The sequence below is a fragment of the Terrabacter sp. Root181 genome (assembly GCF_001428505.1).
In the GTDB taxonomy this organism is placed as follows: domain Bacteria; phylum Actinomycetota; class Actinomycetes; order Actinomycetales; family Dermatophilaceae; genus Terrabacter.
In genome coordinates this window covers 1110529-1222956 of sequence record NZ_LMHU01000001.1, presented here as the reverse complement: position 1 = coordinate 1222956, position 112428 = coordinate 1110529, and the positions used below count along the sequence as shown (strand labels likewise).

At 72.3% G+C, this 112428-nt stretch carries 106 protein-coding genes, 3 tRNA genes and 1 pseudogene (2 of these 110 cut by a window edge); 48 read left to right on the top strand and 62 right to left on the bottom strand.

The genetic code is table 11. From position 1 onward, the window contains the following. The 5 genes in view from ASD90_RS05750 to ASD90_RS05730 are tightly spaced (at most 10 nt apart) and all read right to left on the bottom strand, a layout consistent with a single transcriptional unit that may run on beyond the window. Window positions 1–829, bottom strand: the 5' portion of a protein-coding gene (locus tag ASD90_RS05750; RefSeq protein WP_056752747.1) for an MCE family protein. It extends 203 nt beyond the left edge of the window; 829 of the gene's 1032 nt are visible here — the first part of the coding sequence; the start codon lies at window positions 827–829; its stop codon lies beyond the left edge, outside the window. Continuing rightward, a complete protein-coding gene (locus ASD90_RS05745; RefSeq protein WP_082588502.1) occupies window positions 826–2157 on the bottom strand; it encodes an MCE family protein in 1332 nt (443 codons plus the stop codon). Before ASD90_RS05745 ends, ASD90_RS05750 begins: the two co-directional genes overlap by 4 nt. Then, window positions 2154–3011, bottom strand: a complete 858-nt coding sequence (locus ASD90_RS05740) for an ABC transporter permease (protein ID WP_056752743.1) — start codon at window positions 3009–3011, stop codon at window positions 2154–2156. The genes ASD90_RS05745 and ASD90_RS05740 overlap by 4 nt, the downstream gene beginning before the upstream one ends. 10 nt (window positions 3012–3021) lie before the next feature. After that, window positions 3022–3792, bottom strand: coding sequence for an ABC transporter permease (locus ASD90_RS05735; protein ID WP_056752740.1), 771 nt, complete (start codon window positions 3790–3792; stop codon window positions 3022–3024). Between the two features lies 1 nt (window position 3793). Continuing rightward, window positions 3794–4762: an ABC transporter ATP-binding protein gene (locus tag ASD90_RS05730; RefSeq protein ID WP_056752731.1), complete on the bottom strand. Its 969-nt coding sequence runs from the start codon at window positions 4760–4762 to the stop codon at window positions 3794–3796. On the opposite strand from ASD90_RS05730, the pseudogene ASD90_RS24675 reads away from it, so the two are divergent. Next, window positions 4763–5388: pseudogene (locus tag ASD90_RS24675) on the top strand (DUF4178 domain-containing protein). 3 nt (window positions 5389–5391) lie between these two features. Here the strand turns inward: ASD90_RS24675 and ASD90_RS05715 are convergent. Further along, window positions 5392–6480: a hypothetical protein gene (locus ASD90_RS05715; protein WP_056752723.1), complete on the bottom strand. Its 1089-nt coding sequence runs from the start codon at window positions 6478–6480 to the stop codon at window positions 5392–5394. 162 nt (window positions 6481–6642) lie between these two features. Here ASD90_RS05715 and ASD90_RS05710 point away from each other — a divergent pair, with 162 nt between their 5' ends. Together ASD90_RS05710 and ASD90_RS05705 are read left to right on the top strand one after the other, a co-directional pair. Then, a complete protein-coding gene (locus tag ASD90_RS05710) occupies window positions 6643–8025 on the top strand; it encodes an FAD-binding oxidoreductase (RefSeq protein ID WP_157623096.1) in 1383 nt (460 codons plus the stop codon). Then, window positions 8025–9152, top strand: coding sequence for an alanine--glyoxylate aminotransferase family protein (locus ASD90_RS05705; protein ID WP_056752720.1), 1128 nt, complete (start codon window positions 8025–8027; stop codon window positions 9150–9152). Before ASD90_RS05710 ends, ASD90_RS05705 begins: the two co-directional genes overlap by 1 nt. A 297-nt stretch (window positions 9153–9449) precedes the next feature. On the opposite strand, the gene rplL is transcribed toward ASD90_RS05705, so the two are convergent. Beyond that, window positions 9450–9836, bottom strand: coding sequence for a 50S ribosomal protein L7/L12 (gene rplL, locus ASD90_RS05700; RefSeq protein ID WP_020143277.1), 387 nt, complete (start codon window positions 9834–9836; stop codon window positions 9450–9452). A 69-nt stretch (window positions 9837–9905) separates the two neighbouring features. Then, the gene (gene rplJ, locus ASD90_RS05695; protein ID WP_020143278.1) at window positions 9906–10490 is read right to left on the bottom strand and encodes a 50S ribosomal protein L10; all 585 of its coding nucleotides are present in this window, start codon (window positions 10488–10490) and stop codon (window positions 9906–9908) included. A 319-nt stretch (window positions 10491–10809) separates the two neighbouring features. Here rplJ and ASD90_RS05690 point away from each other — a divergent pair, with 319 nt between their 5' ends. Continuing rightward, window positions 10810–11700 carry a DUF3152 domain-containing protein gene (locus ASD90_RS05690; RefSeq protein WP_082588500.1) on the top strand — a complete coding sequence of 297 codons (891 nt, stop codon included), beginning with the start codon at window positions 10810–10812 and terminating at the stop codon, window positions 11698–11700. A gap of 72 nt (window positions 11701–11772) precedes the next feature. On the opposite strand, the gene ggt is transcribed toward ASD90_RS05690, so the two are convergent. The 6 genes from ggt to ASD90_RS05660 form a co-directional block, all read right to left on the bottom strand. Further along, window positions 11773–13467, bottom strand: a complete 1695-nt coding sequence (gene ggt, locus ASD90_RS05685; protein WP_056754500.1) for a gamma-glutamyltransferase — start codon at window positions 13465–13467, stop codon at window positions 11773–11775. Window positions 13468–13816: 349 nt separating this feature from the next. After that, window positions 13817–14533 carry a 50S ribosomal protein L1 gene (gene rplA / locus ASD90_RS05680; protein ID WP_056752717.1) on the bottom strand — a complete coding sequence of 239 codons (717 nt, stop codon included), beginning with the start codon at window positions 14531–14533 and terminating at the stop codon, window positions 13817–13819. A gap of 109 nt (window positions 14534–14642) precedes the next feature. After that, window positions 14643–15074, bottom strand: coding sequence for a 50S ribosomal protein L11 (rplK, locus tag ASD90_RS05675; RefSeq protein WP_056752714.1), 432 nt, complete (start codon window positions 15072–15074; stop codon window positions 14643–14645). Window positions 15075–15171: 97 nt separating this feature from the next. Beyond that, on the bottom strand, window positions 15172–16164 hold the full coding sequence (nusG, locus tag ASD90_RS05670) for a transcription termination/antitermination protein NusG (protein WP_369793568.1): 993 nt from the start codon (window positions 16162–16164) through the stop codon (window positions 15172–15174). A gap of 28 nt (window positions 16165–16192) precedes the next feature. Further along, window positions 16193–16462: a preprotein translocase subunit SecE gene (secE, locus tag ASD90_RS05665; RefSeq protein WP_056752708.1), complete on the bottom strand. Its 270-nt coding sequence runs from the start codon at window positions 16460–16462 to the stop codon at window positions 16193–16195. A 116-nt stretch (window positions 16463–16578) separates the two neighbouring features. Next, window positions 16579–16651, bottom strand: a tRNA-Trp gene (locus tag ASD90_RS05660). A gap of 292 nt (window positions 16652–16943) precedes the next feature. Here ASD90_RS05660 and ASD90_RS05655 point away from each other — a divergent pair. From ASD90_RS05655 to ASD90_RS05640, 4 genes are all read left to right on the top strand, one after another. Beyond that, window positions 16944–18317, top strand: coding sequence for an aminotransferase class I/II-fold pyridoxal phosphate-dependent enzyme (locus tag ASD90_RS05655; RefSeq protein ID WP_056752705.1), 1374 nt, complete (start codon window positions 16944–16946; stop codon window positions 18315–18317). Beyond that, on the top strand, window positions 18314–18835 hold the full coding sequence (locus ASD90_RS05650) for a DUF5709 domain-containing protein (protein WP_056752702.1): 522 nt from the start codon (window positions 18314–18316) through the stop codon (window positions 18833–18835). The genes ASD90_RS05655 and ASD90_RS05650 overlap by 4 nt, the downstream gene beginning before the upstream one ends. Before the next feature lie 92 nt (window positions 18836–18927). Then, window positions 18928–19956, top strand: a complete 1029-nt coding sequence (locus tag ASD90_RS05645) for an adenosine deaminase (RefSeq protein WP_056752699.1) — start codon at window positions 18928–18930, stop codon at window positions 19954–19956. 125 nt (window positions 19957–20081) lie between these two features. Continuing rightward, window positions 20082–20765, top strand: a complete 684-nt coding sequence (locus tag ASD90_RS05640; protein WP_157623005.1) for a hypothetical protein — start codon at window positions 20082–20084, stop codon at window positions 20763–20765. An 86-nt stretch (window positions 20766–20851) separates the two neighbouring features. On the opposite strand, the gene ASD90_RS05635 is transcribed toward ASD90_RS05640, so the two are convergent. From ASD90_RS05635 to ASD90_RS05610, 6 genes are all read right to left on the bottom strand, one after another. After that, window positions 20852–21925 carry a UDP-N-acetylmuramate dehydrogenase gene (locus ASD90_RS05635; protein ID WP_056752693.1) on the bottom strand — a complete coding sequence of 358 codons (1074 nt, stop codon included), beginning with the start codon at window positions 21923–21925 and terminating at the stop codon, window positions 20852–20854. Between the two features lie 17 nt (window positions 21926–21942). Next, window positions 21943–22398 carry a MaoC/PaaZ C-terminal domain-containing protein gene (locus ASD90_RS05630; RefSeq protein WP_056752690.1) on the bottom strand — a complete coding sequence of 152 codons (456 nt, stop codon included), beginning with the start codon at window positions 22396–22398 and terminating at the stop codon, window positions 21943–21945. Then, window positions 22398–22844, bottom strand: coding sequence for a MaoC family dehydratase N-terminal domain-containing protein (locus ASD90_RS05625; RefSeq protein WP_056752687.1), 447 nt, complete (start codon window positions 22842–22844; stop codon window positions 22398–22400). Before ASD90_RS05625 ends, ASD90_RS05630 begins: the two co-directional genes overlap by 1 nt. A 116-nt stretch (window positions 22845–22960) precedes the next feature. After that, on the bottom strand, window positions 22961–23131 hold the full coding sequence (gene rpmG, locus ASD90_RS05620) for a 50S ribosomal protein L33 (RefSeq protein ID WP_020143294.1): 171 nt from the start codon (window positions 23129–23131) through the stop codon (window positions 22961–22963). A 168-nt stretch (window positions 23132–23299) separates the two neighbouring features. Then, window positions 23300–23376 (bottom strand) — tRNA-Met (locus tag ASD90_RS05615). Window positions 23377–23436: 60 nt separating this feature from the next. Then, window positions 23437–23509: transfer RNA gene (locus ASD90_RS05610), tRNA-Thr, on the bottom strand. A gap of 139 nt (window positions 23510–23648) precedes the next feature. Between ASD90_RS05610 and ASD90_RS05605 the strand changes: the two genes are divergently transcribed. Next, complete coding sequence (locus ASD90_RS05605; RefSeq protein WP_056752685.1) at window positions 23649–25058, top strand: AI-2E family transporter; 1410 nt, start codon at window positions 23649–23651, stop codon at window positions 25056–25058. Window positions 25059–25091: 33 nt separating this feature from the next. Here the strand turns inward: ASD90_RS05605 and ASD90_RS05600 are convergent, their stop codons facing one another. Next, window positions 25092–25988 carry a hypothetical protein gene (locus tag ASD90_RS05600; protein WP_056752682.1) on the bottom strand — a complete coding sequence of 299 codons (897 nt, stop codon included), beginning with the start codon at window positions 25986–25988 and terminating at the stop codon, window positions 25092–25094. Between the two features lie 59 nt (window positions 25989–26047). On the opposite strand from ASD90_RS05600, the gene ASD90_RS05595 reads away from it, so the two are divergent. After that, complete coding sequence (locus tag ASD90_RS05595) at window positions 26048–26869, top strand: hypothetical protein (protein ID WP_056752681.1); 822 nt, start codon at window positions 26048–26050, stop codon at window positions 26867–26869. 535 nt (window positions 26870–27404) lie between these two features. Continuing rightward, window positions 27405–28652 carry a cupin domain-containing protein gene (locus ASD90_RS05585; protein WP_056752676.1) on the top strand — a complete coding sequence of 416 codons (1248 nt, stop codon included), beginning with the start codon at window positions 27405–27407 and terminating at the stop codon, window positions 28650–28652. A gap of 155 nt (window positions 28653–28807) precedes the next feature. Here ASD90_RS05585 and ASD90_RS05580 read toward each other — a convergent pair whose 3' ends face one another. After that, on the bottom strand, window positions 28808–29569 hold the full coding sequence (locus ASD90_RS05580; protein ID WP_056752673.1) for a helical backbone metal receptor: 762 nt from the start codon (window positions 29567–29569) through the stop codon (window positions 28808–28810). Between the two features lie 33 nt (window positions 29570–29602). Beyond that, the gene (icmF, locus tag ASD90_RS05575) at window positions 29603–32872 is read right to left on the bottom strand and encodes a fused isobutyryl-CoA mutase/GTPase IcmF (RefSeq protein WP_056752671.1); all 3270 of its coding nucleotides are present in this window, start codon (window positions 32870–32872) and stop codon (window positions 29603–29605) included. A 61-nt stretch (window positions 32873–32933) separates the two neighbouring features. Here icmF and ASD90_RS05570 point away from each other — a divergent pair, with 61 nt between their 5' ends. After that, complete coding sequence (locus tag ASD90_RS05570) at window positions 32934–33482, top strand: MarR family winged helix-turn-helix transcriptional regulator (protein ID WP_056754497.1); 549 nt, start codon at window positions 32934–32936, stop codon at window positions 33480–33482. 59 nt (window positions 33483–33541) lie between these two features. Continuing rightward, window positions 33542–34792, top strand: a complete 1251-nt coding sequence (locus tag ASD90_RS05565) for an AGE family epimerase/isomerase (RefSeq protein WP_056752667.1) — start codon at window positions 33542–33544, stop codon at window positions 34790–34792. Here ASD90_RS05565 and ASD90_RS05560 read toward each other — a convergent pair. Then, window positions 34789–34980 (bottom strand): BldC family transcriptional regulator, encoded by a 192-nt coding sequence (locus tag ASD90_RS05560; RefSeq protein WP_056752666.1) that lies wholly within the window; start codon window positions 34978–34980, stop codon window positions 34789–34791. The two genes, ASD90_RS05565 and ASD90_RS05560, sit on opposite strands and share 4 nt — an antisense overlap. Window positions 34981–35177: 197 nt before the next feature. On the opposite strand from ASD90_RS05560, the gene ASD90_RS05555 reads away from it, so the two are divergent. Then, a complete protein-coding gene (locus tag ASD90_RS05555; protein ID WP_157623003.1) occupies window positions 35178–35654 on the top strand; it encodes a MarR family winged helix-turn-helix transcriptional regulator in 477 nt (158 codons plus the stop codon). Window positions 35655–35689: 35 nt separating this feature from the next. Here the strand turns inward: ASD90_RS05555 and ASD90_RS05550 are convergent, their stop codons facing one another. Next, window positions 35690–36931 carry a D-arabinono-1,4-lactone oxidase gene (locus tag ASD90_RS05550; protein ID WP_056752660.1) on the bottom strand — a complete coding sequence of 414 codons (1242 nt, stop codon included), beginning with the start codon at window positions 36929–36931 and terminating at the stop codon, window positions 35690–35692. Window positions 36932–37157: 226 nt separating this feature from the next. Here ASD90_RS05550 and ASD90_RS05545 point away from each other — a divergent pair, with 226 nt between their 5' ends. After that, a complete protein-coding gene (locus ASD90_RS05545) occupies window positions 37158–38165 on the top strand; it encodes an aldose epimerase family protein (RefSeq protein WP_056752657.1) in 1008 nt (335 codons plus the stop codon). 16 nt (window positions 38166–38181) lie between these two features. On the opposite strand, the gene ASD90_RS05540 is transcribed toward ASD90_RS05545, so the two are convergent. Then, complete coding sequence (locus ASD90_RS05540) at window positions 38182–38508, bottom strand: hypothetical protein (RefSeq protein WP_056752652.1); 327 nt, start codon at window positions 38506–38508, stop codon at window positions 38182–38184. Window positions 38509–38608: 100 nt separating this feature from the next. Continuing rightward, window positions 38609–38794: a hypothetical protein gene (locus tag ASD90_RS05535; RefSeq protein WP_056752649.1), complete on the bottom strand. Its 186-nt coding sequence runs from the start codon at window positions 38792–38794 to the stop codon at window positions 38609–38611. A 73-nt stretch (window positions 38795–38867) separates the two neighbouring features. On the opposite strand from ASD90_RS05535, the gene ASD90_RS05530 reads away from it, so the two are divergent. After that, a complete protein-coding gene (locus ASD90_RS05530; protein WP_056752647.1) occupies window positions 38868–39386 on the top strand; it encodes a MarR family winged helix-turn-helix transcriptional regulator in 519 nt (172 codons plus the stop codon). Window positions 39387–39494: 108 nt separating this feature from the next. Next, window positions 39495–39641, top strand: a complete 147-nt coding sequence (locus ASD90_RS23755) for a hypothetical protein (protein ID WP_162260178.1) — start codon at window positions 39495–39497, stop codon at window positions 39639–39641. A 3-nt stretch (window positions 39642–39644) separates the two neighbouring features. On the opposite strand, the gene ASD90_RS05525 is transcribed toward ASD90_RS23755, so the two are convergent. Genes ASD90_RS05525 through ASD90_RS05515 form a run of 3 tightly spaced genes read right to left on the bottom strand, consistent with a single transcriptional unit; the run spans window position 39645 to window position 43814 of the window. Further along, window positions 39645–40502 (bottom strand): class II glutamine amidotransferase, encoded by an 858-nt coding sequence (locus ASD90_RS05525; RefSeq protein ID WP_056752644.1) that lies wholly within the window; start codon window positions 40500–40502, stop codon window positions 39645–39647. Between the two features lie 2 nt (window positions 40503–40504). Further along, complete coding sequence (locus ASD90_RS05520; protein ID WP_056752641.1) at window positions 40505–42226, bottom strand: thiamine pyrophosphate-dependent enzyme; 1722 nt, start codon at window positions 42224–42226, stop codon at window positions 40505–40507. Window positions 42227–42278: 52 nt separating this feature from the next. Beyond that, window positions 42279–43814 (bottom strand): FMN-binding glutamate synthase family protein, encoded by a 1536-nt coding sequence (locus ASD90_RS05515; protein ID WP_235506397.1) that lies wholly within the window; start codon window positions 43812–43814, stop codon window positions 42279–42281. Between the two features lie 251 nt (window positions 43815–44065). Here ASD90_RS05515 and lysX point away from each other — a divergent pair, with 251 nt between their 5' ends. From lysX to ASD90_RS05490, 5 genes are all read left to right on the top strand, one after another. Further along, complete coding sequence (gene lysX, locus ASD90_RS05510; RefSeq protein WP_056752636.1) at window positions 44066–47401, top strand: bifunctional lysylphosphatidylglycerol synthetase/lysine--tRNA ligase LysX; 3336 nt, start codon at window positions 44066–44068, stop codon at window positions 47399–47401. Beyond that, window positions 47392–48507, top strand: coding sequence for an esterase family protein (locus tag ASD90_RS05505; protein WP_056752632.1), 1116 nt, complete (start codon window positions 47392–47394; stop codon window positions 48505–48507). The genes lysX and ASD90_RS05505 overlap by 10 nt, the downstream gene beginning before the upstream one ends. Beyond that, window positions 48500–49411: an SGNH/GDSL hydrolase family protein gene (locus ASD90_RS05500; RefSeq protein WP_056752629.1), complete on the top strand. Its 912-nt coding sequence runs from the start codon at window positions 48500–48502 to the stop codon at window positions 49409–49411. The genes ASD90_RS05505 and ASD90_RS05500 overlap by 8 nt, the downstream gene beginning before the upstream one ends. 132 nt (window positions 49412–49543) lie before the next feature. Further along, the gene (locus ASD90_RS05495; protein WP_056752627.1) at window positions 49544–50557 is read left to right on the top strand and encodes a TIGR03885 family FMN-dependent LLM class oxidoreductase; all 1014 of its coding nucleotides are present in this window, start codon (window positions 49544–49546) and stop codon (window positions 50555–50557) included. After that, complete coding sequence (locus ASD90_RS05490) at window positions 50554–52236, top strand: alpha-amylase family protein (protein WP_056752624.1); 1683 nt, start codon at window positions 50554–50556, stop codon at window positions 52234–52236. The genes ASD90_RS05495 and ASD90_RS05490 overlap by 4 nt, the downstream gene beginning before the upstream one ends. Before the next feature lie 18 nt (window positions 52237–52254). On the opposite strand, the gene ASD90_RS05485 is transcribed toward ASD90_RS05490, so the two are convergent. Together ASD90_RS05485 and ASD90_RS05480 are read right to left on the bottom strand one after the other, a co-directional pair. Further along, on the bottom strand, window positions 52255–52524 hold the full coding sequence (locus ASD90_RS05485) for a Rho termination factor N-terminal domain-containing protein (RefSeq protein WP_056752622.1): 270 nt from the start codon (window positions 52522–52524) through the stop codon (window positions 52255–52257). A gap of 71 nt (window positions 52525–52595) precedes the next feature. After that, window positions 52596–53549 (bottom strand): SDR family oxidoreductase, encoded by a 954-nt coding sequence (locus ASD90_RS05480; RefSeq protein ID WP_056752619.1) that lies wholly within the window; start codon window positions 53547–53549, stop codon window positions 52596–52598. Window positions 53550–53625: 76 nt separating this feature from the next. Here ASD90_RS05480 and ASD90_RS05475 point away from each other — a divergent pair, with 76 nt between their 5' ends. Then, on the top strand, window positions 53626–54807 hold the full coding sequence (locus tag ASD90_RS05475; RefSeq protein ID WP_056752617.1) for a zinc-dependent alcohol dehydrogenase: 1182 nt from the start codon (window positions 53626–53628) through the stop codon (window positions 54805–54807). A 57-nt stretch (window positions 54808–54864) separates the two neighbouring features. Continuing rightward, the gene (locus tag ASD90_RS05470) at window positions 54865–55236 is read left to right on the top strand and encodes a hypothetical protein (RefSeq protein ID WP_056752613.1); all 372 of its coding nucleotides are present in this window, start codon (window positions 54865–54867) and stop codon (window positions 55234–55236) included. A gap of 10 nt (window positions 55237–55246) precedes the next feature. On the opposite strand, the gene ASD90_RS05465 is transcribed toward ASD90_RS05470, so the two are convergent. The 3 genes from ASD90_RS05465 to ASD90_RS05455 all read right to left on the bottom strand — a co-directional run bounded on the left by ASD90_RS05465 (window position 55247) and on the right by ASD90_RS05455 (window position 57305). Further along, window positions 55247–56119, bottom strand: coding sequence for an SDR family oxidoreductase (locus ASD90_RS05465; protein ID WP_056754494.1), 873 nt, complete (start codon window positions 56117–56119; stop codon window positions 55247–55249). A gap of 94 nt (window positions 56120–56213) precedes the next feature. Beyond that, window positions 56214–56912, bottom strand: coding sequence for a DUF6766 family protein (locus ASD90_RS05460; protein WP_056752611.1), 699 nt, complete (start codon window positions 56910–56912; stop codon window positions 56214–56216). An 81-nt stretch (window positions 56913–56993) separates the two neighbouring features. Then, on the bottom strand, window positions 56994–57305 hold the full coding sequence (locus tag ASD90_RS05455) for a hypothetical protein (RefSeq protein ID WP_200958535.1): 312 nt from the start codon (window positions 57303–57305) through the stop codon (window positions 56994–56996). A gap of 276 nt (window positions 57306–57581) precedes the next feature. On the opposite strand from ASD90_RS05455, the gene ASD90_RS05450 reads away from it, so the two are divergent. Further along, window positions 57582–58421, top strand: a complete 840-nt coding sequence (locus tag ASD90_RS05450) for a sigma-70 family RNA polymerase sigma factor (protein ID WP_082588497.1) — start codon at window positions 57582–57584, stop codon at window positions 58419–58421. 20 nt (window positions 58422–58441) lie between these two features. On the opposite strand, the gene ASD90_RS05445 is transcribed toward ASD90_RS05450, so the two are convergent. After that, a complete protein-coding gene (locus tag ASD90_RS05445; protein WP_235506396.1) occupies window positions 58442–59215 on the bottom strand; it encodes an ANTAR domain-containing protein in 774 nt (257 codons plus the stop codon). Between the two features lie 397 nt (window positions 59216–59612). On the opposite strand from ASD90_RS05445, the gene ASD90_RS05440 reads away from it, so the two are divergent. From ASD90_RS05440 to ASD90_RS05420, 5 genes are all read left to right on the top strand, one after another. Continuing rightward, a complete protein-coding gene (locus ASD90_RS05440; RefSeq protein WP_056752599.1) occupies window positions 59613–60995 on the top strand; it encodes a sodium:proton antiporter in 1383 nt (460 codons plus the stop codon). A gap of 189 nt (window positions 60996–61184) precedes the next feature. Further along, complete coding sequence (locus ASD90_RS05435; RefSeq protein ID WP_082588496.1) at window positions 61185–62279, top strand: glycosyltransferase; 1095 nt, start codon at window positions 61185–61187, stop codon at window positions 62277–62279. Then, the gene (locus ASD90_RS05430) at window positions 62267–63349 is read left to right on the top strand and encodes a glycosyltransferase (RefSeq protein WP_056752596.1); all 1083 of its coding nucleotides are present in this window, start codon (window positions 62267–62269) and stop codon (window positions 63347–63349) included. Before ASD90_RS05435 ends, ASD90_RS05430 begins: the two co-directional genes overlap by 13 nt. Then, the gene (locus ASD90_RS05425; RefSeq protein WP_056752593.1) at window positions 63346–64383 is read left to right on the top strand and encodes a glycosyltransferase; all 1038 of its coding nucleotides are present in this window, start codon (window positions 63346–63348) and stop codon (window positions 64381–64383) included. The genes ASD90_RS05430 and ASD90_RS05425 overlap by 4 nt, the downstream gene beginning before the upstream one ends. Before the next feature lie 17 nt (window positions 64384–64400). Next, window positions 64401–65336, top strand: coding sequence for a glycosyltransferase family 2 protein (locus tag ASD90_RS05420; protein ID WP_235506395.1), 936 nt, complete (start codon window positions 64401–64403; stop codon window positions 65334–65336). Here the strand turns inward: ASD90_RS05420 and ASD90_RS23750 are convergent. Further along, window positions 65311–65838, bottom strand: a complete 528-nt coding sequence (locus tag ASD90_RS23750; protein WP_162260177.1) for a universal stress protein — start codon at window positions 65836–65838, stop codon at window positions 65311–65313. The two genes, ASD90_RS05420 and ASD90_RS23750, sit on opposite strands and share 26 nt — an antisense overlap. Before the next feature lie 181 nt (window positions 65839–66019). On the opposite strand from ASD90_RS23750, the gene ASD90_RS23745 reads away from it, so the two are divergent. The 7 genes from ASD90_RS23745 to ASD90_RS05380 all read left to right on the top strand — a co-directional run bounded on the left by ASD90_RS23745 (window position 66020) and on the right by ASD90_RS05380 (window position 72966). Beyond that, a complete protein-coding gene (locus tag ASD90_RS23745) occupies window positions 66020–66655 on the top strand; it encodes a hypothetical protein (RefSeq protein ID WP_056752588.1) in 636 nt (211 codons plus the stop codon). Between the two features lies 1 nt (window position 66656). Further along, window positions 66657–67199: a pyridoxamine 5'-phosphate oxidase family protein gene (locus tag ASD90_RS05405; RefSeq protein ID WP_056752585.1), complete on the top strand. Its 543-nt coding sequence runs from the start codon at window positions 66657–66659 to the stop codon at window positions 67197–67199. 199 nt (window positions 67200–67398) lie between these two features. After that, a complete protein-coding gene (locus tag ASD90_RS05400) occupies window positions 67399–69144 on the top strand; it encodes a GAF domain-containing protein (protein WP_162260176.1) in 1746 nt (581 codons plus the stop codon). After that, complete coding sequence (locus ASD90_RS05395) at window positions 69120–69863, top strand: response regulator transcription factor (RefSeq protein ID WP_056752581.1); 744 nt, start codon at window positions 69120–69122, stop codon at window positions 69861–69863. The genes ASD90_RS05400 and ASD90_RS05395 overlap by 25 nt, the downstream gene beginning before the upstream one ends. 344 nt (window positions 69864–70207) lie before the next feature. Next, a complete protein-coding gene (locus ASD90_RS05390; protein WP_056752578.1) occupies window positions 70208–70546 on the top strand; it encodes an ANTAR domain-containing protein in 339 nt (112 codons plus the stop codon). Window positions 70547–70683: 137 nt separating this feature from the next. Next, on the top strand, window positions 70684–72297 hold the full coding sequence (locus tag ASD90_RS05385; RefSeq protein ID WP_056752576.1) for an LCP family protein: 1614 nt from the start codon (window positions 70684–70686) through the stop codon (window positions 72295–72297). 120 nt (window positions 72298–72417) lie between these two features. Next, window positions 72418–72966, top strand: a complete 549-nt coding sequence (locus ASD90_RS05380; protein WP_157622998.1) for a copper chaperone PCu(A)C — start codon at window positions 72418–72420, stop codon at window positions 72964–72966. 13 nt (window positions 72967–72979) lie between these two features. Here ASD90_RS05380 and ASD90_RS05375 read toward each other — a convergent pair whose 3' ends face one another. The 4 genes from ASD90_RS05375 to ASD90_RS05360 form a co-directional block, all read right to left on the bottom strand. Next, window positions 72980–74422 carry a carboxylesterase/lipase family protein gene (locus ASD90_RS05375; RefSeq protein ID WP_056752571.1) on the bottom strand — a complete coding sequence of 481 codons (1443 nt, stop codon included), beginning with the start codon at window positions 74420–74422 and terminating at the stop codon, window positions 72980–72982. 96 nt (window positions 74423–74518) lie between these two features. Beyond that, complete coding sequence (gene glsA, locus ASD90_RS05370; protein ID WP_235506394.1) at window positions 74519–75517, bottom strand: glutaminase A; 999 nt, start codon at window positions 75515–75517, stop codon at window positions 74519–74521. Between the two features lie 115 nt (window positions 75518–75632). Further along, complete coding sequence (locus tag ASD90_RS05365; protein ID WP_056752569.1) at window positions 75633–77345, bottom strand: AbgT family transporter; 1713 nt, start codon at window positions 77343–77345, stop codon at window positions 75633–75635. Further along, window positions 77342–78859 carry a leucyl aminopeptidase gene (locus ASD90_RS05360; protein WP_235506393.1) on the bottom strand — a complete coding sequence of 506 codons (1518 nt, stop codon included), beginning with the start codon at window positions 78857–78859 and terminating at the stop codon, window positions 77342–77344. The genes ASD90_RS05365 and ASD90_RS05360 overlap by 4 nt, the downstream gene beginning before the upstream one ends. A gap of 120 nt (window positions 78860–78979) precedes the next feature. Between ASD90_RS05360 and ASD90_RS05355 the strand changes: the two genes are divergently transcribed. Then, on the top strand, window positions 78980–80785 hold the full coding sequence (locus ASD90_RS05355) for an SLC13 family permease (protein ID WP_056752564.1): 1806 nt from the start codon (window positions 78980–78982) through the stop codon (window positions 80783–80785). Here ASD90_RS05355 and ASD90_RS05350 read toward each other — a convergent pair. The 5 genes from ASD90_RS05350 to ASD90_RS05330 form a co-directional block, all read right to left on the bottom strand. After that, window positions 80760–81785, bottom strand: coding sequence for a lysylphosphatidylglycerol synthase domain-containing protein (locus ASD90_RS05350; protein ID WP_162260175.1), 1026 nt, complete (start codon window positions 81783–81785; stop codon window positions 80760–80762). The two genes, ASD90_RS05355 and ASD90_RS05350, sit on opposite strands and share 26 nt — an antisense overlap. Before the next feature lie 108 nt (window positions 81786–81893). Further along, window positions 81894–82100, bottom strand: a complete 207-nt coding sequence (locus tag ASD90_RS05345; protein ID WP_056752559.1) for a hypothetical protein — start codon at window positions 82098–82100, stop codon at window positions 81894–81896. A gap of 100 nt (window positions 82101–82200) precedes the next feature. Continuing rightward, window positions 82201–85209 (bottom strand): LuxR C-terminal-related transcriptional regulator, encoded by a 3009-nt coding sequence (locus tag ASD90_RS24610; RefSeq protein WP_056752556.1) that lies wholly within the window; start codon window positions 85207–85209, stop codon window positions 82201–82203. A gap of 517 nt (window positions 85210–85726) precedes the next feature. Then, window positions 85727–86989, bottom strand: a complete 1263-nt coding sequence (locus ASD90_RS05335) for an MFS transporter (RefSeq protein WP_082588571.1) — start codon at window positions 86987–86989, stop codon at window positions 85727–85729. After that, complete coding sequence (locus ASD90_RS05330; RefSeq protein WP_056754479.1) at window positions 86983–88386, bottom strand: FAD-dependent oxidoreductase; 1404 nt, start codon at window positions 88384–88386, stop codon at window positions 86983–86985. The genes ASD90_RS05335 and ASD90_RS05330 overlap by 7 nt, the downstream gene beginning before the upstream one ends. A 153-nt stretch (window positions 88387–88539) precedes the next feature. Between ASD90_RS05330 and ASD90_RS05325 the strand changes: the two genes are divergently transcribed. After that, on the top strand, window positions 88540–88893 hold the full coding sequence (locus ASD90_RS05325) for a helix-turn-helix transcriptional regulator (protein WP_056752552.1): 354 nt from the start codon (window positions 88540–88542) through the stop codon (window positions 88891–88893). 53 nt (window positions 88894–88946) lie between these two features. On the opposite strand, the gene ASD90_RS05320 is transcribed toward ASD90_RS05325, so the two are convergent. The 5 genes from ASD90_RS05320 to arsB form a co-directional block, all read right to left on the bottom strand. Further along, on the bottom strand, window positions 88947–89492 hold the full coding sequence (locus tag ASD90_RS05320; RefSeq protein ID WP_056752549.1) for a DinB family protein: 546 nt from the start codon (window positions 89490–89492) through the stop codon (window positions 88947–88949). A 77-nt stretch (window positions 89493–89569) separates the two neighbouring features. Next, complete coding sequence (locus ASD90_RS05315; RefSeq protein ID WP_056752547.1) at window positions 89570–89986, bottom strand: arsenate reductase ArsC; 417 nt, start codon at window positions 89984–89986, stop codon at window positions 89570–89572. A gap of 30 nt (window positions 89987–90016) precedes the next feature. Next, window positions 90017–90643 (bottom strand): arsenate reductase ArsC, encoded by a 627-nt coding sequence (locus ASD90_RS05310; protein ID WP_056752544.1) that lies wholly within the window; start codon window positions 90641–90643, stop codon window positions 90017–90019. Then, window positions 90633–92435 carry an arsenical pump-driving ATPase gene (gene arsA, locus ASD90_RS05305; RefSeq protein ID WP_056754476.1) on the bottom strand — a complete coding sequence of 601 codons (1803 nt, stop codon included), beginning with the start codon at window positions 92433–92435 and terminating at the stop codon, window positions 90633–90635. The genes ASD90_RS05310 and arsA overlap by 11 nt, the downstream gene beginning before the upstream one ends. Window positions 92436–92465: 30 nt before the next feature. Further along, window positions 92466–93584: an ACR3 family arsenite efflux transporter gene (gene arsB, locus ASD90_RS05300; RefSeq protein ID WP_056754474.1), complete on the bottom strand. Its 1119-nt coding sequence runs from the start codon at window positions 93582–93584 to the stop codon at window positions 92466–92468. A 178-nt stretch (window positions 93585–93762) separates the two neighbouring features. Here arsB and ASD90_RS05295 point away from each other — a divergent pair, with 178 nt between their 5' ends. Then, window positions 93763–94107, top strand: coding sequence for a helix-turn-helix transcriptional regulator (locus ASD90_RS05295; RefSeq protein WP_056752541.1), 345 nt, complete (start codon window positions 93763–93765; stop codon window positions 94105–94107). A gap of 16 nt (window positions 94108–94123) precedes the next feature. Here ASD90_RS05295 and ASD90_RS05290 read toward each other — a convergent pair whose 3' ends face one another. Both ASD90_RS05290 and ASD90_RS05285 read right to left on the bottom strand, forming a co-directional pair. Continuing rightward, window positions 94124–94963, bottom strand: a complete 840-nt coding sequence (locus tag ASD90_RS05290) for an aldo/keto reductase (protein WP_056752538.1) — start codon at window positions 94961–94963, stop codon at window positions 94124–94126. Window positions 94964–95064: 101 nt separating this feature from the next. Beyond that, window positions 95065–95553 (bottom strand): helix-turn-helix domain-containing protein, encoded by a 489-nt coding sequence (locus tag ASD90_RS05285; protein WP_056752533.1) that lies wholly within the window; start codon window positions 95551–95553, stop codon window positions 95065–95067. Window positions 95554–95667: 114 nt separating this feature from the next. Here ASD90_RS05285 and ASD90_RS05280 point away from each other — a divergent pair, with 114 nt between their 5' ends. Genes ASD90_RS05280 through ASD90_RS05270 form a run of 3 tightly spaced genes read left to right on the top strand, consistent with a single transcriptional unit; the run spans window position 95668 to window position 97010 of the window. Then, on the top strand, window positions 95668–96162 hold the full coding sequence (locus tag ASD90_RS05280; RefSeq protein WP_056752530.1) for an SRPBCC domain-containing protein: 495 nt from the start codon (window positions 95668–95670) through the stop codon (window positions 96160–96162). Between the two features lie 15 nt (window positions 96163–96177). Next, window positions 96178–96672 carry a YidH family protein gene (locus tag ASD90_RS05275; protein WP_369793566.1) on the top strand — a complete coding sequence of 165 codons (495 nt, stop codon included), beginning with the start codon at window positions 96178–96180 and terminating at the stop codon, window positions 96670–96672. Next, window positions 96669–97010 (top strand): DUF202 domain-containing protein, encoded by a 342-nt coding sequence (locus tag ASD90_RS05270; protein ID WP_056752528.1) that lies wholly within the window; start codon window positions 96669–96671, stop codon window positions 97008–97010. Before ASD90_RS05275 ends, ASD90_RS05270 begins: the two co-directional genes overlap by 4 nt. Before the next feature lie 57 nt (window positions 97011–97067). On the opposite strand, the gene ASD90_RS05265 is transcribed toward ASD90_RS05270, so the two are convergent. Beyond that, complete coding sequence (locus tag ASD90_RS05265) at window positions 97068–99284, bottom strand: MMPL family transporter (RefSeq protein WP_056752524.1); 2217 nt, start codon at window positions 99282–99284, stop codon at window positions 97068–97070. Between the two features lie 269 nt (window positions 99285–99553). On the opposite strand from ASD90_RS05265, the gene ASD90_RS05260 reads away from it, so the two are divergent. After that, on the top strand, window positions 99554–100114 hold the full coding sequence (locus tag ASD90_RS05260) for a TetR/AcrR family transcriptional regulator (protein ID WP_056752522.1): 561 nt from the start codon (window positions 99554–99556) through the stop codon (window positions 100112–100114). A 10-nt stretch (window positions 100115–100124) separates the two neighbouring features. Here ASD90_RS05260 and ASD90_RS05255 read toward each other — a convergent pair whose 3' ends face one another. After that, a complete protein-coding gene (locus tag ASD90_RS05255) occupies window positions 100125–100544 on the bottom strand; it encodes a hypothetical protein (protein ID WP_056752520.1) in 420 nt (139 codons plus the stop codon). 98 nt (window positions 100545–100642) lie between these two features. Then, window positions 100643–102607, bottom strand: coding sequence for an alpha/beta-hydrolase family protein (locus ASD90_RS05250; RefSeq protein WP_056752519.1), 1965 nt, complete (start codon window positions 102605–102607; stop codon window positions 100643–100645). Window positions 102608–102785: 178 nt separating this feature from the next. Between ASD90_RS05250 and ASD90_RS05245 the strand changes: the two genes are divergently transcribed. Beyond that, window positions 102786–104183 carry an ATP-binding protein gene (locus ASD90_RS05245; protein ID WP_082588491.1) on the top strand — a complete coding sequence of 466 codons (1398 nt, stop codon included), beginning with the start codon at window positions 102786–102788 and terminating at the stop codon, window positions 104181–104183. A gap of 30 nt (window positions 104184–104213) precedes the next feature. Here the strand turns inward: ASD90_RS05245 and ASD90_RS05240 are convergent, their stop codons facing one another. Genes ASD90_RS05240 through ASD90_RS05230 form a run of 3 tightly spaced genes read right to left on the bottom strand, consistent with a single transcriptional unit; the run spans window position 104214 to window position 108077 of the window. Continuing rightward, complete coding sequence (locus ASD90_RS05240) at window positions 104214–105416, bottom strand: ABC transporter ATP-binding protein (protein WP_200958534.1); 1203 nt, start codon at window positions 105414–105416, stop codon at window positions 104214–104216. Beyond that, window positions 105413–107029 carry an iron ABC transporter permease gene (locus ASD90_RS05235; protein ID WP_200958533.1) on the bottom strand — a complete coding sequence of 539 codons (1617 nt, stop codon included), beginning with the start codon at window positions 107027–107029 and terminating at the stop codon, window positions 105413–105415. The genes ASD90_RS05240 and ASD90_RS05235 overlap by 4 nt, the downstream gene beginning before the upstream one ends. Window positions 107030–107036: 7 nt before the next feature. Beyond that, window positions 107037–108077 (bottom strand): iron ABC transporter substrate-binding protein, encoded by a 1041-nt coding sequence (locus ASD90_RS05230; RefSeq protein ID WP_056752517.1) that lies wholly within the window; start codon window positions 108075–108077, stop codon window positions 107037–107039. 128 nt (window positions 108078–108205) lie between these two features. Here ASD90_RS05230 and ASD90_RS05225 point away from each other — a divergent pair, with 128 nt between their 5' ends. Beyond that, complete coding sequence (locus tag ASD90_RS05225) at window positions 108206–108550, top strand: Lsr2 family protein (protein ID WP_056752513.1); 345 nt, start codon at window positions 108206–108208, stop codon at window positions 108548–108550. 24 nt (window positions 108551–108574) lie between these two features. Here ASD90_RS05225 and ASD90_RS23360 read toward each other — a convergent pair whose 3' ends face one another. The 3 genes from ASD90_RS23360 to ASD90_RS05215 all read right to left on the bottom strand — a co-directional run bounded on the left by ASD90_RS23360 (window position 108575) and on the right by ASD90_RS05215 (window position 110648). After that, a complete protein-coding gene (locus ASD90_RS23360) occupies window positions 108575–108790 on the bottom strand; it encodes a hypothetical protein (protein WP_157610718.1) in 216 nt (71 codons plus the stop codon). A 125-nt stretch (window positions 108791–108915) separates the two neighbouring features. Further along, the gene (locus ASD90_RS05220; protein ID WP_056752510.1) at window positions 108916–109302 is read right to left on the bottom strand and encodes a DUF805 domain-containing protein; all 387 of its coding nucleotides are present in this window, start codon (window positions 109300–109302) and stop codon (window positions 108916–108918) included. Between the two features lie 164 nt (window positions 109303–109466). After that, the gene (locus tag ASD90_RS05215; RefSeq protein WP_056754459.1) at window positions 109467–110648 is read right to left on the bottom strand and encodes a phytanoyl-CoA dioxygenase family protein; all 1182 of its coding nucleotides are present in this window, start codon (window positions 110646–110648) and stop codon (window positions 109467–109469) included. A gap of 182 nt (window positions 110649–110830) precedes the next feature. Between ASD90_RS05215 and ASD90_RS05210 the strand changes: the two genes are divergently transcribed. Both ASD90_RS05210 and ASD90_RS05205 read left to right on the top strand, forming a co-directional pair. Then, the gene (locus ASD90_RS05210; RefSeq protein WP_056752506.1) at window positions 110831–111883 is read left to right on the top strand and encodes a LacI family DNA-binding transcriptional regulator; all 1053 of its coding nucleotides are present in this window, start codon (window positions 110831–110833) and stop codon (window positions 111881–111883) included. A 174-nt stretch (window positions 111884–112057) separates the two neighbouring features. Beyond that, window positions 112058–112428, top strand: partial view of a Gfo/Idh/MocA family oxidoreductase gene (locus ASD90_RS05205; protein ID WP_056752501.1) — the beginning only. The gene runs 634 nt beyond the window's last position; 371 of the gene's 1005 nt are visible here — the first part of the coding sequence; it begins with the start codon at window positions 112058–112060; the stop codon falls past the right edge of the window.

Below are 112428 nucleotides of genomic sequence, written 5' to 3'. Positions count from 1 at the left end.
CCAGCGTGCGCAGCTGGGAGACGTCGTCCTTGATGAGCGGGCGCGTCGAGACGAGCAGGTCGGCGGTCTCGGCCGAGAGGGTGTTGATCCCGGACAGCGAGCGGCCGATCGTCTCGCGGTCGGCCGCGAGCCCGCTGGTGAAGCGCTGGAGCTGGTCGATGAGCGAGAGCAGCTGCTGGTCGTGGGCGTCGACGGTGCCGAGGACGGTGTTGAGGTTGTCGATGGTGCGGCCGATGACGGCGTCGCGGTCGGCGATGGCCGACGTGAGGCCGGCCGTCCTGGCGAGCAGGGAGTTGACGTCGCCACCCTCCCCCTGCAGCGTCTGGATGAGCAGGCCCGACAGCTCGTTGACGTCGCTCGGCGACAGTGCGGCGAAGAGCGGCTTGAAGCCGTTGAAGAGGACTGTGAGGTCGAGGGCCGGGTGAGTGCGCGAGAGCGGGATCGTCGAGCCGTCGGCAAGTGGCGCGGGGGCGCCGGCGCCCTGGCTCAGCGCGAGGTAGCGCTGGCCCACGAGGTTGCGGTACTTCACCGTCACCTCGGTGCCCCGCGTCAGCACGGAGCTCTTGAGCACCGAGAAGTCGATCTCGGCGGTGGCGCCCTCGGACGTCGCGTCGTGGGCGACCCGGACGTCGGTCACCTCGCCCACCCGGACCCCGGCGATGCGGACGTCCTGCCCGGCGATGACGCCCGTCGCGTCGGTGACGACGGCCGTGTAGGTCGCCTTGGAGCCGAGCTGGATGTTGGCGATCGTCAGCGCGAGGATGCTCGTCGCGAAGAGCGTCACCGCCGCGAAGACGATGAGCTTCATGAGCGAGCCCTTGACCTTCATCGGGTGCTCACCACCGTGCCGCGCATCATCGGTCCCGCGAGCAGGGTCTGGATGCTGCTCGCTCCCCCGTCGGACGACTGGCCGTCACGGGCGAGGAGGGCCGCGACGACGCGCTGCTCGTCGGTCGTGCCGGCGCTGCCGGAGTCAGCGGCGGGGGCCTTGCCGAGCAGCGCCTCGGGCACGGCCGAGAAGGGCGTCGCTTCGCTCGCCGGCTGGGTGCCGTCGTCGAAGTGGTTGCCGGGGAAGGGGTTCGACTGCGACCCGTCGGGCGAGGGCAGGCCGTAGCAGTGCGGGCCGCGCGTGTCGTCCCAGCGCGGCTCCTCCCCCGGCCGGTACGGCTGACGGGGGGCCACGACCTCGAGCGTGATGTGGAAGGTGCCGCCCGCGAAGGCCGCGTTGGCGCGCGGGAGCCAGTTGACCAGGCCCGAGGCCACGCACGGGTAGATCGGGGAGTACTCGGCGAGCAGCTGGAGGGTTGGCTTGCTGACCTGGCCGACCTGGATGATGCGCTGCTCGTTGTCGCGCAGGAAGCCGGCCGCCTCGTTGGCGAAGCCCGCGGTGCCGACGAGGAAGGCCGCGAGCTGCTGGTCCTTCTCGACGATCGTCCTGTTCGGGACGCGCAGCGACTCGGTCAGGCGGAAGAAGTCGGGCGCGACTCCGGCATAGAGGTCTGCGGTGTCGGCCAGCAGGGAGATGTCGTGTCGGATCGTCGGCATGCTGGGGTTGAGCGCCTCGAGGTAGCGGTCGACGAGCACGAGGTTGCGACCGATCTGGTCGCCGCGGCCGTCGAGCGTCGTCGACAGCGCGTTGAGGGTGGTCGCGAGCTTGCCCGGCTGCACGGTGCGCAGGAGCGGGTAGAGGTTGTCGAGGACCGTCTCGAGCTCGATGGACACGGTGCTGCGGTCCTGCGGGATGGTGTCGCCCGCCTGGATCGGGCGCGCGTTCGAGGTGGCCGTGACGAGGTCGACGTAGCGCTCGCCGAAGAGGGTCTTGGGCAGCAGCCGGGCGCTGACGTTCGACGGGATCCCGGCGACCTCGTCGGGCTGGAGCGCCAGCTCGAGACGGGCTCCCGTCGGGGTCGCCTCGACGTGGCGCACCTCGCCGACGAGCAGGCCGCGCAGCTTGACGTCGGAGCTCTCCTGCAGCTGGCTGCCGAGGCGGTCGGTCTCGAGGGTGACCATGACGACGGGCGTGAAGCGCTTCTGGAAGGACGCGACGGCGAGGCCCACGAGCAGCGCCAGCACGAGGAGGAAGACGATGCCGTAGGCCTTGACGCCGATGCGCCACCGCGTCAGCTGGGTGAGCGGGCCGGGGCTGGTGTCGCTCATCCGGCGATCCTCACGCTCGTCGTGGCGCCCCAGATGGCGAGGGACAGGAAGAAGTCGACGATGTTGATGGCCACGATCGACGTGCGCACCGCGGTGCCGACGGCGACGCCGACACCGGCGGGGCCGCCCGACGCCGTGTAGCCGTAGTAGCAGTGGATGAGGATGATGACGACGGCGAAGACCATGACCTTCGCGAACGACCAGAACACGTCACCCGGTGGCAGGAACAGGTGGAAGTAGTGGTCGTAGGTGCCCTCCGACTGACCGAAGTACGCCGTCGAGATGAAGCGCGTGGCGGCATACGAGCTGAGCAGGCCCAGGACGTAGAGCGGGATGACGGCGATGAAGCCGGCGATCATGCGCGTCGTCACGAGGAACGGCAGCGACGGGATGCCCATGACCTCGAGAGCGTCGACCTCCTCCGAGATGCGCATCGCGCCGAGCTGGGCGGTGAAGCCGCAGCCGACCGTGGCCGCGAGCGCCAGTCCCGCGACGAGCGGGGCGATCTCGCGGGTGTTGAGGTAGGCCGAGAAGAAGCCCGTGAAGGCTCCGGTGCCCAGCTGCTCGAGCGAGGAGTAGCCCTGCAGGCCGACCTCGGTGCCGGTGAAGAAGGCGAGGAAGGCGATGACACCCACCGTGCCGCCGATGACGGAGAGCGCACCGGTGCCGAGGGAGACCTCCGCCAGCAGGCGGATGATCTCCTTCTTGTAGCGGCGGATCGTGCGCCCGCTCCACGCCAGGGAGCGCACGTAGAAGCGCATCTGCTCGCCGAGCGAGTCGAGCGCGCGGGAGGGCCGGCTCGCGAGGTGGAGCAGCCGCTCCGTGCTCGGTCGGGTCTGGGTCTTCGTCGCCATCGCCCTCTCCTCAGATCTTCTGCGGGACGACTTGGAAGTACACGGCCGTGATGACGAAGTTGACGACGAACAGGAGCATGAAGGTGATGACGACGCTCTGGTTCACCGCGTCGCCGACGCCCTTCGGACCACCGCCGGCGTTGAGCCCCTTGTACGCCGCCACGACCGCCGCGATGGCCCCGAAGATCAGGGCCTTGATCTCTGCGGTCCAGAGGTCGGGCAGCTGGGCCAGGGCCGTGAAGCTCGCGATGTATGCGCCCGGCGTGCCGCCCTGGACGATGACGTTGAAGACGTAGCCGCCGACGACGCCGACGACCGACACGAGCCCGTTGAGCAGCACCGCGACGAGCATCGAGGCGAGCACACGGGGCACGACGAGGCGCTGGATCGGGCTGATGCCGAGCACCTCCATGGCGTCGATCTCCTCACGGATCTTGCGCGAGCCGAGGTCGGCGCAGATGGCCGAACCCCCCGCGCCGGCGATGAGGAGCGCTGTGACGATCGGGCTGGCCTCGCGCAGGACGGCCAGGACGCTGGCGGCGCCCGTGTAGGACTGGGCGCCCAGCTGGCGCGTCAAGGTGCCGAGCTGGAGGGCGATGACCGCGCCGAACGGGATGGAGACGAGAGCCGTCGGCAGGATCGTGACGCTCGCGATGAACCACGCCTGCTGGATGAACTCCTTGACCTGGAACGGTCGCTTGGGCAGGGCCCGGAACACGTCGAGCGCCAGCGCGAAGAGCGAACCGGACTGGCGCAGGGCGCCGGTGAGGGGTGCGGCCACGTCAGCTCACCTCCACCCGGACACCGGGGATGCCCGCGTTGCGTGACTCGAACGAGCCCGGAGGCGGGGTGACGCCGTTGTCGCGGCACCAGCCCCCGGCGGGGCGCTCGGCGCGACGGGGCTTGCCGTCGCTCGTCGGCAGCTGGAGGGCGATCGGCGGCAGGGGCGGCAGCTCCTGGCCCGACTCGGCGGCGAGCTCGTCGGCGTCCTTCTCCTCGGACATGCCGATCGGACCGATCGTCTGGGCGTTGAGGAACTGCCGCACGACCGGCTCCTCCGAGCTGAGCAGCATCTCGCGCGGCCCGAACATCGCCAGGTGCTTGTGGTAGAGCAGGCCGATGTTGTCCGGCACCGTGCGGGCCGTGTTGATGTCGTGGGTGACGATGAGGAACGTCGCGTCGATCTGCGCGTTGAGGTCGACGAAGAGCTGGTTGATGTAGCTCGTGCGCACCGGGTCGAGGCCCGAGTCCGGCTCGTCGATGAGCAGGATCTCGGGGTCGAGCACGAGGGCCCGCGCCAGCCCGGCCCGCTTGCGCATGCCACCTGAGATCTCTCCCGGGAGCTTGCCCTCGGCGCCGGAGAGCCCGACGAGATCCATCTTCTCGGTGACGATGCGCCGGATCTCCGCCTCGGTCTTCTTCGTGTGCTCGCGCAGCGGGAAGGCGACGTTGTCGTAGAGCGTCATCGAGCCGAAGAGGGCGCCGTCCTGGAAGAGGACGCCGAAGAGCTTGCGCACCTCGTAGAGGTCGGCCTCACGCAGGCGCGTCAGGTCACGTCCGTTGATGACGATCGACCCGGCGTCGGGTTTGAGCAGCCCGACGAGTGTCTTGAGGAAGACGGACTTGCCGGTGCCCGAGGGCCCGAGCATGACCGAGATCTCCCCCGCGGGAAGCGTGAGGGTCACGTCCCGCCAGATCGTCTGCGAACCGAAGGTCTTGGTCAGACCTGTGACCGCGATCTCCACACCCATGTGGCATCCACCTATGTCTTCCTGGCCGTCTCGACTCGGCTACGGGGGAAACGAGGGCGCCGGGCGGAAGTTACGCGCGAGTCGGGTTCTCCCGGCAGGGAGGGTCCGGCGCGGCTAGCCTGTGCGAGACCTGTGGAGCCAGGAGGATGCGTGCGAGCAGAGCTGCGGCCGTCACAGGTCGCACCGGGGGCGCTGCTCGAGGTCGAGGGCAGCACGTACCGTGTCGTCGGGACCGTCCGGTTCGACCTCGCCGGCACCCGGTGGGGCGAGCACTGCATCACCTCGTCCGGCCCGCGGGAGTGGCTCTCGCTGCAGCCGCGCGGCGCCGAGTGCGTCATCCACTGGCAGACCCGGCACGACCTCTTCGGCGACCCCGACCGGGCGGGATGAGTCTCGACGGCCGCGACTGGTCGCTCCTCGCGGCGGGGTCCCTCACCTACACCGCCGAGGGCGACACGGGTCTGGGCCTCCAGGGCACGTGCGAGTTCGTCGAGTTCGTCGCGGTGGACACCGACGACGCCGTGCTCGTCTACGAGAGCTTCGACGGCGGCATGTGGGAGATCAGCGTCGGCCGCCTGGCCGACCCGGCGCGGGTACGCAGCTACCGCGAGGTCTCCGGCGACTGACCGTCAGTCGTGCGTGGCCGTGACCTCGTGGCTGACGGCATCCCCGTCGACGCGCACGGTGACGGCGGCGACCCGGTCGGCCCCGTCGAGCCGGGCGAGGCGGCCGAGCACCTCGGCGAGGCGGCCGAACGTGTCCGGGCTGGGCACCGGCGCCTGTCCGTCGGCGTTGCCCGACAGGCCGGTCAGGCGGTGGTCCGTGTCGAGGGTCAGGGCGGCGGTCATCCGCTGGACGGGCGCCCCCCGCTGCTCCTCGATGCCGCGGCGCAGCGTCGTCGCCAGCTCGTCGAGCACCTCCGAGGGCGTATGCCGGCCGCCCGAGTCGTCATCGGACGTGACCGGCTCTTTGGGCTCGGTCGCCGCCGCGACCGTTGCCTGGGTGGTCTGCTCGGTGGCGGCCTCGGCGGCGGCCTCCTCGCGGGCGGGCTCGGTGGCGGCCCTCGGGGCGTGGCCCTCGCTGAGGAAGCCGATCGCGGCGAACTCGATCTTGGCGAAGTCGACCTCGGCGTCGCGGGCCAGCGAGTTGTCGATGACGTAGGCGAGGTTGACGGCGAGGTCGGTCATGCCCGGGTGCAGCTGCTGGCCGACGAAGCGGGCACACAGCAGCAGTGCGTGCACGCGGACCATGGTGCGGCCCTTGCGGTCCTGCACCTGCTGCTCGGCCTCGACACGACGCAGGTCGAAGCCCTCGCGGGGGTAGAAGTGCAGCGGGCGCTCGAGGACGAGGAGCGAGTAGTCGGGACGGTCTGCCCCCGGCATGAGCCGATACAGCTCGCCGTTGAGCGGCAGCTGCCACTCGAGCTCGGCCGGCGCCGTGTCGAAGCGCGTCACGCACACGAGCGGTCCGTAGCGCCCCGACGGGCTCGACGCGTCCGTCGTCGGCGCAGAGGGTGACGTCGACGTCGGAGCGGCCAGCGGGGTCGATGGTGCCGGTGCGGCGGCCGGTCCGGGTGCCACGGTGGGCACGTCGGTGTCCGCGGTGGGCACGTCGGTGTCCGCGGTGGGCGCGCCGGTGTCCACGGGCTCCACGTGCTCGGCGCCGGTGTCCGGAGCGTCGTCAGCAGCGGGCCTGAAGGTGCGCGACAGCCATCCCATGCGGGCAAACCTACCGGGACCGGTGCGCGGATCGACGGCGCGTGGCGCGAGCACTCTCCGGGTGCTGACGACGGACACCTGAGGGACGGGACGGCATACGCCATCGGCTCGCCCTGGACGCGCGAGCGGACCCGTCGTGGTTACGGTGGTCGCGTGACGACAGTGAGCAAGGACGCTCCCGACCTGCGGGCCCTGGAGGGACTCGCCGGGTCCCTGACGCCCGGTGCGCTGCTGACCGAGCCCGACAGCGTGGCCGCCTACCGCTTCGACTACACGGCTGACGCCGCCGCCGGTGTGCCGCTCGCCGTGGTCCGCGCGGCGAGCGCGGCCGACGTGCAGGCCACCGTGCGCTGGGCCGGCGAGCACGAGGTCCCGGTCGTGCCACGCGGGGCCGGCAGTGGGCTCTCTGGCGGCTCGAACGCGATCGACGGCTGCATCGTGCTGAGCCTCGAGCGGATGCGGACGGTCGAGATCGACCCGAGCACGCGCACCGCGCTCGTCGAGGCCGGGGCGCTCAACGTGGAGGTCAAGCAGGCCGCGGCCGAGCACGGGCTCTGGTACCCGCCCGACCCGTCGTCGTTCGAGATCTGCTCGATCGGCGGCAACGTCGCGACCAACGCTGGCGGCCTGTGCTGCGTGAAGTACGGCGTCACGACCGACTACGTGCTCGGCCTCGACGTCGTCCTCGCCGACGGGACGCTCGTGCACCTCGGCGGCCAGCGGGTCAAGGACACGGCGGGCCTCTCGCTCGTCAAGCTCTTCGTGGGCAGCGAGGGCACCCTCGGCGTCGTGACGCGGGCGACCCTGCGGCTCGTGCCGGCCCAGGCGCCGCCGGCCACCCTCGTGGCCACCTTCGACACCGTCGAGGACGCGGCTCGGGTGGTCGTGGCCGTCGGCAACACGCTGCGCGCGTCGATGATGGAGCTGATGGACCAGGCCTCGGTCAACGCCGTCGAGGACCACCGGAGCATGGGGCTCGACCGCGAGGCCGGTGCCATGCTGCTGGCGCAGTCCGACGCCCCGGGTGCGGCGCGCGGTGAGGAGATCGCCGTGATGGAGCGACTGTGCCAGGAGGGCGGCGCGCGGGAGTGCTTCACCACGACGGATGCCGCCGAGGGCGAGATGTTCGTCGCCGCCCGTCGCGCCGCGATCGTCGCCATCGAGCGCCGAGGCGCGATCATGCTCGAGGACGTCGGCGTGCCCGTGCCGCGCCTGCCCGACCTGCTCACCGGCATCGCCGAGATCTCCCGACGCCATGCCGTCGAGATCCCGGTCGTGGCCCATGCCGGCGACGGCAACACGCACCCGGTCATCGTCTACCCGGCGGGCGATGACGACGCCGGGGCCCGCGCGGCACAGGCGTTCTCGGAGGTCATGAGCCTCGCGATCGGGCTCGGCGGCACCATCACCGGCGAGCACGGCGTCGGCCGCCTCAAGCGAGCGGCCCTGCCGGAGCAGCTCGGGCCCGACGTCATGGCCCTCACCCACCGCATCAAGAACGCCCTCGACCCACAGGGCATCCTCAACCCCGGAGCAGGATTCTGATGACCGCGACGCCGCCCACCACGACCCGCCGCCCCATCGCCGACCGGCACCTCTTCGGCCCCGGCCCGTGCAACCCCTACCCCGAGGCGACCCTGGCGCTCGCCGCACCGCTGCTCGGGCACCTCGACCCGGACTTCCTCGCGATCATGGACGAGACGTGCGACCTGCTGCGCCATGTCTGGGGCACCGACAACCGCCGCACCCTGCCGCTCTCGGCGACTGGATCGGCGGGCATGGAGGCCGCGTTCGTCAACACCGTCTCGCCCGGCGACGTCGTCGTCGTGGCCGTCAACGGGCTCTTCGGAGAGCGCATGGTCGACGTCGCGGGCCGCCACGGCGCCGAGGTCGTGCGCGTCGACCACGAGTGGGGCACGCCCGTCGACGTCGGGCGCGTCGCCGCCGCCCACCCGTCCCCGAAGATCATCGCCGCGGTGCACGCCGAGACGTCCACCGGTGTCCGTTCCGACATCGCAGCGCTCGGCGCCGTCAAGGGCGACGCGCTGCTGCTCGTCGACGCCGTCACGAGCATCGGTGGCATCGAGCTGCGCGCCGACGAGTGGGGCATCGACATCGGCTACGCCGGCACCCAGAAGTGCCTCGGCGTCGCTCCGGGCCTCGCGCCCTTCACCATCAGCGACCGGGCCTTCGACCGGCGCGTCGAGAAGCCGTCGTCGTGGTATCTCGACCTCGGCCTGCTCGGCGGCTACGTCGGCGAGGCCTCCGGATCCGGCAAGCGCACCTACCACCACACGGCCCCCACGGCGATGGTCGCGAGCCTCCACGCCGGCCTGCAGCGCATCGCCGACGAGGGCCTCGAGAAGGTCTGGGACCGTCACGCCGAGGCCGGGCGTCTGCTCCAGGACGGCCTGCAGGAGATGGGCCTGGCCCTCTTCGCCGCCGAGGGCTCCCGCCTGCCCGAGCTGACCACGGTCCGGGTCCCCGACGGCGTCGACTCGGCCGCGGTCCGCGCCTACCTGCTCGAACGGCACAACCTCGAGATCGGCGCCGGGGTGGGGGAGTTCGCCGCCACCGTCTGGCGCATCGGCCTGATGGGCCACAACGCCCGCCCCGACCGCGTGGCCCTCGTCCTCGCCGCCCTCAAGGACGCCTTGGCCCACGCCGCCTGACCCCGCCACGCTCCCCGGTCGAGGTATGCCGTCGCGCACAGTGGCGACGAAACACCTCGACCCGGGGGCGAGCGTCGACGAGGGCGCGGGGCGTGGCGGTGGTCGCGGCATCGGCGGCGGGCCCGTGCGCTGGGAGCGAGCGTGACGGCATACGCCCGCCGACGCTCCACGCCGCGAGCGCCGTCGCGGGTCGCGCCCACGCAGCCCGGCGACCAGAGCACAGCGAAAGGCGGGCCCGACCAGATGGTCGGACCCGCCTTTGCGGTACAGCAGTGATCCCGGCAGTGCCGGGTCAGATCACTTGAGCTCGACGGTGGCGCCGGCGCCCTCGAGCTGCTCCTTGGCCTTCTCGGCCGCAGCCTTGTCGACACCCTCGAGGACGGGCTTGGGGGCGCCGTCGACGAGGTCCTTGGCCTCCTTGAGGCCGAGGCTCGTGAGCGCGCGGACCTCCTTGATGACCTGGATCTTCTTCTCGCCCGCGGCGGTGAGAACGACGTCGAACGAGTCCTTCTCCTCCTCCTCGACGGCGGCAGCGCCGCCACCGGCAGCGGCGGCAACCGCGGCAACGGGGGCAGCAGCGGTGACCTCGAAGGTCTCCTCGAACTGCTTCACGAACTCGGAGAGCTCGATGAGGGTCATCTCCTTGAAAGCGTCAAGGAGCTCGTCGGTGCTGAGCTTCGCCATGGTGGCTTCCTTCCTAGATATTGCCGTGAGTGGCGTGTTGTTGAATCGAGCTGGTGCGCAGGAGCGCGATCAGCTCTCGTCGCCACCCTCGGCGACGTCGGTGGTTGCCTCGTCGGCGGCAGCCGGCGTGGCGGGACCCTGCGCCTCGACCTTCTGGCGCAGGGCGTCGACCACGCGGGCCGTCTGCGACAGAGGAGCGACGAAGAGGTAGGCGGCCTTGTTGAGGGAGCCCTTCATGGCGCCCGCAAGCTTGGCCAGGAGAACCTCGCGGGACTCGAGGTCCGCGAGCTTCGTGATCTCCTCGGGGGACAAGGTCTTGCCGTCGAGGACGCCAGCCTTGATCACGAGGAGGGGGTGTGCCTTGGCGAAGTCACGCAGACCCTTGGCAGCCTCGACCGGGTCACCGGTGATGAAGGCGATGGCCGACGGGCCCTGGAGGTGGCCGTCGAAGGCCGTGATACCGGCCTCCTTGGCGGCGCGCTCCGTGAGCGTGTTCTTGACCACGGCGTAGGTGGCGTGTTCCCGGATCGAGGTGCGCAGCTGCGAGAGCTGGGCCACGGTCAGACCGCGGTACTCGGTGAGAACGGCCGCGCCGGACTCACGGAACTTGTCCGCGATCTCGGCAATGGCAGCCGTCTTCTCGGAGTTCGCCATCTGGGCCTCCTTCCCTTGCGTGGTGCCGCCTGTCGAAGGGGCCCGGAGGGCCTGCACGAAAAGAGCCCCGGCGCAGGGCGCTCGGGGCTCGCAGCGACATACTCGAGGTATGCCGTGGGGCTGAGTGTCCTGCGCTGGCTGCCCGCATCGTGCGGAACCTTCGGGAGATCGTGGTTGCCCACGCCCTCCAACCGGCGGTCATTGGTCGTGGACCAGAGTACGGGCTGGACCGTCGCGGACCAAATCGAGCCCGGGGCCCGTCGGCGGGTCCGACGCGCGATCCCCCACCGCAGGGGGTACGTGACCTAGCGTGGCACCTATGGGGAGTGGCAGCGCAGTCCGCCGTCCGACCCCGTCGCGACGGCAGGCGATCCGCCGCCGTCGGACGTGGGCGGGTCTCGCCGTCGTGCTCTGCGTCGCCGCCGACCTCTGGGTGGTGACGTCGGCCGGTGCCGGCGAGCCGGTCCCGGAGGGCGCGGTCTCGCGCGCCTCTCGGGTCGCGATGACGGCCGGGACGGCGCCGGCGGTCTCGATCGACGAGGTCGAGCGGGTACCCGATGCCGCGACCGACTCGCAGGTCGGCGGGGCCACGTCGGCCACCGGCTCCGGCGACGGCAAGGACGACGGCAAGGACGAGAAGGGCGCGGTCATCGAGAAGGGGTCCGGCACCTTCACGGTCGTGGCGATGCCCACCGCAGCCCTGCGCCCGGCCCCCGCGAGCGGCCGCACGGTGCGCTACACCGTCGAGCTCGAGGGCGGCCTCGACATCCGGGGCGAGGACCTCGCGACCACCGTCGGCACCGTCCTGACCGACCCGCGCGGCTGGCAGGCGAAGGACGGCGTCCGGTTCATCGACGTCTCACCCGCCGCTGCGGCCAAGGGCGCCGCCGTCGACCTGCGCATCACGCTCGCGAGCCCCGACACGACCGACCGGCTGTGTGCGCCGCTCCAGACGCGGGGCCAGGTCAGCTGCCACAACTCGGGGCGGGTCGTGCTCAACCTGCGCCGCTGGGTCCTCGGCGCCGCGGCCTACGGCAGCGACGTCACCGGCTACCGCACCTACCTCGTCAACCACGAGGTCGGCCACGGCACCGGGCACGCGCACGCCTACTGCGGCGGCAAGGGCAAGGTGGCGCCGGTCATGATGCAGCAGACCTACGGCCTCAAGGGCTGCACGGCGTGGCCCTGGCCGACCCCCAGGCCGGCCTGACCCTGACGGCATGAGTGAGGCCGGCCCCGGACGGGGACCGGCCTCACGGTTACGGATCGCTCAGCCGCGCGGTCAGCGGGGGTCGACCACCATCGCCGAGCCACCGCCACGCCGGGTCGTCTCGGCCGCGGCCTCGAACTGGCCGTCCGCGAGGCTCCGGATCGCCGTGACCGCGCCGATCTCGTTGGGCGTGCCGGCCGACACGAGGTTGTGCCCGAGGGCCCGGAGGCCGGCGCCGGTCGGGCCGTCGAGGATGGTCGGCTCGGCGCCCTCCGCCCCGTTGCGCGAGCTGAGGCGTGCCGCCGCGACCGCGTCGACGAGCGAGAGGTCGCGGTCCAGGTAGCCGAGGATCGTCTGGGAGACCGACGTGATGATCGTCGCGCCACCGGGCGAGCCGACGGCGAGGAACGGCTTGCCGTCATCGAGGATGATCGTCGGGCTCATCGACGAGCGCGGCCGCTTGCCCGACCCCGGCAGGTTCGGGTCGGGCGCACTGCCCTGGGTCGGCGTGAAGTTGAAGTCCGTCAGCTCGTTGTTGAGGAGGAACCCGTAGCCCGGGACGGTGATGCCCGAGCCACCGGTCTGCTCGATGGTGAGCGTGTAGGAGGCGACGTTGCCCCACCGGTCGGTCGCCGTCAGGTGCGTCGTCGACTGGCCCTCGCTGGGTTGCGACGAGACCAGCGCCGTCGGGCAGGTGGAGACGTAGGACCGGTCGGGGACGCCCGGAGCAATCGGTCGCGTGAGCGCATGCGTCGGGTCGAAGAGGCAGGAGCGCTCACCCGCGAAGCCGGTGCTCGTCAGCTCCTGCACCGGCACGTTCGATACGTCACCGACGTAGCGGTTCCGGTCGGCGAACGCGGTGGCCGACGCCTCGGAGAACCGGTGGAGGTACTGCACCTGGTCGACGTCACCCGTGGAGACCCCGGTGCGCTGCTCGTAGGCCGCCATGAGGTTGAGGATCTCGGCCACGGCGATGCCGCCGGAGCTCGGGACCGGCATGCCGTAGACGTCGTAGCCCTTGTACCGCGAGTGGATCGGGTCCTTCGTCAGGGCCCGGTACGCGCGGAGGTCGTCCATCCTGATCTGGCCGGGCAACACGCTCGTGCCGTCGGTGTGCGGGGCGCTCGCCTCGGCGACGACCGCCTGACCCAGCGACCCGGCATACAGCGCCGCGACGCCCTGGGTGCGCAGCGTCCTATAGGCCTTGGCCATGTCGGGGTTGGTGAAGACGGAACCGACGGCAGGCGCCCCGCCGTCGCGCAGGAACACCCGGGCCGTCTCGGGGAAGGTCTTGAAGCGCGTCGCGTTGGCCGTGGTCTGGTCGGCGAACGTCTGGTCGACGACGAAACCCTGGGCCGCGAGCTTCTCGGCGGGCTTGAGCGCCTCGTTGAGCGACCACGTGCCGTAGTCGCGCAAGGCCTTGTCCCACAGGGCGGGCGTGCCGGGGACACCCACCGACAGACCCGAGTTGACGGCCGTGGCGAACGGGTAGGCCGCGCCCGTCGTCTCGTCGACGAACGACGTCGACGTGAACGACTCGGGCGCCGTCTCGCGACCGTCGATGGTCGAGACGTGTCTGCTGCGGGCGTCGTAGTAGACGAGGAAACCACCGCCGCCGATGCCGGCGCTGTAGGGCTCGGTGACACCGAGGGCAGCCGCCGTCGCGACCGCGGCGTCCGCCGCGTTGCCGCCCCGGGCCAGCACGTCGATGCCGACCTGCGAGGCGTCCCGGTCGACCGAGCTGACCGCGCCACCGGAGCCCGTCATGACCGGGACCTTCGGCAGCGGGGTGGGCTGGCCGTGCCACCCGCGGTCGACCGTGGCGGCGGTCGGGGCCCCAGCCGGCTGAGCGCCGGCCGTGGCCGGCAACAGGGACAGAGGGAGTCCGACGACGAGAGCGCCGAGGACCCATCGGGAACGTCTCGTGGTGCGTGCGCTGTGACGACTCATCGTTCGACCGTACCCGCGCAAACACCTCAGATCGCGCCGAGCACCCCACCCATCCCGGGAGCCGGACGGGTGTGACCACGAGGCCACTCGAGAGGGACGGGCGCGAACGACGAGAGCCCGCCACCCCGGGTGGGGTGACGGGCTCCTCGACTGCTGGGTCAGGCGGTCAGGCCTGCTCCTCCTCGGCGAGGAGGTTGCGCGTCTTGGAGAAGTCGAGCGGGATGCCCGGGCCCATCGTCGTGGAGACGGTGGCCTTCTCGATGTAGCGGCCCTTGGAGCTGGCCGGCTTCAGACGCAGGATCTCCTCGAGGGCAGCGGCGTAGTTCTCGACGAGCTTCGTCTCGTCGAAGGACGCCTTGCCGATGATGAAGTGGAGGTTCGCGTGCTTGTCGACGCGGAACTCGATCTTGCCGCCCTTGATGTCGGTGACGGCCTTGGCGACGTCCATCGTCACGGTGCCGGTCTTCGGGTTCGGCATGAGGCCACGCGGACCGAGGACCTTGCCGAGACGACCGACCTTGCCCATGAGGTCAGGGGTCGCGACGACGGCGTCGAAGTCGAGCCAGCCACCCTGGACCTTCTCGAGCAGGTCGTCGGAGCCGACGTGGTCGGCGCCGGCCTCACGGGCGGCCTCGGCCTTGTCGCCGTTGGCGAAGACGAGGACGCGGGCGGTCTTGCCCGTGCCGTGCGGCAGGTTGACCGTGCCGCGGACGGCCTGGTCGGCCTTGCGCGGGTCGACGCCGAGGCGCATGGCGACCTCGACGGTCTCGTCGTACTTGGCCTTGGCCGTCTGCTTGGCGACGCGGACGGCCTCGAGGGGGGCGTAGACCTTGCCGGGCGTGATGAGCTCGGCGGCTGCGCGGTAGTTCTTGCTGCGCTTCATGGAACTGCTCCTTGCGTGGTGGTGGAGTCGTGGTGCGGGCCAGCGCTGGCCCTCCCACGTGGCCGACGGCATACGGTCCGTATGCCGTGCGGCCGGGGTGACGTCGAGCTCAGAGCTCGGTGTCGATGCCCATCGAGCGAGCGGTGCCGGCGATGATGCGCGCCGCCATCTCCTCGTCGTGGGCGTTGAGGTCTTCCATCTTCTGGCGGGCGATCTCGAGGACCTGCTCGCGCGAGAGCTTGGCGACCTTCGTCTTGTGCGGCTCGCCGGAACCCTTGGCGACGCCGGCGGCCTTCTTGATGAGCTCGGCGGCCGGCGGGGTCTTGGTCACGAAGGTGAACGAGCGGTCCTCGTAGACCGTGATCTCGACCGGGATGACGTTGCCGCGCTGGGACTCCGTCGCGGCGTTGTACGCCTTGACGAACTCCATGATGTTGACGCCGTGCTGACCGAGGGCGGGGCCGACGGGCGGGGCGGGCGTGGCCTGACCGGCCTGGATCTGCAGCTTGATGAAGCCGGAGACCTTCTTCTTGGGGGGCATGGATGCCTACCTTCTGTGTTGCTGGGCCGACGCCTTGGGCGATGACCCGGTTGCATGTCCTCGTGCGGTCAGCCGCACGAGGTCGTACGACCCTCGATCAGATCTTGGCGACCTGGGCGAAGGAGAGCTCGACCGGGGTCTCCCGGCCGAAGATGGAGACGAGCACCTTGAGCTTCTGGGTGTCGGGGTTGATCTCGGAGATCGTGGCGGGAAGGGTCTCGAAGGGCCCCTCCATGACGGTGACGGACTCGCCGACCTCGAAGTCGACGACACGCACGTCCTTGGGAGCGCCGGAGCTCGACGCGGCGCCCGAGCCGTCGGCGGCCGCAGCGGCCTCGAAGTTCGGGGCGAGCATCGTGAAGACCTCGTCGATCGACAGCGGCACCGGCTGGTGCGCGTTGCCGACGAAGCCGGTGACGCCCGGCGTGTGGCGCACGGCGCCCCAGCTCTCGTCGGTGAGGTCCATGCGGACGAGGACGTAGCCGGGCATCCGGACGCGACGGACCTGCTTCTTCTGGCCGTTCTTGATCTCGGTGACCTCCTCCATGGGGACCTCGATCTCGAAGATGAAGTCCTCCATGTTGAGGGTCTGGATACGCGTCTCGAGGTTCGCCTTCACACGGTTCTCGTAACCGGCGTAGGAGTGGATGACGTACCAGTCGCCGAAGCGCGTGCGCAGGTCGGCCTTGAAGTCGGCGACCGGGTCGCCACTGCCCTGGACCGCAGGCTCGGCGTCGTCATCGGACTCGTCGGTGTCGTCGGCGGACTCGTCGTCCTCGGCGGACTCGTCGTCCTCGGCGGACTCGTCGTCCTCGGCGGACTCGTCGTCCTCGGCGGACTCGTCGTCCTCGGCGGACAGGGCGGGCTCGGACTCGTCGACGGAGACCGTGTCGCTGTCGGAGTCGGTGGCGTCGTCCTCAGCACCCGACTCGACGTCGGACGCCGTGAGCTCGTCGGTCTCGACCGCGGGGTCGACGACGTCGCTCTCGGTGCTCTCGCCGTTCGGGGCGCCCTCGTGGGCGAACTGCTCGGACACGCTCTGACCTACTTCCTTGCTCGTGGACCAGCCGGTGACGGCTGGCGGTGACATCCCGCGATGGTGCCCGTGGGCTCGTGCCTCAGGTCGCCGAACCCGTGAAGACCCAGGAGACCAGGCGGCTCAGACCGAAGTCGAGCGTTGACACCAGGGCCATCATGATCACGACGAACACGACCACGACGGTCGTGTAGCGCACGAGCTCGGGACCCGTCGGCCGCACGACCTTGCGCAGCTCGTCGAGGATCTGGCGCACGAAGAGGCTGATCGCGCCGAAGAGACGCGACACGGGGTTGCCGCCACGAGCCTTGTCGGCACGGCCGGACCCGCGCTTGGCGCTCGTCTCCGTCACAATTCCTTCTTTCTGCCTGGGTGTCGGCCCGCGGGCGCCACACCCGGACCGTGGGGTTCCACGTCAGGGCAGAAGCCGCGTGCCGCCTTGCACGACGACCACATCACTGGGATGCGCAGGGCAAGAGGGACTCGAACCCCCAACCGCTGGTTTTGGAGACCAGAGCTCTACCAATTGAGCTATTGCCCTTCGCCGGGGACGTTGGGTGTCCACGGCGGGACGGCATGCGTCAGCATGGCCAGCGAAGCCGTCCGAGGGACGATCATACGGGACGGTGCGCCCCAACGCGAACCGGCCCGAAACCCCCTCGACGAGCCCTCGGTGGGCGCCCTCCGGACGATACCGGGCCACCTTCTGGGCAGCCCGCCGGGCAGCTCGCTGGGCAACCCGGCGGACACGTGCCGAGCCCGTGGCGGGACGGTTCGACCCGGCATACGGACTCGGGCGCCCGGGCGGAGGGGCGCAGTGGCAGGATCGAGACGTGACGAACCCGCGCACCCCCCTCGCGTCCCTGTCCGACGACGACCTGGCCGGCTTCCTCGCCGAGCAGCGGTCGGCCTACGAGGCCCTGCAGTCCCGCGGTCTCAAGCTAGACCTGACGCGGGGCAAGCCGTCCGCCGCGCAGCTCGACCTCTCGGACGACCTGCTGCACCTGCCGACGACGACGAAGGACCGCGCGGGCGTCGACGTGCGCAACTACGGCGGGCTCGAGGGCCTGGCCGAGCTGCGCGAGCTCTTCGCCGAGCTGCTCTGGGTCGAGCCGAGCCAGGTCGTCGCCGGCGGCAACTCGAGCCTGACGATGATGCACACGACCATCGTCGACTTCCTGCTCTTCGGCGGCGTCGAGTCACCCCGGCCGTGGAGCCAGGAGGAGCAGGTCACCTTCATCTGCCCCGTGCCCGGCTACGACCGCCACTTCTCCATGCTCGCGGAGTTCGGCATCGAGATGGTCACGGTCGAGATGCACGACGACGGGCCCGACGTGGCCGCGGTCGAGGCTCTCGTCAAGGACGACCCGAGCATCAAGGGCATCTGGATCGTGCCGACCTACGCCAACCCCTCCGGCGCGATCGTGTCGCAGGAGAAGGCCGCGCGCCTCGCCGCGATGCCGACCGCGGCACCCGACTTCACGATCTTCTGGGACAACGCGTACGCCTTCCACCACCTCACCGAGGACGAGGCCAAGAGCGCCGACATCCTCAGCCTCGCCGCCGCCTCCGGGCACCCGAACCGGCCCATCATGTTCGCCTCGACCTCGAAGATCACCTTCGCGGGCGCCGGCGCCGCCGTGCTCGCCGCGAGCCAGGCCAACGTCACGTGGTACCTCTCGCACCTGGCGATGGGCTCGATCGGGCCCGACAAGGTCAACCACCTGCGCCACGTCGAGTTCTTCCGCGACGCCGACGGGGTGCGGGCGCACATGCGCAAGCACCGCGCGATCATCGCGCCGAAGTTCGCGGCCGTCGACGACGCCCTGACGTCCGGGCTCGCCGGGCTCGAGGTCGCCGAGTGGAGCCACCCGACCGGTGGCTACTTCGTCAACCTCGACGTGCTCGACGGCACCGCGTCCCGGGTGGTGGCCCTCGCCAAGGAGGCCGGCATCGCGGTGACGCCGGCGGGCGCGTCCTTCCCCCTCGGCAACGACCCGCGCGACCGCAACATCCGCCTCGCGCCGACCTTCCCGGTGCTCGACGAGGTGCTCACGGCCATGGCCGGCGTCGCGACGTGCGTCGCGCTCGCCGCCGCCGAGAAGCTGACGCGGGACCGCGCCTCTGGGGTAGGGGCAGCGGGCGACGGCGCGACGCCGTCGGCAGGAACCACCACGACCACCGCCACCGAAGGAGCCTCGCGATGAGCGACCTGGATCCCAACGAGACCATCGACGACGACCTGACGACCTACAGCGTCGACGACGAGGACCAGCTCCAGCCCGAGGACACCCTCGACGACGGCGACCTCGAGGACGTGCTCGACCGCGGCTACTCCCCCAACGACCGGCCCCAGGGCGTCACGGCCCACGGCACGACGGCCTACGAGGAGTCCATCGACGAGACGATCGACGAGCGCATCCGGCAGGAGGTCCCCGACCCGAACTCCGCCTACGGGGCCCCCGACAACGAGAGCGGCCTCGACGGTGACCGCGTCGGCGGCGACGACCCCGACTCCATCGACGCCGAGGACGACTGGCTCGGCGACCACGAGGTGGGCGACGCCCGCGCCGGGCGGCTCGTGGCCGACGACGAGGGCGCGCACGAGGATGACGAGAAGCAGGCCTGGGCCAGCGACGTGGGCGTCGACGGCGCCGGGGCGTCGGCCGAGGAGGCCGCCATGCACGTCGTCGACGAGATCGCCGACGAGCCCGACGAGGACTGAGTCCGGCCGACCCGCAGAGAGGCCACGGCCCCGGCACCAGCCGCGCCGTGGCCTCTCTGCGCCGCCCGGGACCGGATGACACACTGACCCGCATGACGCGTGCGGTGCAGGACCTGCCCAAGGCGCACCTGCACCTGCACTTCACCGGCTCGATGCGCATCGACACGGTGCGGGACCTCGCCGCCCGACACGGCATCCGCCTCCCGGACGCGCTCGTGACGGGCTGGCCCCCGCGGCTCGCCCGGGCCACGGACGAGCGTGGCTGGTTCCGCTTCCAGCGCCTCTACGACGCCGCCCGGTCGTGCGTGCGCGGTGAGGAGGACATGCGCCGGATCGTGCGCGAGGCTGCGGCCGACGACGCCGCCGAGGGGTCGCGCTGGCTCGAGATCCAGGTGGACCCCACGTCGTACGCGCCTTTCGTCGGCGGCATCACGCCCGCTCTCGAGATCGTGCTCGACGAGGCCCGCGCGGTCTCGGCGGACGGCGAGATCGGCGTGGGTGTCGTCGTCGCGGCGAGCCGCATGCGCCACCCGCTGGAGGCCCGCACCCTCGCCCGCCTCGCGGCCCACCACGCGGGCGAGGAGGCCGGCGACGTCGTCGGCTTCGGCCTGTCCAACGACGAGCGACGCGGGGCCGTCGCCGACTTCGCTCCGGCCTTCGCCATCGCCCGTCGAGCCGGCCTCGCCCTCGTGCCGCACGGCGGGGAGCTCCTCGGTGCGCAGTCGGTCATGGAGACGCTCGAGCACCTCGACCCCGACCGCATCGGGCACGGCGTGCGCAGCGTCGAGGACCCCCAGGTGCTCGACGCCGTCGCCGAGGCGGGCGTGACGCTCGAGGTGTGCCCGGGCAGCAACGTCGCGCTCGGCGTGTACGCCGATCCCAGGGACGTGCCGCTGCACCGGATCGTCGAGGCCGGCATCCCCGTCGCGCTCGGCGCGGACGACCCCCTCCTCTTCGGGTCCCGTCTGGCTGCGCAGTACACCGCGGCCCGCGACCTCGGCTTCGACGACGCCGGCCTCGCCCGGCTGGCTCGCGGCTCGCTGGAGGGCAGCCGGATGCCGGACCGGCTCCGCAAGGCCGCGCTCGCCGACGTCGACACCTGGCTCGCCGGCACGGCGTGACACCGACCACACGCAGGACCGGGTCGTAACCGGGCATAACGGGCCGGACCCAGCACGTCCGCGCTCGCGGCGCCGCCCCACCGGGTTTGCTCAGGATCGGTGCGCCCGGTCATGCTGGGCGGGAGATGAAGACTTCTGCCCCCGCCCACGCCCGCCCATTGACCGCTTCCGGCGCCCGTCTGCGACGACTCGCCGTGGTCGGCCTCGTCGCCCCCGTCGTCGCGCTCGCGGCGTGCAGCGGGGAGTCGCCCGTGACCGCCGACCCGACGGCCCCGGCCGGCACGACGCCGGCCGCGACGAGCAGCTCGACGGCGTCCACGACCACAGCGCCGACCACGACCGCCGCTCCGACGTCGGCAGCGCCGGCGAAGTACTCGACGCGCACCATCAAGGCCGTCATCAAGGACCCCCAGCTCGGCCACACGATCACGGCGCTGCGCGTCTCGCGCAACCTGCCCTTCCCGAAGAACCAGCCCGTCGGGGCCGAGGCCTTCGAGATCGTCGGCGTCAAGGTCGAGTTCGCCGCCGGATCGCGCTACTCCGCCTCGCTCGACCCGAAGATGCTGACGCTCGTCGCGGCGCGCCCCAAGCAGAACGTCGCGCCGACGGCCGAGTTCGGCAAGGCCTACAAGGCCGACCCGCTGCTGACGACGAAGCGCGACGACCGCGACCGCGGCTGGGTCTTCTTCAAGGTCGACAAGGGCACCACGAGCACTCTGCGCCTGGCCTTCAACCGGCCGGCCTACGCCGTCAGCACGACGGACAAGAACATCCCGGCCAAGACCTTCTCCGTCGTCCTGACGAAGTAGCGGCAGCGCTCCGCGTCACGCGAAAGGCCCCGGTTCCCAACGGAACCGGGGCCTTCGTCGTGCAGCTCGGGATCGGGGGACGAGCCTCAGAGCCGATCGCCGACGATGACCGGCTCGTTGACGAGGGTGACACCGAAGGCGTCGTGCACCCCGTCGCGCACCTGGCGGGCGAGGGCGAGGACGTCGGCGGTCGTGGCTCCGCCCCGGTTGGTGACGGCCAGGGTGTGCTTCGTGGACAGCGCGGCCGGTGCGGGCAGACCGAAGCCCTTGGCGAAGCCGGCATGGTCGATGAGCCAGGCCGCGCTCGTCTTGACCCGCCCGTCGGCCTCCGGGAAGCGCGGAGGGGTGGGCCCCTCCCACCCGAGCCGCTCCCCCACGCGCTCGACGAGGTCGTCGAACTCGTGCCGGCTCAGGATGGGGTTGGTGAAGAACGACCCGCACGACCACGTGTCGGGGTCGGCGTCGTCGAGCACCATCCCGCGGGCCCGACGCTGCTCGAGGACGGCCTCGCGGGCGTCCGAGAGGGGCACGCGCGTGCCGATCTCGACGCCGAGGCCCTTCGCCAGGGCGGCATACGCCACCGGGCGGCTGAGGTCGGCGACCTCGAACTGGAACACCACGTCGAGCACGACGTAGCGCGAGTGCCCCTTGAAGCGCGAGTGGCGGTAGGTGAACGCGCAGTCGGCGTTCATGAAGGTGCGCACGGCCTGCTCCTGGCGGTCCCACGTGCGCACCTGGGCCACGGTCTGCGAGACGTCCTGGCCGTAGGCGCCGACGTTCTGGATGGGCGTAGCACCCGTGAGCCCAGGTATGCCGCTCAGGCCCTCGACGCCGGCCCAGCCCTGCGCGACGGCGTGCGCCACGACGTCGTCCCAGACCTCGCCCGCGGCCACGCGCACGACCGCGCCGCCGCAGTAGTCGGCGGACTCGGGCGTGATGCCCGAGGTGGCGATGCGCACGACCGTGCCCTCGAAGCCGTCGTCGGACACGAGGAGGTTGGAGCCGCCCGAGACGACGAGCAGCGGCTCGTCGGCGTCGTCGACCTCACGGACCGCGTCGACGAGCTCGTCGGTGGTCTCGGCGGTGACGACGCGGGACGCCGGGCCACCGACCCTCATGGTCGTGAGGGTCGACAGGGGGACGTCGTGTTGCTCGTGCACGCGGTGGTCCGGCCCGCTCAGTCGAGGACGGCGACGGCCAGCGCGCGGCCGAGGACCTTCTCGCCGGCGGCCGTAGCGGTCAGCTCGACGGTGACCCGCTTGGTCTCGGGGTCGGCGGACTTGACGACGCCGGCGACCTCGATGTCGGCGCCGGTGTCGTAGGGCACGACGACGGGGCGGGTGAAACGCACGCCGTACTCGACGACGCGGCCGGCGTCGCCGGCCCAGTCGGTGACCAGCGTGACGGCCGAGCCCATCGTGAACATGCCGTGGGCGATGACGTCGGGCAGCCCGACCGCCTTGGCGAACGGCTCGTCCCAGTGGATGCGGTTGCGGTCGAGGGAGGCGCCGGCGTACTGCACGAGGCGGGCGCGGTCGACGTGGACGGTCATCGACGGCAGCGCGTCACCGACCGCGACGTCGGAGAAGGACCGCACCGGCGTGGCGGTCGGGGTGCTCGGCTGGGCGCTCATCACTCGGCTCCTCGGATGACGATGGTCGACGTGGCGGTGCACACGGACTCGCCCGCCTCGGTGGCGAGCTCGGTGCGGGTGGTCACCATGGCGTGTCCGCCGGCCTCGCGCACGGTGTCGACGTGGAGCGTGCCGACGACGGCGTCGCCGGCCGTCAGAGGCCGGTGGTGGACGAAGCGCTGCTCACCGTGCACGACGCGGGAGAAGTCGATGCCGGCCTCGGGGTCGCGGATCAGCTGCCCGTCGCACTGCTGGGCGATGAGCACGGCGAACGTCGGCGGCGCGATGACGTCGGCGTAGCCACGGGTTCGCGCCACGTCGGCGTCGACGTGCACCGGGTCGGCCGAACCGACCGCCTCGGCGAACTCACGGATCTTGGCGGCACTGACCCGATAGGTCTCGGTGGGCGGGTACACCCGGCCCTGGAAGTCTGCGTTCACCGGCATACGGGGCAGCCTATCCACCGCCGCCGACCCGCGCCCGCGCCGACCGGTGGGCGTCCGGGAACGACGACGCTCCCCCGGCCGGGTGGCCGAGGGAGCGGTCGATGGGTGCGCTGGGGTCAGCGGGTCTCGCGGTGCTCCGTGTGCTTGCCGCACTTCGGGCAGAACTTGTTCATCGCGAGGCGGTCGGGGTTGTTCCGACGGTTCTTCTTGGTGATGTAGTTGCGGTCCTTGCAGTCCACACACGCCATCGTGATCTTCGGACGGACGTCGCTGCTCTTGCTGGCCACGGCAACCTGCTCTTTCGGAAACGTACTTGGGTGTTCGGTCGTCTTGCGACGGGTGTCGCGCGGCGCGTCACGCGTTCCGGGCGGCATCCCGGGGTGACACGCAGGCGCGACGTCCAAGGTTACGCGACACCCCGATGATTCGAGAAATCGAACCGGTGCGCGCGGAAGTGGTAGCGGGAGCGGGGCTCGATCCCGCGACCTCACGATTATGAGTCGTGCGCTCTAACCAGCTGAGCTACCCCGCCATGGGCTGTCGTCCCCCGGCCCGCCGCTGCTGCGACGGGGACCGGAGCCCGACCGACCAGAGCCCCAATAGGGAATCGAACCCTAGACCTTTTCCTTACCATGGAAACGCTCTGCCGACTGAGCTATTGGGGCACGGCCGACACCGAGAAACCGCTGCGAGAACGCCTTCAGGTCGACCTGTTGTGCGACGGCGAGACTACACGGTCGGCGGCGCGGATACGAAATCGAGCAGTTCACGCACTCTGGGCGTCGCTACTGGAAGGATGCGGGCATGAGCGGCCCCATCGATGGTCAGCCGGACACCGGTCCTACCGCCGAACCGTCGACCGGGCGGCTCGGCTCCGATGTCGAACCACCGGGCACCCCGGCGGGCGCTGCGGCGCGCACCGAACCGGGCGTCGGGAGTGACGTGGACACCCGCCTGGTCGACGTCCAGGTGCGCTTCGACCGGCGCAGCGTGTGGCGCGCGGGCTGGCTCGCGGTCGCCATCGTCGCGATCGCCGCCCTGGGCAAGTTCGTCATCGACGACGGCGGCTCGGTCATCTTCACCCTCATCATGGCCATGCTCGCCTCGATCGCCATGGAGCCGGCCGTCGCGCGGCTCTCGCGCCGGATGCGACGCGGGATGGCGACGATGATCGTCATGCTCGGCGTGCTCGTCTTCTGCATCGTCTTCATGCTCGCGTTCGGCAACCTGCTGGCCGACCAGCTCGCCACCTTCGTCGCCTCGATCCCGGCGCTCGTCCAGAAGGCGACGACGTGGGCCAACGAGACCTTCGGCTCCGAGCTCAGCCCCGACGCGTTCCTGGCCCAGTTCACGAGCGACGTCGGCGGTCTGGGCAGTCTGGCCGGCAGCGTCGCCGGCGGCCTCATCGGTGCCGTCGCCGCCGTGCTCGGTGCCTTCTTCTCGTCCATCACCTTCTTCTTCTTCACCTTCTACTTCTCGGCCGACAGCCTGCGTCTGCGTCGCTGGGTCGCTCAGCTCGCCCCGCCGCGCCAGCAGGAGGTCATCGGGGTGGCGTGGGACCTCGCGGTCATCAAGACCGGCGGCTACGTGTCGGCCCGGCTCGTGCTCGCCGCGATCTGCGGCGGCCTGTCCAGCCTGTTCATGCTCATCATCGGCATGGACTACTGGCTGGCCCTCGGCATCTGGACCGGCCTCGTGGCGCAGTTCGTGCCGACCATCGGGACCTACATCGCGATCGCGCTGCCGGTCTTCGTCGGCCTCGTCGGCCCGGAGCCGTGGCAGGGGGTGGCGCTGCTCGGCTTCGCCCTCGTCTACCAGCAGATCGAGAACGTCACCATCGAGCCCCGCATCTCGGCGGACGCGGTCGACGTGCATCCCGCGGTGTCCTTCGCTGCCGTCATGTTCGGTGCGGCGCTCTTCGGCGTCGCCGGAGCCTTCGTGGCGGTGCCCGTGGCCGCGCTGATGCTCGCCCTCTTCGACATCTACTCGCGCAAGTACGAGCTGCTGCCGCAGCTTGCCGCTCCCCAGCCCGGGGAGCGGCAGCACGCCGAACACCAGCACGCGTCGTTCACGGCCCGGCTCCCCGCGCTGCCCCGGGCTCGGGCGAAGGCCGCCGAGCCGCCGACGCCCGCGGCCGAGCCCCAGCCGACCGGCCTGCGTGCGACCCTGCGGCACTGGTTCTCCCGCGACCACGCCTCGGAGGGCAAGAAGTAGCCACGTCGCCGGCCGTCCTGGCCGCGACGGACGTCACGCCCCGTCGTGCGCGTCGTGCGCGTCGAGCGCCTGCTGGGCCGCGGCCTCCTCCTGCTCACGCTGACTGCGTATGCCGGTCGCGTCGTCGAGCTCGCCCGTGACCTTCTCGAGCCGGGCCCTCGCCGTCGCGAGCCGCCGCTCGAGGTCGGCGATGCCCTCGACGACCTCCTCCTGACGGGCCGTGAGGACCGCGACCTGCCGATCCGCGGCCCGCAGGTCGGCCCGCGCGGTCTCGAGCGTCGACTGGAGGCGGGCGCGCTCCGCGGTCCGCCGGCTCCGTCGCCGCTCCTCGAGGTCGACCGGGTCGCCGCCTCCGGCACCCCCGGGCAGCACCGAGAGCGAGGGGCGACCGGCCGCGGCGTCGTCGTCGTCCGCGTCGAGGTCCGCGATGGCGACGACATCGGCCACGTCGACCGAACCGAAGCCGGAGTAGCTGAGTGACTTGACGAGCGCGCCCGTGAGGACCGAGGCCTCGGCGTCCTCATCGGCGATGAGCGCCGTCAGCGTCTCGCGCACCTCCTGGGCCGCGCCCGCGCCGAGTCCCGGACCGTCCTGCGCCGCGACCTGGGCGATGCGATCGGCGAGAGCGTCGACGCGTGTGGCCCGCTCGCGGCCGAGCAGGCGCAGCTGGTCGGCGTCGAGGCTGCGCTGCGCCTCACGGAGCAGCTCGGCGAACGACCGGAGCTCCTCCAGCTCGTCGGCGTGCTCGCGGACGAAGTGGTTGACCGCCCAGGCGGCGAGGGTCGGCTTGCGCAGGGCACCGACCGAGGCGGCGAGGTCCTTCTCGCCCGCCGACCTCGCCTCGGCCACCAGCTCGGAACGCAACGGGGTGAACCGAGCGGGCGGGACGGCATACAGCTGCTCGACGGCGGCGCGCACGTGCAGGATCACCCCTGCATCCTCCCGCAAACCCGCTGGTGCGGCCCGCCGCGGAGGGGCAGGCTTGGCGCGTGATCTGGATCTGTGCGACCTGCGCCGTCGAGACCGACGACCTGCCCGAGCCGCCGGGCGCGTGTGCCGTCTGCGAGGACGAGCGACAGTGGGTGCTCGAGCAAGGGCAGCAATGGACCACCGTGCAGCAGCTTCGGGAGGCCGGGACCCGGATCACCGTCGACGAGGTCGAGACCGACCTCTGGGGCCTGCGTGCCGAGCCCGAGGTCGGGATCGGGCAGCAGACCATGGTCCTGCGGGTGGGCGAGGGCGTGCTCCTCTTCGACTGCGTCGGCTACATCGACGAGGTGACCGTCGAGCTCGTGCGCGCCCTCGGCCCGACGCTCGCCGTGGCCGCCAGCCATCCGCACATGTACGGCGTGCAGACGGAGTGGGCCCACGCCCTCGGCGACGTGCCGGTGCTCGTGGCCGCCCCCGACGCCGAGTGGGTGCGGCGCCACGACCCGCTCGTCGAGCTCTACGACGAGCAGCGGGAGATCGCCGCGGGGCTCACCCTGCACCGGGTCGGTGGGCACTTCCGCGGCCAGGCGGTCGTCGAGTGGAAGGCGGGCGCCGACGGGCGCGGCGTGCTGCTTGCGGGAGATGCGGTCTTCCCCAACCCCGACCGCCGGTCGGTGAGCTTCATGCGCAGCTACCCGAACCGGATCCCCTTGTCGGGCAACGTCGTCCAGCGCATCGCGGGTCAGCTCGAGGGACTGCACTTCGACCGGCTCTACAACAACTTCGGTGCCGTCGTGCCGTCGGACGCCAAGGCCGTGCTGCGTCGGTCGGCGGACCGTCACGCGGCGTGGACGCGTGGGGACCTCGACCACCTGACCTGAAGGTGGGGCCGCGACGTGCCCGGAGCGCGCCCAGTGGGTAGGTGCACGTCGACGGCGTCGTCCGGCGCCGCGGCACACCCTGTGGAGGAGAAGCGATGAGCGACAGCCCGCTGGACCCCGTGAGCGACGACCCGACGACCGAGGGGCCCGCTGACGGCGGAGCCGACACGACCAGCCACGACGGCGGCGCCGACGGTGGCGCTGACACCGAGGGCCCTGCTGACGGCGGAGCCGACACGAGCAGCCACGACGGCGGCGCCGACGGTGGCGCTGACNACGACGGCGGCGCCGACGGTGGCGCTGACACCGAGGGCCCTGCTGACGGCGGAGCCGACACGAGCAGCCACGACGGCGGCGCCGACGGTGGCGCTGACACCGAGGGCCCTGCTGACGGCGGAGCCGACACGAGCAGCCACGACGGCGGCGCCGACGGTGGCGCCGACACCGAGGGCCCTGCTGACGGCGGAGCCGACACGAGCAGCCACGACGGCGGCGCCGACGGTGGGGCCGGAGCGGACCCGACCTCCTCGATCTGATGACCGCTGGCACGACGAGCCGGGTGCCCACGGACGACCGTGGGCGCTCGGCGCTGGCGCGTCTCGTGCCGTTCGCCGCCGACGAGTTCGCCCGCGACCACTGGGCGCACACGCCGGTGGTCACCCGCGCGGCCGACCTGCCGGGCGGCCTGCTCGACCTCTTCGGGGAGGACGCCGTCGACGAGCTCATCTCCCGTCGCGGTCTCCGGTCCCCCTTCCTTCGTGTCGCCAAGGGCGGGCACACCCTGGGGGACCGCGAGTTCACCCAGGGCGGCGGCGTCGGCGCGTCGGTCGCCGACCAGGTGAGCGACGACAAGCTCCTCGGCCACTTCGCCGACGGAGCCACGATCGTCCTGCAAGGGCTGCACCGCACGTGGGGCCCCCTCATCGACTTCACCCAGCAGCTCGCGGAGGAGCTGGGCCACCCGGTCCAGGCCAACGCGTACGTCACCCCGAGCCAGAACACCGGCTTCAGCGACCACTACGACGTGCACGACGTCTTCGTGCTCCAGGTGGGTGGCGAGAAGCGCTGGCGTGTCCGGCCCCCCGTGCACGACTCCCCGCTGCGCGACGAGCCGTGGACCGACCACCGGGCCGAGGTCGAGGAGGTCGGGCGGCGCGCGCCGGACCACGAGTTCACGCTCCGCCCCGGCGACGTCCTCTATCTCCCCCGCGGCTGGGTGCACTCGGCGACGGCCCTCGGCGGCGTCAGCACGCACCTCACGCTGGGCGTCCACGTGTGGACGCGCCGGCACGTCGCCGACGAGCTCGTCTCCATCGCGGTCGCCGAGGCCAGCCGCGACGAGAGGATCAGGGCCTCCCTCGGCGTCGCACCCACTGGCTTCGACCACGAGGCCATCGCCCCGGACGTGGAGCTCGTGCGGGCAGCGCTCGTGCGCGCCCTCGGCGAGATCGACGTGGCCACGGTCGTCGACGCCCTCGAGGCACGAGCCCGCGGCTCGCAGCGACCGGCCCCGATCAGCCCCCTCGCCCAGGTGGCGGCGGCCGACGCCCTTCGCCCCGAGACGACGCTCCGCCTGCGGCCGCACGTGGCCGCTCGGCTCGTGCCCTCCGGTGACGGCCCGGCCCGGCTGCGCAGCCGCCTCGCCGACTTCCCGGTCGAGTCGCACGACGTCGGCACGTTCGTCGCCCTGGTCGCCGGTGGCGTCCTGCGCGCCGACATGGTCGGGCTCGAGCTGGCTCGTCGGCTGATGCTCGCCGGCCTGCTCGTCGTCGCCGACGACTGACGGGACGACGCCGCCCCGATGCCCGACCCGCCTCCGGGCGGACGCGGTTTGTGGCCTCTCGACGGTCCTCGAACGTCGAGAGGCCACAAACTGGCCGGCGGATTCAGGCGCGTGCTGTCGCCCGGGGTGTCAGGCATGTGCTGACGCGGGCGGAGTCAGCGCTCGACCGCTGCGGTGAGGGACGCCCGGGCCCCGACGAGGCTCGGGCCGTACCAGGTGAGCAGCCGGCCGCTGACGAGAGCGGTGCGCGCGCGGTCGAACGCCTCGGGGCCGTCGTCGGGCCTGAAGACGTAGGGCTCGTCGGGCAGCAGGACGACGACGCCCTCACGGTCGAGCTCGTCGAGGTCGACGTGCGGGTAGCGGTCGTCGGAGCCGGCGAGGACGTTGCGCCAGCCGAGCCGGGACACGAGGTCGCCGGTGAAGGTGTCGCGGCCGACGGCCATCCACGGGTCGCGCCAGATCGCCACGGCCACGTCGACGATCGGCTCGGGCACCGGGCCGCCCCACTCGTCAGCGGCCGCGACGAGCCAGTCGGGCGTGCCCACGTCGAGCACGTCGCGGAAGAGCCGCCCGAGCGAGTCCAGTGCCCCCGGCACCGTCTCGATGTCGGTGACCCAGACGGGCACGCCGGCGTCACGCAGCCGCCGGACGTCGAGCTCGCGGTTCTCCTCCTTGTTGGCCACGACGAGGTCGGGCTCGAGCGCCTCGACGGCCCTGAGGTCGGGGTTCTTCGTGCCTCGAACCCGTTGCACGGCAAGGCCTTCCGGGTGCGTGCACCAGTCGGTGGCGCCCACGAGCCGCTCCGGGCAGGTCGTCGCCAGGGCCTCGGTGATGGACGGCACCAGCGACACGACCCGGCGTGGCGGTGTCGGCAACGACACGGCATACGCGAGGTCGTCGGCGAGCGTCACCGGCACGGTTCGTGGCCTTTCGACGGTTGGAGGGTGGGGTCAGACGTTGCGGCGGTACTGGCCGCCGACCTCGAAGAAGGCCTCGGTGACCTGCTGGAGCGAGCACACCCGTGCCGCGCGCATGAGGACGTCGAAGACGTTGCCACCCTCGATCGCCACCGCCTGGAGCTCCTCGAGCGCCGCCTTCGCCTCGACCTCGTGGGCCGCCCGGAAGGCGCGGACCCGCGAGAGCTGGCTCTGCTTCTCGTCCTCGGTGCCGCGGGCCAGCACCACGGTGCGGGGCACCTCGCCCTCGTGCGGGTTGCGGAAGGTGTTGACGCCGATGATGGGCAGGCTGCCGTCGTGCTTGCGGTGCTCGTAGAGCATCGACTCGTCCTGGATGCGCCCGCGCTGGTAGCCGGTCTCCATCGCGCCGAGCACGCCGCCACGCTCGGTGATGCGGTCGAACTCCTTGAGGACGGCGGCCTCGACGAGGTCGGTCAGCTCGTCGATGACGAACGAGCCCTGGAGCGGGTTCTCGTTCATCGCGAGACCCCACTCGCGGTTGATGATGAGCTGGATCGCGAGGGCGCGACGCACCGACTCCTCCGACGGCGTGGTCACGGCCTCGTCGAAAGCGTTGGTGTGCAAGGAGTTCGCGTTGTCGTAGATGGCGATGAGCGCTTGGAGCGTCGTGCGGATGTCGTTGAAGTCCATCTCCTGCGCGTGCAGCGAGCGGCCCGATGTCTGCACGTGGTACTTCAGCTTCTGGGACCGCTCCCCCGCGTTGTACTTCTCCTTCATCGCGACGGCCCAGATGCGGCGGGCCACACGGCCCAGCACGGAGTACTCGGGGTCCATGCCGTTGCTGAAGAAGAAGCTGAGGTTGGGCGCGAAGTCGTCGACCGCCATGCCGCGCGCGAGGTAGCTCTCGACGTAGGTGAAGCCGTTGGCGAGGGTGAACGCGAGCTGGCTGATGGGGTTGGCCCCGGCCTCGGCGATGTGGTAGCCGGAGATCGACACGGAGTAGAAGTTGCGGACCTTCCGCTCGATGAACCACTCCTGGATGTCGGCCATCATCTTGAGCGAGAACTCGGTGCTGAAGATGCAGGTGTTCTGGCCCTGGTCCTCCTTGAGGATGTCGGCCTGCACGGTGCCACGCACGTTGGCGAGGGCGTATGCCGTGAGCTCCTCGCGATCGCCGTCGCTCGGCTCCCTGCCCTCCCGCGCCCGGAAGGCGTCGAGCTGCTGGTCGATCGCGGTGTTGAGGAAGAAGGCGAGGATCGTCGGCGCCGGACCGTTGATCGTCATCGAGACGCTCGTCGTCGGGGAGACGAGGTCGAAGCCGTCGTAGAGCGCCTTCATGTCGTCGAGCGTCGCGACGGAGACGCCCGAGGTGCCGACCTTGCCGTAGACGTCGGGGCGCGGGTCGGGGTCACGGCCGTAGAGGGTCACGGAGTCGAACGCCGTCGACAGACGGGTGGCGGGCTGGCCCTCGGAGACCAGCTTGAAGCGCCGGTTGGTGCGGAACGGGTCGCCCTCCCCCGCGAACATCCGGGCGGGGTCCTCCCCCTCGCGCTTGAACGGGAAGACGCCCGCGGTGAAGGGGTAGTAGCCGGGGAGGTTCTCGCGGCGCAGGAAGCTGACGAGCTCGCCGTGGTCGCGGTAGCGCGGCAGCGAGACCCGGGGGATCTTGTTGCCCGACAGGGACTCTCGGGTCAGGACGTTGCGGATCTCCTTGCCCCGGATGCTGACGACCTGCTCGTCGCCGGAGTAGGACTCGACGACGGACGGCCAGGAGGCGAGGGCCCCGGCCACCGCGGTCGGCACGTCGGTGCGGGCCTGGTCGAGCAAGGCCTCCACGGCACGCACCGCGCTCTCGGCGCTGTCGACGTCGTCGGCCGCTGCGGCGGCCGCGAGCTCGCCGCGCACCGACTCGAGCCGCTGCACCCGGCTGGCCGCGGCGGCATACCGCTCGGTGGCCTCGTGGTAGCCGCGGACGGTGTCGCTGATCTCGGCGAGGTAGCGCACGCGCGACGCGGGCACGATGGTCGCGATGCGGGTGGACTGCCTGGTGGCGACCCGCGGCAGCACGCCCTCCTCGACCGGCATGCCCCGGTCGGCGAGCAGGCCCCGCAGCTCCTGGTAGAGCGCGGTGACGCCGTCGTCGTTGAAGGTGGCGGCCGACGTGCCGTAGACGGGCATGTCGGCGGGGCCCTTGCCGAAGGCCTCGCGGTTGCGCACCATCTGGCGGCCGACGTCGCGCAGGGCGTCCTCGGCGCCGCGACGCTCGAACTTGTTGATGGCGACGACGTCGGCGCGGTCGAGCATGTCGATCTTCTCGAGCTGGCTGCTCGCGCCGAACTCCGGCGTCATGACGTAGAGGGAGACGTCGGCGTAGTCGATGACGGCGGCGTCGCCCTGGCCGATGCCCGGCGTCTCGAGGAGGACGAGGTCGAAGCCCGCGGCCCGCACGATGTCGAGGACATCGTCCAAGTGGGTCGGCACCTGCGAGCCGCCGCGCGTCGCGAGGCTGCGGAAGAAGACGCGGTCGCCGTCGAGCGAGCTCATGCGGATGCGGTCGCCGAGCAGGGCGCCGCCACCACGGCTGCGGGTCGGGTCGACGGCGAGGACGGCGACGCGCAGCTTGTCCTGCTGGTCGAGGCGCAGGCGGCGGATGAGCTCGTCGGTGAGGCTCGACTTGCCGGAGCCACCGGTGCCGGTGATGCCGAGGACCGGCACGCGGCGTCGGCCCGCGGCCTCGCGGACGGCCGCCAGCATGGCGTCGTCGATGTCGCCCTCCTGGGCGCCGGTGATGGCGCGCGCCACGGAGGCCCGCTCGCCGGCGAGCACGGCCTCGAGCGAGGGCGCACTCAGCTCCCACGGGTCGAAGTCACAGTCGGCGACGACGGTGTTGATCATGCCGGCGAGGCCGAGGCGCTGGCCGTCCTCGGGGCTGAAGATCGTGACGCCGGACTCGCGCAGCCGTGCGATCTCCTCGGGGACGATGACGCCGCCCCCGCCGCCGACGACACGGATGTGGCCGGCGCCGTTCTCCTCGAGCAGCTTCACGAGGTACTCGAAGTACTCGACGTGGCCGCCCTGGTAGGAGCTGACGGCGACGCCCTGGACGTCCTCCTCGATCGCCGCGTCGACGACCTCCTGGACGGAGCGGTTGTGTCCGAGGTGGATGACCTCGGCGCCCTGCGTCTGCATGATGCGCCGCATGATGTTGATCGAGGCGTCGTGCCCGTCGAACAGGCTGCTGGCCGTGACGAGACGGACGTGGTGTGACGGCTGGTGGAGATCGCGCTTCGCTGCGTCGGACATGGAAAAATAGTAGGACTTCCTACTAATGGACGTCAACGCGTCCGCGTCCTACGATGACGCCATGAGTGCGCAGACCAACGCGGCGGGCAGCGCGGGCGCCGGGGTCGCCGCCGGCTCGGGCCTCGGCTTCGACCCGATCGCCCGGGCGCGGGAGCAGTGGGTCGAGCAGGGGTGGGGCCCCGCCGCCGACGGGATGGCCGCGATCACCTCCCTCATGCGCGCGCACCAGATCGTGCTCGCCCGGGTCGAGGCGACCCTCCGCCCCCTCGGGGTGACCTTCGCGCGCTACGAGGTGCTCATGCTCCTGTGGTTCAGCCGGCGCGGCTCGCTACCCATGAAGGTCATCGGCAGCCGCCTGCAGGTGCATCCCACGAGCGTGACCAACGCGGTCGACCGCCTCGAGGACGCCGGGCTCGTGACCCGCTCGACCCACCCCGAGGACCGTCGCGCGATGCTCGTGGCCCTCACCCCGGCCGGCCGGGAGCTGGCCGAGCGCGCCACGACGGCCCTCAACACCGAGGTCTTCGAGCAGCCCGACCTCGGCGCCGCCGACGTCCGCTCGCTCGTCGACGTGCTGACCCGGCTGCGACGCGACGCGGGCGACTTCTGACCCCAGTTCGTTACGCGGACCGGCAGCGGCCGGGGCGCGACCTCGGCAGACTGGGGGGCATGCCCGACACCCCGCTGCCCCCGGACCACCTCGACCGGCTCGCGGAGCAGCGGCGCTCACTGCGGGCCCTCGCGCGTGCGGCGCAACGCCCCGGCGGCGGCTTCGGGTGGCTCGGCGACGACGGGAGGCTCGACCCGGCATACGGCGTCGAGCTGTGGATCACGGCGCGGATGACCCACGTGGCCGCCCTGGCGGTCCTCGAGGGCGACGCCTCGTTCGAGCCCGTCGTCGACCACGGCGTCGCGGCCTTCGCCCCCGGCGGGCTGCTCCACGACGGCGAGCACGGTGGCTGGTTCGCCTCGGTGCACGGCGACGGGTCGCCCGACATCGCCGACAAGCGGGCCTACGAGCACGCGTTCGTCGTGCTCGCGGCGACGTCCGCCTCGGCCGCGCGGCGCCCCGGCGCGGACGAGCTGCTCGACGGCGCGCTGCAGACCTTCGAGCAGCGGTTCTGGCGGGAGTCCGACGGCCTGGCCCTCGACGTCTGGGACCGCACGTGGACCGACCTCGAGGACTACCGCGGCGTCAACGCCAACATGCACTCCCTGGAGGCGCTGCTCGCCGCGTGGGACGTGACCCGCGACCCGCGCTGGCTCGGGCACGCCCTCCGGATCACCGAGCGCGTCGTGCACGGCTTCGCGCGGTCGTGGAACTACCGGCTGCCTGAGCACTTCGACGCCCGCTGGGAGCCGCGCCCGGACTACAACCGCGACCGTCCGACCGACAAGTTCCGCCCGTTCGGCGTGACGCCGGGCCACCTGCTCGAGTGGTCGAGGCTGTCGCTGCACCTTCGCCACGCCCTCGGGGCCGAGGCGCCGGCCTGGCTGCTCGACGAGGCGCGCTCGCTCTTCGACGTCGCGGTGCACGAGGGCTGGGACGTCGACGGCCACGAGGGGTTCGTCTACACCACCGACTTCGAGGGCCGGCCCGTCGTGCGCGACCGGCTGCACTGGGTCGTCACCGAGGCCATCGGCGCCGCCCGCACGCTCCACCTCGCCACCGGCGATCCCACGTATGCCGCGTGGTACGACCGCTGGTGGGAGCACGCCCACCAGTGGTTCGTCGACCCCGAGCAGGGCTCGTGGCGCCACGAGCTGTCACCCGAGCTGGTCCCGTCGAGCGTCGTCTGGCAGGGGCGCCCGGACGTCTACCACGCCTACCAGGCGTGTCTCGTCGGCGCTCTCGGCGAGATCACGTCGTTCGCGGGGGCGCTGCGCGACGGGGCGCTGCAGACGCCCCGCAGCGCCTAGCCCTGCTGCTGGTCGAGCAGGGCCCAGATCTCGCTCTCCGGGTAGCGGCGATGTCCGCCCAGCGTCCGGAGGGCGTGCAGCTGGCCCGACCGGGCCCAGCGGCTCACCGTCTTGGGGTCGACGCGGAAGATCGTCGCGACCTCCGCGGGGGTCAGCAGTCTCTCGACCGCCATGTCGTCGCCGTCCATGTCTGTCCGCCTCGCCCCGTCGCAGCGTCAGTGGAGGTCTCGGACTCGGGGCTGGCTGCTCAACCCCGAGTCCGGTGGATCCCGGGTCACCGCGCGCGGTGGTCCCAGGCTCCCGACACCAGCTACGGTACGGGTAGTTAATTAGACAATCAAGCGACCAGATCGGCACATGAGATGGATCTCAGGAGGTGGTGCGCGTGAGCCCCCGCGCCCACGCCCGCGACGACGCGACGATCGCCCTTCGGGAGCTGATCCTCGCCGGCGAGCGTTACCGCATCGCGGTGGCAGCCCACCTCGACCTCACGGTGAACGAGAGCCGGGCCATCAGCTATCTCCTCGCCCGCGGACCCATGGGCCAGACGGACCTCGCAACCGAGCTGGGCCTGACGACGAGCTCGACGACGACCCTCGTCGACCGCCTCGAGCGGCGCGAGATGGTCAGACGTGTGCCCGACCCGAGCGACCGGAGACGGAGCACCGTCGAGATCCCCGAGTCCGGGGTGCGCCGGCTGCGCGAGGTGCGCGACTGGATGCCGCACGCCTTCGACCCGATCGGCGCCGACGAGCTGCCCGGCGTGGCCGCCTCGCTGGGCACCATCGCGGCCGCGCTCCGCTCGGTCACCGCCGAGATCGACGCCGCCCGGGCGGAGAGAAGTGGCCGCAAGCGCCACTGAGCCCCGGCGCGGGGGCGGGCGCGGGCGCGGGGCGGTCAGCCGATGACGCGCTCGAGGAAGGTGTTGCCGAAGACCCGGTCCGGGTCGACCCGGTCGCGCAGCGCCCGGAAGTCGGCCATCCGCGGGTAGAGCGGCTCGAGCTCCGCGACTCCCGCGACGAAGCACTTGCCCCAGTGCGGACGCGCCCCGAGCGGCAGGAGCGCCGCCTCGATCGCCGGCAGGACGGCATACACCCGCTCCTGGTCGCGACTCCAGGTGAAGTGGACGGCCACGACGTCGTGGCCGTAGGAGCCGCTCAGCCAGAGGTCGTCGGCGACCACGGTGCGCAGCTCGCTGACCTGGAGCACCGGTGCCAGGCGCTCGCGCAGGCCGCGCATCCGCTCGATCGCGGTCAGGGCGTGCTCGCGCGGCAGGAGGTACTCGCTCTGCAGCTCCTCGCCGCGGCTCGGGGTGAAGGCCATTCGGAAGTGCGGCAGCCGGTCGAGCCACGGCCCGGGGACACCGCCCTGCACGGTCACCGCCTCTGTGTCGCCGTCTGCGAACATGTGCAACGTCGTCGTTGCCGGGGCACCGAAAGGCCGGGGCGGGGCCTCGTCGCCGCGGCTCTTGAGCCAGACCTGGTCGATGCCGGCGTCGCCCCACCGGGTGAAGAGGCTGACGCTGTAGGCGCTGCCGATGACGGCGTCGAGCCCGGACGCCAGTGTCTCCCAGGACAGCCCGGTGCGGACCTCCTGGCGCACGTCGTAGGTGGGCTCGACGTCGAGGGTGACCGAGGTGACGACGCCGAGCGCACCGAGAGCGACGACGCTGCCGCCGAAGTCGGTGTCCCCGCGGCCGACCGTGCGCAGCTCACCGTCCGGGCCGACGAGGTCGAGCGAGGCGACGGCCGTTGCGAGAGAGCCGTTCCCGATGCCCGAGCCGTGCGTGCCGGTCGCGACGGCACCCGCGACGGAGATGTGCGGGAGCGAGGCGAGGTTGCCGAGGGCCCACCCCTCCGCCTGGAGCGCGGTGGCGACGTCGCCGTATGCCGCCCGGCCCGTCACTCGGGCCCTGCGGGTCGACGGGTCGACGTCCACCCGGGTCGGCAGGTCGTCGAGCGACACGAGCACGCCGTCGTCGACGTCCGTGATGTCGGTCAGGTCGGTGAAGCTGTGCCGCGACCCGAGGGCGCGCACGCGCGGTGCCGCAGCGACGACCTCCTGGAGGTGCTCGACCGAGCGCACCCGCTCGATGCGGGACCGGTACGTATGGCTGCCTGCCCAGTTCGTCTCGACCATCGCCCCATTGTGCTCACTCGCGGCCCGCCGGGCAGACGTATTCCACGTCACGCCGTCCGAGTCGCGCGGCGAGCAGCGAACCGGCACGCGCGGGCGTGTCACTCTGGGCGGTGGCGTCGCCCGGGTCGTACGTTCGCCACGACGCGGGTCGCCTCGCCGCGGCCCCTCGGGGTCGACGTCGACCTTCTACCTCAGCCGAACCGCCGACCACCTGCAGGAGCCCCGGATGCCATCGTCCGCACCGACCACCCCGACCTCGATCGAGCTCGTCGCCGACGGCCTGGTGCTCGAGGTGGTGACGGCCGGCGCCGCGGTGCGCCGGCTGGTCGTCACGGACGCTGAGGGTGACACGAACGTCGCTCTGGGACATGCGGACCCGATGACGTACGCCGCCGACGGCGGCTACCTCGGCGCCACGATCGGACGCTACGCCAACCGTCTGTCCCGGGCCCGGTTCACGCTCGACGGCGTGGAGCACACCATCACGGCCAACGAGGGCGACAACGCCCTGCACGGCGGACTCGACGGTTTCGACCGTCGCGCGTGGACCGTCCAGGAGCAGGGCCCGAGCCACGTGCGCCTCGCGCTGCACGGCCCTGACGGCGACCAGGGCTTCCCCGGTGCCCTCGACGTCACGGTCACCTACCGCGTCGAGCCCGACCTCGTCCGCATCGACTACAGCGCCACGGCCGACCGCGCCACCGTGCTGAGCCTGACGAACCACACGTACTTCAACCTCGACGGCGAGGGCTCAGGCCCTGTCGACGAGCACGATCTGGCAGTGTCCGCGGACGCCTTCACGCCGACCGACGCCCAGCTGCTGCCGACCGGCGAGGTGCGCGACGTGACCGGGACGCCCTTCGACCTGCGCCGGCCGACCCGCCTCGGTGACGCTCTCGCCGGGGACGACGAGCAGCTCGTCCACGGCCAGGGCCTCGACCACAACTTCGTCGTGCGGGGGACGGGGCTGCGCCACGTCGCGACGCTGCGCGGCGCGTCGGGACGCACCCTCGTGATCGAGAGCGACCAGCCGGGCGTGCAGGTCTACACCGGGGCCCACTTCGACGGCACGGTCGTGGGGACCTCCGGCACGGCATACGGCCCTCGAGCCGGAATCGCGTTGGAGACGCAGGGGTTTCCCGACGCGCCGAACCACGCGCACTTCCCCTCGACGGTGCTTCGCGCCGGCGAGACCTACGCGAGCACGACGACCTGGCGACTGACCCGCGACTGAGCGACCGCGTCGCCGTCTAGTGACGTCGGCGGCGACCGCGCTCCTCGTGGAGCTCGGGGTGGACGTCCTCGGGCAGCTCCTCCGGCTCGGCCCCCTCACCGGGTCGGGCCACGCCCCAGCCGTCGGCCGTGATCGTGTCGACCGGCGGGTTGCCAACGAGGTGGGACCGCTCGGCACCCTCGGGATGGTCGCGACGCGCCTGCTCGGTGTCGTCGCGGTGCTTGTTGAGGGACTCGCTCCCATCGCGTCCACTACGGGACCGCCGAGGTCCGACGATGAGCAGACCGATGACGAGGATCACGACGACCGCCAGCATGACGATGAGTCCTACACGATCACCCATGGCACCTCCAGGGTCCGATGCGTCACCTCCGACGGTACTCCCGTCGGCGCGGCGCGAGGCCCGTTGCGCGCGAACGGATGTCGGCGGGTCGTGGGGTCGCTCAGTGCGCGTCGCGCGCCGCGCGCGCCGCGGCGACCTTGGCCGCGCGCTCGCGTGCGAGCCGGGCCGTGGGGTCGTTGCCCTCGCCGAGCTGGGCCGGGCCGAAGACGGTCAGGCCGATCAGGCGCAGCCGGTAGCCGATGCGATACCAGATCGACAGTCCCTCACGGGGCCTCGAGGACGACACGATGCTGCCTCCAGATAGTTAGTGCACTAACTGTTAGTGTACACAGATCCCGCGACCCCGAGGACGAGGCCCGATGACCCGCAGCGCCAGCACCCCTACCGGCATCCGACCGTCACGCCGCCCGGTCACCCGCTCCCACGACGCGCCGACCGTCTCGCCCGACGACCTGCTCAAGCTCGACCAGCAGGTCTGCTTCGCCCTCGCCGTGGCCGCGCGCAACGTCATCGGTCTCTACCGACCGGTGCTCGAGCCGCTCGGGCTCACCCACCCGCAGTACCTCGTCATGCTCGCCCTGTGGGAGCGGTCCCCCCTCACCGTCCGCGAGATCGGCCGGCTGATCAGCCTCGAACCCGCCACGCTCTCCCCCCTGCTCAAGCGTCTGGAGGCCGCGGGTCTCGTGACGCGCGACCGACACCCCGACGACGAGCGTGCTCTCGCCATCACCCTGACGGAGCGCGGCAGGCGCCTGCGCGAGCAGGCGCTCGAGGTGCCGCCACAGATCGTCGAACGGCTCGGCCTGCGCATCGAGGACCTCGAGGCGCTGCACGGCTCGCTGACCCGCGTCATCGCCGCGACGACCCCAGCCGACTGAGACACGCACCGGTCCCCGGCGCAGCGACGCGCGCCTTCCGACGGCCGCCCGGGTATGGCGCTGGGCCCGGACGTTCGGTCCGGGCCCAGCCCAGCGGGTGGTCGGCGGGTGCCGACGACGAGGCGGTGTGCCGGGGTGCGGTCAGGCGGCGGGCTGGTGGTCGACGAGGGCGCCGAGCGCGTCCGCGAGGCGGCCGAAGACCGCGGGGTCGCCACGTGGACCGACCTGGTCCGCCGCGTCGTCGACGCCGGCTGAGCCTCACCGCCCGGTGGGGCGCTGCGAGGCCGCGGCCGCACCGAGGTCGTCCGGCTCGAGCCGGTGCCGCGGTTCCGGGTCGACGACGGCGCGCTCCGTGACGGCCAGGTCCGGCCCGACCCGCACGAGCACGCCGGGGTCGAGCATCCGCCACCCCGGGTCCTGGTCGAGGCGCTCGCTCGCGACCACGACGCACGGGGCGTCCGCCAGGTCGTCGCTGACGACGTGCGTGCCGGACTCGCTGCGGTGGTCGAGGCCCTCGACGGGTCGACGGCGGTCGAGTAGCCAGAGGGCGTGCGTGTCGGGGTAGCGGCAGGCCCACAGCTCGGTCGGTGTCGTGAGGACGACGTTGACGGCATACACGGGCAGGTGTTCTGCCACCCAGCCGAGGGCCCGCTCCATGCCCGCACCGACGTCCCCACCGGCGGCAGCCGTCTCGGCGGTGACCAGCGCGAACAGGCGCTCGGAGTCGGTGTCTCCGCGGACGCGTCCCATCGCCGGGCCGAGGTGCTGCTCCAGGAGCGGCATGCCCTCCACCACCCCGTTGTGCGCGAAGAGGCGGCCGTCGAGCTCGAAGGGATGGGTGTTCTCCGGCCGGGGCGCGGTGCCGGACGAGTGCCGCACGTGCGCCACGAAGGTCGCACTCCGCCGCTCCTTCGCCTCGCTCGAGAACTCGGCGTCGTGCCAGGCCGCAAGAGGCTGCTTCTCGAGCACCGGGCGGCCGGCCTCGTCGAAGGTGCCGAGACCGGTGCCGTCGGGGTTGACGTGCGACTGGCGGGTCAGGCTGTCGGGCGCGTCGAGGAGCCAGAAGGTCGCGGAGACCCGCGCCCGACCGGCACTCATCCCGAAGAGACGACACACGTCTACCTGCTCTCCACGGCCTCCTTGGCCTTCGCGATGGCGAAGCCCCAGCCCTGGGCGACCTTGGGCTTCGGCGGGATCGCGACCTCGTCGGGGTTCGTCACGACGTCGAGCAGCACCGGCCCGTCGGCGGCCAGAGCCCACCCGACGGCGTCGTCCAGCTGGTCGGGCTCGGTGACTCGGCGGCTCGTCAGACCCATCGCCGCAGCGACGGCCGCGAGGTCGGGGTTGTCGAGCTCGGTCCCGAACTCCGGCAGCCCACCCTGCTCCTGCTCGAGCTTGACCATGCCGAGCCTGCCGTTGTCGAAGACCACGACGACGACGGGCAGCCGGTACGTCACGGCCGTGCGCAGGTCGCCGAGCAGCATCATCAGGCCGCCGTCGCCGGCGAACGCGACCACCGGACGCGTGCGGTCCAGGGCCTGCGCGCCGAGGGCCATCGGCAGCGCGTTGGCCATCGAGCCGAGGTTGTAGGAGCCCACGAGCCGCCGGGTGCCGCGCATCGTCACGAAGCGCGCGAGCCACGCGGTCGACATGCCGGTGTCGCTCGTGAAGATCGTCGTGTCGGGCGCCAGCCGGTCGACGGCCGCTGCGACGGCCTCGGGGCGGATGCGCTCGTCGGGGTTGTCGAGCACGGCGCGGGCTCGCCCGAGGAGCGTCCGGTCGTGGCCCGGGTCGAGTAGCGACCGCTGCCGATCACGCCACCTGCCGTATGCCGCGACGGCCGTCTCGAGGTGCCCGCGGTCCGCGCGTCGCTCGAGACGCGGCACGAGCCGGTCCAGGGTCGCCGCGGCGTCACCGACGAGGGCGTGCTGCACCGGCGTGCGGCGCCCGACGTGCTCCCCCCGGGCGTCGATCTGGACCACCGTCTTCCCCGTCGGGTACCAGTCGCGGTAGGGGAAGTCGGTGCCGACGAGGACGAGCACGTCGCAGTCGTCCATGGCCTTAGCGGCAGCCGGGTTGCCGATGAGCCCTGACTGGCCCACCTCGAACGGGTTGTCGCGCTCGAGCCCCTCCTTGGCCTTGAGCGTCAGCACCATCGGCGCGGCGAGGACGTCGGCCAGCTCGAGCACCTGCGACCGGGCCTCCCGCGCGCCGCAGCCGACGAGCAGCGTCACCGGCGCGTCTCCCGCGAGGGCGGCGACGGCGGCGTCCACCTGGGCATCCGGGGCCGCGGCCGGGACGCCGGTCGGTGCGAACGTCGCGGGCCGCACGCCCTTGTCGAGCGAGAGGTCACCGACGTCCCCGGGCAGGGTCAGCACGGCGACGCCACGCAGCGACTGGGCCGCGTTGACGGCCTGCTCGAGCAGGTAGGGCAGCTGTCCGGCCGACGTCAGGGTCTGGGACCACACGGAGACGTCGGCGAACAGGGCGTTGTTGTCGACCTCCTGGAAGAAGTCGGTCCCGATCTCGGGGCTCGGCACCTGGCCGCAGATGGCGAGCACGGGCGCGTGCGACTTCTTCGCGTCGTAGAGCCCGTTGAGCAGGTGGATCGAACCGGGCCCCACGGTGCCCATGCAGACCCCGAGCGTGCCGGTCAGCTGGGCCTGGGCGCTGACGGCGAAGGCCGCCACCTCCTCATGGCGCACGCCGACCCACTCGATGCGCTCCTGCCTGCGGATCGCGTCGGTGAGCGGGTTGAGGGCGTCGCCGACGACGCCCCAGACCTGGGTCACGCCTGCGTCGGCCAACGAGGTGATGATGTGCTCGGCGACGGTGGTCATGGACGGTCCTTCCGTGGCGGGCGGGCGGCGAACGCCAGCCGGTGAGTGGCGGTCAGAGGTGCACGGGTCGGGCTCGCGGGCCGAAGTGGGCGGCGCTGGCGGTCGCCCAGTCGTGGGCCCATTCCCGCGGCGGCTCGGCCACGAGCTGGCCCGGGCCGAGCCAGTCGTAGAGCGCGGCGTAGGACTGGTTGCGGGTCGCCGACACGTTGAGCCGCAGGTGGTGCGGGGACAGCTGCGAGGGGTCGGTGACGCCCATGGCCGCCATGATCCGCATCGCCTCGTCGACGGTGGCCTGCTGGTAGCGGTGGACGCGCTCGCTCTTGTCGCCGACGTCGAGCGCCCGCGCTCGGCGGGGGTTCTGCGTCGCGACGCCGCTCGGGCACTTGTCGGTGTGGCAGCGCTGGGCCTGGATGCACCCCGCCGCCATCATCATCGCGCGGGCCGAGTTGGTGTAGTCCGCGCCCTGGATGACGCGCTTGACGATGTCGTTGCCGGCCGCGACCTTGCCGCTAGCGCCGATGCGGACGCGGTCGCGCAGACCGACCCCGACGAGCGCGTTGTGCACGGTCATGAGGCCGTGGGTGAGCGGCATCCCGACGTGGTCCTCGAACTCGAGCGGGGCCGCACCGGTGCCTCCCTCGGAGCCGTCGACGACGATGAAGTCGGGAGTCGTCCCCACCTCGAGCATCGCCTTGCAGATCGCGAGGACGTCGACCCGCGACCCGACGCAGAGCTTGAAGCCGGTCGGCTTGCCCCCGGCGAGCTCACGCATGCGGCCGATGAACTCGATGAGCTCGACGGGCGTGTGGAAGACCCGGTGGCTCGACGGGCTGACGCACTTCTCGCCCTGCGGCACCTGCCGGATGTCGGCGATCTCCTTCGTCACCTTCGCGCCGGGCAGCACACCACCGATGCCGGGCTTGGCGCCCTGGCTCAGCTTGAGGGACACGCACTTGACGGACTCCCCCGATGCCTTGTCGGAAAAGGTCGCCGGGTCGAAGTCACCGTCCTTGGTGCGAGCGCCGAAGTAGCCCGTACCGATCTCCCAGACGATGTCGCCGCCGTGCTCGAGGTGGTAGGGCGACAACCCGCCCTCGCCCGTGTCGTGGGCGAAACCCCCGAGCGCTGCACCCCGGTTGAGGGCGCGGATCGCGTTGGCGGACAGGGCGCCGAAGCTCATCGCGGAGACGTTGAGCAGGGCCATGGAGTAGGGCTTCGAGCAGTCCGGGCCGCCGACGACGACACGGGCAGGCTCGTCGGGAGGGTCGGCCGGCGCGGCCGAGTGCACGAGGTACTCGTAGCCGACCTCGTTGACGTCGAGCTCCGTGCCGAAGGGGCGCTCTCCGTGGATGCCCTTGGCCCGCTCGTAGACGACCGACCGCGTGTCACGGTCGAACGGGCGGCCGTCCCAGTCGCGCTCGACGAAGTACTGCTGGAGCTCGGGCCGGATGTCCTCGAGCAGGTAGCGCAGGTGCCCGACCACGGGGTAACGGCGCAGGATCGTGTGCTTGCGCTGGAGGAGGTCCCAGGCCGCGAGTCCGACCGCACCCACGCCGGCCCCACCGACCACCCACCTGCTTCGACCCACGACAGCCTCCTCGACCGATCGGACGAGCCGTCGCACGGCCCGTGTCTCGTATGCTCCGGGCGCCCGTTCCGGACGCTCAGTGCGTCGTCCGCGTCCACCCCCGACCTACCCGCGACGGTGGACCGCGTACCTGAGAGGTTCCTGAGGCACCGCCGCGCGCACCACGCTGGGTGCTGGCTGGGCACGGGCTGTGAGGCCCTTCGCAGGCAACGCCCAGCGGTCGCCCAGCGGTGCGGGGGATCGTCTGGCCCATGGGCACCCGAATCTCGCGGGCGCCGGCCTCGCACCGTCCCGCGCGACTGCTCACCGGCGTCTACGCGCTCGCCACCCTCGTGGCACTCCTGCTGACGCTCCTGGCCCGACGCCGGCCGCACCCGTTCCTGGCGGAGGGCATCTTCGGTCTCCTCAACGTGCCGGTGGCCCCGACCTTCGTGTCGGTGGTCGTCCTCGCTCTCGCCACCCGGGCGCTGCTCGGCCGCAAGCGGATCGGGCTGTGGTTCGTCGCCGTCTTCCAGGTCCTCGGCATCTACGTCGGCTTCGTGGCGCTCATCCCTGCCGCTCGGCTGCCCCGCACCGAGATGTGGGTGAGCCGAGGTGACCTGGGCCGCGGGCTCGACATCGTCTCGACGCTGGTCGCCGCCCTGGCCCTGTGGTGGCTCTGGCGGATCCGTGACGACTTCACGGGACGCCTCCAGCGGGGCTCGTGGAGCCTCGCGCTCGCGGCCCTTGCCGTGGGTTCGGCGGTGACGCTGGGCGTCGCGTGGCTGCTCCTCGGCGCGGTCGGGGCACCCCGGTCACAGGTCGACCCCCTCGTCGACACCGTGCTCGCCGTCTTCGGAGGGATGAGCCGGCACGCCCTGGCGCTCGTCCCGCCGTGGGTCGTCGACGTCGTGGCGGTCTGCGCCGGCCTGACGATCCTCGCGGCCGTCACGCTCTTCCTCGCCTCCGCCCGACCGCGCAGCCGCTGGTCGCCGGACCGCGAGGTGGCCCTGCGCGGGCTCCTCGCGCACCACGGCGCCGAGGACTCCCTCGGCTACATCGCGACGCGCCGCGACAAGGCCTCCGTCTTCTCCGCCGACGGCCGGGCCGCCGTGACCTACCGGGTCGTCGCCGGGGTGTCCCTGGCGAGTGCCGACCCGATCGGTCATCCCGACAGCTGGCAGCCTGCCATCGAGGCCTGGCGCGCGGAGGCGCGTGAGTTCGGGTGGGTGCCGGCGGTGGTGGGTGCGAGCGAGCGGGGCGCCCGGGCGTATGCCGCCACCGGGGGCATGCGGGTGCTGCTCCTCGGTGACGAGGCGATCCTCGATCCCCGACGCTTCGACCTGCGTCGGACGTCGCTCTCGCCGGTGCGCCACGCCGTCGCGCGGGCGACGCGGGCCGGACTCGAGGTGCGCGTGCGGCGACAGCGCGAGCTGCGGGCCGACGAGCTCGCCGAGATCACCGAGCGCGCCGAGGCGTGGCGCAGCGGTGAGACCGACCGGGGCTTCTCGATGGCCCTCGGTCGGGGCGGCGACCTCGCGGACGGCGACGTCCTGCACGTGACCGCGCACGCTGCGGACTCGTCGCTCGTCGGGGTGCTGTCCCTCGTGCCGTGGGGGCGCTCGGGGGTCTCGCTCGACGTCATGCGGCGCTCCCCCGACGCCCCCAACGGCGTCACCGAGCTCATGGTGAGCGAGCTGCTCGCCCGTTCCCGCCGGCTGGGCCTGGCCCGGGTCTCGCTCAACTTCTGCATGTTCCGCACCGTCTTCGAGGACGCCGAGAGGCTCGGTTCCAGGTCCCTGACGCGGGTGGGCGCCTCGGTGCTCGGGCTCTTCGACCGCATCTGGCAGCTCGAGCGCCTCTACCGCGCGAACGAGAAGTACGAGCCGACGTGGCAGCCGCGGTTCCTCTGCTACGACGATGCCGTGTCGCTGCCGCAGGTGGTCCTCGCCGTCGGGGCTGCCGAGGGGTTCGTGCGCCACCCGTCTCTCCGGAGCGTGCCCACCGAGCTCGACCCCGTGCACCTCGCGCAGGCGGCCTCGATCAGCGCACCCCCCGTCGACGTCGAGGCGCTCGGGCCGCGCCGGTCCGACCAGTTCCGCCACCGGGTCGCGGCGCTGGACCGGATGCGCGAGGCCGGGGTCGACGCCTACCCCGTCGGCGCCGCGTCGGTCACGACCACCCCGGTCGCCGCCCTCGGCCCGGACGCGTGGCGGACCCCTCGGACACTGTCGGTCGTCGGACGCGTCCGGGAGGTGCGCGACCACGGAGGCGTCGCCTTCGCCACTCTCGTGGACGGTGAGGCGCGGCTGCAGGTGCTGTTCGACGCGGCCCGGGTCGGTCGCCCCTGCCTCGACCGGCTCACGTCGTTCGTCGACGTCGGCGACCTCGTGCGGGTCGAGGGCACGACGGGCCGTTCGCGGACGGGCACCCCGAGCCTGCTCGCCGAGGCCTGGCGGATGGAGGCCAAGTGCCTGCACCCGGTCCCCTTCCGCGCCTTCGACGACCCCGGGACCCGGGCGCGCCGACGCTCGACCGACCTGCTCGTCCACCCGCGCGACGTCGAGCTGCTCCGGCGCCGGTCCGCCGTCGTCGGTTCGATCCGGCGGACGCTGGGCGACGCCGGCTTCCTCGAGGTGGAGACGCCCATGCTCCACACGACCCACGGCGGCGCGAGCGCGCGGCCGTTCCGGACCTTCATCAACGCGTACGGCGTCGACCTCTCGCTGCGCATCGCGCCCGAGCTGCACCTCAAGCGACTCCTCGTGGCCGGCCTCGGCCCGGTCTTCGAGCTGGGTCGCAACTTCCGCAACGAGGGGGCGGACGCGACGCACAACCCCGAGTTCACCTCGCTGGAGGTCTACCAGCCGCACGCGGACTACACGACGATGCGTCATCTCACCGAGCGGCTCGTCCGCGAGGCGGCACGCACCGTCCACGGTCGCGAGGCGATCCCGTTGCCGCTCACCGGATCGGGCGGCTCGGACGGCTCGGACGGCGTCGAGCTCGTCGACATCAGCGGCGAGTGGCCCGTCGTGTCCGTGCTCGACGCCGTGTCGGACGCGGTCGGGCGGCGGGTCACCGTCGAGACCGACTTCGACGTGCTGCTCGGCCTCGCCGAGGACCACGGCATCGCGGTGCGCCCCGAGATGGGCGCCGGGGCCGTCATCGAGGAGCTCTACGCCGAGCTCGTCGAGCCGGTGACCGTCCTGCCCACCTTCTACACGGACTTCCCCGTCGAGACCTCGCCCCTGACCCGACCGCACCGCAGCGCGCCGGGGCTCGCCGAGCGCTGGGACCTCGTCGTGGCGGGCATGGAGGTCGGCACGGCCTACAGCGAGCTGACCGACCCCGTCGACCAGCGGGCGCGGCTCACCGAGCAGTCGCTCAAGGCCGCCGCGGGCGACCCCGAGGCGATGGAGGTCGACGAGGACTTCCTCCACGCGCTCGAGCTGGGGATGCCGCCCAGCGGTGGCCTCGGCATCGGCGTCGACCGCCTCGTCATGCTCCTCACCCACAGCTCGATCCGCTCGGTGCTGACGTTCCCGTTCGTGCGCCCGGTGACCACGCGCCGGGCCGACCGCGAGACGAGCCCGGCATGGAGCTGACCGATGCCGGCCCCGTCGTCCTGCTCGCCGTGCTCGCCCTCGTCGTGTTCGGGCTCGTCGTCGCCGGATGGCCCCGGTGGGGCAGCAGGGTCGGGCGCGCCGTCGTGCGTGGCGTCCAGGTCGTGCTGCTCAACGTCCTCGTCCTCGCGCTCGCCGGCGCCGCCCTCAACGACCAGTACCTCTTCTACTCGAGCTGGGGCGACCTCTTCGGCTCCCGCTCGACGTCCGTCCAGGTGCACCACGGCGGGACGAGCCCGGAGGTCGTGTCGGCCCCCGTGTCGGGCCCCGGGCTCCGAGGCGTGGCGGCACCGGCCGTGCTGCCGCCGCTCCCCCAGCCGGGCTCGCGGCTGCAGACGTACACGGTGGTCGACTCGCGGTCGAACGCCGAGGTACAGGTCTACGTGCACCTGCCGGTCGGCTACGACCCCCGGTCCTCCCGCACCTACCCCGTCATCCTGGGCCTGCACGGCTTCCCGAGCGGACCCCGGGGCTTCCTCAAGCTCGACTTCCTCAGCTCCGTCGACGCCCTGACCGCCGAGGGCCGACTGGCCCCCTCGATCGTCGTCGTGCCGCGCATCGACACCCCGGCGAGCCTCGACACCGAGTGCGTCAACGGTGGTGCAGGACAGCCACAGACGGACACGTGGCTCGCCCACGACATCCCCGCGTGGACCGTGCACCACTTCCACGTCAAGCAGACCCGGACGTCGTGGGCCACGCTCGGATACTCCTACGGCGCATGGTGCGCGGCGTCCCTGTCGATGCGCCACCCCGACGTCTTCGGGGCCGCCGTCGTGCTCCTCGGCTACTTCCGCCCGGACTTCAGCGCGGCGTACGACCCCCTGACGGCGGCGAGCGGGCGTGGCTACGACCTCGTCACGATGGCGCGCACGGCACCGCCGCCCGTGGCGATGTGGGTGCTGACCTCCCGCGAGGACCCGCTGTCGTACCCGACGACCTCGAAGTTCCTCAGCGTCGCCCGCAGCCCGCTCGACGTCACCGGCACCGTCCTCGCCCACGGCGGCCACCGCGACTCGGTGTTCACGCCGTACGTCCCGGCCGCCCTCGTGTGGCTGGCACAGACCCTGCCGGGCTTCCGTGCGTGAGCGCCGGCGCCGGATGCCGTCGCGCCGGGTCGCGGTGCTGATCGGGATCGCAGTCGTCATGGCGCTGGCGCTGGGCGGTGTCGTGCCCGGTCTCGGGACGACCGACGTGCTGCGTGAGTCCGGCCCAGCCACGAAACCCACTGTCACGAGCGGGATCCCGTCGGCGGGATCGTCGCCGACAGCATCTCCGACGCCGCCCGGACCGCTGACGGTCGTCGGGCTGGGGGACTCGGTGCCCTCGGCGGAGACGTGCGGATGCACGGGCTACGTCGAGCAGGTCGGTGAGCGGCTGGGGCGGCTGACGCACCGGAGCTGGGTGGTGCACAACGACGCGAACGGGGGCTGGACCACGGCGGACGTCGAGGACGACCTCTCGTCGCCCGCGACGCGCGACCACCTCGCGGACGCCGACCTCGTCATCGTCGAGGTGGGCGCCAACGACTTCGACCTCGACCGCGTCGACGACCAGGGCTGCTTCCCGGCCGCGGGGTCGGACTGCTGGTCCACCACCCTCGCCGGACTGCACGACGGCCTGACCCGGATCATCGCGGCGATAAGTCGTATCGACCACCGGCCCGACCTGCGCATCGCCCTCCTCGGCTACTGGAACGTCACGGTCGACGGCTCGGTGGGGCGGGCCCTCGGCGAGGACTTCGTCCTCGGCAGCGACTCGCTGACCCGGCTCGTCAACGACACGGTCCAGCAGGTGGCCGCGTCGACGGGCGCCGTCTACGTCGACGCGTACAGCCCGCTCAAGGGCGCGTCGGGCACCCGGGACCCGACGGGCGACCTGCTCGACGACGGCGACCACCCGAACGCGAACGGGCACGCACTGCTCTCCTCGGCCGTCGTGGACGAGCTGGCCACCGCGAGGTCGGTCGCAGCCTGGCGTGCAGCCCCCTGAGCGTCGACCGGAGTGCGGATGGACGGACAGGGTCATGCGTCATACCCATTCAACCGAGATCCCAACAACCGCAAGCGTGCCGGACCGCTGGGCGTTGACGGCGCACCCTCCGGTGCGGTTGCGTGGGGAGGCATGACCGTCATCGGCTTCCACTGCTCGCACGAGCAGATCGACCCCGCCCAGCTCCTCCAGGACGTCCGCGCGGCGCAGGACGCCGGCTTCACGGCTGCCATGTCGTCCGACCACATCTCGCCGTGGAGCAGCCGGCAGGGCGAGTCCGGGTACGCGTGGAGCTGGCTGGGCGCGGCCCTGGCGACCACGTCCCTGCCCTTCGGCGTCGTCACGGCTCCGGGGCAGCGCTACCACCCTGCCGTCACGGCACAGGCCATCGCGACGCTCGGGCAGATGTTCCCCGGACGCTTCTGGGCTGCCCTGGGGTCGGGCGAGGCCTCGAACGAGCGAGTGACCGGGGAGGTGTGGCCGCGCAAGGAGGTCCGTGACGCCCGCCTCCTCGAGTGCGTCGACGTCATCCGACGCCTTCTCTCCGGAGAGGAGGTCAGCCACGACGGCCTCGTCTCGGTCAACCGAGCGCGGCTCTGGACGCTGGCGGACCCGGTGCCCGACCTCGTCGGGCCGGCGGTGACCGCCGAGACGGCCGCGCGTCACGCCGGCTGGGCCGACGGCCTCATCACCGTGAACCAGCCGCCCGACACCCTGCGTCGCGTGCTGGGCGCCTATCGCGACGCCGGCGGCAAGGGTCCCGCACGCCTGCAGGTGCACGTCAGCTGGGCGCCCACGGAGGACGAGGCCCTGCACGTCGCCCACGACCAGTGGCGCAGCAACGTGATCGGGCCGCCGGTCGCGTGGGACACCGAGACCGTCGAGGCCTTCGACCTCATCGGCGAGAAGGTCTCGCCCGAGCAGGTCCGCGAGGCCGTGCTCGTCTCGTCCGACCTCGGGCGCCACGCCCAGTGGCTCCAGGACTACGTCGACATGGGCTGGGACGAGCTCTACGTCCACTTCGTCGGCCGGCACCAGGCCCCCTTCATCGACGCCTTCGGCACCACCGTGCTGCCGCGGCTGTCTCCGACGAGTCCGGTGGCACAGGGCGACGCGCCGCAGGGCGCACGGGAGGTGGCCTCATGAGGATGAGCGACACGGGCGACGTGTGGTGGAAGAACGCGGTCCTCTACTGCGCCGACATCGAGACGTTCCAGGACTCCGACGGTGACGGCGTGGGCGACCTGCGCGGGATGACCGACCGCATCGAGTACCTCGCCGACCTCGGCGTGACGTGCCTGTGGCTCATGCCGTTCTACCCGACGGCCCGCAAGGACGACGGCTACGACATCACCGACTTCTTCGGCGTCGACCCACGCCTCGGCACCCTGGGCGACTTCGTCGAGCTCGTGCGCACCGCCCGGGACCACGGCATCCGGGTCGTCGTCGACTTCGTCATGAACCACACGTCCGACCAGCACCCGTGGTTCAAGTCCGCGCGGCGCAGCCGCGAGGACCCGTACCGCGACTACTACGTGTGGAGCCGCACGAAGCCGCGGTCGAGCCCCAAGGACGTCGTCTTCCCGGACCAGGAGGACAGCATCTGGGAGCGGGACGAGAAGACGGGCGACTACTACCTCCACCACTTCTACAAGCACCAGCCCGACCTCAACGTCGCGAATCCGGCTGTCCAGGAGGAGATCTCACGGACGCTCGGCTTCTGGCTCGAGCTCGGGGTGTCCGGGTTCCGGGTGGATGCCGTGCCGTTCCTCTTCGCCCGCGACGGGGTGCCCGGCGTCGACGACGCGGATGCCTTCAACCCCGACCGCTACCTCGGTGACGTCCGGTCCTTCGTGACCCGCCGGGTGGGCGACGCCGTGCTCCTCGGCGAGGTCAACCTGCCCTACCCGGAGCAGCGCCGGTTCTTCGGCGGCGACGACGGGGACGGGCTCAACATGCAGTTCGACTTCATCGGGATGCAGCGCTTCTACCTCTCCCTGGCTCGCGGCGACGCCGGCCCGCTCGCCGCTGCGCTGCGCGAGAGGCCCCCGCTCGACATCACGAGCCAGTGGGCGAGCTTCGTGCGCAACCACGACGAGCTGACCCTCGACAAGCTCACCAAGAAGGAGCGGCACGAGGTCTTCGACGCCTTCGGGCCCGACCCCGACATGCAGCTCTACGACCGAGGTCTGCGACGCCGCCTCCCGCCCATGGTCAGCGGTGACGAGCGGAGGGTGCGGCTCGCGTACTCCCTGATGTTCTCGCTGCCCGGCACCCCGGTGCTCTTCTACGGCGAGGAGATCGGCATGGGCGAGAACCTCGACGTGCCGGGGCGGCTCGCGGTGCGCACCCCCATGCAGTGGACCTCCGCACCGAGCGGCGGCTTCTCGACCGCCACCCCGCGCCGCCTCACCCGGCCCATGCCCGACGGGGTCTGGGGACCGGAGCACGTCAACGTCTCCGACCAGCGACGGGACCCGGGCTCGCTGTGGTGGTTCGTGCGCAGTCTGGCCCGTCGCTACCGGCAGCTGCCCGAGAGCGGGTGGGCGACGGTCGAGGTGCTCGACCACCCCGTGCCGTCGGTCCTGGCGCACGTCAGCCGCTGCGACGACTGGGCCATGCTCGCCGTGCACAACCTCGGGGAGGAGGGAGCCGTCGTGCCGCTCACGGTGCCGGGTCTCCCGGCGGGCGCGCGGCTCGTCGACGTGCTCGGGGACCGGCCCGACCTCGACGTCTCGGCATCGGGGCGGGTCGAGATCGACCTCGAGGCCTACGGCTTCCGCTGGCTGCTCGTCGTACGCGACGGCGAGGACCCTCTCCTCTGAGGTTCTGCCCTGGGCGCCTCAGTGGTGGCGCAGGGCGGAGATGAGCTGTGACTTGTTCATGCTCGACCGGCCCTCGATGCCCACCTCGCGGGCGCGCTTCATCAGCTGGTCCTTCGTCATGTCCTCGTAGTCGCCCGCCCGGCCGCCCTTGCGGCTCACGGCGGAGCGAGAGCTCGCGGCAGCCGCGTTGGAGACGCGAGCAGCCTTCTCCTTGCTCGCCCCGTCGTCGCGCAGCGACTCGTAGAGATGCTTGTCCTTGACCGATGGTCCGGGTGTCCTGCGTGCCATGGTGCCTCCTTGGTCCAGACCTGCACCGTGCGCCTACCCACTCACCTCGCGCTCGACACGTCAGGTTGCACTCAGCCGTTGTTGCGTCTGGCGGCTCGGTCGCCCAGTGTCGCGAAGCGGTCGACGACGGGCGACCCGAGCCTCCGTCGTGCCTCGGCGCCGTCGACGGTGTGCGCCCCAGCGCGTAACGGCGCGCTCGGCAGCAGACGGCCCATGAGCCCCATCACGCGCGTCGTCGTCGCCGGCGCGAGGCCCCGCACCCGGATCCCGACCCACGCCAACGGCGTCAGCACGACCATCGGCCTACCGGCCAGCACCGCGTCCACGATGCGCCGAGCGGCTCGGTCGGCGTCGATCGAGAGCAGCGGGAGCGAGGCGGCGGGGGCGAACCACGCGTACTCAGCGGCGGGATCGCCGCCGAAACTCGCGTGCAGGTGTCCCCCGGTCCGCATCAGACCGGGGACGATCGTCGTGGCCGTGACGCCGCTACCGCTCAGGGCCGATGCGAGGCCGTCCGAGAAGCCGACGGCGGCGAACTTCGCCGTCGCGTACGGCAGCAGGTGCGGCGGAGAGACCATGCCGCCGACCGACGTCACCGTCCCGATCCGCCCGTGCCCCCGGCGACGCATGTGCGGCAGCACCGTCATGGCCGCATGGATGGGGCCCCAGGCCATGGTCTCGATGGCGTCCTCGAACTCGTGCAGGACCAGTGACTCGGCGGGAGCCGTCTGGATGATGCCGGCCACGGTGACGAGGACCTCGATGGGGCCGATGGAGTGCTCGACGCGACCGACGAGGTCACCCACCTCGTGGCGGTCACGGACGTCGCAGCGCTCGGCGCGGACCGGCCCGAAGGCCTCCAGTGCTCTCGCCGCAGCCTCGACCTCCGCCACGTCCCGGGCCGCGACGACGACCAGGTGGCCACGTCTCAAGAGCTGCTCGGCGATGAGGAGACCGAGGCCTCGGGACGCGCCGAGAACGAGGGCCACGGGTCGCTCGGGGACGATCTCTTGGTTCGGGCACATGTTCGCTCCTCGCCTCCACCCCGACACCTGTCCACCCCTGGGTTTTCCCACGGGCGCGCATGGGTAGGACCGCGTCATGAAGGCACTGACCTGGCACGGCATCGAGGACGTTCGTGTGACCGACGTACCCGACCCCGTCATCGCTCACACCACCGACGCCGTCGTGCGTGTCACGTCGACGGCCATCTGCGGCTCCGACCTGCACCTCTACCGGGTGCTCGCACCGTACCTGCAACCGGGAGACGTCCTCGGGCACGAGTTCATGGGGATCGTCGAGGAGATCGGTCCGGACGTGGCCACGCTCGCGGTCGGTGACCGCGTCGTCGTGCCGTTCAACATCTCGTGCGGCCGGTGCTGGATGTGCCAGCGAGGCCTCTTCGCGCAGTGCGAGACGACGCAGAACACCGACGCCGGTAAGGGCGCCAGTCTCTTCGGCTACACCAGCCTCTACGGCTCGGTGCCCGGCGGCCAGGCGGAGTACGTCCGCGTCCCCCACGCCGACTTCGGACCCATCGTCATCCCCGACGAGATGCCCGACGAGCGCTTCCTCTACCTCTCTGACATCCTGCCCACCGCCTGGCAGGCCGTGGAGTATGCCGACGTCAACGGCAACGACACCCTTGCCGTCCTCGGCCTGGGTCCCGTCGGACAGCTCGCGGTCCGGTCGGCGCTGCACCGTGGCGTCGGTCGGGTCATCGGCGTGGACCTCGTGGCGGATCGGGTCGAGAAGGCCCGAGCCTGGGGCGCCGAGGTCGTGGACGCCTCGGACACTGACGTCACCCAGGCCCTGCTCGAGCTCACGGACGGCCGGGGACCCGACGCGGTCATCGATGCCGTCGGCATGGAGGCTCACGGAAACCCGATGTCGGAGAAGGTCATCGGCGCGGCCAGCCGTCTCCCGAAGCCCATGGCCCGGGGTGCCGTCGAACGTTTTGGGATCGACCGGCTCGCCGCACTCCATACCGCGGTGTCGGCCGTGCGCCGCGGCGGCACGCTCTCGATCAGCGGCGTCTACGGCGGCGCGGTCGACCCCATGCCGATGATGGAGCTCTTCGACAAGGGCCTCACCATCCGCATGGGCCAGTGCCACGTGCGCCGGTGGAGCGACGAGCTGCTCGACATCGTCCGGACCGACGACGACGTGCTCGGCCTCGAGGATCTCGCGACGCACCACGGAAGCCTCGAGGACGCCCCTGACCTCTACCGGATCTTCCAGGAGAAACAGGACGCGTGCCTCAAGGTCGTCCTGCGGCCCTGAGAGGCCGCCTCACCATCCAGCAGCCGGGACCAGCACCGCACAGCAAGGAGACCACCGATGAGCGTGACGAGCTTCCAGGACCTGCCCCTCGCCGACCGTGACCGGGCGTGGGACGGCGACGCAGCCGAGAAGCGGGTGCGCGAGTGGGCCGGCGCCACGGACGAGCCCAACGAGAAGTACCGCGACGCCCATGTCTGGTACGACGCCGACAACACGACGAACTTCACGGCATACAAGCTGCTCGTGGCCGACGTCGTCGACGGTCGGCTACGCGCCGTCCCGCGAGGGGTGATGGCCGCGGCCGCCGTCATGCAGGGGTCGCGGGGCGGAGTCGACCTGCCCGACCAGGACCGCGGCCGCGTGCGCAGCCACCTCGAGAAGTACTACGCCAAGATGGGCGAGGACGCGCCGTGGGAGCGCGACGACTGACCGACCGACCTCAGAAGACCGCGCCACCGCCGGTGACACCGAGGACGGTGCCCGACACGTAGCTCGCGTCCGCCGGGGACGCCAGGAAGACGTATGCCGGCGCGACCTCGCCCGGCTGGCCGGCGCGGCCCAGCGGGGTGTCCGCCCCGAACGTCTCGATCTTCTTGCTGTCACGTGTTGCGGGCTGCAGGGGCGTCCAGATCGGTCCCGGTGCCACGGCGTTCACGCGGATCCCCTTGGGGCCCAATGACGCCGCGAGATTGACGGTGAGGTTGTTGAGCGCTGCCTTGGTCGCCGCGTAGTCGAGCAGGGCCGGCGACGGGTCGTAGGCCTGGATCGAGGTCGTGTTGATGATCGCCGAGCCGGGCTGCAAATGCGGCAGTGCCGCCTGGCACAGCCAGATCACGGCGTGCAGGTTGGTGCGCAGCACACGCTCGACGTGCTCCGGCTGGAGACCCACGAGCCCCTCGGGGCCGCGGTCCCAGTGGTAGCCGGCGTTGTTGACGAGGATGTCGAGGCCACCGAGCCCGCGCACCGCGTCGGCGACGGCGCGCATGCAGGCCTCGCGCTCGACGAGGTCACCGGGCACGAGCACGCCGGTGCGGCCTGCCTTCTCGATCCACCCGAGCGTGTCCTCGGCGTCGGACTGCTCCCCCGGCAGATAGCTGATCGCGACGTCGGCACCCTCGCGGGCGTAGGCGATGGCGACCGCGCGTCCGATCCCGGAGTCGCCACCGGTGACGAGCGCTCGCTTGCCCTCGAGCCTGCCGTGCCCGACGTAGGTCTCCTCGCCGTGGTCGGGCACGGGACGCATCTCGCTCGTCAGCCCGGGCGGCTCCTGCTGCTGGGCGGGGAATCCACCCTCGTCGTCATGGCGCACCATGCTCTCGGCGCGGTCGGCGATCTTGGACACGGTCGGTCCTTCCAGTGGGGAGCGGTACGCCCTCCCCCTACCCGTCGCGGGCAGGGTGACGCGGTCAGTCGTCTGAGGTCGTCACGTCGTGCGGCATTCCCACCGGCTTGGACTCAGGGGAGCCGCGCTCACGCAGGTAGATCGCGAAGACGGCCATCGAGCCGATGGCCAGCATCTCGGACTGCCAGTTCTGAAGGGTCCGCGACCAGAAGTCCGGACCCGCGACGTAGTCCCCGAGACCGATCGGGTCGCGCAGATCGCGCATCCGCTGCTGGTTCTCGGCCACCCGCCCGGTCACGGCCTGGGCGCACCACGACAGCACGAAGACGACGCCCATGACCAGCAGGAGCGAGTGGGAGTAGACCGAGCGGCGCCATCCGCCCCGCTGGGCCCACCTCGGTGAGTCGGGCCGCGCAAACCGACCGACGAGCTGCTCCTCGTCGGAGCCGCGCCCCTCGTCACCCGGCTTCTTCGACTCCGACGAACCCCTCTGGACGAGCCAGATCGTCAGCAGGATGTAGAGGGTGAACTGGAGGTACTCCGACTGCCAGTTCTCGAGCAGATCCACGGCAAAGGACGACGACGTCACGTAACGGAGCATCGAGATCTGTTGCAGCCCAATGGTTCTCGCAGTCTCGTCGTACTCGGCCAGTCCAGAGATGGCTTGGCCGACGACGAAGACCAGCAGAAGCACACCGAAGACGATGGTCAGGCTGTTGTGCTGCCACGCGGCCTTCACGCCGCCGCGGTGCCCGGTGCTCATCGACCCATCACCCCGACGGCAAAGGCCAGCACGAAGCCTGTGGCGATGACGACGCAGTAGAGGAGGAACATCACCTTCACGTCAGTCTCCCTCGACGGGACAGCGGTACGGCACGGCGTCGTCGGACGACGCGCGTGTGCATCCCGCGGCCGTCACCAGCCAGCCGGTGTCGAATCTCGCCAGAAAGACCACCTGGCCCGACAGGACCACCTGGGCGGAGTCGATGGCGACGGTGACGGTCCGGATGCTGTCAGGAGCACGCAGACGAGCGTCCCGCAGGCCTGCGGCGCAGTCTCCCGCATCGTCTGCCAGCCGCTCCACGGTGCGCGGGGCGAGCAGTGTGCACGCTGCCGCCGGGTCCGACCCGGCCAGGCCGAGGAATCGCTGTGTCACCGCCGTCACCTCCGGCTCGTCGGCGGTTGAGCAGGCCGTCAGGGAGAGGCCGGCGACGACGGCGACAAGGGCGGGACACGTGACGCGCACATGGTCGGCGTACCCGACCCCTGCGCCAACCAAACACGAGCGGTTCCCAGTGGACACAAGCGAACTCAGTGGCCGCATCCGACGGCATCCCGACGGTTGCGAAAACCGTGCTCGCGTGGCACTGTCGAAAGGTCTGAGCGGTCCAATCACAGCGCCGACTCCGTCACCGCACCCCGGAGATGAGTCATGTCGCAGCGCCCTCAGCACCCCCGGATGTCGTTCGCCGAGCGCGACGTGGAGACGTCCGAGCTCTTCCGCCGTCTCGCGGCCACCGACACACCGGAGGAGTCGGAGCAGGTCGTGGAGCAGATCGTGCACCTCTATCTCGACCTCTGCGCCTCCATGGCCGGCCGCTACGACGGACGCGGTGTCGAGCACGAGGACCTCGTCCAGGTCGCCCGGCTGGCCCTCGTCAAGGCCGTCCGTCGCTATGAGCCGGGCCACGCCCCGTCCTTCGCCGCCTACGCGGTGCCCACGATCTCCGGCGAGCTCAAGCGGTGGTTCCGTGACCGCGGGTGGGTCGTGCGGCCGCCCCGGCGTCTGCAGGAGCTGCGCGCCAACCTGCAGTCCGTGCGTTCCCGACTCGAGCAGGAGCTCGGCGCCACGCCCACGGACGCCGAGCTGGCCGAGGCGGTCGGGGCGACCGTCGAGGAGGTCCGCGAGGTGGCCACAGCAGCCACTGGCTTCCGCCCGCTGTCGCTCGACTGCAGCCCCTCCGACGAGGATCGGCCGGGCCTCGCGGCGTTTCTCGCGGCGGACGACGATGGTCTCGCCGGTGCGGACGACCGCGTGTGCCTCGCCGAGGCCCTGACCGAGCTCGACGACGACGAGCGCGAGCTGCTCCTCATGCGCTACGTCGAGGGCATGACCCAGCGCGAGATCGGCGAGGCGCGCGGCGTCAGCCAGATGCAGGTGTCACGGACCCTGCGCCGCATCACGGTGCGCCTCCACGACCAGCTCACCGAGCACGATCCCGACTCGCACGAGCCGCCTGACGTCACCGACGAGATGAGCACCGCCTCGTGAGGGGCTGAGCCCGAGCCGTCTCATTCCGCGGCGGGCTCGCGCCGCGGACGGTCACCGGCGATCGGCGGCAGCGCCCCGGTGTCGGCCACCTGCAGGGCCACCTCGTGCAGCTTGCGGTTGGAGTTCTGGCTCGCCATCCGGAGCAGCCCGAACGCCTGGTCGCGCGTGACGCGGTGCCGGGTCATGAGCACGCCCATGGCCACGCCGATCTCGCGGTTGGACAGCAGGGCTTTCTGGAGGTTCTCGACCCGCTCCTGGTTGGCCGTCAGCGCGACGGCCAGTGCGCCGTGCGTCGCCAGCATCAGCCCGACGAGCTCGGACCGTTCTCCGAAGGCGGCCACCTCGTCGGAGTAGATGTTGAGGCCGTCGACGCGGTCGCCGATGTCGTGGCCGAGCCGGTAGGACAGCATGCTGCGCATGCCGAGCTCTCTCGACACCCGCTCGCCGTACTCGGGCCACCGGTCGTCGTACCGCAGGTCGCGTGGGCGGTAGAGCGTGTCGTCGACGATGGCATCGAGGCACGGCCCGGAGCCGACGGCGTACTGGATCGCGTCGGCCCGACGGGCGATGTCGTCGGTGGCGGCCACGGTGCGGAAACGGTCGTGCTCGTAGCTCGTGACGCTCGCCCACCTCGCGCCCGGCACGCGCTCGACGGCAGCCCGGGCGAGCGCGTCGAGGGTGTCGTCGGGACCCATGGAGCCGAGGTCCGACCCGAGCGTCGCGAACGTCTCGGCGACGTCGCGGAGTGCATCGTCACCCGGTGCCGGCTCGTCCACGCCCAAGGCTTCCACCACGCTTCCTTCTCCGTCGACCGTAGCCCCCGATGCACCGTGTGGCGAGGAATCACGGACCGGCGATGCTCGGGTTGCACGTGTGCACCGCCGGCGGTGCAATGGACACAGCGTGCCATGCGTCCCGGGGCGTCTGCTGCGCAGGTCTGCCGGCCGAAAAAGGAGCCGGCAGGCCGCAGGAGCCGGGTGGCGTGGACGAGAACGTCCGGGTCTCGCCGGGTCTCGCCGGGTCTCGCCGGGTCTCGCCGGGTCTCGCCGGGTCTCGCCGGGTCTCGCCGGGTCTCGCCGGGTCTCGCCGGGTCTCGCCGCGCCCGATCGTCGGCCCCCGGCGATCGGCGGGCCACCGTGGCGGGTAGGTCATCATGAGGCCCACCCCGAGGAGCAAACCCCGCATGTCGTCATGTCGATCAACCTGATCTACCTCATCGCCGGTCTGGCGATGTTGCTCGCGGCCGTGCTCCCGGCTGTCCTCGACCGGTATGCCGTGTCGGCCGCGATGGTGCTGCTCGTCCTCGGCATGGGCATCGGCCTGCTGCCCCTGCCCGAGGGGATGCGCCTCGACCCCGTGGTGATCCGGCCCCAGGTGGAGCGGGTCACCGAGTTCACCATCCTCGTCGCGCTGATGGGCGTCGGCCTCGCTATCGACCGCTCCTTCGACTGGCGCAGCCGCTCGTCGTGGGCGTCGTGGTCCCCGACGTGGCGTCTGCTCGCCATCGCGATGCCCCTGACGATCGCGTCGGTGGCACTGCTCGGCTGGGGCCTCGGGGTCGCCCCGGCCGCCGCGCTGCTGCTCGGCGCCGCACTCGCCCCGACCGACCCGGTGCTCGCGAGCGACGTCCAGGTCGAGGGGCCGCGCGTCGACGGCGAGAACGCCGTCGAGACCTCGGACGACCCGGGTGACTCGACCGGCGACGGGGTGGACGACAACGAGGAGGCACTCGGCGAGCCCGTCGACGAGAAGGACGACGTCCGTTTCGCGCTCACCTCCGAGGCAGGCCTCAACGACGGACTGGCCTTCCCGTTCGTCACCGCAGCCATCCTGCTCGCCTCGGCCGGCAGCGTCTCGTCGTGGGGCCTGCACTGGCTGGCATGGGACCTCGTCGGCAAGGTCGTCATCGGCGTCCTCGTCGGCGTCGCCGTCGGCTGGGGCCTGGCCAAGGTCGCGTTCCGGTCGCCGCGCCGCTCGCTGCGCCTCGCCGAGCAGGGCGAGCCCCTCCTCGCTCTCGCCGCCCTCGTCATGACCTACGGCCTGAGCCAGCTCGTCGGTGGCTACGGCTTCCTCTCGGTCTTCGCGTGCGGCATGACCCTGCGTGCGGCCGAGCGCAACCACCGTTACCACCGGACGATGCACGAGGTCGTGCAGCGCCTCGAGCGGCTGCTGACCCTCATCATCCTGCTCATGCTCGGCATGGCGATGACCAAGGGTGTGCTCGGTGAGCTCGACTGGCGCGGTGTCCTCATCGCGGTCGCCCTCGTCTTCGTGGTGCGCCCGCTCTCCGGCTGGGCGAGCCTGCGACTGCGCGCGCGTCCCGCCGACCTCCCGGGTGGCCTCGGCCGGCGCGAGACCCTCGCGACCGCGTTCTTCGGGGTGCGCGGCATCGGCTCGCTCTACTACCTCGCCTTCGCCGCGGGCGAGCACGCCTTCGCGGACGAGCGGTGGCTGTGGTCGACGATCGCGTTCACCATCCTGCTGTCGGTCATGGTGCACGGCACGCTCGCCACGCCCGTGATGCGCTACCTCGAGCGCCGTCGCGAGCGCGGCGGGGTTGCCCGGCCCGCCTGACGGCATACCCCCCCCACGCCCCCGGGTCCGGCGAAACCTCGCATACCTCGCGGGATCCGCCGGAACGGTGTGGCCCGGCCGCCACCCGGGTATGGGACGGGTGGAGGCTCCAGACCAGCGGCCCCCCGAACCCGCGCCGGCGCCCCCTCCATCGGTGCGTCGGGCGGCGTGCACCGAGAGGCACCCGGTTTGAGCCCCGTCATCGCATCCGTCCCCGCAGGCCACGTCTACGTCCGCCACCTCGCCCCTCCCGACGGCGACACGACGGTGACGAGGCTGCCGGACCCTCGTCCGCGTGCCGACGTGCCCGACGCGCAGTGGTGGCCTCCGCGCATGCTCGAGCCCGGCTGGGTCGACGCGCACGCGGGTGAGTTCGACGTCATGCACGTCCACTTCGGCTTCGATGCCGTGGCTCCCGACGACCTCTCGCAGGTCGTGTCGAGCCTGCGGCGCCACGGCCGACCCCTCGTGCTCACGGTGCACGACCTGCGCAACCCGCACCACCACGAGCGGGACCTGCACGACGCGCAGCTAGGGGTCCTCGTCGAGGCGGCGGACGCCGTGCTGACCCTCACCCCCGGGGCTGCGGCGGAGATCGCCGAGCGGTGGGGCCGCGAGGCCCGCGTCGTCCCCCATCCGCACGTCGTCGACGAGCCGCTCATCTCCCGGCCGCGGGTCCCCCACTCCGGCTTCGTGATCGGCGTCCACGCCAAGAGCCTCCGCGCGGGCATGGACCCCCTACCGGTCATCGAGGAGATCGTCGCCACGCTTCCCGACCTCCCGGGCGCCCGGCTCCGCGTCGATGCGCACACCGACGTCATGACACCCGGCCACCCCCGACACGCCACCGACCTCGAGCCCCGGCTCCGCGAGCTCGCCGCCGCGGACCACGTCGAGCTGCACGTGCACGACTACTTCAGCGACGACGAGCTCTGGGACTACCTCCAGTCTCTCGACGTGTCGGTGCTGCCGTACCGGTTCGGCACGCACTCGGGCTGGCTCGAGGCCTGCCACGATCTCGGGACCACCGTCGTGGCACCCGACTGCGGCCACTACGCCGACCAGCGCCCGTGTCTGCTCTACGGCGCACCCGGTTCCGGCTTCGACAGCGGTGCACCGCCGCTGCGCGACACCCTCGTTCGCGCCTACCGCGACCGTCCGTCGTGGCGGGCCCGGCCGGAGGAGCGCAGACGCGAGCGCCACGAGGTCTCGCGCGCGCACGAGCAGGTGTATGCCGCCGTGCTGGCCACCGCAGCGAAGCGGGGTGTGGCGTGCGCATCGTGATCCTCGCGGCGGCCAAGCACCCGATCGCGGAGCCGTTCGCGGGTGGACTGGAGTCGCTCACCTGGCACCTCGTCCGGGGGCTGCGGGCTCGAGGTGTCGACGTGTCGTTCTTCGCCGGGCCGGGCAGCGACCCGGGGCTCGGAGCGACCGAGCTCGACGTCGCACCCCTGCGGCTCAGCGACACGGCCCGGAGCGACACGTCGATGGTCCCCGAAGTGTGGCTGCGCGAGCACCACGCGTACCTGCAGGTCATGCTGGCGCTCCAGCGACGCCCCGACGTCGCGGTGGTGCACAACAACAGCCTCCACCACCTCCCGGTCGCGATGGCCGACTCACTGCCGTCGCCCGTGCTGACCACCCTTCACACCCCGCCCACGCCGTGGCTCGAACCCGCCATCGAAATCAGCTCCCGATCGCGGAACCCCTTGCGCCACAGCCACTTCGTCGCCGTCAGCGAGCACACCGCGAGATCGTGGGCCCACGTCACCCCGGCTCACGTCGTGCACAACGGGGTCGACGTCGACCGGTGGGTCCCCGGACCCGGCGGTGACGACCTCGTGTGGGTGGGCCGCCTCGTGCCGGAGAAGGCCCCGCACCGGGCCATCGCCATGGCGCGGGCGGCCGGCCGTCGGCTGCGCATCGCCGGGCCGGTCGGCGACGCGGGCTACTTCGCCCGGCACGTCGCGGGTGAGCTGGGCGACGACGTCGACTACGTCGGCCACCTCGACACCGACGCCCTCGTCGCCCTCGTCGGCTCGAGCGCGGCGATGCTCGTGACGCCGGAGTGGGACGAGCCGTACGGCCTCGTCGCCGCGGAGTCCCTCGCCTGCGGCACCCCCGTCGTGGCCCTCGACCGCGGCGGGCTCCGCGAGTTCGTCGTTCCCGGGGTCGGGGTGCTGCTCCACCGCGACCGTGACGACGCGGCGGCCGCCGAGGCCGTGTCCGCCGCGGTCGACCTCGACCGCGGGGCCTGTCGGTCGCACGCCGTCTCGGCCTGCTCGATCGACCGCATGGTCGAGAGCTACCTCGCCGTCTACAAGTCACTCCCCGCGCTGTCGGGCGCGGCATGATCGGCTACTACGTCCATCACCAGGGACTCGGCCACCTCACGCGTCTGCAGGCGATCGCAGAGCACCTGCGGGCGCCGGTCACCGGGATCAGCTCGCTGCCCGCACCCGAGGGGTGGGCCTCGGACTGGCTGCACCTCGACCGTGACGACCGGATGCCGGCGGCAGAGGTCACCGGGGCCGACCCCACGGCGGGTGGCGTGCTGCACTGGGTGCCGCGGCACGACCTCGGGCTGGCGGGTCGGGTGGCTGCCCTGACCGCATGGGTCGCCCGGACGCGCCCGTCGCTCGTCGTCGTCGACGTGTCCGTCGAGGTCACGGCGCTCCTCCGGCTCTGCGGGGTGCCGGTCGTCGTGGTCGCGATGCCGGGAGAGCGCACCGACCGCCCCCACGCCCTGGCCTACGACCTCGCCGACGCCCTGCTCGCCCCCTGGCCGGAAGCGGCCCACGCCACAGCTTGGCACCCGGACCGGCGCGCCAAGCTGTGGGCGGTCGGCGGCATCTCGCGCTTCGACGGCCGGGTCCCCCCGAGCCGGCGCCCGTCCGTCGGGCCCGCGACGCGACGCGTCCTGGTCCTCTGGGGCGGGGGCGGGCGGTCCACGTCGGCTGCCGAGGTTGCCGCGGCCCGGGCCGCCACACCCGGCTGGGAGTGGGTCGAGCGCGGCCCGGGGTCGCCGTCACCCGACCTCTGGTCCGAGCTCGCATCCGCGGACGTCGTCGTCACGCACGGTGGCCAGAACGCGGTCGCCGAGGTCGCCGCGGCCCGACGCCCCGCCGTCGTCGTGGCCCAGCCGCGCCCGTTCGACGAGCAGGTGGCCACGGCTGCCGCCGTCGACCGGCTCGGTGTCGCGGTCGGCGTCCCGACCTGGCCACTCGCGTCGGCGTGGCCCGGTCTGCTCGAGCGGGCCCTCGGCCGTGGCGGGGAGGGCTGGCGCCGGTGGTCGACCAGTCACGGGGCGGCCGCGGCCGCAGCGAGGCTCGACGAGCTCGCCGACGAGCACGGCCGGGTGGTCCACGACGTCCGGACGGCCTCGTGATCCGTCCGGGCGGCTTCGTGAGCCGTCCGCCCGGCGCCCGGGCCACGGCATCGGCGGAGGCATCGCGGGACGAGCGGCGCCCCGACGTGGCCGTCGTGACGATCGTGCACGGGCGCCACGCCCACCTCGAGCGCCAGCTGTGGGGCCTGCGGCAGCAGACCCGACCGCCCGACACCCACGTGGTCGTCGCGATGGACGACCCCGACGTCGCGGCGCTGGCCACGGCCCAGGCCGGGGCCTGGGAGGTACGCGTCCCGCGTCTGCCGAGACGGGAGGGACACCTGCCCCTGGCGGCTGCGCGCAACCTCGGCGTCGACGTCGCCGCCCGCGCCGGTGCCGAGCACGTCGTGCTCCTCGACGTCGACTGCATCCCCTCGCCCGGGCTCGTCGAGCGGTATGCCGCCGTGCTGGACGACGAGCGCAGGCGGACTCCCGAGCAGGGCGGGACGCCGCTCGTCCTGTCGGGCGAGGTGGCCTATCTCCCTCCCCCGCCGGCCGGACACGACTACCGCGACCTCGACCTGGCGGCCCTGGCTGCACCGCACCCGGGTCGGCCGGTCCTGGCGACGGACGAGGTGCGGCCCGCCGACGACCTGCGCCTCTTCTGGTCCCTCTCGTTCGCCCTGACCGTGCGTTCGTGGGAGGCGGTCGGGGGCTTCGACGAGGCCTACGTCGGCTACGGCGGCGAGGACACCGACTTCGGCCAGCGCCTCGGTGCCGCAGGTGGGAGCCTCCTCTGGGTCGGGGGCGCCAGAGCGCACCACCAGCACCACCCCACGACGTCGCCGCCCGTGCAGCACGTGCACGACGTCGTCGCCAACGCCAACCGCTTCGCGCAGCGATGGGGCTGGTGGCCGATGGAGGGCTGGCTCGACGCGTTCGCCGCGCTGGGGCTCGCCCGGCGAGCGCCCGACGGCCAGTGGCAGGTCAGCGGGCCAGGACGACCGTGCTGAGGGCGTGCTCGACGACGGCCCGGCTCGTCGAACCGAGGGCCATCCCGGCGAACCCGCCGCTCCCGGTCGCTCCCAGGACGACGGCGTCCGCCACCGCGGACAGGCCGATCAGCTGCTCGGCCGCGTGGCCCGAGAGCACCTTCTGCTCGACGACGACGTCCGGGAAGTCGTCGGTCACCTCGTCCACGACCTCCCCGAGGAAGGCTCGGGTGGCCTCCTCGGGGTCGGCCGTGAACCACCACGGCGACGCACCGACACGCTCGGGCGGCGCCAGCGGGTAGAGGTGCCACACGGCAACCGCGACGACCACGGAGCCCTTGGCGCGTGCATCGGCACAGGCCCAGCGCAGCGCGTTCCGGCTCTGCTTCGAGCCGTCCACGCCCACGACGATCCTGCCCATCTGCCGAGCCGCGTCGACGCCCGACGCCCCGTCGGCCCGTGCCGCCGCACTGGGCGCCTCGGAGGTCGCCGGACTGGGCTCGGGCCGTGTCGTCTCGTCCATGGTGCTCACCTCTGTGCCCAGCGTGCGCCCCGGACACGGGCGCGCGACAGGTGCGTCGGTCCTGTCCGTTCCGGGACCTTGGTCCCGACACCCGGCGACCTTCGGCCGTGGCACCGGGCGGCCCGTCACGTGCACGATCGAGGCAGCGCCGCGCCCGACGGCGTCGACCAGGGAGAGCACCATGTGCACCGTCCTCATCACGTACTCCACCCCACCGCCACCGCCTGACACCGTCCCCCAGGTCACCGGCGAGAGCCCGTCCGGTGCGGGCACCGACGCGACGGCCGGGCCGGACTCCTCCTTCGCGGCGACGACCGCCGGCATCGACGAGGCCATCGCCGCCGCGATCGCCGACGAGCTCGCCCATGCCGGGCACCGGGTCACGTGTCGCCCCTGCGTGGCCATCACGTCGACGGACGGCTTCGAGCTCGTCGTCTCCGTCGACCACCTGCACGTCAGCCACTGGAGCGGGAGACCCTCGGTGCCCATCCGGCCGACCGAGCCGCCCGACGGCGGGACCGCGGTCGGGCCGGAGGACGGCCGGTCGACGATCCCGATGACCTGGTGCGCCGACTGGCGCGCGGTCGACGCGTGGGCCCGGAGCGTCGGCGACCACCTCGCCCACTTCCTCGAGCTGCGCACCGAGCTGGCCCGGGTCCGGGCCGAGCTCGACCGGTGTCGCGCCATGCTGCGCGCCGTGACGCCCGAGCCGAGGCACGTCAGCGCCGTCGAGCTGGGCCGCCCGGTCGGGCGTGACACCTCCCGCATCCACCGCCCGCAGTACCTGGCCTCGGCCGGCCCGACCTCGAGGACCTGACATGACGACGACGTCCGGACAGCACCCAACAGGCGAGGGCACCGACGGCACCCGCCGGTCGCCCGGCAGCGACCGCGCCGAGCAGCCGCACGGGCAGCGGTCGAGCCGGCGGATCAACTACGCCGACCTGACGCCCGCCGAGTCCCAGGCCCTCCTCGAGTCCCGCGACGTCGGCCGGATCGGGTGGAACGCGGGCCACGGACCGCAGATCTTCCCGATCAGCTACGCGTGCGCGGCCGACCTCATCGTCTTCCGCACGTCGCCCTTCGGGGTGCTCTCCGAGCTCGTGCGCCCGACCCAGGTCGTCTTCGAGGTGGACGACCTCGACGACACCGCGCACACGGGGTGGAGCGTCATCGCCCGCGGTCGCGCGCAGGCCGTCGCGTCGCCCGCCCTGCTGACGCACCTGTGGACCGTCGAGGGCGCCGAGCCTTGGGCCGGAGGCGTGCGCAACGTCTTCATCGGCATCAGCGTCGAGCGGATCACCGGCCGCTCCTTCGGGTCGCAGCGGGTCCCGCCCGCCGCGCGACGCAGTGCCCGCTGAGCACCGCTCGCGACCTGCCCCAACGACCCACCGGCCGGACCGCGCGGGCCTAGCCTTGGGTGATGACGGCGACGCGCACCACCGGTCGACGGGTGCGGCCACCCGCTGGCCCGGCGCGGACGGCACGTTGATGGTCGAGCGACGGTCGTCCTCGCCCAGTCCCTCCGGTTCGCACCCGGTGGGGTCGGTGGTGGGGTCGGTGGGCTCGGCGGAGGACCGCCTCCGTGGTCTGCTCGCCGCCAACCGCTCCGTCGTCTCCGAGCTCGCCCTGCCCGCGGTGCTGAGGCGCATCGTGGAGGCCGCCCGGACGGTCGCGGGCGCCCGCTACGCCGCGCTCGGGGTCATCGGCGTCGACGGCCGGCTCGAGCAGTTCATCCACTCGGGCATGGATCCCGACGTGGTCGAGCGGATCGGCCACCTGCCCACCGGTCGGGGGGTGCTGGGCGCGGTCATCGAGGAGCCCGAGCCGATCCGGTTGCACGCCATCTCGGACGACCCGCGATCCGTCGGCTTCCCTGCCGGACACCCGCCCATGCACGGCTTCCTCGGCGTCCCGGTGCGCTCGCGCGGCGAGGTCTTCGGCAACCTCTACTTCGCCGATCGACTCGACGGCTCGGACTTCACCTCCGACGACGAGGACCTCGTCGTCGCCCTGGCGGCCAGTGCCGGCGTGGCCATCGAGAACGCCCGCCTCTACGAGGAGTCCCGGCGACGGCAGGAGTGGCTGCGCGCCTCGGCCGAGATCAGCCGCGACCTGCTGCGGCCCGGCCTGGGGGACGACGTGCTCGTCCGCATCGCCGACGCGGTGCTGCGCCTCGCCGACGCCGACGTCGTCACCCTCGACTTCCCCGAGCACGGTGCCGTCGTCCCCGCCGGCACCGACGGACCGCTCGCGTATGCCGTCCGGCTCGTCGTCGAGGTCGCGCGCGGCCTGGGCGCGAACGACCTCGTCGGGACGTCCTACCGCTCGGGCCCGTCCCTGGCCGGCACGGCGATGCGCGAGCGGCGGGCGGTACTCGCCGAGACGCCGGGGCCGGCCGACCCGACTCTCGCCTCGGTCGCCGAGGACGGCTCGGGCGGACCGGCCATGGCGTGCCCCCTCGTCGGCGAGGCGGGCGTGCGCGGCGCCGTCGTCGTCGCCCGACGGGCGGGGAGCCGTCCCTTCACGCCCGCGGACGTCGAGATGGCCGAGCAGCTCGCGACCCACGCGGCCCTCGCGCTCGAGCTCGCGGACGGCCGCGCGGACGAGGAGCGCGTCGCCGTGCTCGAGGACCGCCACCGGATCGCCCGCGACCTCCACGACCACGTCATCCAGCGCATCTTCGCCACGGCGCTGACGCTCCAGGCGGCCAGCGAGCGCGCGGCCGACACCGCGGTGCGCGGGACCCTCGGCCGTGCCGTCGAGGATCTCGACGAGACGATCCGGACGATCCGCGCGTCGATCTTCGAGCTCCAGGAGCCGCCGTCGTCGCCCGACGCACGCGCCGTGCTGCTCGAGGTCGTGTCCGCCGCCACCGCGGGCGTCGGCGTCGAGCCGACCCTGCGGCTCGAGGGCCCCGTCGCCACCGTCATCGACCCGGTCCTGCTCCACGACGTCACGGCGGTGCTCCGCGAGGCCCTGACCAACGTCGTCAAGCACGCCCGCTGCACGGCGGTCAACGTCCGCGTCGCCGTCACGGCCGAGGAGGTCACGGTCGAGGTGACCGACGACGGCCCCGCCACGCGGGGCCACGACGGCGGCCCGTCCGGCAGCACCGGGAGCACAGGGAGCACCGGGAGCACCGACCGGGCCGACCGGGCCGACCGGGCCGACCGACCGCTCGAGCGCCGGCACCGCGGCCTCGCCAACCTCACGAGCCGTGCCCGCCACCGCGGAGGGGACTGCACGCTCACGACCGACGAGAGGGAGACGGTACTGACATGGACCGCCCTGCTGAGCCCGTGACGACCCCGATCACCGTGTTCCTGCTCGACGACCACGAGATCGTGCGACGCGGCCTCGTCGACCTGCTCGAGTCGCACGACGGGTTCCGGGTCGTCGGAGAGGCCGGCACCGCCGCCGAGGCCCTGCGTCGCATCCCCACGCTCGCCCCGCAGGTGGCGCTGCTCGACGCGCGCCTGCCCGACGGGAGCGGCATCGACGTGTGCCGCGACGTGCAGGTGACCAGCCCCGGCACCCGCTGTCTCATCCTCACCTCCTACGACGACGACGACGCCCTCTTCGCCGCCGTCATGGCGGGCGCCTCGGGATACCTGCTCAAGCAGATCCGCGGCACCTCGCTGACCGAGGCGGTGGCGCACGTCGCGGCCGGTCACTCGCTCATCGACCCTGCACTCGTCGAGCGCCTCCTCGAGCGGATCCGCCGACCCCAGGGCGACGGCCCGGCGAACGGCACGGGCACGCACGCGCCGGGACGGGGTGGCCCGGCCCGGCCGGGTTCGCGCACCGACACCCTGACCGACCGGGAGCAGGAGATCCTCACCCTCATCGCCGAGGGGCTGACCAACCGCCAGATCGGCGAGCGCCTGCACCTCGCCGAGAAGACCGTCAAGAACTACGTGTCGGGCCTGCTCGCCAAGCTCGGCTTCGCGCGGCGCACCCAGGCCGCGGTGTACGGCGCCCAGCACGGCGCGGAGCCGGCGGAGCGTGGCGAACGCCCGTGACGGCATACGCCGGCCGGCGGCTGTAACGGAAGGGCGTGGGCCGCGATGGTGTGGGTGAGGCGGCACCCGATCCCCCGAGCGGGTGCCGTCTCGCTGTCTGCCCGGCACCTCGACCCGAGAGCGACGCCACCGCCGCCCCTGACTGGTTGAAGGGCGACGATGCCGCCAGGTGACGTGTACCCAGCCAGGTCATCCTCAGTCGCGGCGGACCGAGAGGGGCCGCCCCGATCGGCCCGGTCGCGCAGCCCGCTCGGCACCACGGGTCGGGCGTGTCCCCTAGGCTGGTCAGGCGCCATTCGCGGTCGAGCAAAGGCCGCCGGCGGGGTACCAGTAGGAGTTTTCGCATGGAGCCACACGTCGTGGCGGGCACCTCGCCCAGAGACGGGGTCGACACGGTCTTCGGAGCGGCCGACGACACCGATGACCACCTGACACCCGTCGAGACCTACCTCCTCGAGGCCCTCGAGCGGCTCGACGCCGCCGAGTCCCGAGCCCTCCAGCTCGAGGCCGCCCTCGCCCACAGCCGTGACATCGGCGCCGCCATCGGCATCCTCATGGCGCTGCGCCGCCTCACCCGCGAGGAGGCGTTCGACGACCTCCGCCGAGCCAGCATGGCCCGCAACGTCAAGCTGCACCTGCTCGCCCTGGAGGTCGTCGAGACCGGGTCGATCAGCCGAGGCTGACCCGCGCGAAGTGCGCTCCGGCCATGCTCCGGCCACCCTCCAGCCACGCTCCGGCACACGGTGCTTCTGCTGGAGGCTCCGGAGCGGCATGATGGCGCTCGGTGACCTGCGCACGACGCCAGGCCGGGAGGAGCACGATGCAGCCGGACGGCGCCGCCGCACAGGAGCCGCGACCGCAGGCCGCGCCGGACCCGTCACCCGCCCCACAGGACGGGCAGCTCCGCAGCCAGGTGCGCCGTGAGCTGGGATCGGGCTTCCGCCGCTCACTCGGCCTCACGGCGCTCGGCACCCTCCTGCCGGGTGCGGGTCTGACGCAGACCCGGAGCCGCTGGGTCGGCTGGACCATCCTCGGCGTCACCCTGGCCGCCCTCGCCGTCGGCGCGTACGCCCTGCTCACCCAGGGCGCCACGAGCGCCGCGCTCATGGTCGTCGCGCGACCCGGTCTGCTCCGCGGCGCCGTGATCGTCATCGCGCTGTGGGGACTCGTCTGGTGCGCGTCGATCGTCCTCACCGCCGTCCAGGCCCGACCCGGCACGCTCGACCGGGCCCGTACCCGCCTGCTCGCAGCCTTCACGACCCTCATGGTGCTCGTGGTCGGCGGCGGGGCCTGGACGGCGGCGGACTACGCCCTCATCACCCAGGACACCGTCGAGGTCGTCTTCTCGGCGCCACCGGCGCGACCCGGCGTCGGCGCGAAGGTCGTCGAGGGCGACGACCCGTGGGCTGAGCAGGCCCGGGTCAACCTCCTGCTGCTCGGCTCCGACGCGGGCTCCGACCGCGTCGGCACCCGCACGGACTCGATGATCGTCGCGAGCATCGACACCCGCTCCGGGCGCACGACGCTCATCTCGATGCCCCGCAACCTGCTCAAGGCGCCGCTCGCCCCCGGCAGCCCCCTCCTCGCCCGCTACCCGTCCGGCCGCTTCGGCTCCCCCGAGCGATCCTGCGCCCAGAACGAGCCCGGCGTGACCGGCCAGTGCATGCTCACCAACCTCTACAACGAGGCGGAGGCGTATGCCGTCGACCACCCGGGCGCGTATCCCCAAGGCGTCGTGCCGGGCCGGGAGGAGATCCGCGGCGCCGTCCAGCAGATCGTCGGGCTCACGATCGACCACGTCGTCGTCATCGACCTCAAGGGCTTCTCCCTCCTCATCGACGCCATGGGCGGGCTCGACATCAACGTCAAGAACGCCGGCACCGGGGGGCCCCTGCCGATCGGCGGCCACGTGACGGCCGACCAGCGCATCGTCGACGTCAAGGCGTACTTCACCCCCGGGCGCCAGCACCTCGACGGGTGGCGTTCGCTCTGGTACGCGCGCTCCCGCGCCGCCGACAACGACACCTTCCGGCAGGCCCGGCAGCGATGCGTCGTCCAGGCGATCGTCGAGCAGGTCAACCCGGCGAAGATGGTGGGGCAGTACCCGCAGCTGGCCCGGATCGCCCGCGACAACATCTACACCGACATCCCGGCCCAGAGCCTCCCCGCCTTCGTCGACCTCGTCGAGCGGGCGCAGAAGGCCAAGGTCAACAGCGTGACCCTGACCCTCGACGACGGCATCACGCCGTGGGACCCCGACTACGCGAAGATCCGCGCTCTCGTCAGGAAGGGGATCGCCGCACCGAAGCCGGCGAAGACGCCGACGCCGACGTCGACGACGCCCCGATCCAGCGACGGCACGGGCACGGCGACCCGGACCCCGCGCACTCCCGCGACGGCGAGCCCGACGACGACGCCGTACGCCCAGTGCTGAGGGCCGTCGTGCGCGCTCTCGCGCCCCGCACGGGCTGACCCGCCCGACCCTGTCCGGCCGGGCATGATCACCCTCGACGGGGGAATCGCCCGGGGCTTCACCGCTCCTAGCCTGACGACCATGAGGACCAGCCCGATCGTCGTCGTCGCCCTCCTGTCGGTCAGCGTCGTCCCGCTCGCCGCGTGCACCTCGCAGCCGGACCCCGTGCAGGCGCGCATCACCAACCCGGCTCGCGGCACCAGCGTCAACGCCGAGGTCGGCCGCATCCGGCTCCTCGCGACGCGCATCGACGCGCCCGAGGACCGCAAGCTGCTCGGCGGGTCCAACACCGGCCTGTTCACGACGCTCGCCAACGACGGCGACGCCGCCGACCGGCTCGTGGGCGTGAGCTCGGTGTACGCGCGTCAGGTCGTCATGCGCCAGGGCACCGACGGCCCCGAGGCCCCCGTGCAGGTCGACGTCCCGGGCAACGGCGTCGTGTCCCTGCAGTACCCCGGCGGTCTGCACCTCGAGATGGTCGACCTCAAGCTCGACGTACGGGCGGGTCGGCTCCTGCCTGTGAGCTTCCGCTTCGAGAAGGCCGGCAGCGTGACGGTCAACGTCTTCGTCGACGGCTTCGGCCTGCCGACCGTCTCCCCGGTCTCGCCCGTCGCGCCGGCCACCAGCTGATCCGGCCACGCCGTCAGTCCGTGCGGACCAGGTCGAGCACGCCCGGCGGCTCGTGCCAGATCTCGCGGGAGACCTGCTCCGGGTAGTCCGTGACCGAAGGCTCCGCGTCGAAGAGTCGCGTCGCACCGGTGTCGTGGGACGGCCAGCCGGGATCGCCACTGGTCGCGAACGCCGTCCACGCGAGCCGCATCTGCTCCGACACCGCCTCGGCCTCCGCCGTCGGCTCACCGATGAGCACGGCCGGCTGGCCCTGCGTGAGGTTGCCGAACACGAGGGGCACGTCGAGGCCGTGACAGGCGCCGAGCACGCCCCCCATGCCCGGGGCCGGCCAGGTCAGCTCGTAGAGGTGGGCCCGGCCGCCCGCCGCCAGCTGGGCCTGCGCGAGGTGCAGGGACGGCATGCGGAAGAGCCAGTCCGACCGCACGACGTCGTAGAGCTCCTCGGGGTCGGGGAAGCTGTCGCGGTAGCGCTGCGGGTCCGGGCCGAAGATCTCGGCGGCCTCGGCGGCCTGGTCCTCGGTGACCTCGCCGAGCAGTCCGGCGAGCGCCGTGAGCAGCCGCTGCTCGTGGCGCGTGTGACCGACCAGCACCGCCACCCGGCCGGTCACCCCGAGCCACGGCGTCGTCGGGAGCACGTCCCCGTCGACGACCGGCGCGAAGGGCACCAGCGCGTGGGCGGCTCGGCCCCAGCGGTCCGCGTGGCGCGGCATCGTCGCCGCCACGGCGTCACCGGCCGCCGGCAGTGCCCAGGGGTCGGCCCCGGGCAGCTCGGCGGGGTCGAGGTCGATCGCCGCCGCGCACGCCCGCGTGATGTCGCCGGCCAGCCGGGGGGTGAAGTAGGTGCCGGGCATGCTCTGCACGACGGCCCGGTGGAAGAGTCCGGCGATACGCGGCATGGCGAGAAGGGCCGCCACCGAGCCGCCGCCGGCGGACTGGCCGAAGACCGTGACGCGGTCCGGGTCACCACCGAACGCCCCGATGTTGTCGCGGACCCACTCGAGGGCCGCGACCTGGTCGAGCAGGCCGCGGTTCGGCGGCGTCCCCTCGACCCAGCCGAAGCCGTCCAGGCCCACCCGGAAGTTGAAGGTCACCAGGACGACCCCGCCCCGGGCGAGAGTGCTTCCGTCGTACTCCGGAAGACCTGACCTGCCGAAGACGTAGGCGCCGCCCTGGATCCAGACCATGACGGGCAGCCGGCCGTCGAGGTCGGGTGACCACACGTTGAGGGTCAGCCAGTCGTCACCGCGGTCGGCCAGGGCGTCCATCCCGAAGGCTCCCGACTGCGGCGGCGCCGCCCCGAAGGTCACGGCCTCGCGCACGCCGTGCCAGGGCCGCACCGGCTCGGGTGCGGCGAACGGGACCGGCGGAGCCGCGTACGGGATGCCCTTGAAGACCACGAGGTCGCCGTCGGTGACCCCGCGGACGACGCCACCCGTGACCAACAGGTCGATGTCCACCAGACGATTGTCGCCACCGCGGCCGGCGCGGCGCCAGCCGTTTGCGCGGGACCGGCCGGGACCCCGGTGCCGGCCGAGGACGTCCCGCGACGTCGGTCAGGGCCCCGGCGGGTGCGGATCGGGCGCGGAGGCGAAGACGTTGAGCCCGAGCGCCCGGCTCAGCGAGCGCGTGATGAGCTGGCCCCGGACGCTGTTGCCCGCGGCGTCGAGCGGCGGCGACCACGCGGCCAGTCCGCCCTTGCCCGGCGCGACCGTCACGACGGCGCCACTGACGCCGCTCTTGCCCGGGAGCCCGACCTCCCAGAGCCAGTCGCCCGACAGCTCGTAGAGGCCCGCGGTCGCCATGACGGCCAGCACGCGCGCGCACGTCCCGTCCGACACGACCCGCTCGCCCGTCACCGGGTTGACGCCGCCGTCGGCGAGCGTCGCGGCCATGACGGCGAGGTCGTGGACGTCGACGGACAGCGAGCACTGTCGGGTGTAGAGGTCGGTCGCGACGTCGGGGTCGCAGTGCACCCGGCCGTAGCTGTGCAGCAGGTGGGCGATGCCGCGGTTGCGCAGGTTCGTGCCCGACTCGCACGCGTACACGTCCTCGTCGACGGCGAGACGTCGTCCGGCGAAGGCCGAGAGCCCGTCGACGACGACGGCCCACGCGGCCTCGGCGCCGCTGCCGTCGCGGCTGAGCCCGGCCACCTCCGGGGTGAGGCTCGTCGTGGCGATGGCGCCGGCGTTGACCATGGGGTTCATGGTGCGGTGGTCGTGCACCTCGACGGCCATCACCGAGTTGAAGGGCAGGCCGGTCGCGTTGGCGCCCAGCAGGTCTCGCGACCGGTCGTGCCCGAGCGCCTCGACGACGAGGGCCAGCACGAAGGGCTTGGACACGCTCTGGATCGAGAAGCGCACGCCGACGTCGCCGATCTCGAAGGCGCGCCCCGACACCGAGACGACGGAGGCGGCGCACCAGGCCGGGTCGGCCCCGGCGAGCTGTGGGATGTACGTCGCGACGTCCCCGTCGGCCACGTGGCGGTGCCGGTCGTATGCGGCCCGCAGCAGTCCCCCGACCGTGGCGTCGTCGGGCAGGTGGCCGGTCGACACCCTGGCGACCGGACCGTCCGGCGCCACGGACCGGGGGTCGCCGACGGGGTCTGGGACGCTGCCCCCGGACCGGTCCGCCCTCACGTCCACGTCACGTCACCGGCTGCCGACGGCGTCAGTTGAGGTGAACGGGAGCGCTTGGACCCCAAGGGATCCCGATCAGATACCACGCGACGAAGAAGAGGATCCACGTGACGAGGACGATGGCGGTGTACGGGATCATCATCGACACGACCGTGCCGAGTCCGGCCTTCTTCTGGTAGCGCTGGCACACGAGAACGATGAAGGGCAGGTACACCATGAGCGGTGTGATGACGTTCATCGGTCCGTCGCCGACGCGGTAGGCCGCGATGACCGTCTGCGGCGCGATCCCGAGCCGGTAGAAGAGGGGGATGAAGATCGGCGCCAGGATCGCCCACTTGGGGATGACGCCCGGCATGATCAGGTCGATGACGGCCACGAGCAGGATGAAGCCGACGAGGAGCGCGAGCGCCCCGATGTTGGCGCTCTCGAGGATGTCGGCCAGCCCCGTCGCCGCGAGCCTGCTCATGTTCGAGTAGTTGAAGTACGCGATGAACTGGGCGATGAGCAGCATGAGGAAGATCAGGCCGCCGAGGCCGTTGAAGGTCTTGACGATCGCGTTGATGACGTTCGTGCTGCCCATGAGCGTCTTCGCCCCCCGGCCGTAGCCGAGTCCTGCCGCGAGGAAGAGCATCGAGATGATGAAGAGCAGGCTGCTCATGAAGGGTGAGGAGCCGAAGATCTCACCGGTGTCGGGGTTGCGTAGCGGAGCGTTCGGCAGGGCGGTGAGGAGGGTGACGACGGCGACGGCCACGAGCGTCCAGATGAGCGACATGCGCAGGCCGCGGGACTCGAGGGCCATCTCCTCGTCGGTTTGCGCCGTCTCCGCGGCCGCGGCCTCGGGGGCCTCGGCGGCCTTGGGGGCCTCGGACCGGTTCCAGGCTCCCAGGCGGGGCTCGAGGAGACGTTCGGTCACCCACGTCATGACGACGGCGCAGAAGAGGAGCGACGCCGTGCTGAAGAAGAAGTTCTGGGTGACGTTGAGCTCCACGTCGGGCGCGACGAGGCCGATGGTCTCGTTCGTCACCTCGGTGATGATGCCGTCCGCCGGAGTGATGAGGACGTTGACGAAGAAGGCCGCGCTGACGCCGGCGTATGCCGCCGCGATGCCGGCGAGCGGGTGGCGCCCGAGCGAGACGAACGCCGCGGCCCCGAGCGGGATCAGCACGAGGTAGCCGGCGTCGGAGGCGACGCTCGAGATGCCACCCAGGAGCACGATGATGAAGGTGATCGCGCCGCGCGGGGCGACCTTGACCATCTTGCGGATCAGGGCTGCGATGAGCCCAGCCTCCTCGGCCACGCCGACACCGATCATCGCGACGAGGATGACGGCGACGACGCCGAAGTCGTTGAAGTTCTGCACGGCCGTCGTGAAGATGAAACGGATGCCGTCGCCCGTGAGCAGGCTGTTGGCGGTGATCGTCTCGCGCTCGATCTCGTAGTCCGGGACCGCACCGACCGGCGGGTGCGGGTAGCCGGGCACGACGGTGCCGCCCTCGTAGTCCGGCACCGCGGGGACCGAGCCGGGCTCGGCGACGTCGGCCGTGACGCTCGCGCCGGTGAGGTAGAGCACGTGCGAGAGCACGATGACGATGATGATGAGCCCGAGGAAGATCAGGGCCGGGTGCGGCACCTTGTTGCCGAGGCGCTCGATCGCGTCGAGGAAGCGCTGGGTCCCGCCCGGCTTGCCCGAGGCCGCTCCGTCCTCGTCGGCGGCCGGGTCCGGTGTCTGGGCGATGGTGCTCACGCGTCCACCTCCGCCGGCCTCTCGAACGCGCAGGCGAGCTCGACGAGGAGCCTGCTGCCGAAGCCGGTGGCCCCCTTGTTGCGCCAGCCCCTGGCCTCCGGGAGCTGGGCCGTGCCGGCGATGTCGATGTGGGCCCACGGTTTGCCGCCGACGAACTCCTCGAGGAAGAGGGCGGCCGTGATCTGGCCGGCGTTGGGTCCTCCCATGTTCGTCATGTCGGCGATCGGCGAGTCGAGCTGCGAGCGGTAGCGGCGGTGCAGCGGCATCGGCCAGACCGGCTCGTCGACCGCGTCACCGGCCGCGCGGACCTGCTCGACGAGCGCGTCCGAGTTGCCCATGACGCCGGCGATGTCGACGCCCAGCGCCCGCAGGCACGCGCCCGTCAGAGTGGCGATGTCGACGATCGCGTCGACGTCGAGCTCGACGGCCAGGGCGAGGGCGTCGGCCATGACGAGGCGTCCCTCGGCATCGGTGTTGAGCACCTCGACGGTCTTGCCGTTGCGCATCCGGAGCACGTCGCCGAGCTTGAGCGCCGAGCCGGAGGGCATGTTGTCGGTGCACATGAGATAGCCGGTCACCTCCGTCCGGCACCCGACGTCGCGCAGGGCGGTCATCGCCGCGAGCACGGTTGCGGCACCGGTCATGTCGTTCTTCATCTGCGCGTGCGACTCGTCGCTCGGCTTGAGGCTGATGCCGCCGGAGTCGTACATGATGCCCTTGCCGACGAAGGCGAGGTGCCCTCGTGACTCGCCCTCCGGCGCGTAGTGCAGGCGGACCATGCGGGGCTCCTCGACACTGCCGAGGTTGACCCCGAGCAGTCCGCCGCAGCCCATCTCGATGAGCTCGTCGAGCCCGACGACGTCGACCTCGAGGCCGGCGTCCGGGCCGAGCTCCTGGGCGACCTCGCCGATGCGGGTCGCCGTGAGCGCCGCGGCCGGACAGTTGGCGAGGTCGCGGCCCAGGGCTGCCGCCCGAGCGCGCACCTCACCCCGACGGACGCCCTCGACGACCGCTTCGGAGTGGTCGGCCGGGGTCACGATGACGAGCCGCTCGAGGACGGGGTCGTCGTCGGACTCGCTGATGCGGAAGCGCCAGCGGGCGAGGAGGACACCCTCGGTCACGGCCCGGGCGAAGTCGCCGGGCGACAGCCCGATCTCCCGGTCGGGCAGCTCCACCGCGAGTCGGGTGTGCTGCGGCACGGCCCGTGCGAACGTCGCGGCGAGGTCGCGGACCGCGGCCTCGTCGACGTCGTCGACCCTGCCGATGCCGACCGCGACGAGGGCTCGCCCCCCGCCAGGGAGCACGATCGTCTGCCCGCGTTTGCCGGTGAAGCCCGCCGCGGCGAGAGCGGCGGCGTCCTGCCCGAGCTCGGAGGGTGGCTCGGCACCCTCTGCGACGGGCACCGCGACCGCTCCGACCTCGTCGGCACCGGGCAGCTGGGTCAGGACGTCGACCGTGGCGGACGAGCGCGTGGACGGGATGGGATCCAGAGTGCGCATGGCTTGAGTGCTCACGCCCAACTCCTTCCGGAGGCGATGAACCGTGGTCCCTCCGAGCATGGCCGTCCCGAGGCCGGGCCCGATTCACCCGTCGTGGGTGACCGCACCACGGCCCAGTGCCCGGACGATGGGGCCATGAGCCCGGCCACGACGAGCCTGGTCGTCCTCGGCGCGACCGTCGTCCTCTTCGTCTGGAACCGGCTGCCCGTGGGTGGGGTGGCCGTCCTCACCTGCCTCACGCTCTACGCGACCGGCCTCGTCGACGCGGACACGGCGCTGTCCGGCTTCGGTGACCCCGTCGTCGTCTTCATCGCCTCCCTCTTCGTCGTGAGCGAGGCCATCGACTCGGCCGGCGTGACGACGTGGGCCGGCCAGCGGCTCATCGACGTCGTCGGCGACGGGGCGGTGCGGCTCATGGTCGCCGTGCTCGGCCTGTGCGCCGTGCTCACTGCCGTCATCACCCTCAACGGCTCCGTCGCCGCCCTGCTGCCCATGGTGCTCGTCCTCGCCACCCGCATCCGGCGGTCGCCGTCACTCATGCTCATGCCGATGGCCTTCGCCGGGAGCGCCGGCTCGCTCCTCGCGCTGACCGGCAGCCCGGTCAACGTCATCGTCTCGAACGCAGCCGTCGAGGCCGGTTCGGAGCCGTTCGGCTTCTTCGACTTCGCTGTCGTCGGGCTGCCTCTCGTGATCGGCACCGTGACGCTCGGCGTCCTCCTCGGACCCCGGGTGCTCCCCCGACGGACCTCGTCGCAGCCGGTGCGTGACCTCGGCCGTCACGCGAACCGGCTCGCGGCGTACTACGAGCTGTACGACGGCTTCTACCGCCTCCGGGTCCGTCCCGGGTCGCCCGTCGTCGGGGTGCCGTCAGCGCGGCTCGACCTCGCGGCATACCCGGGGGTGACGCTCATCGGCGTGCAGAGCGCGGGCGGACACGCCGTGACGGGCTCGACCCCGGTGGGCGACGACGACGTTGTCGTCGTCAGCGGGGCGAGCGAGGCGGTGAGCCGGCTCGTGCCCGAGCTGCGTCTCGCCGTCGCGATGCGGCCGATCACGGTCGAGTCGGCCGGGATCATGAACCGCGAGGTGGGTGTGGCCGAGGTCGTCGTGCCCCCGCGTTCGCCGCTGGTCGGCGAGACGACCTTCCCCGGACAGATGCGGGCTAGCGACCTCGTGGTGCTCGGCATCCGTCGGCTCGGCAAGGACGTGGGGGCCACGCCGGTCGAGCTGACCGCCGGTGACAGCCTCCTGCTGCACGGCACGTGGACGGCCATCGAGGAGCTCGTCCACGATCGGGACGTGCTGCTCGTCGACTCACCGGATCTCGTTCGGCGACAGGCAGTTCCGCTCGGCCCGCGGTCGGGACGGGCCGTCGTCGTCCTGCTCGTCATGGTCGTGGTGCTCGCTCTCGGGGTCGTGTCCCCGGCGATCGCGGGCCTCGCCGCGGCGACCGCGATGGTGCTGACCAGGGTCATCAGCGTCAACCAGGCCTACCGTGCCGTCTCGTGGCAGACCGTCGTGCTCATCGGCGGCCTCATCCCGCTGTCGACCGCGATCGAGACGAGCGGTGCGGCAGACCTCGTCGCCAAGGGGCTCATCGACGTCGTGGGCGACGGCCGACCCTACGTGCTGCTCGTCGCGCTCTTCGCCCTGACCGCGGTCGTCGGCCAGGTCGTCAGCAACACCGCCACGGTGCTCATCGTCGTGCCGATCGCCGTCGCGGCGGCCCAGGAGACCGGTGTCTCCGTGCAGCCGGTGCTCATGCTCGTCGCGGTCGCCGGCGCCGCATCGCTGCTCACCCCGATCGCGACGCCGGCCAACATGATGATCATGGGTCCGGGCGGCTACCGCTTCGGCGACTACTGGCGCCTGGGGCTGCCGGTCCTGCTGCTGTGGATGGCGGTGTCCGTGGCCGTCATCCCCCTCGTGTGGCGTTTCTGAGGGCCGCGGCCTCGGCGACGTGCCCGCGACGCCACCTCGTCACCGTCACCGCACCCAGCGCGAGGGGCACGAGCATCCAGCACACGCGGAAGACGACGAGGCCGGCGACCGCCTCCGCCTCGAACAGCCCCTGCTCCAGGCCCAGGATCGCGATGACGGCGGCGTCGAGCACCCCGACCCCGGCGAGCGGCAGGGCCGTGAGCGGGTAGCTGACGAGCAGGGCCACGACGATGGTCACGGTGGGCGCCACGACGGCGGGCACCCCGGCGAAGCGCAGCGACAGCACGAGCAGCAGCGCCTCGCTGAGCAGCAGCCCGAGCTGGCAGGCCATCGCCCGGCCCCAGCCGCGGCGCAGCACGTCGCCCGACTGCCGGACGAACTCGGCAGCGCGGGTCGACCACGCCACGGGGTCGACCCGCGTGCTCACCCGCCGCAGCCGGTGGGCGACCCATCCGGCGGCGCGCGCGGCCGGCCGCTCCCCCCTCGACGCGATGACGAGTCCCGCCACGACCACGAGGCTGACGGCACCGCTCGTGACCGCCGTCCAGACGTATGCCGTCTCGGCCTGACCGGCGACCGCCGATAGTGCCAGCCCGAGGACCGGCGCGCCGAAGCGCGCGACGTAGTAGGTCAGGGTGTTGAGCGTGATGCCGGCGACGCCCTCGGCGGCGGGGATCCCCCACGACCGGAGCATCGCGATGCGGAGCACGACGTCGCCCGGTGGCGGTGCGACCGTCGCGACGAGGTTGGCGGACAGGTCGTTGGACACGGCGTGGCGCAGGCCCAGGGCGGGGACGAAGACTGCGAGCGGGCCGGCGTTGAGGCACTGGCGCACCGCGACGACGGCGAGCAGGGCCGCGACCTGGAGCAGGGAGAGATCGGTGACCGCGTCCCAGACCGACGACCAGTTCACCCGACGCACGACGCGGGCGAACCACCAGAGCGCCACCAGGGTGATCCCGATCTTGAGGCAGCCCACCGGCAGGGCGCGTCGTCGCACGGCCGGGAGCAGCGGGTCCGGTCGCGACGGCCGCTCCGGGGGCCCGGACTGCCTCGGCTCGTGGGGACGAGCCTCGTGGTCCCCCACGGACTCCTGGGTCACCGGGGTTCAGTCCGGCAGGCGCCGCAGCTCGAGGAGCGTGAACCCGAGGTCCTGGAAGCGGTCGAGGATGCCGTGCAGGTGGGGAGCGTCGACGACCCTGCCGTACATGACCGAGCCCTTCGTGCCGATCTCCACGGTCGACTCGTCGAGCTCGGGAAACGCCGCGCGGGCGACCTCGGGGACCTGCTCGGCCAGGATGAACTCGTAGCGCACGCCGCCCCCTTCGTGGGTCGAACCGGATGCCGATGGCTCCTGGTCCGATCGTGCCGCGCTCGGCGGGTCGTGGCGTCACCCCGGGCGGGTGACCCGCGACCTAGAGGAGCCCGAGCCGACGGGCCGCGGCCACGGCATCGCGACGCGAGCCCACGCCGAGCTTCTGGAAGAGCGAGCGCAGCTGTGTCTTGACGGTGTTGCGGCTCACGGCACGGGCGTCGGCGATCTCGGCGACGGTGAGCAGCGACGGGAGCTCACGCAGCAGGCTCAGCTCGCGCGCACTGAGCGCCACGTCGAGCAGGGGCTCGGTCGGCGGCACCGGAGCCTCCAGCGCGTGCTCGCGCAGCACGAGGGCGAACGGCTCGAGCTCACCGAACCGCCCGGCCCCGACGGCGAGCACGTCGGCGACCTCGGGCGCGAGCTCGAGGACCATCCGCAGGGCGCGCTGCGGCGCGGCGCGGGTCAGGGCGACGACGAGGCCCTCGTGGGCCACCGTCGGCTGCGCGTTGCGGTGGGCGACCACCGCCTTGACCAGGTGCGCCGTGACCGCGGGCCGAAGCGGCAGGCTCGCGGGGTCGAGGGACAGCAGGGGGGCGGCGGCCGTCCGGGCCGCGACGTCCTCGCCGGCCCTGAGGTGGCGGACCGACGTCATCACCGCGGTCTCGACCTGGCTGCCGGGCAGGGCCGCGCACAGCTGCTCGATCTCGATGGCCAGCCGTGGGAAGCCTGCCAGCAGCACCACGAGATGGGCTCTGGAGAGCTCCGCGACCGCCATCGCCGGGGTCATCGACAGGCGGCTGACGGCCCGGGCGTCGGCCATGACGCGGGTCGCGACGTCCTGGCGGGCACCCGGTTCGGCCGCCGCCGCGTCGAGGTCGAGGTGCGCCTGGAGCATCCTCGCGAGTCGCGCCAGCTGCTCCAGGCCGCGCGCCGCCGTGGAGGTCGCGTCGGGGCCGTCCACCAGGTCCAGGTCGGGAGCCCCCGCGACGGGCGGGACCGCCGTGACCGCGGCGACGAGCTCGAGGGCGGTGCGGTTGCGCTCGCGAGCGGTCTCGGCGTCGAAGACGTGGAAGGCACCCCACGCCGCCAGGACGTGGGCGGGAAGGAGCCGCGGCGACATCGCCCAGGGCGTGCCCTGGGCGTCGGCGAGCACCTGCTCGGACCACGCCCTCATGTGGACGAGGTCTTCCTGGCCGGCGGCGACCGAGGCGAGGCCGACCATGGCCTGCAGGGCCGACAGGACGTGGCCGGCGTCGCGGGCGGTCACCAGGGCGGCGCCGTAGGCCGCCCGCGCCTCGTCGAGCCGGCCGGCACCGAGCAGGACACCTCCGCTCGTCAGCTCGTCGAGCAGGGTCAGGTCGGTCCGCGCGTGCGGGACGCGCCCCGCCGGCCGACCGCGCCTCGGGAGGCCTTCTGCGGCATACGGGCTCGTCGGGAGGTCGACGCCCGGGAGCGTGACCGCGCCTGGTGCGGGACGGCCGACCGACCAGGTCCGCAACGTGGAGGAGAGCTCTGCGGCCAGGCCGTCGGTGACCCTCTCGTCCCCGGTGGGCTGGACTCCCAGGTGCTCGGGCGGGCTCTCGGTGCGGCGGTGCCCGGCGTCGTCACCGACGAAGGAGAGCCAGCGCAGGCCGACGGACAGGAGGCGCTCGAGGGGAAGCACTCCGGGGTCGCGGCCCGCGGGGTCGGCGGACGCGGGGTCGCCATCGGTCGCGCCCGCGAGCCACGTCCCCGGCTGGGTCGCCAGCGACGCCAACTGCACCCGGGCGGACACCGGATCGGACAGGTCGAGGCTCGCGAGCGCTGCGACCGCCGTCATGACCGGGTCACCCTCGTGGACCGTGCGCACCGCGGCCTCGACGTCGGCGGCCCGGCCGTCGAGGAGCAGGTGGAGGGCGTGGTGGTGGATGACGTCGCTCATGAGGCCGAGGTCACCGGCCGCCTCGGCGTGACGCAACGCCTGCCCGGGGACGTCGTGGGCGGCATACCACTGGGCCGCGCGCGCATGGACCTCTCGGGCGCCCCGGAGGCTCCGGGACTCGAGCATCGCGCCGAGGTAGCTGCGCAGGAGCACGTGGTAGCGGTAGGTCGGGGGCCCGACCCGGTCGACGGTGACCATGGCGTTGTCGGACGAGAGCGCCTCGAGCAGCGCACCCGCGTCGTCGCGCCCGGTGACGGCTGCGGCGAGCTCGGGTGTTAGGTCCTCGAGGACCGAGGTCGAGACGAGGAAGTCCCGCGTCGACTCGTCGAGGCTCGCGAGCACCTCCTCGACGAGGTAGCCCGACATCGCACGGTGGCTCCGCGCGAACTCGCGCAGGAACCCCTCGGCGTCACGACCGCGCGCCAGCGAGACGGCCGCGAGGGCGACGCCCGCGGCCCAGCCCTCGGTGAGCTCCTGCAGGTGGCGCACCTGCCCGTCGTCGAGGTCGAGGTCGTGTCGGGACAACAGCTCTCGCGTGTCGTCGACGGAGAAGCGGAGCTGGTGCTCCCGCACCTCGACCAGGCGCTCCTCCAGACGCAGCCGCGCCAGGCGCAGACCGGGGTCGGCACGCGTGCCGATGACCACGTGCAGGTACGGCGGCGCCCAGCGGACGATCAGCCCGACGAGCTCGACGCAGCGCGGGTCGCGGACGAGGTGCAGGTCGTCGAGGACGAGCCACGTGTCCGTGGGAGCCTCGCCGGCGAGACCGATGAGGCGCGAGACGAAGGCGTGCCCCACCCGGCTCGGGACCGTCTCCTCGTCGATCGCGGGGACGTGGGGTCCGACGGCCGCACGGACGGCACCGAGAAGGGTCTCGGCCATGACCTGAGGGTCGTTGTCCTCGCGGTCGAGGGACGCCCAGCCGACGAGGTCGCCGCGCCCTTCGAGCGCCTCCGACCAGTCCGCGAGCAGGGTCGTCTTCCCCGTGCCGACCGAGCCTGCGACGAGCACGAGAGTGCCGCGGGCCCGCTCGGTCGCGGAGGCCAGTGGCACCGGCGCCGGGATCGCGGCACGGCGCACCGTCCGGACCGTGAGGCCCGGCGGACGGTGCTTGGGCGAGGGCCGGCAGGCGGCGGAGCGGCGGCCACCGACGTGCTCGTCGGTGGCCCGCGCCGTCCCCGAGTGCACGGCGTCAGCCCTCGCCGGACGACCCACCCGGTCGCCCGGAGGGGTCTGGGGGCTCAGGGCTCTGGCTGCTGGGGACGGGCCATGCTGGGAGGGGCATCACGGTGCACTTTCGTGAGGGGGTCACGCAGGCGACACGATCCGGGCTGGACGCTCGACCACCGACCACCGCGGTGACCGGCCGCTCGGCCCGGCTTCACCGTACCCCTGCCCCCAGCCGTCGTTCAGGATTGAGGCGTTTCCTCGTGGGTGCGTCCACCGGCTGAACGCCGGTTGCCGGGCCGAGTGGCCGGACGCGACTCCGGTGCGTCGTAGACCGCCACGGAGCGGTCGGCCGGTGGGAGAGGGAGACCTCATCAAGGGGTGAGCGGATGTCCATGAGCGCGGAGTGCGAGAACGGCTGGCACAAGAGGTGCCCGGCGAACGGCACGGTGGACCACACGTGTTCGTGCACGTGTCACTGGGACGACGACGAGGAGCCGCGCGACTGACGCACGTCCGGGAGACTCCGCGACCTGTGTCACGTGAACGACACGATGCAGGCTGCACCGGCCGAGATCGCCGCAAGCACCCAGAAGAAGGCCGGGTACCCCCCGAGCTGTCCTGCGAGGGCGGCTCCGACCCACGGCGCCGTCGCCGACGCGATCGTCACCGGGGCTGCCAGGGTCGCGGTCAGACGTCCGTACGCACGAGTCCCCCACCGATCGGTGACGGCGGTCGCCTGCAGGAGCGTGAGGTTGCCGCGGACCATCCCGGCGCCCATGGCCACGAGGGTGACGAGCCAGATCGGCCCGGCAAGGGACGCGAGGAGCGCGGTCGTCACGCCCCCGGCGAGGATGAGGACGGCGGTGCGCGTCCGCGTGCTGGTGCGCGCCGCGAGAGGCGCGTAGAGCAGGCGGCCCATGGTCTGCCCCAGGCCTCCGAGCCCGAGCGCCCACGCGGCTTGGGACGTGGAGGCACCGCGTTCGGTGAGCAGCGGGATGAGCCCGAACACGACGGCGTACATCGCGAACCCGGACAGCGTGAGCGCGACGGCCAGCTGGAGGAAGGGCCGGCTCGTGGTGATGGCGCGAGCACTGAGTGCGACGGCCGTGACCGATCTCGACGCATGGTCGGGAGGGTGCGGTGGCCACGGGCCCCGGAGACCCACGGCGTGCAGCGGTGCCGCGATGACCAGGACGACGCCGGCGAGCGCGAGGGTGGCGTGACGCCACCCGAGGTGGTCGGTGAGTGTCGCCGTGATCGGGGCGAACACGGTGCTGGCGAGGCCGCCGGCGAGGGTGAGGATGGTCAGGGCCCGGACCCGGTCATGGCCGTACCAGCGCGTGAGTGCGGCGAAAGCAGGCTGGTAGAAGGTCGCTGCCATCGCGATACCGGTCAGCATCCATCCGAACGTGAACACGAGCAGGTTCGGGGCGACGGCGATGACGGCGAACCCGGTGGCGCCGAGCAGCGAGCCTGCCGTCATCAGCCGGCGCGGTCCGGCCCTGTCGATGAGGCGTCCGACCGGGATGCCGACGAGGGCCGAGACGACGAGCGCGGCGGAGAACGCCGCGGTCGTGGTCGTCGCGGGCCAGCCGGTGTCGTGCGTGAGGGCGGGCAGCATGACGGGGAAGGCGTAGTAGAGCACGCCCCAGCCGACGACTTGGGTGATGCACAGCGCCGGGAGCGCCCAGCGGGGACGGTGCAGAAGGCCTGACGCCGTGGCGACGGCGACGCCGGAGCGGGCCCTCGACGTCGCCGTGCTCGCCGGGCCGTCGTCGTCGGCGAGAGGGGTCAGCATCCGGTGGGTCCGCACGCACCCCCGCTGCTGGACGGGGCGCCGATCTGGACGAGCTGCGGGACGGCGGGTGCGCAGCAGCCGCCGACCTGCCCCGCGTCGCCGTCGGCCGTGGTCGCGTCCGGATCGTCGAACAGGCCCGCCCCGCCGCAGACCCCCGTCTCCGGGAGCGTCAGCTCCACGCGTGAGGCGGACTCGTGGTCACCGGCCAGCGCGGCCGCCACGGAGCGGACCTGCTCGTAGCCGGTCAGCGCCAGGAAGGTCGGCGCGCGGCCGTAGGCCTTCATCCCGACCACGTAGACGTCCTGCTCGTCCTGGGCCAGCTCGCGGGCGCCGTGCGGGTAGACGGTGCCGCACGAGTGGACGTTGGGGTCGATGAGCGGCGCGAGTCCGACGGGCGCCTCGAGCCGGTCGTCGAGGCGCAGGCGCAGCTCCGACATGATCGAGTGGTCCGGGCGGAACCCGGTCAGTCCGACGACCTCGTCGAGGCCGTCGATGCGGCGTCCGTCCTCGCTGACCAGGGCCAGAGCGCCGCTGCCGACGGGCTCGACGGCCTGCGTCCGGAACCCGGTGACGACCTCGATGTGTCCTGCCGCGACAGCCTCGCGTGCGCGCAGGCCGAGGGCGCCGCGCGCGGGCAGCTCGTCCGCGTCGCCGCCGCCGTAGGCGCTGCCGACGGCCCCCCGGCGCAGGACCCAGACAGCCTTCGTCCCGGGCACCTTCTCGGCGAGGGTGGCCAGGGCGACCAGCGCCGTGAGGGCGGAGTGGCCCGACCCGACGACTGCCGTGCGCCGTCCCCCGAAACGCGCCACATCGCCTGCCTTGCTGACGTCGGGGACGCGGTAGGAGACGTGGGCCGCGACGTCGGGCTCGTGCTCCCCGTCTGCCGGGTAGCCGTCGCTGCCGAGCGGGTTCGGGCGCGTCCACGTGCCGGAGGCGTCGACGACGGCGCCGGCGGTGACCCGGCTCGTTCGCCCGTCTGCATGGCGCACGTGGACGGTGAAGGGCTGCTCCTCGCGGCCGGAGTCGACGACCCGGTCTCGGCCCCGCCGGGCGACGCCGGTCACGGTGGCGCCGGTTCGGATGCGGTCACCGAGGGCGTCGGCCAGCGGCTGGAGGTACTCCTGCGCCCACTCGGCGCCGGTCGGGTAGTGGTTCGGGTCGGGCTCGACCCAGCCCAGGCGGGAGAGCAGGCGTCGAGCGGCCGGGTCGACGAGCTCTGACCAGCGGGAGAAGAGCCGCACGTGGCCCCAGGACGCCACGGCGGAGCCGGCACGGTCGCCGCGCTCGAGCACGATCGGCTCGAGCCCCCGCTCGAGAAGGTGTGCCGCCGCGGCCAGACCGATCGGGCCGGCGCCGATGACAGCGACGGGCGCGGCGGTCCATGGCGAAGCGCTCACGGCGGTGTCGGTGGGTGCTGGGGTCGTGGTGGTCACGTGACGCCTCCGGTTCGGTCGGGGTGCCGCCGCCGGGCGGAACCACGCGGTTTCGATGGTTGTCGATGTCGACACAGCCATCTTGCAACTGGCATAGACAGATGTCAACATAGACGTATGTCAAATCCACTGCCCGTCGTCGACGTCACCGGCGCAGCCTGCTGCGCACCGCTGGCACGCTCCCCGATCAGCGAGACGGATGCGGAGCGCGTGGCGGTCATGTTCAAGGCGCTGGGCGACCCCGTGCGACTGAGGCTGTTCTCCAACATCGCCTCCGCCGAGGGTGGCGAGGCCTGTGTGTGCGACATCCAGGACGTCGGCGTCTCGCAGCCGACCGTCTCCCACCACCTCAGGAAGCTGCGCGAGGCCGGGCTGCTCGAGTCCGAACGACGTGGGAGCTGGGTGTACTACCGGGTTGATCCCGACGTCCTCGCCGTCATGGCCGAGCTGCTCGCGCCGGTCAGCGCCTGATCCGGCCGGCAGCAGCCCACGACGCCCTCGGGCTCGGACCCGGGGGGCCGCCGCTACAGCTCGATCGTGAGCTGCCTCCGGTGGAAGTCGTAGTGCTGCATGCCGTACGCGTACACGTCGGCCAGCGTCATCGTGTCCCGGAAGAAGGGGTCCCAGCCGAGCGGGAAGTGCATCCGTCGACCGAGCGCTTCAGCTGACTCGGCGTCGAGCCGGCGGTGCAGCCGCGAGATGGTGTGGTCGAGCTGTCGGGTGAGCCGTGGACCGCGGAAGACGAGCGCGCCGCCGACGGACCCGAGGAAGTTGACGTGGTGGAACGGTCCCGTCGCGGCGTCGAGCATCGCCGCGAAGGCCCGACTGAACCCGTCGGGTAGCCGCCCGAACATCCGCACCAGCGGGAGCAGCCGTCGCACGATGAGGAAGCCGAAGGCCATGTGCCACAGCAGCTGACCGTTGGTCCACCGGGTCCCACGAGTGGAGCGACGGAGATCGTCCGGGCCGGCGCCGGCGACCAGGTCTCGGAAGTCGGCACGAACTCTGTCCAGATCAGCGTGGATGCGCTGGCGTTCGGTCGATGCCAGGGGGGCCGTGGGAGGGGCCATGGGACCAGTCTCGCGCGGTGAGCACGATCGCGGAAGGGAGTCCCTCGCCGATGGCCGCGCCAGCCGACCGCGTCGCGTCAGGCGTTGACCGGCGTGACGTCCAGGGACTCGAGCAGGCCGAGGATGCGCTGCTTGATCCCGTCACGGATGGGCCGCACCGCTTCGATGCCCTTGCCGGCGGGGTCCGTGAGCTCCCAGTCCTCGTAGCGCTTGCCGGGGAAGATCGGGCACGTGTCGCCGCACCCCATGGTGATAACGACGTCGGACTCCTTGACCGCCTCTGTCGTGAGGATCTTGGGGGTCTCGGCGGTGATGTCGATGCCCTCCTCGGCCATGGCGGCAACAGCCGAGGGGTTGACCTGGTCGGCGGGAGCGGATCCCGCAGAGCGGACCTCGACGGCGCCGCCGGAGAGGTGGGCGAGGTAGGCGGCGGCCATCTGGGAGCGGCCGGCGTTGTGGATGCAGACGAACAGGACGGACGGCTTGTCGGTCATGAGTGCTCCTGGGTCGAGGGTGGGGGAGGGTCAGATGCCGAGGTCGCGGAGCAGCCGGGTGACGCGGCCCTGGATGTCGTCGCGGATGTCGCGGACGGTCTCGATGGGCTGGCCGGAGGGGTCGACGACGTCCCAGTCCTCGTACCGCTTGCCCGGCAGGATCGGGCAGGCGTCGCCGCAGCCCATCGTGATGACGACGTCCGCGGCGCGTACGACGTCGTCCGACAGCGGCTTCGGGTAGGCCTCGGAGAGATCGATCCCGCGCTCCTTGAGGACGGCGATGGCGGTGGCGTTGACCTCACCGACAGGGGCTGAGCCGGCCGAGCGGACGTGGACACGACCGCCGGACAGGTGCTGGGCCAGTGCCGCGGCGATCTGGGACCGCCCCGCGTTGTGGACGCAGACGAAGAGCAGCTCAGGGACCTGCTTGGTGATCCGACCCTCGGCCTGAGCGGCCGCCGTCAGCTGAGTGGTGGCGTACCTGGCGGTGAGGATCGGCAGGTACGTGGGGATCCTGGACACCGGCTCGAGGGCGGCTCGGGCATCTGCGACGGCCTGCGCCACCGACTCCTTGGAGAAGACCCCGTCGTACTTGTACGTCAGGTCCTCGACGATCCGGTCGTAGTCGGGTCCGCCGGCGGGAGTGTCAGTGCGCATCGACCAGGTTGCCTTCCGTGAGGGGACGGGTGAGCTCGGACAGCGCTGCGGCGCCGACGGGTTCGCTGGCCAGCAGCGGCAGGACGGCCACGCGCTGGCAGAGCTCCGTCACGCGGGTGAGCGGCTCCGCCTCGGCGTGGGCGCGGGCCTGCAGGAACGGCGAGCTCGGCCCTGCCGCGGCCAGGCTGCCGTTGACGACCCAGGCCCAGGGGGTGATGCCGGCCCGGACGAGGTCGTCCTGCAGCTCCTCGGCCTCGAGCACCGGGGTCGTCTCGGGAAGGCTGACGATGACGACCTTGGTCTGGGCCGGGTCCTGCAGCCGCATGAGCGGGGTCACGAAGTGCGCGCCCTCGCTCATCTGCCGGGTGATCTCACGGTGGTACGAGCCGGTCGCGTCGAGCAGGAGCAAGGTGTGCCCGGTCGGCGCGGTGTCGAGCACGACGAACTGCTTCCGGGCTCGGAACACGACGTGGGAGAACTGCTGGAAGACCGCGACCTCGTCGGTGCACGGCGACTTGAGGTCCTCGGCCAGCACGGCTCGACCGGCATCATCCAGGGCCTTGCCCTTGCTCGCCATGACCCGGGTGCGATAGCCCTCGATCGCCACCTCGGGGTCGATGCGCTCGACGGTGAGGTGCGGGGCCTCGGCCTGCAGGGTCTCGTTCAGGTGTGCCGCCGGGTCGGTCGTCGTGAGCAGCACCTCGTGGCCCCTGGAGGCGAGCTCGAGTGCGAGCGCAGCGGCGACGGTGGTCTTGCCGACCCCGCCCTTGCCCATGCACATGACGAGCCCGTGACCGTCGCTCTCGACCTCGTCCACGAGATGTCGCAGGCCTGTGAAGCCCGCGGGCAGCGAGGCGATCTCAGCGTCGGGTGCCGGCTGGGACCGCGCCCCGGGGTCGAAAAGGGCCCGGAGCGCGGGCAGGCCCACGGTGTTGACGGCCAGCAGCGGCACGGTCGTCCGAGGCAGCGCCGCCAGGGCGTCGGGGACGGCTTCGAGGGCGGCTTCCTCACGGACACGGACCGCTTGGGCCAGCTCGTCCGCGGGGGTGCCTGAGACGGCATACGCCGGCATGACACCGTTCACGACGAGGTGGGCGTTCGTCATGCCCAGCTCGTGCAGCTCCGCGTACGTCCTCGCGGCCTCGCGGATCGAGGACCCCTGCGGACGCGTCACGAGCACGAGGCGGGTACGCGTGGGGTCCGTCAGCGCGGCCAGAGCGCCGGCATAGTCGTGGCGCCGACGATCCAGGCCGGCCACGGGTCCGAGGCACGACACGTCGCCCTTGCCGTCGGACAGGTAGGTGGTCCACTCCCCCGGCAGCTGCAGCAGTCGCACGGTGTGCCCCGTGGGCGCGGTGTCGAAGAGGACGTGGTCGTACGCAGCGGTGGCGGACTCGTCGGCGAGCAACGACGCGAACTCGTTGAACGAGGCGATCTCGGTCGTGCACGCACCGGACAGCTGTTCCGTCATCGCGGAGATCTCCGCCGCGGGCAGCAGGTCGCGCACCGGGTCGATGATGGTGGCACGGTACGCGTCGACCGCCTGCTGAGGGTCGATCTCGAGGGCGTCCAGGCCCGGGACGGTCGGCACCGGTGTGATCGTGTTGCCGATGCCGACCCCGAAGACCTGTCCGACGTTCGAGGCCGGGTCGGTGCTCGTCAGCAGGACCCGCTTGCCCTGCCCCGCGAGGCGTACCGCCGTGGCGCAGGCCAGCGAGGTCTTGCCGACGCCGCCCTTGCCGGTGAAGAAGAGGAACCGCGGCAGGTCGTCGAGGAACGGCAGGCGAGGCATCAGCACGGTGCGGACTCGTGCGCCGGCAGGTCAGGCATGGCGCGACCCGGCAGCCTGCGTGAGCGGCGCGCCCGGACTGCCGGGCCGAGCGGTGAAGCGCTTGCGCAGGGCGAGGCTGACGTAGACCAGCGCGACGAGGGCCGGGACCTCGATGAGGGGGCCGACGACGCCGGCGAGGGCCTGCCCGGAGGCCGCGCCGAAGGTCGCGATGGCCACGGCGATCGCCAGCTCGAAGTTGTTGCCCGCCGCCGTGAACGCGAGCGTCGCCGTGCGCTCGTAGCCGAGTCCGAGGCCCGCTCCGAGCCCGAAGCCGCCGCCCCACATCAGGGCGAAGTAGACGAGCAGGGGCAGCGCGATGCGCACGACGTCGAGCGGCTGCGAGGTGATGGCCTCACCCTGGAGGGCGAAGAGGATGACGATCGTGAAGAGCAGGCCGTAGAGCGCCCAGGGGGCGACCCTCGGGATGAACTTCGTCTCGTACCAGTCCCGCCCACGCGCCCGCTCCCCGATACGGCGGGACAGGAAACCTGCCAGCAGCGGGATGCCGAGGAAGATGAGCACGGACCGGGCGATGTCCCACGTCGACGCGTCGATGCCGGTCTGCTCGAGGCCGAGCCACCCGGGCAGCACCGAGAGGTAGAACCACCCCAGCCCGGCGAAGGCCACGACCTGGAAGACGGAGTTGATCGCGACGAGCACCGCGGCCGCCTCGCGATCCCCGCACGCGAGGTCGTTCCAGATGATGACCATGGCGATGCAGCGGGCGAGCCCGACGATGATGAGGCCGGTGCGGTAGGCGGGCAGGTCGGGCAGGAAGATCCACGCCAGGGCGAACATCAGGGCCGGTCCGAGGACCCAGTTGAGGAACAGCGAGCTCAGCAGGAGGCGCTTGTCGCCGGTCACCGAGTCAAGCCGGTCGTAGCGGACCTTGGCGAGGACGGGATACATCATGACGAGCAGGCCGAGGGCGATCGGCAGCGAGACGCCGTCGACCTCCACGCGCGCGAGGCCGTCGCCGAGCCCGGGGACGAGACGCCCGAGCAGCAGGCCGGCCAGCATGGCCAGCCCGATCCACACCGGCAGGAAGCGGTCGAGCGTCGAGAGCTTCGCCGCCACGGGGTCATGCGGCGCGGGCGTGCCTCCGGACATGCTCCCGGGTGTGGTCTCGGGCGGGGCGCTGGGGCTGGGCGGGTTGGTCACCGGAGTCCTTCGAACGGGCGGGGTCACTGCCAGACGCATCGACGGTGGTCGATACTCCAACGTTGCAGCCTCATCGGTGTGTGTCAATATGGATCATCGTCGATGCCGGTGAACGGAGGGTGAACCCGTGAGCGTGACCACGCTGAGCACCACCCCGCAGGAGATCTCCGCCTGCGGCACTGCGCCCGTCGAGCCCCTCGACCGCACGGAGGCCGACCGCCGGGCAGCGCTGCTCAAGGCGCTCGCCGACCCGGTGCGCCTCCAGCTGCTCAGCATCATCAGCGCCTCGCCCGGCCGCGAGGCGTGCGTGTGCGACATGACCGAGGCCGTCCAGGTGTCGCAGCCGACGGTCAGCCACCACCTCAAGACCCTCGTCGACGCCGGCATCCTCAGCCGAGAACGCCGGGGCAGCTGGGCCTGGTTCCGGCTCGACGTCGAGCAGCTCGCCGCCGTGCGCGGCTTCCTGGCCTAGGTCGACGGCTCGCGCCTCACATCTCCTCGTGCGTGTTCGGGTCGCCGCCGAAGAGACGCCCGTCCTCACGCCCGAGGGCGGAGATCGCGGCGACCTCGTCCTGGCTCAGCTCGAAACCGAAGACGTCGAGGTTGGCGCGCTGCCGCTCGGCGTCCGACGACTTCGGCAGCGGAACCACTCCGAGCTGCACGTGCCAGCGCAGTATCGCCTGCGCCGGCTCGACGCCGTGCGCCTCGGCGGCCGCGGCCACCGGGTCGGCGGCGAAGGGCGCGTTGCGCTTGCCGAGCGGGCTCCACGCCTCGGTGACGATGCCGAGGCGTTCGTGCACCGCCCGTAGGCGGTCCTGCGGGAAGAGCGGGTGCAGCTCGACCTGGTTGAGCGCCGGCGTCACGCCGGTGGCCTCGATGACGTCGGCGAGGTGCTGCTCGGTGAAGTTGCTGACGCCGACGGACCGCACGAGCCCGCGCTCGCGGCACTCGACGAGCGCGCGGTAGGCGTCGACGTACAGGCCAACGCTCGGGTTGGGCCAGTGGATGAGCGCGACGTCCACCCGCTCGAGGCCGAGGCGCTCGAGCGACTCCTCGACGGAGGCGATGGCGCGGTCGTACGCGTGGTCGCGGCCGGGCACCTTCGTCTGGACGACGATCTCGTCGCGGGGCACGCCGGACCGGCGGATCGCCTCGCCCACCTCCGCCTCGTTGCCGTAGTTGACGGCCGTGTCGAGCAGCCGGTAGCCGGCCTCGAGCGCGGTCACCATGGCGCGTATGCCGTCCTCCCCCGTGAGGGGGTACGTGCCGAAGCCGGTGGCGGGGAGGGTCGTGCCGTCGCCGAGGGTGCGTGTCGGAACCTGCGTCATGGGTCCCAACCTAGGCACTCGGGGCGTCGGGGGCGAGGGTCGTGACGACGAACACCTCTCCCGTGATCCGCATGACCCGGCGAGCCTGAAGCGAGCGGGCCTCAGCCGGTCGGGCGTGGCCGGCGCTGCGCGAGGTACTCCTGGGGCATGCCCGGGCCCGGCTGCACCCGCACGTCGTCGGCGTCCACCGGGCCGCACGTGGCACAGACGACGGCCTGGGTGACGGCGTCGCCGCACGTGTCGTGGCGGTAGAGGATCGGCGGCCCGTCGGGGGCCGCCCAGCGGTCGCCCCACTGGGTCAGCGCGATGAGCGCGGGCGCCAGGTCGCGGCCCTTGTCGGTCAGGACGTACTCGAACTGCTCGGGGCGCTCGGAGTAGCGGCGCCGCTCCATGACGCCCGTCTCGACGAACGCGTCGAGGCGGGCCTTGAGGATGTTGGTGGCGACGCCGAGGTTGTGCTGGAAGTCGCTGAAGCGGGTCACCCCGGCGAAGAGCGCGTCGCGCACGATGAGCAGGCTCCACCGCTCGCCCACCACCTCGAGGGCGCGGGCGATGGAGCACACCTGCTGGTCGTACGTCCTGCCGAGCACGAACCCATCCTACCCAAGTGCTTGCATCATGAAAGCACCCGGTCCTACAGTGACTTGCATGATGCAAGTGACTGTCACCACCGGGTGACGGCACCGATGGATGGGAGCAGGACCATGAGCACCGACCTCACCTTGTCGTTCACCGTCGACCAGACGCCCGAGCAGGCCTTCGCCGCCATCACCGACGTCCGCGCCTGGTGGTCGGGCACGATCGAGGGGCCCACCGACCGCCTCGGGGCGGAGTTCTCCTACTCCGTGCCCGACATCCACTGGTCGACGTTCCGGATCACCGAGCTCGAGCCCCACCGGAGGGTCAGCTGGCTGGTGCTCGACGCGTGGCTGTCCTTCACCGAGGACCACGAGGAGTGGAAGGGCACGACCGTCACCTTCGAGGTGTCCGAGACCGACGACGGGACCCGCGTCCGCTTCACCCACGTGGGGCTCTCGCCCGAGCAGGAGTGCTACGAGGTGTGCCACACGGCCTGGGGCCAGTACGTCCTCGGCAGCCTGCGCTCGCTCGTCGAGTCCGGGGCCGGTCGGCCCAACTCCTTCGAGGGCCAGGACAAGCTCGACGCCGCCCTCGCCGGCACGGTCGCCCTCCCGGGCTGAGCCCGGGGTGGTCACGTGAGCCCGCCCCGCCACGACCGGGGCGGGCTCACGCGCGTGCCGCAGCGGCCGGTCGCCCTGCCGCGGGAGGATGATCGGTGCACCCCTGCGAGCGCAGGGGTGGTCGAGGAGGAGGACGACGCACCGATGGCCGAGGACCGCGGACGTTTCCCACGCTCCGTCTTCGAGGAGGGCGAGGACCCGGACCCCCGCTTCAGCCTCGCCAACGAGCGCACCTTCCTCGCATGGATCCGCACCGGCCTGGCCTTCGTGGCGGCGGGGCTCGCCGTCGAGGCCCTGCAGCTGCCCGTGACCGAGTGGCTGCGGGTCACGATCTCCGTCCTGCTCGTGCTCGCCGGCATCGCCGCGACGGCGCAGGCCTGGCTCTCGTGGGTGCGCACCGAGCGCGCGATGCGTCACCTCGCGCCCCTGCCGTCCTCGGGGCTCAAGCTGCCGATCGCGGTGCTGCTCGGGCTCGTCGCCCTCGCCGTCGTCGTCGGGCTGCTGCTGTGACCTCCCCCGCCGACCCCGGTCTGCAGGCGGAGCGCACGTCGCTCGCCTGGCGGCGCACGGCGCTCTCGGTCGCCGTCGGCTCGCTCATCGGCCTGCGCGTGCTCCCGCAGCAGCTCGGACCGACGGGGTATGCCGTGGCGGGACTCGGCCTGGTGTGGAGCGCCGACCTCGCCCTGACGGCACGACGCCGCTACCGCGACGGCCGCCGCCTGCTGCGCACCGGTGACGGCCGCGACCCCCGAGCCGTCGCCGCCCCGACGCTGGCCCGCACGGCCGCCACCGCGGGGGTCGTCGCGGTCTCGGCCCTGGTCCTCGTCCTCGTGATCGCGCTCCGCTGACGCCGCGACCCCGGATGCCGCGCCCCCTCTCCCCCACGGCATCCGGGGTCGGCGACGTCAGGGAGCGGGCTGGGCGACCGGCGGGTCCGTGACCGTGGCGCCGGCGGATCCGCCTGTGGGACGGAGCTTCTCGCCCTCGATGTCGACGTCGGGCATCGCCCGGTCGAGCCAGCGCGGCAGCCACCACGCCTTGTCGCCGAGGAACGACATGACGGCCGGCACGAGCGACAGGCGCACGACGAAGGCGTCGACGGCGACACCGAACGCGAGCGCGAAGCCCATCGACTTGATGATCGGGTCCTCGACGAGGACGAAGCCGGCGAAGACCGACATCATGATGAGCGCCGCCGCGACGACGACGCGTGCGCCGTGGCCCACGCCCGCGACGACCGCCTCACGCGCGGTCTCGCCGTGCACGAAGTCCTCGCGCATCCGCGAGACGAGGAAGACCTCGTAGTCCATCGCGAGACCGAACAGGATGCCGATGAGCAGGATGGGGAGGAAGCTGACGAGCGGACCCGCGGTGTCGAGCCCGACGAGCGACGACAGCCACCCCCACTGGAAGATCGCGACCGTCGCGCCGAACGCCGCGCCGATCGTCAGCAGGAAGCCGAGCGTCGCCTTGAGCGGCACGAGCAGCGAGCGGAACATCAGCATGAGCAGCACGAAGCCGAGCCCGACGACGACGAGCAGGTAGATGGGAAGAGCGGCGGACAGCTTGTCGGACACGTCGACGCCGACGGCCGTGACACCGGTGACGGAGATCTCGGCGCCGGTGGCCGCGGACGTCACGGCGAGCGACGAGCGCAGGTCGCGCACGAGGTCGACGGTCGCCTGGGCGGTCGGCCCCGACTTCGGGATGACGGCGAGGATCGTGGTCCGCCCGTCGGCGCTCGTCTGCCCGGGTGCGACCGCGAGCACGCCCGGCAGGGCGGAGGCGGCCTTCGCGGCGCCGGCCGCGGCCTGCTGCGCCTGCTGCGGGGTGTCGCCGTGGACGACCATGACGAGCCTGCCGTTGAAGCCCTCGCCGAAGCCCTCGGAGATGAGGTCGTACGCCACGCGCTTGCTGCTCGTGACCGGCGCGGTGCCGTCGTCGGGCAGGGCGAGACGCATGTCGGCGGCCGGGAGGGCGACCGCGCCGAGGAGCACGACGCCGGCGACGAGCACCGGCACGCGGTGGCGGACCGTGAACCGGCCCCAGGCGAAGCCGCGGTTGCCGGCACGCTCGTCGAGGTCGGTCCCGAACCCCTCGTCGCGGTCGGCCCGACGCTGGCGTCGGGACAGCACGCGGTCGCCCGCGAAGCCGAGCAGGGCCGGCAGCAGCGTCACCGCCACGAGGACGGCGACGAGGACGGTCCCGGCGGCGGCGAGACCCATCGCGGTCAGGAACGGGATGCCGACGACGGACAGACCCGCAAGGGCGATGATCACCGTCAGGCCGGCGAAGACCACGGCGGTGCCCGCGGTGCCCACGGCCCGGGCGGCGGCCTCCTGGCGCTCGAGGCCGAGGGCGAGGTTGTGCCGGTAGCGCGAGGTGATGAAGAGCGAGTAGTCGATGCCGACGGCGAGACCCAGCATGAGGGCCAGCACCGGCGTGACGCTCGAGAGCTCGACGGCGTGCCCGACGATGAGCAGGCCGATCATGCCGACGCCCACGCCGACGAGCGCGTTGACCATCGTCATGCCGGCCGCGACGAGCGAGCCGAAGGTGATGACGAGCACCACGAGAGCCACGAGCACACCGATGCCCTCGGTCGAGCCGATCTCGGGGGTGGCGAGCAGGGGCTCGCCGCCCGCGGCCACCGTCCACCCGGCCGGGGCGTCCTCGCCGAGGGCCTCGTAGGCGGCGCGCTGGTCGGCGCTGAGCTCGTCGGCCGTCCGGTCGAACTGCACGGTGACGAGGCCGTAGCGCCCGTCCTGGCTGATCGCCTTGGTGTCGAACGGGCTCAGCGCGCCGACGACCCCGGGGACCTTCGAGGCCCGCGCCACGACGTCGTCGACGACGGCCTTGGAGGCGGGCGCCACGAGGGTCTGCCCCTCCGGCGCCCGGACGACGACGGTGCCGGACGCGCCGCTCGCCTGCGGGAACTCCTGTGCGAGCGCCTCGAGCGCGCGCTGGGACTCGGTGCCGGGGATCGTGACGCTCGAGGTCGGTGCGCTGCCGAGTGCCAGCAGCACCCCGGCGAGCACGGCGAGCAGGACGAACCAGGCAGACGCGACGACGCCGCGACGTCCGAACGCGAAGCGTCCGATCCGGTAGAGCAGGGTGGCCATCGGGGTGACTCCAGGGGCTCGAAGTGGCTCGCAGTGGCTCGCCGCGACGGGGGCGCGAGCTCGAGGTGGTGGTGCGGATCGACCGGGCGTCGCTGACCGTCCGATCAAAGTTAACCGATCGGCTAAGTGACTGACAAGCCGATCGGCTAGCTCCGCTAGGGTGACGCGCACCACCTCCCAGCGGGCCCCAGCGGCTCGCCCGGTGGGCACGGCCGCCAGCACACGGCATACGACACCGGTCCCCGACACCCGACGCGACGGAGGCGACCATGGCTCGACCCCAGGCCCCGCGGGGCCACGGCCGGCGGCGCGTCATCGACGCCGCCGTCGAGCTCTTCGCCGTGCACGGGGTCAGCGGCACGTCGCTGCAGATGATCGCCGACGACCTCGGGGTCACGAAGGCCGCCGTCTACTACCAGTTCCACGCCAAGGAGGACATCGTCCTCGCCGTCCTCGAGGAGGCGCTCGTCGACATGACGGCCTTCGTCACCGCAGCGGAGTCGCTGCCCACCCCCGACGGGGCGGCGATGGCGGCGCTGCGCGGGCTCGTCGACCTCATGATCGGCCACCGCAAGGTCGTCGCGGCGCTCATGCGCGACCCCGAGGTCGAGCGCATCATGGCGGCCCACGACGACCTCACCTCGCTCGTCGGACGACTGACCTCACTGCTGCTCGGCCCCACGCCCGACCTGCGCCGCCGCATCGCCGTCTCCGTCGTCGGTGCCGGCGTCGCCGCGGCCGGCATCGACCCGAAGCTCGACGACGTCGACGACGAGACACTGCGCGCCGAGCTGCTCGAGCTCGGGCCTGCCTGGCTGTCCCGAGCCTGAGCGCACCCGGTCAGAGATCGCTGAGGTCGACCGAGGTCAGTCCCCAGATGACGAGCACGTCGAGGGCGATGATGACGATCCCCCAGAGCGGGTAGTACGGCAGCCAGAGGAAGTTCGCGAGCGCCGAGAGCACGGCGAGCGCGACGCCGACCGACCGGGCCAGGACGTTGCCGGTGAAGATGAACCCGCCGGCGACGGCCGCGCACAGGCCGATGATCATGTGGAACCATCCCCACGCCGTCGCGTTGAAGGTGAAGAGGTAGTTCGGCGTCTTGACGAGGAAGTCGTTGCCGTTGACGACGGCGATGAGGCCCTCGATGAACTGGAACACGCCGACGACGAGCATGATCGTCGCGGCGAACGTGCTCGCACCGGCCGCCCAGAGCGTGCGCGCGCGACGGGTGGGAGCGGTGGGGGTGGCGCCGGCCATGGCGTTCTCCGTTCGGTTGGTGGTGCCTGGTTGTGGTTGGTTCTGGCGGTTTCTGCGCCAGGTCTGGGGTCGATCTGGTGGTGCTGTCGGTGGGGACCTCAGGCGAAGACCCCTTCGCGGAGCTCCTCGCGGACGCGGACCGCGGCCTGGATGGCCTGCATCTGCTCGTCGGTGCACTCGAGGCCGTAGACGTCGCGGACGAACTCCGGCAGGTCGGCCCGGTAGTCGTGGGCCCAGGCCCTGAACTCGCCCGGCAGCTGGGCGTTCTTCATGTCGATGAGGGTCTGGAAGAACGTCGTGACGGGACGCCACCGCATCCCTGCAGGTATGCCGCGTGGTGACCGCAGCGTCACGTCCTCGCGACGCGGGCGGCCGGGTCCGAGCCAGGGCGGTCTGCGGTTGAGCAGGTCGGGACCGAACTTCGTCACGCCGTCGTTGTCGTGGCTGAGCAGCACGTAGCGCAGCCGGTCCCGTGCCTCCTGGCCCAGGGCCACGAGCTGCTCGTGGTCGTTGACGACGGCGACGAGGCTCGTGTCGACGTCGGGCCGCGGGGCGCCGGTGACCTCGTGCATCCACTTGCTGCCGCCGGGCGTCCCGATCCACAGGGCCCGGTCTATGCCGAGCGCCTGCGGGCCGAGGGTCCCCCAGCCGAGCAGCACGTCCTGGCTCGTGTGCGCACCGAGCGACTCGCCGAAGAGCACGACCTCGGGCCGCTCGTCCGGGGGCATGGCGCGCACCCGCTCGAGGATGCGCAGCCAGAGCAGCCGGTTCTGCTGGCGGGCGTCGCGGACCTTGCCGAGCGAGAGCGGCGACGGGCGCTTGGAGTACTGCATCGTGACGCTCGCGACGTCACCGCGGGTGAGGTACTGCGCGGCGGCGATGGCGACGTAGTTGACGTAGCCCGTCCCGGTCGGAGACACGAGCATGAGCATCGACCGGGACCACGCGTCGGTCCGGTCCATCTCGGCGATCGCGAGCTCGACGCGCTCGGTGGGGGTCGGTGCGCTGTCGAGGCCGACGAACACCTGGACGGGGTGGGCGCGGGCGGGCTCGCCCATGACCGTCGCGATGGACAGGTCGGGCGGTGTCCTGCCGTCGGGGAGGGCCTGCGGGTTGGCTACGGGCGCGGGTCGCACGTAGGTGACGGCGTGCCGCCGGCCCTCACGCCCGAGGGAGTCCCACGACACCAGGCTCGCCGGGTCGCCACTGGTCATCGGATCGGTCCAGACGCCGGGTGCCGCGCGCATCCACGGGTCCACCGTGGTCGTCACGGCCTCGATGCGCTGCATGGCGCGGGTCCAGAGGGCACTGACGACGACGCCGGCCCCGGCCACGAAGACGGCGTGCGAGGCCAGCTGCCAGGCGAGCCCGGCACCGGGCGTCTGGCCCGGGGCGAGGCGCCGCACCTGCTCGGCGGTCCATCGTTCGACCCAGCCGGCCCCGTAGAGGACCGCGAGCACGCCGCCGCCGGCGGCGAGACCCTTGAGCGTGGGCACGTCGTCGACCGTGTCGAGCCCGGCTTCCGAGCCGGTCCGCCGGGTCCGCTCGAGGACGGCAGACGTCGCCAGGCCGACGGGGATCGACAGGGGCAGCGCCGCGAGGCGCCCGTCGGCGCCGATGGCCCGGTCGAGCCGGCGCACCCCGGCGGTGGCGCCGATGAGGACCGAGCCACAGAGGGCCGCGGATCCCATCCGCCAGGCGCCCTGCCGCAGGACGCCCTCCCTGGCCGTGGCGACACCCCGCCGGTCGAGGTAGGCCGCGAGGCCGAGTCCCAGCGGCGCCATCGCCAGCTCGCAGCCCAGGGCAGCCGCCGAACGGCGCCGGTCCTCGGACCACGCGTCGGGGAACACGACCCACGACGCCGCCGCCCCGGCGACGACGTCGATGACGTCCTGTGCCGTGAGGGCGAGCAGGTAGCTCGACCCGCTCGAGAGTCCGGTGATGATGCCCTGGTCGGCCCACGAGCGTTTCGACAACGACGGCGCGAGGGTCGACGGCGTCACGAAGGAGGCCATGACGAGGCCGACCTTCTGTCCTGTGTGGACGAAGTCAGACTGCTCCATGGGCCCTCCCGGCGCTCGACCGGTCGCGGACCGACCTGACGTCGCGCCCGCTCCTGCTCCGAGCATGGTCACGTCGGGAGTCGTTGCGGTCACCCCTCAAGGGTGATCTTCGTGCGGGACGGGAGGCCTTCTGCGCCAAGGGGTGCCCACGCGGGCCGGGGGTGAGCATCATGGGTCCATGACTGCGAACGCCGAGGTCGAGCCAGCGCCTGTCGCCACCCACCTGGAGTCCACGGACGGGAGGTCGTTCGTGGCTCGGGGCCCGGCGAGCGAGCGTCCGTTGGCGGGCGACTACCTCGAGCTGGACGGCGAGGACGGTGTGCTCGCCTTCGTCGAGGACGTCTCGAGCGACGGCCTCGGCTTCGCGGCGACCGGTACGCTGGTGCAGGTCGGCTCCGGTGCGCAGGCGCGGCCGGCGGACGCCGCCTGGCACGACGTCGCGGTACGCCCGACGCGCCCCGACGCCGTCCATCGCCTCCTGTCGGGCACCGACCCGGAGCTGCACCTCGGCCAGCTCGCCGGCCAGGACTCGGTCGGCGTCGCCCTCGTGCCCAACCGACTCAACCGGCACACCTTCTGGTGCGGCCAGAGCGGCTCCGGCAAGACGTACGCCCTCGGCGTGCTCCTCGAGCGCATCCTCGTCACGACCCGGCTGCCCATGGTCGTCTTCGACCCCAACAGCGACTTCGTGCGGCTGCACGAGCAGGCCGTCGAGCCGGGCTCGGACCAGGCACGCGCGCTGCAGGAGCGCGAGGTCGTCGTCCTGCGGCCCGACGACCCCGACTCACCGCTGCGCGTGCGCTTCACCGAGCTGACGTCGCGGGCCAAGGCCGCGGTGCTGCGGCTGGACCCGGTGGTCGACCGCGCTGAGTACAACGCGCTCCTGCGCCTCTTCGACGGCGAGTTCAACACCGTCGAGGCCGGACAGATCGTGCCCTACCTGCGCTCGCTCGGGGACCCGGACGCCGAGGCCCTGGCCCAGCGCCTCGAGAACCTCGGTGTCGTCGAGTGGACGAAGACGTGGGCGTTCGGCGCGACCCCTGCGACCGAGGTCATCGCCCGCCGACCGGCGGCAACCGTGCTCGACCTCGGCGGCTACGACCGGTCCGAGGAGCAGCTCGCCGTCGCCCTCGCCGTCCTCGACGACCTCTGGGCCCGCCGCGGGGAGCGTCGCCCGCTGCTCATCGTCGTCGACGAGGCGCACAACCTGTGCCCGCCCGACCCGGAGACCCCGCTCGGGGTCGCGGTGCGCGACCGTCTGATCCAGATCGCCGCCGAGGGCCGCAAGTACGGGCTGTGGCTGCTCCTGTCGACCCAGCGCCCGTCCAAGGTGCACCCCGGGATCGTGTCGCAGTGCGACAACCTCACCCTGATGAGGATGAACTCACGCGACGACCTCGAGCAGCTCGCGTCCGTGTTCGGCTTCGTCCCCCGCGGGCTGATCGCGCAGGCGGCGCGCTTCCGCCAGGGCGAGGCCCTCCTGGCCGGTGGCTTCGTGCCCATGCCGAGCGTCGTGCGGGTGCGCGGACGCGTCACCCCGCAGGGCGGCACCGACGTCCCGGTGCCGATGCCTTGAGGGCTGCGGGAACCAGGGGGCGATCGGCGGTCAGGCGCCCGGGGACGTCGGGGACGTCGGCGACGACGGGGACGACGGGGACTTCGGCAGGAGGGCGGGGAAGGCGATGGCCTCGCCCTCGATGCGCAGCCGCAGCTCGGTGCCCTTGGCGGCGATGAACGCGTTCGAGTGGCGGATGCTGATGATCTCGCCACCTCGCGCGAGCGCCGATGTCTCGCAACCGGGTTCGCGGCTCGACGTCAGCTCGAGCCGGACCGTGCTCTCGGGGCCGAAGTAGTCGGTGTCGACGACGACGCCGCGGATCGGGCCGTGCTCGTCGACGCGGATCTGCTCCGGCCGGAGCATGAGCTGGACGCGGCCGCGCAGCGACGTCTTCGCGACCGGGACGGCCCCGAGCGAGCACGTGGCGGTATCGCCGTCGACCCACGCCTCGAGCATCACCGCGTCACCGAGGAACTCGGCCGTGGCGCGGTCGACCGGCCGAGTGTAGACCTCGAGCGGGCTGTCGACCTGCGCGAGCAGGCCGTCGCGCATCACGGCGACCTGGTCGGCGAAGCTGAGCGCCTCCGCCTGGTCGTGGGTCACGAGGACGGTCGTGATGCCGGCGTCGCGGAGCACCTTGGCCACGGTGCGTCGGGTCGCCACCCGCAGGCCCGCGTCGAGGGCCGAGAACGACTCGTCGAGGAGCATCAGCTCCGGCTCACGGGCGAGGGCCCGCGCGAGCGCCACGCGCTGTTGCTGCCCACCCGAGATCTCGTGCGGGCGCCGTGCCGCGAGCGCGCTGTCCAGCGAGACCATCTCGAGCAGCTCGGCGACTCGTGCCCGTGCGGCCTTGCGGCCACCGGACAGGGCCGAGGTGTCGATGCCGAAGGCGATGTTCTGGCCGACGGTCAGGTGCGGGAAGAGGGCGCCGTCCTGGGCGACGTAGCCGACGTCGCGGTGGTGCGCCGGGACCCAGGCGTCGGCGCTCGCGAGCGCACGCCCGCTCAGGGTCACCGCGCCCGCGTCGGCACGCTCGAAGCCGGCGATGAGCCGCAGCAGGGTGGTCTTGCCCGAGCCCGACGGGCCGACGATCGCGGTGGTGCTGCCGGGGTCGACCGACAGCGTGACGCCGCGCAGCACCTGCTGCGGGCCGAAGCTCTTGGTCAGGCCGCTGACCTCGAGGCGGCCCCGCGCCGACGGGTCGTGGTAGCCGACCCGTGGGCTGGGGGTCGACGGGGATGTCGTGGTCATTGTCCGGCCGCTTTCTTCGACTGCTGGAAGAGCAGGTAGGTCATCGGCGCCGAGAGCACGACCATGAGGAGGGCGTACGGCGCGGCGCCGGCGTAGTCGATCTCGCTGCTCTTGGCCCAGAACTCCGTCGCGAGCGTGGTGGTGCCGTTCGGGGCGAGCAGCAGGGTCGCCGTCAGCTCGTTGACGATGGCGAGGAACACGAGCGCCGCCCCTCCGGCCGCCGCCGGTGCCGTGAGCCTGAGCGTCACCCGGACGAAGGCGCCGAAGGGGCGCACACCGAGCGCCTGGGCCGCCTCCTCGAGCTCGCGCGGAGCCTGCGCGAGCCCCGAGCGCAGGCTGACGAGGGCACGGGGCAGGAAGAGCAGCACGTAGGCGGCGACGAGGACGACGGCCGTCTGGTAGAACGCCGGCAGGAACCGGATGCTCACGGTGACGAAGGCGAGGCCGACGACGATGCCGGGCATCGAGCTCGTGATGTAGTTGGACAGCTCGAGCGAGCGGGTGAACCAGCTCGGGCGCCGCACGGCGAGGAAGGCCATCGGGAAGGCCACGAGTGTCGTCGCGGCCGCACCGGCCACGCCGTACAGCAGCGTCTGGAGCAGGGCCGGGATGATCTCCTCGGGCACCCAGATCTCCGAGCCGCCGAGCACCACCCACCGGAGCACGAACCACATCGGGACGCCGACGGCGAGCACGACGAGGAGCAGCAGCGCGAGCTGCGCCGGCACGTGGAGCCCGCCCAGCGGCATACGCCCCGGGGCGGCCTGCCCGCCGGAGCCGACGCGGGCGTAGCGAGCGGTGCCGCGACTGCGCACCTCGGCGACGAGCAGCAGGAGGCACAGGACGACGAGCACGCTGGCGAGCATGTTGCCGGCGGCGCCGTTGAAGGTCGACTGGTACTGCACCATGATCGCCGTCGTGAAGGTGTCGAACCGGATCATCGCGAAGGCGCCGTACTCGGCCAGCAGGTGGAGGCCGACGAGCAGCGCGCCCCCGGTCATCGCGAGCCTCAGCTGTGGGAGCACGACCCGTCGGAAGACCTGCCACGGCCCGAGCCCGAGCGAGGCCGCCGACTCCTCGAGCGACGGGTCGAGGCGGCTCAGGGTCGCCGCAGCTGGGATGTAGACGAGCGGGAAGTACGACAGCACCGAGATGAGCACGCCGGCCGAGAGGCCGGCGAGGGACGGGACGGCCGACACCCAGCCGTAGCTGTTGACGAACGCCGGGATGGCGAGCGGCGCCGCCAGCGCGAGCGCCCAGAACCTGTTGCCGCGCAAGCTCGTTCGCTCGACGAGCCACGCGCCACCGACTCCGAGGGCGAGGCACAGGGGAATCGAGAAGAACATGAGCAGGATCGTGTTGAGCAGCAGCTCGCCGACCCGCGCCCGGAAGATCAGGGCGACCGCGGCATCCCATCCCGTCGCCACCGTCATTGCGATGACGTAGCCGAGGGGCACGAGCGAGAAGAGAGCGATGAGCACGGCGATGACCGCCAGGACGGGCGGCCGCCGACGCCCGGACGCCGGACCCGGGCGGGTGCCCGGGCCCGGCGTGAGAGCCGTGCCGGCGCCGGTCGCGCGGTGCGCGCCCGGTCCGGTGAGGTCGGTGGTCACCCGAGAACTACAGCAGACCCGCCTTGGTCATCAGATCGGTGACCGTGGCGGAGTTGAGCTGGGCGGGGTCGACCGTCGGGGCCTGGAGGTCCTTCAGGGGCACGAGCGCCGGGTTCGACGGCACGTCGGAGCCGACGGCGTACTCGAAGGAGGTGCCCTTCTGCAGCACCTCCTGGCCGGCCTTGCCGGTGACGAACTTCAGGAAGGACTGAGCGGCAGCGGCATTCTTCGACGACTTCAGCACGCCACCGCCGGAGACCGAGACGAAGGCGCCCGGGTCCTGGTTCCTGAAGTAGTGGGTGCCGACGTTGGCCGAGTTCTCGCCCGTCTTGGCCTGGTCGCCGTAGTAGTAGTAGTGGTAGATCAGCGCGGTCTCGACCTCGCCGGAGTTGACCGCCTTCATCGCGGTGCTGTTGCCCTTGTAGGCCTTGGCGTTGGTCTTCATCGCGGTCAGCCAGTCGTTCGTGACGGCCTCGCCCTTGAGCTCGAGCAGGGCCGAGACGATGGCCTGGAAGTCGGCGCCGGACGGCGACGCGGCCCAGCGGCCCTTCCACTCCGGCCTGGCGAGGTCGAGCATCGAGGCGGGGAGCTGGTTCTCCTGGATCGTCCGCTTGTCGTAGACGAGGACCGTCGAGCGGGCCGCGATGCCCGTCCACTTGCCCGTGGACGGGCGGAAGCCGGCTGGAACCTGGGCGAGGGTGGCCTGGTCGACGTCGGCGAAGAGCCCGGCGTTCTCGACCTGCGTCATGGCGGGGCTGTTCTCGGTGAGGAAGACGTCGGCCGGCGATGCCGCGCCCTCCTGCATGATCTGGTTGGACATCTCGGTGTCGTCGCCGTTGCGCACGGTCACCTCGATGCCGGTCTGCTTCGTGAACGCGTCGACCCACTCCTTGGTGAGGCTCTCGTGCTGCGCGTTGTAGACGGTGATGCTGCCCGTGCCGGCGCTCGAGCCGCCGTCCGCGGACGAACCGGAGCCGCAGGCCGTCAGGGCGAGGGCACCGGCCGCCGCGATGGCGACGCCGATGGAGGTATGGGGGCGGGAGGTCATGTGAGCTGCCTTCGTGATCCGGAAAGGCGTGCCGGGCTCGTCCGAGGCACGCCTGAGTAGGTAAGGCTTACCTTACACAGACGGGAGGGTGGGTCCGACCACGGTCCGGCGCCCACTACGCTCGAGCCATGCGCCGGACCATCGTCTCCCTCGTCGACGACCTCGACGGCACGGAGGCCGCGGAGACGGTCACCTTCGGGATCGACGGTGACACCTTCGAGATCGACCTCTCCGAGGCCCACGCCGAGGCACTCCGCTCGACGCTGGACGCGTGGGTGGAGAAGGCACGGCGCGCCGGCGACGAACGACGGACGCACACCGGACCCACGCGCCTGACGACGGTGCTTCCCGCCGTGGGCGAGTCCCGCAACGCGCTGATCCGCGCCTGGGCGGCCGAGGTGGGGCACCACGCACCCGCGAGGGGACGCATCCCGCAGTCGGTCGTCTCCGCGTACGACGCCGCCCACCGGTAGCCGCCGGCTCCGCCCTCCGGCGTCTCACGTCGCGGGGCGGTCGTGGTACTCCTGCTCCGTCATCCGCTTGCCGTGGACCCAGTACTGCACGCTGCCGTCCTCGGCCTCGACGGCCGGCCCGTCGAGCCGGTGCAGCCGCGCTGCCGTGAAGTAGAGCGTGTCCCCGCGGGCGACGATCACCTTGTCGTAGCCGCCGGTGGGGTGTGGGGTTCCGCTTCTCCAGTCGGGCTGCGACGTCACGGTGCTGGGGTCTCCGGATCTGTGGGGTCGAACGGTCAGGGCTGCCTCGTGGTCCACGGTACTGCGAGCACCGCACACGAGAGGCCCCGCCCCGCGAGCGCGGAACGGGGCCTCTCGGTGGACCGTCAGCTGTAGGAGGGCGCGCTGCCGACGGCCTTGGGCGACGGGCCGTACTGGTTGTCGCCGTGGCTGTCCTGGACCGCGAAGACGATCAGGACGATGGCGCCCACGAACGGGACGAGGCCGATGAGGATCCACCAGGCGCTACGGCTCGTGTCGTGCAGGCGACGAGCCATGACCGCGAGGTTGGGCAGGAGCAGGGCGAGCGCGACGATGCCGGACAGGACGCCGACCTGACCCGGCTTCGCACCCATCGCCTGGTCGATGACATTGGCGATGATGCCGACGATGGCCGCCGCCAGCGCCCAGAACCAGTACTCGGAGCGACGGGCGCGGCCGGAGAAGGTGGCGTACTTGGACAGGACGGTCTTGATGGCGTCGACGAACGACACGAGTTGCCTCCAGATATGGAAGGTGGGTCACCGCGGCTGCGGAGCGGCGCCGATGGGCGCGACGGTACCCAACCACGTGCAGGCCTCGCGTGGGGCGTTTTCGACACCGTGTCTTTGCTGCGACTCGTCGACGACCCGCGGGCGCCCCTGAGCCGCAGGCCGGTTCAGTGGCTCTCGCGGCCCGACTGCTGGCGCGACAGGCCGTCGCGAAGCTCGGCCAGAGGCACGTCGGCGGCCAGGGAGTCGGTGACGAGCTCGGCCTGCGTCCGCGGCGACATGCCGTCGATGGGCTGGTCCCGGTCGAGGTTCGTCGGGAACGCGTAGCCCTCGGCGCTCGCGGCGACGACGTTGGCGACCTCGCGCGGCGGCATCCCGGCGGCACGGGCCGCCACGAGGGCCGGGTGGACGGCCTCCACGACGCGCGCCCGGTCGACGGTCTCCATCGCCCGACCGAACGCCGAGCTGACCTGCAGCAGGTTCGCCATGCGGCGCACGTCGGTCGTGTGGTTGGTGCCGGCAGCATGCAGGAGTGCGGGGTTGAAGAACACGGCGTCCCCGGCCGAGAGCGGCAGCTGCACGTGGTGGGCCACGAAGTACGCCTGGAACTCGGGCTGCTGGTAGGCGACGTAGCCGTGCGTGTACTTCTGGCTGTGCGGCAGGTAGAGCGTCGGCCCGGACTCGACGGGCATGTCGACGTGGGCGACGGCGCCCTGCAGCGTCAGCACCTGCGAGAGGGCGTGCACGTGCGCCGGGTACCGCGCGCACGTCTCGGCCGACTGGAAGCCGAGGTGGTAGTCGCGGTGCACCGTCTGGCCGGCGCCGCCGGGGTTGACGAGGTTGAGCTGCGAGGTGACCTGGTAGCCCGGGCCGAGCCAGGCCTGCGCGGCGAGCGCGAGGGCGTCGTTGGCGTAGTAGTCGACGAAGGCCCCGGGGTCGGCCACGGCGAGCTTCTCGAGGGCGTTCCAGATGCGGTCGTTCGCTCCAGGCTTGGCGAAGTGGTCGCCGGCAGCCGTGCCGCTCGCGCGCTGCTCGGCGATCATCCGCTCGAAGGCGGCGGTCGCGCGGTCGAGGGGCTCGGCCCCGAAAGCGCCTGCCAGCACGACGATTCCGGGCCCGTCGGAGAGGGCTCGCGCGAGCTCGGCCTGCACGTCGCCCCTCGTCGCGTCGTCCGCGGCCGTATGCCGGAGGGTGGCCCAGTCGTAGACGAGGACCTCCTGCTCGACCCGGGTCGCGTGCGGGTAGTCGGCGAGGTCGGTCGTCTCGTCGAGCACGGCGAGCAGGTCGGACAGCCGAGCGTCCTCGGGACGGATCCAGCCGGTGCGTGCGCTGGTCGGCGTGATGGTCATGGTGCCCTCCTCGGGCGGATCGACGGTGATCAGGGGTGATCGGTAGTGGTGCGGGTGGGCCTGCACCGCAGGTGCGGTCGTGGCCAGTGCCTCAAGGATGCGGTCGGAGCGGTGGTCGTCGAGGGACCGGAAGACCTCAGAAACACCTCAGTGGAAGGGGTGTCCGGACTACTCTCGTGCGCATGGCCCCGCACCGAACCAGGTCGCACCGTGTGCGCGACATCGCCGAGCAGTCCGGCCTGTCGGAGGCGACGATCGACCGGGTGCTCCACGGCCGTCCGGGGGCGAGCGCCCGGGCCGTGCGCGCGGTCGAGCAGGCCGTGCTCGACCTCGACCGCCAGCAGACCCAGCTTCGGCTCGCGGCACGGACCCTCCTGCTCGACGTCGTGGTCCAGGCACCGTCGCGCTTCAGCTCGGCCGTCCGCGCCGCCCTCGAGGACGAGCTGCCGGCCCTGCGACCCGCTACGGTGCGAGCGCGCTTCCACCTGCGCGAGAACGCCGACGTGGACGCCGCCGTCGAGGTCCTCGACGGCCTCGGTCGTCGAGGACGGGTCTGCCACGGCGTCGTGCTCAAGGCACCCGACGACCCCGCCGTGGCGTCCGCCGTGGCGCGCCTCGCCGCACGCGGCATCCCGGTCGTCACGCTCGTCACCGACCTGCATGACAGCGCACGGGTCGCCTACGTCGGGCTCGACAACGCCGCGGCCGGCGCCACGGCCGCCTACCTCGTGTCGCAGGTGCTCGGCGACCGGCCCGGCGACGTGCTGCTCACGCTGAGCCGGTCGTTCTTCTTCGGTGAGCGCGAGCGGGCCGACGCCTTCACGGCCACCCTCTCCCGCCTCGACCCCGACCGGCGCGTCCACACGATCTCCGACAGCGACGGGCTCGACGCCACGATGGGCGCCCTGATCGCCGATCTGCTCCGCTCGCAGCCGGACGTGCGTGCGGTCTACTCGGTCGGCGGCGGCAACCGCGCCATCGCCGGTGCGTTCACCACGGCCGGCCTCACGCCGGTCGTCTTCGTCGCCCACGACCTCGACGAGGACAACCTCGACCTGCTGCGCTCCGGGGTGCTCACCGCCGTGCTGCACCACGACCTCCACGCGGACATGCGGGCCGGCGTGCGCCAGGTCATGCGCGCCCACCGCCTCGTGCCCGGCGCCCCCACCTCGGTCGCGGCCCACGTCGAGGTCGTGACGGCATACAACATCCCTCCGCGGATCCACGCCCACTGACGACCGGCGCGGGCGGGCTGCGGTACTGAGGGCTTATTGAGGGGTTCGGCCGGCGCCACGCCGCCGCGAGGAGCCCCACGCTGGGGTCATCAACCGGGACCACGACGTCCTCGGTCGCCTCGGCGGATCGGGTGCGCGGGGTCGTGGCACTCGCACCCGCCCCGAGGAGAACCCATGCGCCTTGGCCTGATCGGTCTCGGTCGAATCGGCTCGTTCCACGCCGACACCCTGTCCCGGCTGCCCGCCGTCGACTCCCTCGTCGTGACGGACGTCGTCCCGGCCGCGACGAGAGCCGTCGCGGAGCGGGTCGGCGCCGACGTGGCCGACTCGCCCGCGAGCCTCTTGGCCGGCGGTGTCGACGCCATCGTCATCGCCGCGGCCACCGACGCGCACACCGAGCTGATCCGGGCCGGCGTCGAGGCAGGGGTGCCGGTCTTCTGCGAGAAGCCGTTGTCGGGCGACCTCGCCGAGGCCGTGGCGATCGCCCGCCACGTGACCGAACGCGGGACACCGGTGCAGGTCGGCTACCCGCGCCGCTTCGACCC

Bases quoted from the DNA above. Each gene is read 5' to 3' on its own strand.
- ASD90_RS05650 (WP_056752702.1), top strand. From the start codon at position 18,314: ATGAGCGACCTGGATCCCAACGAGACCATCGACGACGACCTGACGACC.
- ggt (WP_056754500.1), bottom strand. From the start codon at position 13,467: ATGACGGGCTCCGGTGGCGCGGTCAGCTCGGTCGACCGGGACGCCTCG.
- ASD90_RS05390 (WP_056752578.1), top strand. From the start codon at position 70,208: ATGGAGCCACACGTCGTGGCGGGCACCTCGCCCAGAGACGGGGTCGAC.
- ASD90_RS05290 (WP_056752538.1), bottom strand. From the start codon at position 94,963: ATGACGCAGGTTCCGACACGCACCCTCGGCGACGGCACGACCCTCCCC.
- ASD90_RS05240 (WP_200958534.1), bottom strand. From the start codon at position 105,416: ATGACCACGACATCCCCGTCGACCCCCAGCCCACGGGTCGGCTACCAC.
- rplL (WP_020143277.1), bottom strand. From the start codon at position 9,836: ATGGCGAAGCTCAGCACCGACGAGCTCCTTGACGCTTTCAAGGAGATG.
- rplK (WP_056752714.1), bottom strand. From the start codon at position 15,074: ATGCCCCCCAAGAAGAAGGTCTCCGGCTTCATCAAGCTGCAGATCCAG.
- ASD90_RS05380 (WP_157622998.1), top strand. From the start codon at position 72,418: ATGAGGACCAGCCCGATCGTCGTCGTCGCCCTCCTGTCGGTCAGCGTC.
- ASD90_RS05530 (WP_056752647.1), top strand. From the start codon at position 38,868: ATGACCCGCAGCGCCAGCACCCCTACCGGCATCCGACCGTCACGCCGC.
- ASD90_RS05310 (WP_056752544.1), bottom strand. From the start codon at position 90,643: ATGCGCACTGACACTCCCGCCGGCGGACCCGACTACGACCGGATCGTC.
- ASD90_RS05495 (WP_056752627.1), top strand. From the start codon at position 49,544: ATGACCGTCATCGGCTTCCACTGCTCGCACGAGCAGATCGACCCCGCC.
- ASD90_RS05440 (WP_056752599.1), top strand. From the start codon at position 59,613: ATGTCGATCAACCTGATCTACCTCATCGCCGGTCTGGCGATGTTGCTC.
- ASD90_RS05605 (WP_056752685.1), top strand. From the start codon at position 23,649: ATGAGCGGCCCCATCGATGGTCAGCCGGACACCGGTCCTACCGCCGAA.
- ASD90_RS05545 (WP_056752657.1), top strand. From the start codon at position 37,158: ATGCCATCGTCCGCACCGACCACCCCGACCTCGATCGAGCTCGTCGCC.
- ASD90_RS05715 (WP_056752723.1), bottom strand. From the start codon at position 6,480: ATGGGATGGCTGTCGCGCACCTTCAGGCCCGCTGCTGACGACGCTCCG.
- arsA (WP_056754476.1), bottom strand. From the start codon at position 92,435: ATGCCTCGCCTGCCGTTCCTCGACGACCTGCCGCGGTTCCTCTTCTTC.
- ASD90_RS05645 (WP_056752699.1), top strand. From the start codon at position 18,928: ATGACGCGTGCGGTGCAGGACCTGCCCAAGGCGCACCTGCACCTGCAC.
- icmF (WP_056752671.1), bottom strand. From the start codon at position 32,872: ATGTCCGACGCAGCGAAGCGCGATCTCCACCAGCCGTCACACCACGTC.
- ASD90_RS05475 (WP_056752617.1), top strand. From the start codon at position 53,626: ATGAAGGCACTGACCTGGCACGGCATCGAGGACGTTCGTGTGACCGAC.
- ASD90_RS23750 (WP_162260177.1), bottom strand. From the start codon at position 65,838: ATGGACGAGACGACACGGCCCGAGCCCAGTCCGGCGACCTCCGAGGCG.
- ASD90_RS05690 (WP_082588500.1), top strand. From the start codon at position 10,810: ATGGGGAGTGGCAGCGCAGTCCGCCGTCCGACCCCGTCGCGACGGCAG.
- ASD90_RS05210 (WP_056752506.1), top strand. From the start codon at position 110,831: ATGGCCCCGCACCGAACCAGGTCGCACCGTGTGCGCGACATCGCCGAG.
- ASD90_RS05395 (WP_056752581.1), top strand. From the start codon at position 69,120: ATGGACCGCCCTGCTGAGCCCGTGACGACCCCGATCACCGTGTTCCTG.
- ASD90_RS05705 (WP_056752720.1), top strand. From the start codon at position 8,025: ATGACCGCGACGCCGCCCACCACGACCCGCCGCCCCATCGCCGACCGG.
- ASD90_RS05745 (WP_082588502.1), bottom strand. From the start codon at position 2,157: ATGAGCGACACCAGCCCCGGCCCGCTCACCCAGCTGACGCGGTGGCGC.
- ASD90_RS05215 (WP_056754459.1), bottom strand. From the start codon at position 110,648: ATGACCATCACGCCGACCAGCGCACGCACCGGCTGGATCCGTCCCGAG.
- ASD90_RS05640 (WP_157623005.1), top strand. From the start codon at position 20,082: ATGAAGACTTCTGCCCCCGCCCACGCCCGCCCATTGACCGCTTCCGGC.
- ASD90_RS05280 (WP_056752530.1), top strand. From the start codon at position 95,668: ATGAGCACCGACCTCACCTTGTCGTTCACCGTCGACCAGACGCCCGAG.
- ASD90_RS05230 (WP_056752517.1), bottom strand. From the start codon at position 108,077: ATGACCTCCCGCCCCCATACCTCCATCGGCGTCGCCATCGCGGCGGCC.
- rplJ (WP_020143278.1), bottom strand. From the start codon at position 10,490: ATGGCGAACTCCGAGAAGACGGCTGCCATTGCCGAGATCGCGGACAAG.
- ASD90_RS05335 (WP_082588571.1), bottom strand. From the start codon at position 86,989: ATGCTGACCCCTCTCGCCGACGACGACGGCCCGGCGAGCACGGCGACG.
- ASD90_RS05585 (WP_056752676.1), top strand. From the start codon at position 27,405: ATGACCGCTGGCACGACGAGCCGGGTGCCCACGGACGACCGTGGGCGC.
- ASD90_RS23745 (WP_056752588.1), top strand. From the start codon at position 66,020: ATGTGCACCGTCCTCATCACGTACTCCACCCCACCGCCACCGCCTGAC.
- lysX (WP_056752636.1), top strand. From the start codon at position 44,066: ATGGGCACCCGAATCTCGCGGGCGCCGGCCTCGCACCGTCCCGCGCGA.
- ASD90_RS05425 (WP_056752593.1), top strand. From the start codon at position 63,346: ATGATCGGCTACTACGTCCATCACCAGGGACTCGGCCACCTCACGCGT.
- ASD90_RS05260 (WP_056752522.1), top strand. From the start codon at position 99,554: ATGGCTCGACCCCAGGCCCCGCGGGGCCACGGCCGGCGGCGCGTCATC.
- ASD90_RS05325 (WP_056752552.1), top strand. From the start codon at position 88,540: ATGTCAAATCCACTGCCCGTCGTCGACGTCACCGGCGCAGCCTGCTGC.
- ASD90_RS05730 (WP_056752731.1), bottom strand. From the start codon at position 4,762: ATGGGTGTGGAGATCGCGGTCACAGGTCTGACCAAGACCTTCGGTTCG.
- ASD90_RS05320 (WP_056752549.1), bottom strand. From the start codon at position 89,492: ATGGCCCCTCCCACGGCCCCCCTGGCATCGACCGAACGCCAGCGCATC.
- arsB (WP_056754474.1), bottom strand. From the start codon at position 93,584: ATGTCCGGAGGCACGCCCGCGCCGCATGACCCCGTGGCGGCGAAGCTC.
- ASD90_RS05490 (WP_056752624.1), top strand. From the start codon at position 50,554: ATGAGGATGAGCGACACGGGCGACGTGTGGTGGAAGAACGCGGTCCTC.
- ASD90_RS05385 (WP_056752576.1), top strand. From the start codon at position 70,684: ATGCAGCCGGACGGCGCCGCCGCACAGGAGCCGCGACCGCAGGCCGCG.
- ASD90_RS05315 (WP_056752547.1), bottom strand. From the start codon at position 89,986: ATGACCGACAAGCCGTCCGTCCTGTTCGTCTGCATCCACAACGCCGGC.
- ASD90_RS05450 (WP_082588497.1), top strand. From the start codon at position 57,582: ATGTCGCAGCGCCCTCAGCACCCCCGGATGTCGTTCGCCGAGCGCGAC.
- ASD90_RS05550 (WP_056752660.1), bottom strand. From the start codon at position 36,931: ATGGTCGAGACGAACTGGGCAGGCAGCCATACGTACCGGTCCCGCATC.
- ASD90_RS05355 (WP_056752564.1), top strand. From the start codon at position 78,980: ATGAGCCCGGCCACGACGAGCCTGGTCGTCCTCGGCGCGACCGTCGTC.
- ASD90_RS05560 (WP_056752666.1), bottom strand. From the start codon at position 34,980: ATGGACGGCGACGACATGGCGGTCGAGAGACTGCTGACCCCCGCGGAG.
- ASD90_RS05565 (WP_056752667.1), top strand. From the start codon at position 33,542: ATGCCCGACACCCCGCTGCCCCCGGACCACCTCGACCGGCTCGCGGAG.
- ASD90_RS05740 (WP_056752743.1), bottom strand. From the start codon at position 3,011: ATGGCGACGAAGACCCAGACCCGACCGAGCACGGAGCGGCTGCTCCAC.
- ASD90_RS05250 (WP_056752519.1), bottom strand. From the start codon at position 102,607: ATGGAGCAGTCTGACTTCGTCCACACAGGACAGAAGGTCGGCCTCGTC.
- ASD90_RS05405 (WP_056752585.1), top strand. From the start codon at position 66,657: ATGACGACGACGTCCGGACAGCACCCAACAGGCGAGGGCACCGACGGC.
- ASD90_RS05570 (WP_056754497.1), top strand. From the start codon at position 32,934: ATGAGTGCGCAGACCAACGCGGCGGGCAGCGCGGGCGCCGGGGTCGCC.
- ASD90_RS05470 (WP_056752613.1), top strand. From the start codon at position 54,865: ATGAGCGTGACGAGCTTCCAGGACCTGCCCCTCGCCGACCGTGACCGG.
- ASD90_RS05520 (WP_056752641.1), bottom strand. From the start codon at position 42,226: ATGACCACCGTCGCCGAGCACATCATCACCTCGTTGGCCGACGCAGGC.
- ASD90_RS05480 (WP_056752619.1), bottom strand. From the start codon at position 53,549: ATGTGCCCGAACCAAGAGATCGTCCCCGAGCGACCCGTGGCCCTCGTT.
- ASD90_RS05460 (WP_056752611.1), bottom strand. From the start codon at position 56,912: ATGAGCACCGGGCACCGCGGCGGCGTGAAGGCCGCGTGGCAGCACAAC.
- nusG (WP_369793568.1), bottom strand. From the start codon at position 16,164: ATGTCACCGCCAGCCGTCACCGGCTGGTCCACGAGCAAGGAAGTAGGT.
- ASD90_RS05465 (WP_056754494.1), bottom strand. From the start codon at position 56,119: ATGGTGCGCCATGACGACGAGGGTGGATTCCCCGCCCAGCAGCAGGAG.
- ASD90_RS05485 (WP_056752622.1), bottom strand. From the start codon at position 52,524: ATGGCACGCAGGACACCCGGACCATCGGTCAAGGACAAGCATCTCTAC.
- ASD90_RS05625 (WP_056752687.1), bottom strand. From the start codon at position 22,844: ATGCCGGTGAACGCAGACTTCCAGGGCCGGGTGTACCCGCCCACCGAG.
- ASD90_RS05265 (WP_056752524.1), bottom strand. From the start codon at position 99,284: ATGGCCACCCTGCTCTACCGGATCGGACGCTTCGCGTTCGGACGTCGC.
- ASD90_RS05540 (WP_056752652.1), bottom strand. From the start codon at position 38,508: ATGGGTGATCGTGTAGGACTCATCGTCATGCTGGCGGTCGTCGTGATC.
- ASD90_RS05630 (WP_056752690.1), bottom strand. From the start codon at position 22,398: ATGAGCGCCCAGCCGAGCACCCCGACCGCCACGCCGGTGCGGTCCTTC.
- rplA (WP_056752717.1), bottom strand. From the start codon at position 14,533: ATGAAGCGCAGCAAGAACTACCGCGCAGCCGCCGAGCTCATCACGCCC.
- ASD90_RS05225 (WP_056752513.1), top strand. From the start codon at position 108,206: ATGCGCCGGACCATCGTCTCCCTCGTCGACGACCTCGACGGCACGGAG.
- ASD90_RS05505 (WP_056752632.1), top strand. From the start codon at position 47,392: ATGGAGCTGACCGATGCCGGCCCCGTCGTCCTGCTCGCCGTGCTCGCC.
- ASD90_RS05245 (WP_082588491.1), top strand. From the start codon at position 102,786: ATGACTGCGAACGCCGAGGTCGAGCCAGCGCCTGTCGCCACCCACCTG.
- ASD90_RS05255 (WP_056752520.1), bottom strand. From the start codon at position 100,544: ATGGCCGGCGCCACCCCCACCGCTCCCACCCGTCGCGCGCGCACGCTC.